General features: G+C 67.1%; 103 protein-coding genes, 2 tRNA genes and 1 pseudogene (1 of these 106 running past the window's edge). 67 read left to right on the plus strand and 39 right to left on the minus strand.

Annotated elements, in window-relative coordinates; translation table 11 throughout:
* The coding region (locus ACFVVI_RS21935; RefSeq protein ID WP_387446550.1) for a 4Fe-4S dicluster domain-containing protein at positions 1 to 1,145 on the minus strand (1,145 nt) is incomplete at its 3' end.
* 237 nt (positions 1,146 to 1,382) lie between these two features.
* Between ACFVVI_RS21935 and ACFVVI_RS21940 the strand changes: the two genes are divergently transcribed.
* The 3 genes from ACFVVI_RS21940 (at position 1,383) to ACFVVI_RS21950 (ending at position 3,877) form a co-directional block, all read left to right on the plus strand.
* Positions 1,383 to 2,198 carry an NAD(P)H-binding protein gene (locus tag ACFVVI_RS21940; protein ID WP_387446552.1) on the plus strand — a complete coding sequence of 272 codons (816 nt, stop codon included), beginning with the start codon at positions 1,383 to 1,385 and terminating at the stop codon, positions 2,196 to 2,198.
* Positions 2,199 to 2,320: 122 nt separating this feature from the next.
* On the plus strand, positions 2,321 to 2,752 hold the full coding sequence (locus ACFVVI_RS21945; protein WP_387446554.1) for a hypothetical protein: 432 nt from the start codon (positions 2,321 to 2,323) through the stop codon (positions 2,750 to 2,752).
* A gap of 312 nt (positions 2,753 to 3,064) precedes the next feature.
* Positions 3,065 to 3,877: a DUF4129 domain-containing protein gene (locus tag ACFVVI_RS21950; protein WP_387446555.1), complete on the plus strand. Its 813-nt coding sequence runs from the start codon at positions 3,065 to 3,067 to the stop codon at positions 3,875 to 3,877.
* An 8-nt stretch (positions 3,878 to 3,885) separates the two neighbouring features.
* On the opposite strand, the gene ACFVVI_RS21955 is transcribed toward ACFVVI_RS21950, so the two are convergent.
* Positions 3,886 to 4,533: a TetR/AcrR family transcriptional regulator gene (locus ACFVVI_RS21955; protein ID WP_378997051.1), complete on the minus strand. Its 648-nt coding sequence runs from the start codon at positions 4,531 to 4,533 to the stop codon at positions 3,886 to 3,888.
* A gap of 232 nt (positions 4,534 to 4,765) precedes the next feature.
* Between ACFVVI_RS21955 and ACFVVI_RS21960 the strand changes: the two genes are divergently transcribed.
* Positions 4,766 to 5,974, plus strand: a complete 1,209-nt coding sequence (locus ACFVVI_RS21960) for an esterase/lipase family protein (RefSeq protein ID WP_387446556.1) — start codon at positions 4,766 to 4,768, stop codon at positions 5,972 to 5,974.
* Positions 5,975 to 6,038: 64 nt separating this feature from the next.
* Here ACFVVI_RS21960 and ACFVVI_RS21965 read toward each other — a convergent pair whose 3' ends face one another.
* From ACFVVI_RS21965 to ACFVVI_RS21975, 3 genes are read right to left on the minus strand one after another with little or no spacing between them, the layout of a single operon-like run.
* On the minus strand, positions 6,039 to 7,139 hold the full coding sequence (locus ACFVVI_RS21965) for an alpha/beta hydrolase (RefSeq protein WP_387446557.1): 1,101 nt from the start codon (positions 7,137 to 7,139) through the stop codon (positions 6,039 to 6,041).
* On the minus strand, positions 7,129 to 8,697 hold the full coding sequence (locus tag ACFVVI_RS21970; RefSeq protein WP_387446559.1) for an ArnT family glycosyltransferase: 1,569 nt from the start codon (positions 8,695 to 8,697) through the stop codon (positions 7,129 to 7,131). The genes ACFVVI_RS21965 and ACFVVI_RS21970 overlap by 11 nt, the downstream gene beginning before the upstream one ends.
* A gap of 17 nt (positions 8,698 to 8,714) precedes the next feature.
* A complete protein-coding gene (locus ACFVVI_RS21975) occupies positions 8,715 to 10,859 on the minus strand; it encodes an MMPL family transporter (RefSeq protein WP_387447007.1) in 2,145 nt (714 codons plus the stop codon).
* Positions 10,860 to 11,197: 338 nt separating this feature from the next.
* Here ACFVVI_RS21975 and ACFVVI_RS21980 point away from each other — a divergent pair, with 338 nt between their 5' ends.
* The 7 genes from ACFVVI_RS21980 to ligA all read left to right on the plus strand — a co-directional run bounded on the left by ACFVVI_RS21980 (position 11,198) and on the right by ligA (position 25,720).
* Complete coding sequence (locus ACFVVI_RS21980) at positions 11,198 to 17,623, plus strand: type I polyketide synthase (protein ID WP_387446560.1); 6,426 nt, start codon at positions 11,198 to 11,200, stop codon at positions 17,621 to 17,623.
* Positions 17,623 to 19,029 carry a condensation domain-containing protein gene (locus ACFVVI_RS21985; RefSeq protein WP_387446561.1) on the plus strand — a complete coding sequence of 469 codons (1,407 nt, stop codon included), beginning with the start codon at positions 17,623 to 17,625 and terminating at the stop codon, positions 19,027 to 19,029. Before ACFVVI_RS21980 ends, ACFVVI_RS21985 begins: the two co-directional genes overlap by 1 nt.
* Positions 19,026 to 19,742, plus strand: a complete 717-nt coding sequence (locus ACFVVI_RS21990; protein WP_387446562.1) for a hypothetical protein — start codon at positions 19,026 to 19,028, stop codon at positions 19,740 to 19,742. Before ACFVVI_RS21985 ends, ACFVVI_RS21990 begins: the two co-directional genes overlap by 4 nt.
* Complete coding sequence (locus ACFVVI_RS21995) at positions 19,739 to 21,172, plus strand: MFS transporter (RefSeq protein WP_378992699.1); 1,434 nt, start codon at positions 19,739 to 19,741, stop codon at positions 21,170 to 21,172. Before ACFVVI_RS21990 ends, ACFVVI_RS21995 begins: the two co-directional genes overlap by 4 nt.
* Positions 21,173 to 21,238: 66 nt before the next feature.
* Positions 21,239 to 22,903 carry a bifunctional 3'-5' exonuclease/DNA polymerase gene (locus ACFVVI_RS22000; protein ID WP_387446564.1) on the plus strand — a complete coding sequence of 555 codons (1,665 nt, stop codon included), beginning with the start codon at positions 21,239 to 21,241 and terminating at the stop codon, positions 22,901 to 22,903.
* A 49-nt stretch (positions 22,904 to 22,952) separates the two neighbouring features.
* Positions 22,953 to 23,597 carry a LysE family translocator gene (locus tag ACFVVI_RS22005; RefSeq protein WP_387446566.1) on the plus strand — a complete coding sequence of 215 codons (645 nt, stop codon included), beginning with the start codon at positions 22,953 to 22,955 and terminating at the stop codon, positions 23,595 to 23,597.
* Positions 23,598 to 23,728: 131 nt separating this feature from the next.
* Complete coding sequence (ligA, locus tag ACFVVI_RS22010) at positions 23,729 to 25,720, plus strand: NAD-dependent DNA ligase LigA (protein WP_378992703.1); 1,992 nt, start codon at positions 23,729 to 23,731, stop codon at positions 25,718 to 25,720.
* A 15-nt stretch (positions 25,721 to 25,735) separates the two neighbouring features.
* Here ligA and ACFVVI_RS22015 read toward each other — a convergent pair whose 3' ends face one another.
* The 6 genes from ACFVVI_RS22015 to ACFVVI_RS22040 are packed head-to-tail and all read right to left on the minus strand — an operon-like array spanning position 25,736 to position 31,392.
* On the minus strand, positions 25,736 to 27,346 hold the full coding sequence (locus ACFVVI_RS22015) for an acyl-CoA synthetase (RefSeq protein ID WP_387446567.1): 1,611 nt from the start codon (positions 27,344 to 27,346) through the stop codon (positions 25,736 to 25,738).
* Between the two features lie 24 nt (positions 27,347 to 27,370).
* Positions 27,371 to 28,609: a hypothetical protein gene (locus tag ACFVVI_RS22020; RefSeq protein WP_387446568.1), complete on the minus strand. Its 1,239-nt coding sequence runs from the start codon at positions 28,607 to 28,609 to the stop codon at positions 27,371 to 27,373.
* 5 nt (positions 28,610 to 28,614) lie between these two features.
* Entirely contained in the window at positions 28,615 to 29,166 is a 552-nt protein-coding gene (locus tag ACFVVI_RS22025) for a nuclear transport factor 2 family protein (RefSeq protein WP_378992706.1), read from the minus strand.
* Positions 29,166 to 29,393: a ferredoxin gene (locus tag ACFVVI_RS22030; protein ID WP_387446569.1), complete on the minus strand. Its 228-nt coding sequence runs from the start codon at positions 29,391 to 29,393 to the stop codon at positions 29,166 to 29,168. Before ACFVVI_RS22030 ends, ACFVVI_RS22025 begins: the two co-directional genes overlap by 1 nt.
* Positions 29,390 to 30,187 (minus strand): SDR family oxidoreductase, encoded by a 798-nt coding sequence (locus tag ACFVVI_RS22035; protein WP_378992708.1) that lies wholly within the window; start codon positions 30,185 to 30,187, stop codon positions 29,390 to 29,392. Before ACFVVI_RS22035 ends, ACFVVI_RS22030 begins: the two co-directional genes overlap by 4 nt.
* A complete protein-coding gene (locus tag ACFVVI_RS22040) occupies positions 30,187 to 31,392 on the minus strand; it encodes a cytochrome P450 (RefSeq protein WP_387446571.1) in 1,206 nt (401 codons plus the stop codon). Before ACFVVI_RS22040 ends, ACFVVI_RS22035 begins: the two co-directional genes overlap by 1 nt.
* 233 nt (positions 31,393 to 31,625) lie before the next feature.
* On the opposite strand from ACFVVI_RS22040, the gene ACFVVI_RS22045 reads away from it, so the two are divergent.
* The 9 genes from ACFVVI_RS22045 (at position 31,626) to ACFVVI_RS22085 (ending at position 40,110) form a co-directional block, all read left to right on the plus strand.
* Positions 31,626 to 32,525, plus strand: a complete 900-nt coding sequence (locus ACFVVI_RS22045; protein WP_378992710.1) for an MlaE family ABC transporter permease — start codon at positions 31,626 to 31,628, stop codon at positions 32,523 to 32,525.
* A complete protein-coding gene (locus ACFVVI_RS22050; RefSeq protein WP_378992711.1) occupies positions 32,525 to 33,391 on the plus strand; it encodes an ABC transporter permease in 867 nt (288 codons plus the stop codon). The genes ACFVVI_RS22045 and ACFVVI_RS22050 overlap by 1 nt, the downstream gene beginning before the upstream one ends.
* Positions 33,392 to 33,395: 4 nt before the next feature.
* Positions 33,396 to 34,439, plus strand: a complete 1,044-nt coding sequence (locus ACFVVI_RS22055; protein WP_387446572.1) for a hypothetical protein — start codon at positions 33,396 to 33,398, stop codon at positions 34,437 to 34,439.
* The gene (locus ACFVVI_RS22060) at positions 34,439 to 35,437 is read left to right on the plus strand and encodes an MlaD family protein (RefSeq protein ID WP_387446574.1); all 999 of its coding nucleotides are present in this window, start codon (positions 34,439 to 34,441) and stop codon (positions 35,435 to 35,437) included. The genes ACFVVI_RS22055 and ACFVVI_RS22060 overlap by 1 nt, the downstream gene beginning before the upstream one ends.
* Positions 35,425 to 36,432, plus strand: coding sequence for an MlaD family protein (locus ACFVVI_RS22065; protein WP_387446575.1), 1,008 nt, complete (start codon positions 35,425 to 35,427; stop codon positions 36,430 to 36,432). Before ACFVVI_RS22060 ends, ACFVVI_RS22065 begins: the two co-directional genes overlap by 13 nt.
* Positions 36,433 to 36,560: 128 nt before the next feature.
* The gene (locus ACFVVI_RS22070; RefSeq protein WP_387446576.1) at positions 36,561 to 37,535 is read left to right on the plus strand and encodes an MlaD family protein; all 975 of its coding nucleotides are present in this window, start codon (positions 36,561 to 36,563) and stop codon (positions 37,533 to 37,535) included.
* Positions 37,532 to 38,566 carry an MlaD family protein gene (locus tag ACFVVI_RS22075; RefSeq protein WP_387446578.1) on the plus strand — a complete coding sequence of 345 codons (1,035 nt, stop codon included), beginning with the start codon at positions 37,532 to 37,534 and terminating at the stop codon, positions 38,564 to 38,566. The genes ACFVVI_RS22070 and ACFVVI_RS22075 overlap by 4 nt, the downstream gene beginning before the upstream one ends.
* Positions 38,563 to 39,519 carry an MlaD family protein gene (locus tag ACFVVI_RS22080; RefSeq protein WP_378992721.1) on the plus strand — a complete coding sequence of 319 codons (957 nt, stop codon included), beginning with the start codon at positions 38,563 to 38,565 and terminating at the stop codon, positions 39,517 to 39,519. The genes ACFVVI_RS22075 and ACFVVI_RS22080 overlap by 4 nt, the downstream gene beginning before the upstream one ends.
* 18 nt (positions 39,520 to 39,537) lie before the next feature.
* On the plus strand, positions 39,538 to 40,110 hold the full coding sequence (locus tag ACFVVI_RS22085) for a hypothetical protein (protein ID WP_387446580.1): 573 nt from the start codon (positions 39,538 to 39,540) through the stop codon (positions 40,108 to 40,110).
* Here the strand turns inward: ACFVVI_RS22085 and ACFVVI_RS22090 are convergent, their stop codons facing one another.
* The gene (locus ACFVVI_RS22090) at positions 40,111 to 40,257 is read right to left on the minus strand and encodes a DUF1059 domain-containing protein (RefSeq protein WP_378630312.1); all 147 of its coding nucleotides are present in this window, start codon (positions 40,255 to 40,257) and stop codon (positions 40,111 to 40,113) included.
* A gap of 88 nt (positions 40,258 to 40,345) precedes the next feature.
* On the opposite strand from ACFVVI_RS22090, the gene ACFVVI_RS22095 reads away from it, so the two are divergent.
* The gene (locus ACFVVI_RS22095; protein ID WP_378992724.1) at positions 40,346 to 41,002 is read left to right on the plus strand and encodes a class I SAM-dependent methyltransferase; all 657 of its coding nucleotides are present in this window, start codon (positions 40,346 to 40,348) and stop codon (positions 41,000 to 41,002) included.
* Positions 41,003 to 41,008: 6 nt separating this feature from the next.
* On the opposite strand, the gene ACFVVI_RS22100 is transcribed toward ACFVVI_RS22095, so the two are convergent.
* The 6 genes from ACFVVI_RS22100 to ACFVVI_RS22125 all read right to left on the minus strand — a co-directional run bounded on the left by ACFVVI_RS22100 (position 41,009) and on the right by ACFVVI_RS22125 (position 47,369).
* Complete coding sequence (locus ACFVVI_RS22100) at positions 41,009 to 42,031, minus strand: prenyltransferase (RefSeq protein ID WP_378992726.1); 1,023 nt, start codon at positions 42,029 to 42,031, stop codon at positions 41,009 to 41,011.
* A complete protein-coding gene (locus ACFVVI_RS22105) occupies positions 42,021 to 42,752 on the minus strand; it encodes a class I SAM-dependent methyltransferase (RefSeq protein WP_387446582.1) in 732 nt (243 codons plus the stop codon). Before ACFVVI_RS22105 ends, ACFVVI_RS22100 begins: the two co-directional genes overlap by 11 nt.
* A 37-nt stretch (positions 42,753 to 42,789) precedes the next feature.
* Positions 42,790 to 44,034, minus strand: coding sequence for a glycosyltransferase family 4 protein (locus ACFVVI_RS22110; RefSeq protein WP_387446583.1), 1,245 nt, complete (start codon positions 44,032 to 44,034; stop codon positions 42,790 to 42,792).
* On the minus strand, positions 44,034 to 45,293 hold the full coding sequence (locus ACFVVI_RS22115) for a cytochrome P450 (RefSeq protein WP_387446584.1): 1,260 nt from the start codon (positions 45,291 to 45,293) through the stop codon (positions 44,034 to 44,036). The genes ACFVVI_RS22110 and ACFVVI_RS22115 overlap by 1 nt, the downstream gene beginning before the upstream one ends.
* Before the next feature lie 18 nt (positions 45,294 to 45,311).
* Positions 45,312 to 46,664: a cytochrome P450 gene (locus ACFVVI_RS22120; RefSeq protein ID WP_378630323.1), complete on the minus strand. Its 1,353-nt coding sequence runs from the start codon at positions 46,662 to 46,664 to the stop codon at positions 45,312 to 45,314.
* 111 nt (positions 46,665 to 46,775) lie between these two features.
* The gene (locus ACFVVI_RS22125; protein WP_378992731.1) at positions 46,776 to 47,369 is read right to left on the minus strand and encodes a TetR/AcrR family transcriptional regulator; all 594 of its coding nucleotides are present in this window, start codon (positions 47,367 to 47,369) and stop codon (positions 46,776 to 46,778) included.
* Positions 47,370 to 47,488: 119 nt separating this feature from the next.
* On the opposite strand from ACFVVI_RS22125, the gene ACFVVI_RS22130 reads away from it, so the two are divergent.
* Genes ACFVVI_RS22130 through ACFVVI_RS22150 form a run of 5 tightly spaced genes read left to right on the plus strand, consistent with a single transcriptional unit; the run spans position 47,489 to position 51,533 of the window.
* On the plus strand, positions 47,489 to 48,958 hold the full coding sequence (locus ACFVVI_RS22130) for an aldehyde dehydrogenase (RefSeq protein ID WP_378992733.1): 1,470 nt from the start codon (positions 47,489 to 47,491) through the stop codon (positions 48,956 to 48,958).
* A gap of 36 nt (positions 48,959 to 48,994) precedes the next feature.
* A complete protein-coding gene (locus ACFVVI_RS22135) occupies positions 48,995 to 49,744 on the plus strand; it encodes an SDR family oxidoreductase (protein WP_378630328.1) in 750 nt (249 codons plus the stop codon).
* Positions 49,741 to 50,628 carry an NAD(P)-dependent oxidoreductase gene (locus ACFVVI_RS22140; protein ID WP_387446586.1) on the plus strand — a complete coding sequence of 296 codons (888 nt, stop codon included), beginning with the start codon at positions 49,741 to 49,743 and terminating at the stop codon, positions 50,626 to 50,628. The genes ACFVVI_RS22135 and ACFVVI_RS22140 overlap by 4 nt, the downstream gene beginning before the upstream one ends.
* Entirely contained in the window at positions 50,625 to 51,005 is a 381-nt protein-coding gene (locus tag ACFVVI_RS22145; protein WP_378992738.1) for a carboxymuconolactone decarboxylase family protein, read from the plus strand. The genes ACFVVI_RS22140 and ACFVVI_RS22145 overlap by 4 nt, the downstream gene beginning before the upstream one ends.
* Positions 51,006 to 51,056: 51 nt before the next feature.
* Complete coding sequence (locus ACFVVI_RS22150; protein ID WP_387447009.1) at positions 51,057 to 51,533, plus strand: nitroreductase family deazaflavin-dependent oxidoreductase; 477 nt, start codon at positions 51,057 to 51,059, stop codon at positions 51,531 to 51,533.
* 4 nt (positions 51,534 to 51,537) lie between these two features.
* Here the strand turns inward: ACFVVI_RS22150 and ACFVVI_RS22155 are convergent, their stop codons facing one another.
* Positions 51,538 to 52,374, minus strand: a complete 837-nt coding sequence (locus ACFVVI_RS22155; protein WP_387446587.1) for an SDR family oxidoreductase — start codon at positions 52,372 to 52,374, stop codon at positions 51,538 to 51,540.
* Between the two features lie 105 nt (positions 52,375 to 52,479).
* On the opposite strand from ACFVVI_RS22155, the gene ACFVVI_RS22160 reads away from it, so the two are divergent.
* Complete coding sequence (locus ACFVVI_RS22160) at positions 52,480 to 53,064, plus strand: TetR/AcrR family transcriptional regulator (RefSeq protein WP_387446588.1); 585 nt, start codon at positions 52,480 to 52,482, stop codon at positions 53,062 to 53,064.
* A 3-nt stretch (positions 53,065 to 53,067) separates the two neighbouring features.
* Here the strand turns inward: ACFVVI_RS22160 and ACFVVI_RS22165 are convergent, their stop codons facing one another.
* Positions 53,068 to 53,865 (minus strand): MBL fold metallo-hydrolase, encoded by a 798-nt coding sequence (locus ACFVVI_RS22165; RefSeq protein ID WP_387446589.1) that lies wholly within the window; start codon positions 53,863 to 53,865, stop codon positions 53,068 to 53,070.
* 9 nt (positions 53,866 to 53,874) lie between these two features.
* Positions 53,875 to 54,345, minus strand: coding sequence for a grhN (locus ACFVVI_RS22170; protein ID WP_378992745.1), 471 nt, complete (start codon positions 54,343 to 54,345; stop codon positions 53,875 to 53,877).
* Between the two features lie 86 nt (positions 54,346 to 54,431).
* On the opposite strand from ACFVVI_RS22170, the gene ACFVVI_RS22175 reads away from it, so the two are divergent.
* The gene (locus ACFVVI_RS22175; protein WP_387446590.1) at positions 54,432 to 55,565 is read left to right on the plus strand and encodes a LuxR C-terminal-related transcriptional regulator; all 1,134 of its coding nucleotides are present in this window, start codon (positions 54,432 to 54,434) and stop codon (positions 55,563 to 55,565) included.
* Position 55,566: 1 nt separating this feature from the next.
* On the opposite strand, the gene ACFVVI_RS22180 is transcribed toward ACFVVI_RS22175, so the two are convergent.
* Positions 55,567 to 56,142, minus strand: coding sequence for a TetR/AcrR family transcriptional regulator (locus tag ACFVVI_RS22180; protein ID WP_387446591.1), 576 nt, complete (start codon positions 56,140 to 56,142; stop codon positions 55,567 to 55,569).
* A gap of 2 nt (positions 56,143 to 56,144) precedes the next feature.
* Positions 56,145 to 58,676, minus strand: a complete 2,532-nt coding sequence (locus ACFVVI_RS22185; RefSeq protein ID WP_387446592.1) for a molybdopterin-dependent oxidoreductase — start codon at positions 58,674 to 58,676, stop codon at positions 56,145 to 56,147.
* 227 nt (positions 58,677 to 58,903) lie between these two features.
* Between ACFVVI_RS22185 and ACFVVI_RS22190 the strand changes: the two genes are divergently transcribed.
* Positions 58,904 to 59,308 carry a helix-turn-helix domain-containing protein gene (locus ACFVVI_RS22190; RefSeq protein WP_387446593.1) on the plus strand — a complete coding sequence of 135 codons (405 nt, stop codon included), beginning with the start codon at positions 58,904 to 58,906 and terminating at the stop codon, positions 59,306 to 59,308.
* Position 59,309: 1 nt separating this feature from the next.
* Here ACFVVI_RS22190 and ACFVVI_RS22195 read toward each other — a convergent pair whose 3' ends face one another.
* From ACFVVI_RS22195 to ACFVVI_RS22205, 3 genes are all read right to left on the minus strand, one after another.
* Positions 59,310 to 60,362: a fused (3R)-hydroxyacyl-ACP dehydratase subunits HadA/HadB gene (locus tag ACFVVI_RS22195; RefSeq protein WP_378992754.1), complete on the minus strand. Its 1,053-nt coding sequence runs from the start codon at positions 60,360 to 60,362 to the stop codon at positions 59,310 to 59,312.
* A gap of 49 nt (positions 60,363 to 60,411) precedes the next feature.
* A complete protein-coding gene (locus ACFVVI_RS22200; protein WP_387446594.1) occupies positions 60,412 to 60,903 on the minus strand; it encodes a DinB family protein in 492 nt (163 codons plus the stop codon).
* Between the two features lie 329 nt (positions 60,904 to 61,232).
* A tRNA-Pro gene (locus ACFVVI_RS22205) sits at positions 61,233 to 61,306 on the minus strand.
* A 1,183-nt stretch (positions 61,307 to 62,489) separates the two neighbouring features.
* On the opposite strand from ACFVVI_RS22205, the gene ACFVVI_RS22210 reads away from it, so the two are divergent.
* Positions 62,490 to 62,563: transfer RNA gene (locus tag ACFVVI_RS22210), tRNA-Pro, on the plus strand.
* 270 nt (positions 62,564 to 62,833) lie between these two features.
* Complete coding sequence (locus ACFVVI_RS22215) at positions 62,834 to 63,304, plus strand: NUDIX hydrolase (RefSeq protein ID WP_379316710.1); 471 nt, start codon at positions 62,834 to 62,836, stop codon at positions 63,302 to 63,304.
* Between the two features lie 424 nt (positions 63,305 to 63,728).
* Here ACFVVI_RS22215 and ACFVVI_RS22220 read toward each other — a convergent pair whose 3' ends face one another.
* On the minus strand, positions 63,729 to 64,331 hold the full coding sequence (locus ACFVVI_RS22220) for a TetR/AcrR family transcriptional regulator (RefSeq protein ID WP_378992760.1): 603 nt from the start codon (positions 64,329 to 64,331) through the stop codon (positions 63,729 to 63,731).
* Between the two features lie 118 nt (positions 64,332 to 64,449).
* On the opposite strand from ACFVVI_RS22220, the gene ACFVVI_RS22225 reads away from it, so the two are divergent.
* The 3 genes from ACFVVI_RS22225 (at position 64,450) to ACFVVI_RS22235 (ending at position 66,526) form a co-directional block, all read left to right on the plus strand.
* Entirely contained in the window at positions 64,450 to 65,622 is a 1,173-nt protein-coding gene (locus tag ACFVVI_RS22225; RefSeq protein ID WP_387446595.1) for an SRPBCC family protein, read from the plus strand.
* Between the two features lie 19 nt (positions 65,623 to 65,641).
* The gene (locus ACFVVI_RS22230) at positions 65,642 to 65,821 is read left to right on the plus strand and encodes a hypothetical protein (protein WP_387446596.1); all 180 of its coding nucleotides are present in this window, start codon (positions 65,642 to 65,644) and stop codon (positions 65,819 to 65,821) included.
* Between the two features lie 225 nt (positions 65,822 to 66,046).
* The gene (locus ACFVVI_RS22235) at positions 66,047 to 66,526 is read left to right on the plus strand and encodes an HIT family protein (RefSeq protein WP_387446597.1); all 480 of its coding nucleotides are present in this window, start codon (positions 66,047 to 66,049) and stop codon (positions 66,524 to 66,526) included.
* Between the two features lie 970 nt (positions 66,527 to 67,496).
* On the opposite strand, the gene ACFVVI_RS22240 is transcribed toward ACFVVI_RS22235, so the two are convergent.
* On the minus strand, positions 67,497 to 68,090 hold the full coding sequence (locus ACFVVI_RS22240; RefSeq protein ID WP_378992767.1) for a TetR/AcrR family transcriptional regulator: 594 nt from the start codon (positions 68,088 to 68,090) through the stop codon (positions 67,497 to 67,499).
* A 70-nt stretch (positions 68,091 to 68,160) separates the two neighbouring features.
* Here ACFVVI_RS22240 and ACFVVI_RS22245 point away from each other — a divergent pair, with 70 nt between their 5' ends.
* The 7 genes from ACFVVI_RS22245 (at position 68,161) to ACFVVI_RS22275 (ending at position 74,711) form a co-directional block, all read left to right on the plus strand.
* Positions 68,161 to 69,030 (plus strand): SDR family oxidoreductase, encoded by an 870-nt coding sequence (locus tag ACFVVI_RS22245; RefSeq protein WP_387446598.1) that lies wholly within the window; start codon positions 68,161 to 68,163, stop codon positions 69,028 to 69,030.
* A 58-nt stretch (positions 69,031 to 69,088) separates the two neighbouring features.
* Positions 69,089 to 69,490 carry a GFA family protein gene (locus ACFVVI_RS22250; protein WP_387446599.1) on the plus strand — a complete coding sequence of 134 codons (402 nt, stop codon included), beginning with the start codon at positions 69,089 to 69,091 and terminating at the stop codon, positions 69,488 to 69,490.
* A 484-nt stretch (positions 69,491 to 69,974) separates the two neighbouring features.
* Positions 69,975 to 71,600: an ABC transporter substrate-binding protein gene (locus tag ACFVVI_RS22255; protein ID WP_387446600.1), complete on the plus strand. Its 1,626-nt coding sequence runs from the start codon at positions 69,975 to 69,977 to the stop codon at positions 71,598 to 71,600.
* A 6-nt stretch (positions 71,601 to 71,606) separates the two neighbouring features.
* Positions 71,607 to 72,560 carry an ABC transporter permease gene (locus ACFVVI_RS22260; RefSeq protein WP_387446601.1) on the plus strand — a complete coding sequence of 318 codons (954 nt, stop codon included), beginning with the start codon at positions 71,607 to 71,609 and terminating at the stop codon, positions 72,558 to 72,560.
* Positions 72,557 to 73,543 (plus strand): ABC transporter permease, encoded by a 987-nt coding sequence (locus tag ACFVVI_RS22265; protein WP_387446602.1) that lies wholly within the window; start codon positions 72,557 to 72,559, stop codon positions 73,541 to 73,543. Before ACFVVI_RS22260 ends, ACFVVI_RS22265 begins: the two co-directional genes overlap by 4 nt.
* Positions 73,540 to 74,169: an OsmC family protein gene (locus ACFVVI_RS22270; RefSeq protein ID WP_387446603.1), complete on the plus strand. Its 630-nt coding sequence runs from the start codon at positions 73,540 to 73,542 to the stop codon at positions 74,167 to 74,169. Before ACFVVI_RS22265 ends, ACFVVI_RS22270 begins: the two co-directional genes overlap by 4 nt.
* Positions 74,166 to 74,711 (plus strand): nuclear transport factor 2 family protein, encoded by a 546-nt coding sequence (locus ACFVVI_RS22275; protein WP_387446604.1) that lies wholly within the window; start codon positions 74,166 to 74,168, stop codon positions 74,709 to 74,711. The genes ACFVVI_RS22270 and ACFVVI_RS22275 overlap by 4 nt, the downstream gene beginning before the upstream one ends.
* Here the strand turns inward: ACFVVI_RS22275 and ACFVVI_RS22280 are convergent.
* The gene (locus ACFVVI_RS22280; protein ID WP_387446605.1) at positions 74,672 to 75,325 is read right to left on the minus strand and encodes a TetR/AcrR family transcriptional regulator; all 654 of its coding nucleotides are present in this window, start codon (positions 75,323 to 75,325) and stop codon (positions 74,672 to 74,674) included. The two genes, ACFVVI_RS22275 and ACFVVI_RS22280, sit on opposite strands and share 40 nt — an antisense overlap.
* Positions 75,326 to 75,529: 204 nt before the next feature.
* Here ACFVVI_RS22280 and ACFVVI_RS22285 point away from each other — a divergent pair, with 204 nt between their 5' ends.
* Both ACFVVI_RS22285 and ACFVVI_RS22290 read left to right on the plus strand, forming a co-directional pair.
* Positions 75,530 to 75,994: a hypothetical protein gene (locus ACFVVI_RS22285; RefSeq protein ID WP_387446606.1), complete on the plus strand. Its 465-nt coding sequence runs from the start codon at positions 75,530 to 75,532 to the stop codon at positions 75,992 to 75,994.
* A complete protein-coding gene (locus ACFVVI_RS22290; RefSeq protein ID WP_387446607.1) occupies positions 75,991 to 76,299 on the plus strand; it encodes a transcriptional regulator in 309 nt (102 codons plus the stop codon). The genes ACFVVI_RS22285 and ACFVVI_RS22290 overlap by 4 nt, the downstream gene beginning before the upstream one ends.
* Before the next feature lie 67 nt (positions 76,300 to 76,366).
* Here the strand turns inward: ACFVVI_RS22290 and ACFVVI_RS22295 are convergent.
* Positions 76,367 to 76,609: pseudogene (locus ACFVVI_RS22295) on the minus strand (nitrilotriacetate monooxygenase); the annotation flags it as partial.
* A 284-nt stretch (positions 76,610 to 76,893) separates the two neighbouring features.
* On the opposite strand from ACFVVI_RS22295, the gene ACFVVI_RS22300 reads away from it, so the two are divergent.
* From ACFVVI_RS22300 to ACFVVI_RS22310, 3 genes are all read left to right on the plus strand, one after another.
* Positions 76,894 to 77,790: a carbonic anhydrase gene (locus ACFVVI_RS22300; protein ID WP_387446608.1), complete on the plus strand. Its 897-nt coding sequence runs from the start codon at positions 76,894 to 76,896 to the stop codon at positions 77,788 to 77,790.
* A gap of 139 nt (positions 77,791 to 77,929) precedes the next feature.
* Positions 77,930 to 78,565 carry a TetR/AcrR family transcriptional regulator gene (locus tag ACFVVI_RS22305; RefSeq protein ID WP_378992787.1) on the plus strand — a complete coding sequence of 212 codons (636 nt, stop codon included), beginning with the start codon at positions 77,930 to 77,932 and terminating at the stop codon, positions 78,563 to 78,565.
* 192 nt (positions 78,566 to 78,757) lie between these two features.
* The gene (locus ACFVVI_RS22310; RefSeq protein WP_387446609.1) at positions 78,758 to 79,201 is read left to right on the plus strand and encodes a hypothetical protein; all 444 of its coding nucleotides are present in this window, start codon (positions 78,758 to 78,760) and stop codon (positions 79,199 to 79,201) included.
* Positions 79,202 to 79,299: 98 nt separating this feature from the next.
* Here the strand turns inward: ACFVVI_RS22310 and ACFVVI_RS22315 are convergent, their stop codons facing one another.
* Positions 79,300 to 80,991 (minus strand): sigma-54-dependent Fis family transcriptional regulator, encoded by a 1,692-nt coding sequence (locus ACFVVI_RS22315; protein ID WP_387446610.1) that lies wholly within the window; start codon positions 80,989 to 80,991, stop codon positions 79,300 to 79,302.
* A 52-nt stretch (positions 80,992 to 81,043) separates the two neighbouring features.
* Between ACFVVI_RS22315 and ACFVVI_RS22320 the strand changes: the two genes are divergently transcribed.
* From ACFVVI_RS22320 to ACFVVI_RS22345, 6 genes are read left to right on the plus strand one after another with little or no spacing between them, the layout of a single operon-like run.
* Positions 81,044 to 82,168, plus strand: coding sequence for an alpha/beta hydrolase (locus ACFVVI_RS22320; protein ID WP_387446611.1), 1,125 nt, complete (start codon positions 81,044 to 81,046; stop codon positions 82,166 to 82,168).
* A gap of 41 nt (positions 82,169 to 82,209) precedes the next feature.
* A complete protein-coding gene (locus tag ACFVVI_RS22325; protein ID WP_387446612.1) occupies positions 82,210 to 83,451 on the plus strand; it encodes an MFS transporter in 1,242 nt (413 codons plus the stop codon).
* Positions 83,448 to 84,563, plus strand: coding sequence for an alcohol dehydrogenase catalytic domain-containing protein (locus tag ACFVVI_RS22330; RefSeq protein ID WP_387446613.1), 1,116 nt, complete (start codon positions 83,448 to 83,450; stop codon positions 84,561 to 84,563). Before ACFVVI_RS22325 ends, ACFVVI_RS22330 begins: the two co-directional genes overlap by 4 nt.
* Positions 84,560 to 86,017 carry a flavin-containing monooxygenase gene (locus ACFVVI_RS22335; protein WP_387446614.1) on the plus strand — a complete coding sequence of 486 codons (1,458 nt, stop codon included), beginning with the start codon at positions 84,560 to 84,562 and terminating at the stop codon, positions 86,015 to 86,017. The genes ACFVVI_RS22330 and ACFVVI_RS22335 overlap by 4 nt, the downstream gene beginning before the upstream one ends.
* Positions 86,014 to 87,009, plus strand: coding sequence for an alpha/beta hydrolase (locus ACFVVI_RS22340; protein WP_387446615.1), 996 nt, complete (start codon positions 86,014 to 86,016; stop codon positions 87,007 to 87,009). Before ACFVVI_RS22335 ends, ACFVVI_RS22340 begins: the two co-directional genes overlap by 4 nt.
* Positions 87,006 to 88,463 (plus strand): NAD-dependent succinate-semialdehyde dehydrogenase, encoded by a 1,458-nt coding sequence (locus tag ACFVVI_RS22345; protein WP_387446616.1) that lies wholly within the window; start codon positions 87,006 to 87,008, stop codon positions 88,461 to 88,463. Before ACFVVI_RS22340 ends, ACFVVI_RS22345 begins: the two co-directional genes overlap by 4 nt.
* Before the next feature lie 34 nt (positions 88,464 to 88,497).
* On the opposite strand, the gene ACFVVI_RS22350 is transcribed toward ACFVVI_RS22345, so the two are convergent.
* From ACFVVI_RS22350 to ACFVVI_RS22365, 4 genes are all read right to left on the minus strand, one after another.
* On the minus strand, positions 88,498 to 89,226 hold the full coding sequence (locus ACFVVI_RS22350) for a TetR/AcrR family transcriptional regulator (protein WP_387447010.1): 729 nt from the start codon (positions 89,224 to 89,226) through the stop codon (positions 88,498 to 88,500).
* 9 nt (positions 89,227 to 89,235) lie between these two features.
* The gene (locus ACFVVI_RS22355; protein ID WP_387446617.1) at positions 89,236 to 89,856 is read right to left on the minus strand and encodes a TetR/AcrR family transcriptional regulator; all 621 of its coding nucleotides are present in this window, start codon (positions 89,854 to 89,856) and stop codon (positions 89,236 to 89,238) included.
* Positions 89,857 to 89,908: 52 nt separating this feature from the next.
* Positions 89,909 to 91,744: an acyl-CoA dehydrogenase gene (locus tag ACFVVI_RS22360; RefSeq protein ID WP_387446619.1), complete on the minus strand. Its 1,836-nt coding sequence runs from the start codon at positions 91,742 to 91,744 to the stop codon at positions 89,909 to 89,911.
* Between the two features lie 192 nt (positions 91,745 to 91,936).
* The gene (locus ACFVVI_RS22365; protein WP_387446620.1) at positions 91,937 to 93,826 is read right to left on the minus strand and encodes a TetR/AcrR family transcriptional regulator; all 1,890 of its coding nucleotides are present in this window, start codon (positions 93,824 to 93,826) and stop codon (positions 91,937 to 91,939) included.
* Between the two features lie 238 nt (positions 93,827 to 94,064).
* Between ACFVVI_RS22365 and ACFVVI_RS22370 the strand changes: the two genes are divergently transcribed.
* Positions 94,065 to 95,279 carry an MFS transporter gene (locus ACFVVI_RS22370; protein WP_387446621.1) on the plus strand — a complete coding sequence of 405 codons (1,215 nt, stop codon included), beginning with the start codon at positions 94,065 to 94,067 and terminating at the stop codon, positions 95,277 to 95,279.
* A gap of 437 nt (positions 95,280 to 95,716) precedes the next feature.
* A complete protein-coding gene (locus ACFVVI_RS22375) occupies positions 95,717 to 97,981 on the plus strand; it encodes a SulP family inorganic anion transporter (protein ID WP_387446622.1) in 2,265 nt (754 codons plus the stop codon).
* Between the two features lie 82 nt (positions 97,982 to 98,063).
* Here the strand turns inward: ACFVVI_RS22375 and ACFVVI_RS22380 are convergent, their stop codons facing one another.
* Positions 98,064 to 98,855, minus strand: a complete 792-nt coding sequence (locus tag ACFVVI_RS22380) for a hypothetical protein (RefSeq protein WP_387446623.1) — start codon at positions 98,853 to 98,855, stop codon at positions 98,064 to 98,066.
* Between the two features lie 173 nt (positions 98,856 to 99,028).
* On the opposite strand from ACFVVI_RS22380, the gene ACFVVI_RS22385 reads away from it, so the two are divergent.
* A complete protein-coding gene (locus ACFVVI_RS22385) occupies positions 99,029 to 99,907 on the plus strand; it encodes a hypothetical protein (protein ID WP_378992806.1) in 879 nt (292 codons plus the stop codon).
* Between the two features lie 76 nt (positions 99,908 to 99,983).
* Complete coding sequence (locus ACFVVI_RS22390) at positions 99,984 to 100,610, plus strand: TetR/AcrR family transcriptional regulator (protein ID WP_378992807.1); 627 nt, start codon at positions 99,984 to 99,986, stop codon at positions 100,608 to 100,610.
* A gap of 77 nt (positions 100,611 to 100,687) precedes the next feature.
* On the opposite strand, the gene ACFVVI_RS22395 is transcribed toward ACFVVI_RS22390, so the two are convergent.
* Together ACFVVI_RS22395 and ACFVVI_RS22400 are read right to left on the minus strand one after the other, a co-directional pair.
* Positions 100,688 to 101,341 (minus strand): CoA transferase subunit B, encoded by a 654-nt coding sequence (locus ACFVVI_RS22395; RefSeq protein ID WP_378992809.1) that lies wholly within the window; start codon positions 101,339 to 101,341, stop codon positions 100,688 to 100,690.
* Positions 101,338 to 102,090 (minus strand): CoA transferase subunit A, encoded by a 753-nt coding sequence (locus ACFVVI_RS22400; RefSeq protein WP_387446624.1) that lies wholly within the window; start codon positions 102,088 to 102,090, stop codon positions 101,338 to 101,340. The genes ACFVVI_RS22395 and ACFVVI_RS22400 overlap by 4 nt, the downstream gene beginning before the upstream one ends.
* A gap of 254 nt (positions 102,091 to 102,344) precedes the next feature.
* Here ACFVVI_RS22400 and ACFVVI_RS22405 point away from each other — a divergent pair, with 254 nt between their 5' ends.
* The gene (locus tag ACFVVI_RS22405) at positions 102,345 to 103,124 is read left to right on the plus strand and encodes an IclR family transcriptional regulator (protein ID WP_378992813.1); all 780 of its coding nucleotides are present in this window, start codon (positions 102,345 to 102,347) and stop codon (positions 103,122 to 103,124) included.
* An 18-nt stretch (positions 103,125 to 103,142) separates the two neighbouring features.
* Positions 103,143 to 104,351, plus strand: a complete 1,209-nt coding sequence (locus ACFVVI_RS22410) for an acetyl-CoA C-acetyltransferase (RefSeq protein ID WP_387446625.1) — start codon at positions 103,143 to 103,145, stop codon at positions 104,349 to 104,351.
* Between the two features lie 22 nt (positions 104,352 to 104,373).
* Here the strand turns inward: ACFVVI_RS22410 and ACFVVI_RS22415 are convergent, their stop codons facing one another.
* A complete protein-coding gene (locus tag ACFVVI_RS22415) occupies positions 104,374 to 105,120 on the minus strand; it encodes a helix-turn-helix domain-containing protein (RefSeq protein WP_378992817.1) in 747 nt (248 codons plus the stop codon).
* A gap of 403 nt (positions 105,121 to 105,523) precedes the next feature.
* Here ACFVVI_RS22415 and ACFVVI_RS22420 point away from each other — a divergent pair, with 403 nt between their 5' ends.
* The 9 genes from ACFVVI_RS22420 to ACFVVI_RS22460 form a co-directional block, all read left to right on the plus strand.
* Positions 105,524 to 106,414, plus strand: coding sequence for an NAD(P)-dependent oxidoreductase (locus tag ACFVVI_RS22420; protein ID WP_387446626.1), 891 nt, complete (start codon positions 105,524 to 105,526; stop codon positions 106,412 to 106,414).
* Positions 106,411 to 106,809 (plus strand): nuclear transport factor 2 family protein, encoded by a 399-nt coding sequence (locus tag ACFVVI_RS22425; RefSeq protein WP_378992821.1) that lies wholly within the window; start codon positions 106,411 to 106,413, stop codon positions 106,807 to 106,809. The genes ACFVVI_RS22420 and ACFVVI_RS22425 overlap by 4 nt, the downstream gene beginning before the upstream one ends.
* Positions 106,809 to 107,885 (plus strand): maleylacetate reductase, encoded by a 1,077-nt coding sequence (locus ACFVVI_RS22430; protein ID WP_387446627.1) that lies wholly within the window; start codon positions 106,809 to 106,811, stop codon positions 107,883 to 107,885. Before ACFVVI_RS22425 ends, ACFVVI_RS22430 begins: the two co-directional genes overlap by 1 nt.
* Positions 107,849 to 108,766 (plus strand): intradiol ring-cleavage dioxygenase, encoded by a 918-nt coding sequence (locus tag ACFVVI_RS22435; protein ID WP_379311997.1) that lies wholly within the window; start codon positions 107,849 to 107,851, stop codon positions 108,764 to 108,766. Before ACFVVI_RS22430 ends, ACFVVI_RS22435 begins: the two co-directional genes overlap by 37 nt.
* 194 nt (positions 108,767 to 108,960) lie before the next feature.
* Positions 108,961 to 110,193, plus strand: coding sequence for an MFS transporter (locus tag ACFVVI_RS22440; RefSeq protein ID WP_378992827.1), 1,233 nt, complete (start codon positions 108,961 to 108,963; stop codon positions 110,191 to 110,193).
* An 86-nt stretch (positions 110,194 to 110,279) separates the two neighbouring features.
* Positions 110,280 to 111,344 (plus strand): zinc-binding dehydrogenase, encoded by a 1,065-nt coding sequence (locus ACFVVI_RS22445; protein WP_387446628.1) that lies wholly within the window; start codon positions 110,280 to 110,282, stop codon positions 111,342 to 111,344.
* A gap of 329 nt (positions 111,345 to 111,673) precedes the next feature.
* Entirely contained in the window at positions 111,674 to 112,300 is a 627-nt protein-coding gene (locus tag ACFVVI_RS22450; RefSeq protein ID WP_387446630.1) for a helix-turn-helix transcriptional regulator, read from the plus strand.
* Between the two features lie 66 nt (positions 112,301 to 112,366).
* Positions 112,367 to 113,281 carry an alpha/beta hydrolase gene (locus tag ACFVVI_RS22455; protein ID WP_387446632.1) on the plus strand — a complete coding sequence of 305 codons (915 nt, stop codon included), beginning with the start codon at positions 112,367 to 112,369 and terminating at the stop codon, positions 113,279 to 113,281.
* Between the two features lie 74 nt (positions 113,282 to 113,355).
* On the plus strand, positions 113,356 to 113,759 hold the 5' portion of the coding sequence (locus ACFVVI_RS22460) for a CPBP family intramembrane glutamic endopeptidase (protein WP_387446634.1). It continues 388 nt past the right edge of the window; the window shows 404 of its 792 coding nt (coding positions 1-404); its start codon is at positions 113,356 to 113,358; its stop codon lies beyond the right edge, outside the window.

The raw sequence follows: 113,759 nt of genomic DNA on the forward strand, positions 1-113,759 counted from the left end.
TCGACACACGCACCACAGGTCGTGCACGACCACAACACCTCGGGATCGATGATGCCGTGGACGTCCTCGCCACCGACCAGCGGACGATCCGCCTCCGCACGCGCGGCCTCGGAAATCTTGTCGGCACCATCGAGCAGATAGGGCGCCTTGGCATAGGTGTGATCACGCAGCGAAGTGATGAGCAGCTTGGGGGACAACGGCTTTCCGGTGTTCCAAGCGGGGCACTGTGACTGGCAGCGACCGCACTCGGTGCAGGTGGTGAAGTCGAGCAAGCCCTTCCAGGTGAAGTCTTCGACCTTGCCGACGCCGAGCGTGTCGACGTCGGGGTCGGCGGTCTCCAGGTCGAGGACGCCGCCGCCGGACATCATGGGCTTGGCCGCGCCGAGCGCGACGCCACCGTCGCCTTCGCGCTTGAAATAGATGTTGAAGAAGGCCGAAATCCGGTGCCAGGCAACACCCCAGGTGAGGTGGCGGCCGATCAGATAGAGGAACGCCGCCCCGGCCAGCATCTTGATGAACGCGAAGAGCGAGATCATCAGTGGGTCGGCAGGAATCAGCCGCGCGATCTGCATGGTGAACAGGTCACTCGACGCGTGTCCACCACCGTAAGTGGCGATCTTGCCCGCCTTGAGCAGGACGTCACCGAGGCCGTGGATGAGCACGATCGTCTCGATGGCGTACGCGGCAACGAGATTCGACCCGCTGAACCGGGAGAGGCGCTCGGGCCGGCGGGGGTGGTTGCGCTGCCGGATGGTGATCAGCACCAGGATTCCGATCACTGTGGCGAGACCGAGGATTTCCTCCAGCAGGTGGTAGCCGAACGTGTCGCCGATGATCGGCCAGCCGAACTCCGGGTCGAAGGTCTGTCCGTAGGACTCGAAGTAGAACACCATGCCGAGCAGGAACCCGACCATCACGAGCCAGTGGGCCCAACCGACAGTCCGGAACTTGTTCATTCTCGTGTGCGCGAGAACCTCGACGACGACGGTCTTCGTCCGTGGCAGCACGGGGCCGATCCGTGACCGGTCGGGCTGACCGCTGCGGAGAACGCGAATCATCCGGGACAGGCCGAGAGCCAGTGACCCCCAGCAGATCGCGGTGATGATGACGCCGATGACGCCGAGTGTGATCGTCACAGTGCTCACAGTGTTGCCCCCTGTCCCCGCTGACCTGCAACACAAGTATGTTACTGGCCAGTAACTTGATGTCTGGTGCCAAATTAGCACCGATTCGGCAGCGGCGAAAGCCCCGGGCAACCAGATTCGGTGCAGCGCTGCGGACTTGGGAACCTGCCTGCGATCCCACCCGAAATTGCCATGTGCGCCGCTCGGATTTCGTTGGCAGGATCGAGTGGTCCAACGAACCGAGACGGAGGGAAACCGATGACAATCCTGGTTACCGGGGCGACGGCCAATATCGGGCGCATGGTCGTGGATCAGCTGATCGCGCGCGGTGTGACCGACATTCGCGCGCTGACCATCAACCCCACCAAGGCGGCGCTGCCCGCCGGCGTTCAGGTGGCGCGGGGGCATCTGGGGCGACCGGCCGGCTTGCCCGCGGCGTTCGAGGGTGTCGACCGGATGTATCTCGCACCTTCGCCGGACAATGTCACCGAGGTCCTCGAGCTGGCGCGGGCAGCCGGGGTGCGGCACGTCGTGGATCTGTCGGGCGAGCCCGAAAGCTGGTGGGGCAGTGTGTGTAACGCCGTCGAGGGCAGCGGCTTGGCCTGGACTCATCTGTGGCCCGCCGACTTCATGGAGAACACCCTGACGTGGTCTCAGCAGATCCGTGACACCGGTGCTGTTCACGAGCCGCACCCCGGCACCGCCAGTGCTCCCATCGCCATGAACGACATCGCCGCCGTAGCCGCGACCGCCCTGCTGGAGGACGGTCACCTCGGCCGCGCGCACTCCCTCGCGGGCCCGCAGGTCCTCACCCGCGCGAACCTGGTCGCGCACCTCTCCGATGCCCTCGACCGCGAGATCACCTTCCGCACCTCCACCCGCGAGGAGACCATCACCGCGCTGCACCCCACCATGGGCGACAACTCGGCCTGGTATGTCGACAACGTCCTGCTCGATTTCGCCCCGCCGCCGGAATCCCTGCCCACCACCAGTGTCGAAGACATCACCGGCCACCCCGCCACCACGTTCGATCGATGGGCGCACGCGAACGCCGCCCGGTTTCTCGCCGACTGACACACCCCGGGCCGCGGCGGCCATCGGGGAAACCGGTCACGGAAACGATGCGGAGGCGCCGGACGGGGTGCACACTGGTCGGGTATCCGATTGCGGCGCTTGGTTTTCCGGGAGGGGGTCCGGTGAGCACTGTCCTTCTCGCCGTACACGACGCTGTGGGTCCCGTGCTCGCACAGGCTCCGACGCTCGAGCCGCCGCCGGAATCCGCGAGAATTTTGCAACTCGTGCGCTACCTGTCGTGGCTCGCGCTCCTGCTGGTCCCGGTGCTCGTGATCATCGTCGTCCTCGTGATCGTGCGGGTGACGCGGTCACGCCGCACCGAGCCGAGCCGGCACCCGCGCCCGGCACCGCCGCCGGTCGCGGCTCCCCCTGTCGTGGCGCCGCCGAGCTCCGCGACACCGCCGGCGCCACGTCCGCTTCGAGGTGGATGGCATCGGATAGCCGATTCGTCGAGCCCCGATCGATCGAGTGCCATGCCAGACCTTCCGCTGCCGGGGGCGGATGGCTGGCCACCGCCGGACCCGACGGTGTGGGGACGCCCCGAGCAGAGATGATCGCGCGGGAATATTTCTTGCCTCGCGGTAGGAAATGTTGTCGGAGACAAGGAATCCGGGGGCCCTGAGGGAATTCGACCAAATCTTGTGCGGTCGGTTCCCGAGGGCCGGGGGAAATGTCATTATGTGGGCATTTCGGGTGGCATCCAGGGGTTCGGCGGTAGGTCTGTGGGAAAAATATTGGCGCCAATAGGTCGTCTGGTAGCGGCGGTCGTTCTGATTGTCGCGGCGATTATCGCGCTGCACGGGCGTTTACCTGGGACCGTTGTTCCCAGTGAAACCGGTGGGACTTCGCCGGTCGCTGTCGCGTTGATGCCGGTCTTGCTGCTGGTATCGGTGGTGATCTTGCTCGCGGGCGTCATCGTCAGTCAGCATCGGCTGCCGTTGGCGATGCCCGCGGTCGAACACGGTCTCCGGGTTCGTCTGTCGTTCACGCGGTTCGCGGTGCTGGCCCCGATCGCGCTCAGTACCGTCGCGCTGACGTTCGCGGTCGGTATCACCATGCTGTTCGTCTTGCCCGGCGCGCGGCGTCAGCCGACACCGGTCGCCTCGGTGACACCGGCGCAAGCGGGACAGCCCGGTGTGCCCGCCGCTGTCGATGTGCAGGTGGTCGATTCGGCGGTCGACTCGTCGCGTCTGAGCGGGATGGCGTTGGTGGGAGCCGCGGGCCTGGCGATCGCGCTGATCGGCATCGCGGTGGCCGGTCTCGTCGGCGTCACCGTCGCAGGCCGGGCGCCGCTGGTCGACAGCGTGGAACTGACCGAGGAGCAGGTCTCGACGACGGTCGACTCGCTGACCAGGGCCGCCGAGATGGGACTGGCGGCGATGAACGCGCCAGGTCAGGATCCGCGGACCGCGGTGATCGCCTGCTATGTGGCCATGGAGGCCGGGTTGGCCGCGGATCGTGCCGCGGCGCCGTTGATCTCGGATACGCCGAGGGAAGTGCTGGAGCGGGCTTTCGACAGCGGCGTGCTGCACGACGACGGCGCACACGAGCTGGTCGCGCTGTTCGAGGAAGCCAGGTTCAGTCCGCACGCGATGCTGGGCTGGCAGCGTATCCGGGCCGAACAGCTACTGCGCCTGGTTCTCGCCGACCTTCAGTCCCGCGACGAGGTGCCGGTGTGAGCCCAGTGCTAGTCGCGGCCCCGCATCTCGCCGTACAGCCAGGTGCCGATCATCCGCGCGGTCATGGCGATGGCGGCGGCGCGGTCGCCGTCGGCCACGTCGTCGGCCGAAGCGCGCACGACCGCGGCGAATCCGGTGTTGACCAGAACCCAGGACATCATGTCGTTGTCACGGTCGTCGCCGGGCCCGACGAACTGGATCACGATGAGCTTGACCAGCATTCGCAATCGCGGCTCGAATTCGGGTAACCCGCTGCTGTAGAACTGCACACTGCCGACGAGCGCGCGAACCAGATCCGACTTCGCGATCAGCACCTCGGCGAAGACATCGAGTATCTCGGAGGCGATGGCGACAAAGTCGTCGCTGCTCCTGGGCGACGTCGCCACGGGCAGGCTGAATACCCGCTGGGTGAACTCCTGCTCGACATCGGCGATGAGCCGATCGAGGAGTTCGTCGACGAGAAACGACCGCTCCGGAAAGTAGCGGTACAGCGTTCCGATACTGACGTGCGCCTGCGCCGCGATGACATTGGTGGAGGTGTTGTCGATTCCCCGCTGCCCGAACAGTTCGGCGGCGGTGTCGAGAATGTGTTCCCGGGTCGCCTTCGCCCGCTCCTGCTTCGGCCGGATCCGCCGGTCGACGGGTTTCGGTGGCATCGGTATTCCTTTCGGCGGCCATCTGCTGCACTGATTCTCGTGGAAATATTCCGAAAGGTGGTCCGCATTGCGCGGAATAATATTTCCTGTGCGCGGCCATGGGGTTCCGCGACAGTGAATGGTGAGGTGCACACACCTGACCGGAAGCGATTTCCGTGCCGGTTGTTCCGGCATACGTTCGGGACGGCTTACGAGCCGATTCCTTTTTCGCATTCGGAAAGGCAGACCTTGCATGACCATTACTCGTGGCCGCACACGCTCGGTGCGTGCGGCAATACTGATGGGCGTCAGCGTTGTTGCTGTCGCCCTCTCCGGGGCGGGGGCGGCGGCTGACCCGGCGTCCGAACCCACCGAACAGCAGCTGGCCGAAATCATCCACCAGGGCCGCGATGTGGCCTGGGGTACCGACGGCGGGCTCGGCGGCACGGGGTCGGCCTGTACCTCCGGTAGCGGTGCGGGCTCGGGTAACGGCTCCGGCGACTGCCTCGGTGGTTCCGGCTCCAGCTCGGGCTCCTCGGGCGGCTACTCCTCCGACCCGGGCGCTATCGGCCCCGCGTCGACGGCGTTCCTGCCCGCGTTCGGCTACGGACTGCTCAATCCCGACGCGGGTGCTCCCGGCACCAACGATTGGAACTGCAAGCCGACCGCGCAGCATCCGCGCCCGGTGGTGTTGTTGCACGGCACCTGGATGAATGCCTACAACGGTTACGCCTACATGGGCCAGCCCATCAAGGACGCCGGCTACTGCACGTTCACGTTCAACTACGGCCGTTCCAACATCGTCGAGGGCGGCGGCCTCGGTTCGTTCCTGCCCGGTGTCATGGGCACCGGCTACATCCAGGATTCGGCCAAGCAGACCGCGGCGTTCGTGGACCGGGTCCTCGCGGCCACCGGTTCCGACGAGGTCGACATCATCGCGCACTCCCAAGGTGGGTCGATGGCGAACTGGTACACCAAGTACGAGGGCGGCGCGGCCAAGGTCAACAAGCTGATCACCTTCGGCGCCACCCACCACGGCACCAGCCTCGACGGCATCGGCGCCCTGGGTCGCATGGTCAACAACCTGGGTATCGATGTGCTGGGTCCGATCGAGATCTTCGTCGGCCACGCCGGTATCCAGCAGACCGTCGGTTCGGATTTCGTCAAGACGCTCAACGCCAACGGTGACACCGTTCCCGGTGTCGATTACACCGTGGTCGGCACGCGCTACGACGAGGTGACGAACCCGTACGAGCTGACGTTCCTCGACCAGGGCCCCGGCTCGACGGTCAACAACGTTGTGCTGCAGGAAGGGTGCGAGCAGGACATCTCCGATCACCTGACGATGATGTACTCGCCGCGTGCTTTGTCGATCGCGCTGCGCGCGCTCGATCCGGTGCAGAACCCGAATCTGACCTGCACGTTCAATCCGTGGCTGATCGGGGGTGGTGGCTCCCTGTAGACGAGCGGACGATTCGGGTGCATCGCGGCACGGCTTGGCCGCGATGCACCCGATTTTCGTGTGTTCAGGGGACGAGCAGCGCGGCGGCGCGTTCCCAATAGGTGTGCATGTCCTGCTCCCAGTAGCCCCATGAATGCGTGCCCGCCGGGCGGAAATCGAAGGTCGCCGGGATATCCAGGGCGGCCAGGCGATCGCGCAGCAACGCGGTGCACACCACGGTGATCCCGTCGAGCACGCCGCCGATGAGCAGCTGATCGAGCAGTTTCACCGGATTGCGCTGAATACCAGGGCCGTTCAAGGTGTCCAGCGGGCCGGGCAGGCCGTTGCCGGTGCTCACATACACCTGAACTCCGCGTAGTTTCTCGGCATTGAGGGCGGCGTCATTGGCCGTCCAGGCCGGATCGGTGGGTGGTCCCCACATGTTGAGCGGGTTACCGCGGCGTGCGGTGACGATCGAGGCCACCATCGCCTGTCCGGCCGGGTTGCTGGTCTGGATGCAGCCGCTGAACGAGCCGACCATCTGAAACCGCTGCGGTGCTTGCTGTGCCATCCGGAAGACCGCCGAGCTGGCCATCGACAGTCCGGCGACGGCGTCGCGGCCGGTGCCGTGGAAGGCCGAATCGATGATCGGCGGCAGTTCGGTGGTGAGGAAGGTCAGCCAGCGGTTACGTCCGGTACCGGGATCGTCGGCCTGCCAGTCGGTGTAGAAGGTGCCCGCACCGCCGATCGGCATCACGATGTTCGCCTGTTTCGCGGCGAAGAAGTCGAGGGCGTCGGTCTTGGTGAACCAGTTGCTGCCCTCGCGCCAGTCGGGGGTGTCGGTGCCACCGTCGACGCCGTTGATCAGATACAGCGAGCCGGCGGGCGCCTCGGGGTCGGCGGCGGGAATGACCGCGACGGTGACCGGTCGATTCATCGCCGCGGAGTGCACGGTCACATCGATCACCTTGCCCGGCCCGTTCGCCGCGGCCGCGACGGCGTAGGAGCCGTTCGGTGCGGGCAGCGCCGCCGCCATGGCACGGGCGGCCACCAGGTCCGGGGCCGCCTGCGCCGTCGCGACGACGGGCAGGCCCGCGGCGGCGACCGCCACCGTGAGCGCGAGCCGTCGCACCATCGAATTGCGCACTGTCTTGTCTCCGTTCACTGCTGCGTCGTTATCGCCCATGCCGACTCGTTCCGTCGACCAGGCGCAGTTCCTTGGCGTCGGGCCACAGCGCCGACCACGGTTCGCTCGGGCCGCCGCACAGCCACAGCGCGACGCCGCGGTTCACGCCGGGAAAGCCGAGGGGCTCGTCGACGCGGGTCAGCAGCGTCGTCTGCGTGAAACGGGTACGCAGCGCGGTGTCGGGACCGTCGACCCCGAGGTAGAGCACCGTGGTCGCGGTGTCGGGTGGGGCGCCGAAGTAGCCATAGCCGCGGTTCGGACTGAACACCGCGGGAAGACCGGCGGCAGGCCCGAATTCCTCGAGTGCCGCTGCCTGCCAATAGTTCTGGGTCACGATCACCACACCCTCGCGCTGCCGCGGCGGTATCCGGTGATAGGTCTCGGCAACCGCGGTGACCAGGTCGTCCCAACCGCTCGGACCGAAAAGCACACTGCGCGAGTGGATCTGGGAATAGTCGGTCGTCGACTGCCGCAACGCCGACTCCGGTAGGGGCAGCGCGACGACGAGCGCGACGCAGATCGCGGTAGCCAGCGTGCCGAAGCCACCGCCGATGATCGCGCCGCGTCGCGTGATACCCCGGTCCGCCAGATACACCGCGCCCGCGGCGAACAGCCCGGGGAAAGCACCGGCCACGAAGTAGGGGCGCAGGCCCGCCAGCACGACCGCGCCCAGCCCGATCGCGATCATCGGGATCAGGAAGTAATACGGACGGAACCGCTGCGCGCGCAGCCCGGCCCACATGCCGGCGAGCAACAGCAGACCGGCTGCTCCGGTGACCTGAATCATCGTCCACGGCGCCGCGAGAACCCCGGCGGTGGCGAGCTGCTCATCGCGCACAATCGCGCCCATCGCCAGCTGTGGCCAGCCATTGCTGTGCTGCCACCACAGAATCGGGACCGCCGACCCCGCGAGCAGAGCCGAGCCGAGCCACCACGCGGGCCTGCGCAGCATCTCCCGCGGCCCGAACACGGCCACGCCGAGCGCGAGCACCGCCCAGATGATCGGAATCAGCCACTTGACCTGGAAGTCGACGGCGGCGACGAACCCCGCCGCGACCAACAGGTAGTCCTCGCGAGTGCGCACCCAGCGGATCAGCAGCCACGCGAGCACCGCCGTCAAGGTGATGTCGAGGGCGAAGGTGCTCAGCATCGCCGATTGCATCACCGCCATCGGGGTGGTCGCGTAGGCGAGCGCGGCGACGGTCTGGGGGAGTCGGCCGCCGCCGAACTCCCTGGCCATCACCGCGCTGAGCACGATGGCCAGCACTGTGAACAGCAGCGCGGGTACCCGCAGTGCCACCGTGGATCCCGGTGCGAGGTGGTCCGACAGTGCCGCCAGCAGCGGAACCAGCGGGCCCTGATCGGCATAGCTCACCGACGGATGCCGTCCGGCCGCGAGGAAATACAGTTCGTCACCGCCGATCCGATAGCGGTCGATCCTGGCGAGGAACAGGATGGCGGCCACGGCGGCGACGATCGATACCTCGCGCCACGCGAAGGCGGGCAGCGTGCGGAGGGGGGCGGCGGGCACCTCGACGGTGCCGCTCCGGACGTTCATGGTGGTACTCCGCGGGTTCAGTCCCGGTCGCCGCGGACTGGCGTCGGAGCAGCTCCGGAAGGTGTCGGGTGGGCGAGGGTCTGGTGTTGCGGCGCGGGCCGCAGGCGTTCGAGCCACGCCGGCGCCCACCAGCAGGCGTCGCCGAGCAGCCGCATGGACGCGGGCACCAGCAGCATCCGCAGAATGGTGGCGTCGATGAACAGTGCGGTCACCATGCCGAAGGCGATGTACTGCATCATCAGCAGATCCGACAGTGCGAACGCGCCGGTGACCACCAGCAGGATCACCGCGGCCGCGGTGATGATGCGGCCCGTCCGGGCGATACCCGCCTGCACGGCTTCGGTGGTGGAAGCGCCCGCGGCCCTGGCTTCGACGATGCGTGACAGCAGGAATACCTCGTAGTCGGTCGAGAGCCCGTAGACCACCGACACGATCACGACCAGGACCAGCGACATGATCGGTTGCGGGGTGAAGCCGAACACCCCCGCGCCGTGCCCGTCGATGAAGACCCAGGTGAGCACGCCCAGTGTGGCGCCGAGCCCGAGCAGATTCAGCACGGCTGCTTTGAGCGGCAGCACCAGCGAACCGAACGTCAGCGCCAGCAGTAGCGTGCTGGCCAGGAAGACGGACAGGACCATCAGCGGCATCCGCTCGACCAGCGCGTCGATGCTGTCCTTCTCCACGGCGGGCTGCCCACCGACCATCAGCGTCGTGCCGGGCGGTAACGGCATCGAGCGCAGGTAGTCGATGGTCGCCTCGGCATCGCCGGATCCGGCGAGCACGGTCTGGGTGGTGAGGACCTGGGGCTGGAATGGCGACTGCATCGGTTCGGCGAACGGCGCGGCCAGGCCGGGGGCGTGGTTGGCGTCGGCGCGCACGGTATCGGCGGTGGTGGGGTCGAAGGTGACGATGACCAGGTCGATCGGGTCGATCTGGCGCAATGGGAACAGTTCGTCGAAGTGCTGCTGGGCCAGGCGCGTCGGATGCGACGGCGGGAGAAACCGCTCGTTGATGGAACCGAAGGCCAGATTCTGGATCGGGACGATGAGCAGCAGCAGACCGAGGCAGATCGGAACGGCCACCACCAGTGGACGTTTCATGACTCCCGCGGCGAATCGGCCCCAGCCGTTGCCGGGAACACGATCTCTCGCGACCGGTTTACGGAACCAGTCGACGCCGAGCCAGTCGACGCGCCTGCCCAGCACGGCCAGCATCGCGGGGAGAAGGGTGATCGAGGTCAGTGCGGCCAGGGAGATGGTGATGATCGCGCCGTAGGCGAACGACCGCAGGAAGCCCTGCGGGAACACCAGAATCCCGGCTGCCGCGACCACCACGATCAAGGCGGAGAACAACACAGTGCGTCCCGCCGTGGTCACCGAGCGACGGACCGCATCGTCGACAGCGTGTCCGTCGGCGAGTTCCTCGCGGAACCGGCTGAGCACGAACAGTCCGTAGTCGATCGCCAGGCCGAGCCCGATCATCGAAACGACCGGGGAGACGAAGGAGTTCACCTCGGTGACCGCGGTGAGGCAGCGCAGCAGTCCCCACGCGCCGAGCATGGTGAGTCCGCCGACGATCAGCGGCAGCGCCGCGGCGACGACGCCGCCGAACAGGAAGAACAGCAGGATCGCGACCGCGGGGACGGCGAACAACTCCACCCGGCGCTGATCCTGAACCATGGTGTCGTTCAACGCGAGTGCGACCGGTTGTCCGCCGGCGAGTTCGACCTCGACTCCGGGGATCACGAACTCCTCGGCGATCTTGCGGTAATTGCGGCCCTGTTCGGTGGGGTCGAGGCCGCTGACCGCGACCGAGGCGAACGCGTAGTCACGGTCGGGGGATCCGAAGACCTCGGGAATCGCCACGCCGGTATCAGTCGGCCAATACGCGCCGTTGACGCGGTCGATCTCGTTCGGGAACCGCTGCGGCAGAGTGTTCAGGCCCGCCACGACCGTCGCGGCGAAAGCCGGATCGTCGATGGTGGTGCCTTCGGGCGCCCGCACCAGCAGGAGCACGTCGCTGCTGTGATCACGGCCGAACGCGTTGTCGCGCACGTGTGCCGCGCGCACCGATTCCGAGGACGGATCGTCGAAGCCCTTCGAACTGAGATCCGCGCCGAGTCCGAGCCCGTAGGTGCCCAGTGCCAGTAATCCGGTCACCATTATCAAGATCACCAGATATCGCCGCCGCACGACGGTGTCTGCCCATTGTGTCAACTCGGCGAACACATTCGCCTCCCAACTGCTCGCGATGTGGTCGAACTTGTCAGGAGTCGCCTGCCTTTTCGGTCGCTACCGCGCAATGTTGCGGCCGGTCACAACGATTCTCGGAATGCTGTTGTGAGCCATGACTTCGCGCGCTGGGCCCGATCACAGGAGACCGCGCGATTACCCGTCCGAAATTCCAGAGGTCGGTAATCGCCACGATCGCCGCGGGGGTGGGCTTCTACGTTGACACCAACGGTCACATGCCACAGGCCGGTCGAGCCGGAGGAAATTTCGTGTCGGATATTGCCATTGTCGGAATCGGATGTCGGTTCGCGGGCGGAATCGATTCCCCGGAATCGTTCTGGGACTTTATCGTCGACAAGCGCGACGGCGTCGTGGAGATGCCCGCCGATCGCTGGGATTGGCGCCGCTACTACGACCCCGAACCGCGAACCCCGGGGCGCAGCTACACCAAACACGGCGCCTTCATGACCAACGATCCGTGGGAGTTCGATCCCGACTTCTTCGGGATCTCACCGCGCGAGGCCACGGTGCTCGACCCGCAGCAACGGTTGATGCTCGAGGTGACCTGGGAGGCCCTCGACGATGCCGGGATCGCGGGGCGCTCGGCCGGCGCGCAGGTGGGGGTCTATGTGGGCGGCTTCGTCGTCGACCAGTCGGTGATCGGGGTGGTGGGCCCTGCCCTGTTCCACACCGACATGCACACCCCGGCCAGCGCCTCCTACACGATGCTGTCCAACCGCATCGCCTACGCGCTGAACCTGGTCGGTCCGGCGATCACCGTCGACACCGCGTGCTCGTCGTCGCTGGTGGCGCTGCACCTGGCCTGCCAGGCGCTGGAGAACGACGACTGCGAGGTCGCGCTGGCGGGCGGGGTCAATGTGATGCTGCAGCCGGAAACCTTCGTGCTCATGTGCAAAGGCGGCTTCCTGGCCACCGACGGCCGCTGCAAGTCCTTCGACGCGTCCGCCGACGGTTACGGTCGCGGCGAGGGCGCGGGCATGGTGGCGCTGAAGAAGCTCGAAGACGCTGTCCGCGACGGTGATCGCGTGTACGCGGTGATCAAGGCCACCGGGTCGAATCAGGACGGGCGAACGACCGCGATCACGGTGCCGAACGCCGACTCGCAGGAGGCGCTGGCCCGCACCGTGTGCGAACGCTCGGGCCTGGCGCCCGACGAGATCACGTACCTGGAGGCACACGGCACCGGCACACTGGTCGGCGATCCGGTCGAATTGCGCGCTCTCGGACGGGTTTTCGGTGCCGCGTCCGGGCGCACCGGCACCATCGGCGTCGGCTCGGTGAAAGCCACGATCGGTCACACCGAGGCCGCCGCGGGCGTGGCCAGCGTGATCAAAGCCGCACTGGCACTGCGACATCGCACGTTGCCGCCGCAGGGCTGGCTGAACGAGCCGAACCCCGACATCGCGTTCGACGAGCTGGGCTTGCACGTCCAGACCGAGGCGCAACCGCTGCCCGCCGACGCCGCGCCGATGTCGGTGGCGGTCAACGGGTTCGGGTACGGCGGCACCAATGCCCACGCGATCCTGCAGGAGTTCCGCGCGCCCGAATCGCCGACCGAACCGGCCCGTCACCTCGGCATTCTGCCCATCTCGGCCCGCAGTACGGGTGCCGCGCGTGCGTTGGCGGGCCGGTTCGCCGACCTGATCTCCGCGGGGGCCGACCCGGACCGGCTGGCCGAAGCGGCGTGGACCCGGATGGCGCACCACCCGTTCCGCACCGGTGTACTCCTCGACGGTTCCACCGACGACCTGGTCCGTGAACTGCACGAGTACGCCTCGGGTACCGGGCGCGACGCCGGCCGCACGGTGTCCTCCAGCGCCGCCGAGCCGGTATTCGTCTTCTCGGGCATGGGACCGCAGCACTGGAAGATGGCCCGCGGGTTGCTCGCCGCCGGTGGAGTGTTCGCCGAGACCGCCGAGCAGATCGACGCGGAATTTCGCGCGATCGCGGGCTGGTCGATCATCGAGGAACTGAGCAAGCCGGAGGACGAGTCCCGGGTGACCAGCACCGAGGTCGCGCAGCCCGCGAACTTCCTCGTCCAAGTGGGCCTGGTACGCGAGCTGGCCGGATACGGCATCGTCCCCGCGGCCATCGTCGGACACAGTGTGGGCGAGGTGTCGGCGGCGTACGTCAGCGGCATGCTGACACTGCGCGAAGCGGTGCGGGTGGCCTATCACCGAGCGCGACTGCAGGCCACGACCGCCGGAACCGGCGGGATGCTCGCTGTCGGCTTGACCAAGGAACAGGCCGACGCGCTTGTCGCCGACGATCCGCGCGTCGACATCGCCGCGATCAACAGCCCCACCTCCCTGACGCTGTCCGGCGACGTCGACCGACTCGACGAGATCGCCGAGAAGCTCACGGAGGACGGCATATTCGCGCGTCGGCTGCGGGTCGACGTGCCGTATCACAGTCGCCTGATGGATCCGATCCACGACGAACTGCGCACGGCGCTGGCCGATCTGGCGCCACAGGCGCCCACGGTGGCGCTGTACTCCTCGGTGACGGGGGAACTCGTCACCGACGGCGACTGGAACGCCGAGTACTGGTGGTCGAATGTCCGGCAGCCGGTGCGGTTCTTCGCCGCGATCGCGAGCTTGATCGCCGCGGGCAATCGGATCTTCCTCGAGGTCGGTCCCCATCCGGTGCTGTCGGGCAATATCCGCGAGGCCCTGGTCGACGCGGACGTGAACGGCACCACGGTGCCCACCCTCGACCGCGAGCAGTCCGATTCGCACAGCATCCGGCGCACCCTCATCGGTCTGCATGCCGCCGGGGTACTCGACCGTGAACTGCTGTTTCCCGCCGAGCGTGGCGTCACCGCGCACGTACCGTTGCCGCGCTATCCCTGGCAGCGCACCCGCCTGCACTCGGCGCTGCCACTGTTCGAGCAGGCCCGCCTCGGCACACCCGGCGGGCACGCGATGCTCGGCGACCCCGATGTGGAGGGCCGCCCCGAGTGGCTGTTGCAGGTGGGCACCGAACTGCTGCCGTGGCTGGCCGACCACGTCGTCAACGGCGTCAAGATCATGCCCGGCGCGGCCTACCTGGACGCCGCGCTGAGCGCCACCGCCGCGCGGATCGGCAGCAAACAGGTTGCGCTGGAGGGCGTTCGGTTCGTCGCGCCGCTGATCATGGGTGCCCCCGATGTGCCGTTGGTCGCGATGAGCGTCGAGGAGGCAAGCGGTCGCTTCATGATCAGATCGCGCAGCGCGACCGGAACGGCGTGGACGGTGCACTCGACCGGGCGCACCCTGACCGGCAGCCACGAACAGACCGAAGTCGCGTTGCCCACCATCGAGGTCGGTGTCGACGTCGACCCGGCGATGTTCTACGCGGGCCTGGCCTCGGCCGGGCTGCAATACGGTCCGACGTTCCAGCGGGTGAGCTCCGTGCGGGTGGGACGCGACGTGGTGCTGGCCACCGTCGACGGGAGCATCGCCGAAGGCTCGCGACATCTGGCGCATCCGGCCGTCGTCGACGCCGCGATGCAGTGCGCGGCCATGCTTTTCACCGACGAACGGATCAACGAGGGCGTGATGGTGCCCGTCGGGGTGAACGCGGTGCGGCTGCTCGCCGAACTCCCCGCGGAGATCACCGTCATCGCCCGCCGCGACCCCGGTGCCCGCCTGCGCGCCGATGTCGACCTGCTCGACCGGGACCGAAACCTGGTGGCGCGGTTGACCGGCCTGCAGATCGGTGCGCTCAAGCCCGGTGACAGCCCGCTGCACCGGATGGCCGACTTCTACTACACCGAGGTGCTCGAAGAGCGCGACCCGATCGACCCCGCGGCGCTGACCGAAGCCGGGTCGGTGTCCACCGTGATCGTCGCGCTCGGTGACAGCCTGCGCACCGCCGAACTGGCCGCCGCGATCCCGGGGTCGCGGGTGCAGCTCGTCGACCCGAACAGCGACGAACTGGAGTCGGAGCTCGTCGCGAATCTGGAGGCGGCGAAAGCCGACGAAACGCAGCGCACCCACGTCTGTGTGGTGGTCGGTGCGGGCACCGACGACGTCGCCGACCTGTGGACGCTCAAGCGCGTCGCGGTCGCGGTGTCGGAGTACGTCACCCCGACCGTGGAAGGCGCCCCGCCACAGATCAGCTTCGGCGACGGCAACGTCCACGCCACGCTGGTCACCGAATCCGCCTTCACGGTTCCCGGCAGCGATGTCGCACCGGACCCGCGCCAGGCCGCGCTCGCCGGTGGCCGCCGGGTGCTGCTCAACGAACAGACCCCGCTGCGCTGGCGGTTGGTCGACACCCAGCCCGGCACCACCGTCGCCGAACTCGTCGCCGAACTGGGTGTGCCCGGTGCCTTCACCCTCGACAACAGCGACGAGGTGCTGCTGCGCGACGGCAGGCGCTGGGCGCCGATGGTGACCAAGCCGCTGCCCGAGCGCATCGACGAGCTCGAGACGTCGCATCCGCTGGCCGATCCGGCGGCGAACTTCGAGCTGGACATGCCACGCACGCGGGTGCTCTCGCAGGTGGCGTGGCGTGAATGCCCACGTCCGGAGCCGGCCGCGGGCCAGATCGAGGTCGCGATGGCGGTGATCGGATTGAACTACAAGGATCCGCTCAAGGTCATCGGCCTGCTCGGCGAACGCGAACTCGCGCCGACGTATTTCGGCACCGTGCCCGGTATGGAGGGCATCGGCACCGTGGTTCGGGTCGGTGCCGAGGTCAGCGATGTCGCGGTCGGCGACAAGGTCGCGGTGGCGTCCAAGGGCATGATGCGCCGATTCGCCGTCGTCGATCGGGCGCTGGCGGTGATCGTGCCCGCCGACACCGATCCCGGCTACTGCACCAGCACCATCGCCTTCGGCACGGCCGAATACGCCCTGCACGACCTGGCCCGCCTCGAACCGGGCGAGACCGTGCTGATCCACGGTGCGGCGGGCGGCGTCGGCACCGCGGCCATCCAGGTGGCCAAGTCCATCGGCGCCCGCATCATCGGCACCGCGAGCTCGCCCGAGCGGCGCGAACACGTCCTGGCCATGGGTGCGGATTTCGCGGTGAACTCGCGTTCGCTCAATTTCGTCGACGATGTCCTCGCGCTGACCGGCGGCGCCGGTGCCGATGTGATCGTCAGCAGCGCACCCGGTGAGATCCTGCGCCAGAACTTCAACGCCGCAGCCGAATTCGGTCGCATCGTCGAGGTCGGCAAGGCCGACATCTACACCGGCGGGCTGCTGGAACTGGCCAACTTCGACAAGAACCTCGCCTACTACTCGATGGATCTGGACCGCCTGGTCGCGGTGCGCCCGCAACGGCTGTCGCGACTGCTGGAGCGGGTGTTCGAGAAGGTCACCGAAGGCGTCTACACCCCGCTGCCGTACCAGATGTTCGAGACACACGAGGTGAGTCAGGCGTTCGAGGAGACACTGCGGTCCTCGCGCGTCGGCCGGGTCGCCCTGCGGATGGACGATCCGCGCCCGCCCGTGCGGCCTTCGCTGCCGCCGCTCGACATCGACGGCGCCGGAAGCTATCTCATCACCGGTGGATTCGGTGGGTTCGGCATGGCGATCGGCCGCTGGCTGGCGCTGCGCGGTGCGCGCAGGCTGGTACTGGTCGGGCGCAGCGGCGCCGCCACCGAGACGGCGCGCCGCCAGCTCGAGGTGTGGCGCGCGGTAGGCATCGAGGTGATCGAAGAACACGCCGACGTCACCGATGCCGCCGCCGTCGCCGCGATCGTCGCCCGCGCGCACACCGAACAGCACCCGTTGCGCGCGGTGTTCCACGCCGCGGGCGCGGTGGCCGACAACCGTCTCGCCAGCATGGCGCGCGACGAGCTCGACCGGGTCTATCGCCCCAAAGTCCATGGCGCGCAGGTGATCCACCAGGCGGTAGCCGATGCGGGCATCACCCTCGACATGTTCGTGCTGTGTTCCTCGGGCGGCTCGATGTACGGGATCTACGGTCAATACAACTACTGCGCTGCCAACGTCGCCGTCGAAACACTGGCCCGGCGCTGGGCCGCCGCGGGGGAACGCGCACTGTGCATCGGCTGGGGACACCTGTCCGGCGCCTCGGGCGGCATGGCATCGGATGAAACCGCCGAAAAGTATCTGGACCTGGTGGGTTTCGGTCCGATCGACATGGCCGACGCCACCGCCTACCTCGAACAGACCCTGCGCCTCGGCGTGACGAACGCGGCGATCATTCCCACCGACTGGGCGAAACTGACCGGAACCTTCCCGCAGCTGGTACGCACCGGCCGCACCGCCGCCCTGGCGCAGTCCTCGGCCAAGGACACCTCCGAATTGGCCAAGCTCCGCGCCGAACTCGCCGCGATGGAGGAAGCCAAGCGCGGACCCGCCATCGCCCGCAAGATGGCCGACGAACTCGCGGTGGTCATGGGGGTTCCGGTCGAATCGATCGACATGACGGTGCCCGTGCCGGAGCTGGGGCTCGACTCGTTGATGGCGGTCGAACTGGGCGCGCGGGTCACCAAGACGCTCGGCATCGACCTGATGTCGATGCAGATGGGCCGCTCGTTCAGTTTGGAACAGGCGGGCCCGAAGGTCGCGGAGCTGATTCTGGCCTCCGAACCCGCTGTCACACCGCCACTTCCGGAGGTGACGCCCGGTGAATCCGCCCCGCGGATCGTCGACGTGCCCGACCAGTGGACCGTCGAGCGACCGGCGGAGGTCTCGATGGCGGGATCGCACTGATGGTCGACTTCGGCTTGATCGACGAATGGCGCCCGGCGCCCGGCCGGCTCGTGACCTGGTTCGCCTCGGCGGACTCGGTCGCGCGCGCGGCCAGGGCGCCGGTCCATCCGGCGCCGCCCTCGCTCCAGCAGGAGCAGTATCTGCGCCTGGCCGACCGGCACGCGGGCGCGGACTTCCGGTTCTCCGGCCTGTGCCTGGTCACCGCCGAGATCCCCACCGGTGACCTCGATCGCGACGCGATCACCCGGGCGATCCACGCATTCCTGCTGCGCCACGACACCTTTCGCACGTGGTTCGCTGTCGAAGCCGGTGGCACAGTGCGGCGTCATCTGGTGCCCGAGGCCGATGTCGAGTTCGTGCCGGTCGACTACGGCCACATCGACGATCCCGAGTCGATCTGCCGGCACGTGGAGAAGACGACACCGGGCCCGTTCCAGTGGGATTGCTTCACCTTCGGTGCCATCGAGCACGGCGATTCCACCACCGTGTACCTGGCCGTCGACCACCTGCACACCGACGGACTCGGGCAGTACCTGTCCGCGGCCGACTTCGCCCAGCTCTACGCCGCGCAGCTGTGGGACGAGGCCGAACCGCTCGCGCCCGCGGCGAGCTATCTCGACTACTGCCGCAACGAGCGGTTCTTCAGCGACCAGCAGAGCCTTTCCTCTCCCGGTGTGAAGAAATGGCTGGCGCTGTTGGGCGGCAACGACAACAAGCTTCCGGCCTTCCCGCTCGACCTCGGCAAGAAGACCGACGGATACCATCGCAGCGCCCACCGCAGCGTCGTGCTGTTCGACGACGACGAGGCCGATCGATTCGACGAGGTCTGCCGTGCCAACGGCGCCGAATTCGTCGGCGGTGTGTTCGCCGCGGCCGCACTGGCCGAACGCGAGCTGGTCGGATCGGACTACTACTTCGGCATGACCCCGGTGAGCACCAGGACCTCGGCGGCCGAGAACAATTCGGTGGGCTGGTACGTGACGCTCGTTCCGGTCGCGTTCCCGCTCGGCGAACGCACCACGGTCGCCCGCGCGCTCGCGCTCGCGCAGCGGGCCTACGACAGCGGACTCCTGCTGGCGCCCACCTCTTTTCACCGTGTTCTCGACCTGCTGCCCCCCGATTCCGAGATCAAGGCCGAGCCGGGGTGGGTCACCCCGATGATCTCGTTCATCGACGCCAGGGACTTCCTGGGCAACGAGCTGTTCGACAGCATGAACGCCGGGGTCTTCGCCAACCGGGCTGCCTCCGAGGAAGCACTCATCTGGATCAACCGGCTACCGGGCCGGACCTCGTTGAGCGTCATCTTCCCCGACACCGCGATCGCGCAGGAGTCGGTGCGCCGCTACCTGGCCACCATGAAGTCCGTATTCGGAGCCATCATCGACAGCGCCGCGGAGCACCCATGATCCGAGAAGAGTTCGTCCCGACCATCTTTCGCGACCCCGCCATTCCCGATGGCGAGAAGTCGAGATACCGCGTCGGCATCGTCGGCGAGCCCGGCGGCTTCGAGATAGCGCACGTCGTCGTGCACGATCGGGGCGGCTACCACACGACACTCGAGGCGAGCCCGGAAGAAAAGAGCGGCCGCGACCGTGAACTGGTGATGACCGTCGAGCAGCGCATAGGGCGTATCGACGGCCGACTGCACGCGGAAAGCTATCGCGCGCAGACCCGGTCGGGGTCGACGGTGGTTTCGCGCGAGGAAGTGAATTTCGTCGACACCGTGCACCTGCAGTTCGGTGGCCTGCCCGGACCGTTCCCGCCGAATGTGATGCCGATCGCCGGTGGGCTGACGATGTTGCGTGGACTGGACTTCGCCGACGGGCTGGTCGAAACGGTCGACGTCTGGCTCGCGGCGTCGGTGCACTGGCCACTGCTCGTCCGGGTGGAGAAGCAGGTCGTGTTCGCGGGACCGGCCGGGGTGTTCCCGTGTTGGCAGGTGCGGTTGCGGCCCGGCTTCGACCAGGTGAACGGGATGCTGGACAAGATGGTCGGCTCGGTCGTGCCGCCGTTCATCGCCCTGTTCGAGGTGGCGGCGCCGCACCGGATGGTGCAGTTGAGCTTTCCGACCCAGATGTCGATGTCGGCCCCGCGCGCCACGATGGAACTGGTGTCGTGAGCGACACCACCGGGGTCGCGAAGGCGCAGGTGCCCGAGCTCGGCGCGTGGCTGGCGTTCGGCGCCTGCCTGATCGCGGTGTTCATGCAGATGATCGACGTGACGATCGTGAACACCGCGCTGCCGAGTCTGACCGCCGACCTCGGTGCGTCCAGGTCGGCACAGCTGCTGGTGATCTCCGGGTACGCGCTGGCGTTCGCCTGCACCCTGCTCACCGCCGCGCGGATCGGTGCGATGGTCGGTCGGCGCACGATGTTCCTGGTGTCGGTGGTCGCCTTCACCGCGGCTTCGGTGTGGTGTGGATCGGCCGGTGGCCCTGCCGAACTCGTGCTCGCGCGGGTGGTCCAGGGTGCGGCGGGGGCGGGGATGGCCGCCCAGACGATCGCCATTCTCACCGCCGGTTTTCCGCGCGAGCGCCATCCCCTGGTTTTCGCGCTGTACGGGGGAGTGGCCGGATTCGCCGGGATGCTCGGACCCATCGTGGGCGGTGTGCTGCTCACCATCGATATCGGTGGGTGGGGGTGGCGGTCGGTCTTCCTGATCAACCTGCCGATCGGGCTGTTCGCGTTCGGATTGGCCTGGAAATTCCTGGACCGGAGCAGCCCGGCCGGTCGTCACCCACTCGATCTGGTCGGTGCCGCGCTGTCCGGGCTCGGCTTGTTCGCGCTGATCGGGGGCCTGGCTCAGATCCAGGAGCACGGGTGGCGGCTCGACCTGCTCGCCGTCACCGGTGCCGGGCTCGTGCTGACGGCGGTGTTCCTCGCCCAGCAGCGCACCCGCACCGCGCGCGGCGCCGACCCGCTCGTGCGGCTGGACCTGTTCGGCAACCACGGCTTCCGGATCGGCTCGGTGCTGGTCGGCGCGTTCTTCGGGCTGTTCACCGCGTTCGTGTTCGCCGCCTCGATCACCATGCAGGATGTGCTCGGCTACTCGCCGCTGCTCACCGGCATGGTGATGACCCTGTTCGCCCTCGGTGCGGGCGCCGGCGCCCTCGGTTCGCTGATTCTGGTGCCGCGCTGGGATATCTGGGCGCTGGCCGCCGGGATCGCCCTGTTCGGCGGATGTATCGGCGCGGGCGGGGTGTACCTGTATCTGGTCGACGGTGTAGCGAACGCGCTGCTCTGCGCGGGTCCGGTGTTCGCGGCCGGATTCGGTGTCGGCCTGTTCGGCGTGCAGTTGCAGCCGATGATGCTGTCCGGGTTGGACGCGAATCGGATGGCCGAGTCCTCCGGTGTGCTACCCACCATCGAACAGGTCGGCAACGCGGTCGGACTCGCGGTGCTGACCACAGTGTTCTTCGGTTCACACAGCCTCGGCGGCAGCATCATGATGATGGGCGCCATCGCCGCCGTGGCGCTGGTGCTGGCGGTGCTCACCTTGGCGATGCCCTCGCGCGAGCGTCGAGAACAGGCCGCGATCGGCGTTTCGTAGGGTTTTCGCTGGTCGTCGGCGTGCGGGTGCCGCTGGTTGTCGGACCTCGGTGTCAGACTCTGGCACGTGAGATGGGCGATAGCGGAGACGGGCGAGGGCGGCGCTCGGTTGTGTCCGCTCGATCAGGACGGTCACCCGGCGGGACCGGTGCTCGACGAGCCCTCGCTCGTCGAGGCGGTGCGCACCCGCCCGGACGTGCAGCGGTGGGTCTGGCGGTCCACGGCCGACATCTACCGTGCGTTGCTGGCAGCGGGCGTGTGGGTCGAACGGTGCTACGACGTCCAGGCGGCGGAGTCGCTGCTGATCGGCCACGAGGAAGGACAATCGGGGCAGGCGCGCTCACTGGCGGCGGGCTGGGCGCGGTTGCACAACCTGGCCGTTCCGCCGGATGCGCCGGTGCGGGCCGCCGAGACGCAGCCGTCGCTGTTCGAATCGGGTCCGGTGCCACTGCCGCCGGGGATCGACGAGTTCACCGCCCTGCTGGCGGTGTACGCGGGACAGGTCGCGCGCACCGCTCGGGCCGAGCACCCCGAGCGCATGCGACTGCTGCTCGCCGCCGAATCGGCGGGCATGCTCGTCGCTGTCGAGATGGGGCAGCTCGGCATTCCGTGGCGCGCCGACGTCCACCGCGAACTCCTGGATTCGATGCTGGGAGAGCGCTTTCCGGGGGGATCGGAACCGCGGCGGATGGCGGAACTGGCCGAGGAGGTGTCGCGGGCGTTCGGGACAGGAGTCCGAGTCCGGCCCGACCTGCCCGCCGACATCATCAGGGCTTTCGGTCGCGCCGGAATCCTGCTGTCCTCCACCAGGAAATGGGAGCTCCAGCGGATCGACCACCCGGCGGTAGCGCCGCTGCTGGCCTACAAATCGCTGTATCGCCTCTACACAGCGCATGGCTGGTCCTGGCTCGAACAGTGGGTGCACGGCGGCCGCTTCCGCCCCGAATACCTACCCGGCGGCACAGTGTCCGGGCGCTGGACCACCAATGGTGGTGGCGCACTACAGATTCCGAAGATTGTCCGGCAAGCGATCCGGGCCGACCCCGGGTGGTCGCTGGTGGTCGCCGACGCCGACCAGATGGAGCCACGGATCCTCGCGGCGATCTCGCGCGACCCGGGGCTGATGGAAGTGGCCGGTCGTGGCGAGGACCTCTATGCGGACCTGGCCGCTCGCGGATTCGGCGGCGACCGCGATCAGGCCAAGATCGCCCTGCTCGGCGCCATCTACGGCCAGACCTCCGGTGACGCCCTGACCCACCTCGCGGGCCTGCGCCGGCGCTATCCCGCCGCCGTGGCCTACGTCGACGACGCCGCGCGCGCCGGCGAGGAAGGCCGCCTCGTGCGCACCTGGTTGGGGCGTACCTGCACGCCGCTGTCGGTCGCGCTCGACGACACGGACTCGCCCCAGGACACCCGCACCGAGTTCGGCGCCGACTCCGCCGCCCGCGCCCGTGGCCGCTTCACCCGCAACTTCGTGGTGCAGGGCAGCGCCGCCGACTGGGCCCTACTCGTCCTGGCCGGAATCCGGCACGCGATCCGCGACCTCCGTGCGGAACTGGTCTTCTTCCAGCACGATGAAGTGATCGTGCACTGCCCGACCGAGGAAGCTGCTGTGGTGGCCGAAGCGATCGCCACCGCCGCAGACACCGCGGGCCGGATCGCCTTCGGGCAGACGCCGGTCCGCTTCCCGTTCACCACCGCCGTGGTGCAGTGCTACGGCGATGCCAAGTAGGAACGCCGCTAGATCAGTACTTCCCGCAGGTGGGGTCTAGCGTGGTCGCATGCTCAGTCTCGAACAGCTGGTCACCTTCGGCGCGGCAGCCTTGATCATCATCGTGATTCCCGGTCCCAGCGTAGTTTTCGCCATCGGCAGGGCTCTCGCCCACGGCCGGTCCGTCGCATTGGCCAGCGTGGCCGGCAACACCTTGGGTCTGCTCACAGTGCTGGCGCTGGTCTCGGTCGGGCTCGGTGCGGTCGTCGCCGAGTCGGCCACGGTGTTCTGGATCGTGAAAATCGCCGGGGCGGCCTACCTGGTCTACCTCGGGGCCACCGCGATCCGACACCGCGCGGCGTTCGGAGCGGGAGACCTGAACCCGGAACGCTCCGCATTGCCGTGGCGGACCTCGGTGCGGCAGGGCTTCGTCGTCGGCGCGTCGAACCCGAAGTCGTTCATCCTGGCCGCCGCCGGCGTACCGCAGTTCGTGGATCGCGACGCCGGGCAAGTCCAGCTTCAGATCTTGCTGCTCGGCCTGATCGCGGTCGCGATCGCCTTGGTGTCGGACAGCCTCTGGGCGGTGCTGGCCGCACGGCTGCGCGATTGGTTCCGCCGGTCGCCACGACGCGAGGAGACGCTCGGGACCGTCGGGGGCTTGTCGATGATCGGGCTCGGCGTCTCGGTGGCGTTCACCGGCAACCATGCGAAGTAGCGTTGTGACCAGTTCGAACGGCGACATCTGCCGCTCACGGGATTCGGCCGAACGGGGTGAGTTTCCCCCGATCCTGACAGCTCGAGAATGTCGGTCCGTAGATGTCGGTGGGTATCGGTAGCGTCTTGTCCGTGGAAACAGGGGAACGTATCCGAGAACTCGCCGACCGGATGGTCGCGCTGCGCGACGCCTACTACCAGGGGGCGCCGCTGGTCGCCGACGCGGAATTCGACGCGATCGAAGACGAGTTGCGCGCACTGATCGAGGCGCACCCCGACCTCGCCCCGGACCCGAATCCGCTCGAGCAGGTCGGTGCGCCCGCGGTGCTGCACGCCCCGGTCCGGCACTCGCGGCCGATGCTGTCGCTGGAGAAGGCGACCAAGCCGGAGCAGGTCGAGGCGTTCTTCGATCGATTCCCCGGTCAGCCGGTGGTCGTGATGCCCAAGCTCGACGGCTTGTCGCTGGCTCTGGTCTTCGAGAACGGGCGGCTGGCGCGTGCTGTCACCCGCGGTGACGGCACCACCGGTGACGACGTCACCCCGCTGGTCCGTGCCCTCGTCGACGGGGTCCCCGAGCGGATCGACCTGCCGGGCCGCGTCGAGGTGCGTGGGGAGGCGGTGATGTTGCGTTCGACCTTCCTGGCCTACAACACCGCACACCCGGACAAGCCACTGATCAATCCGCGCAATGCCGCGGCGGGCACCCTGCGCGCGAAAGATCCGGCGACCGTGTCGGAACGGCGCCTGCAGTTCTTCGGCTTCGACCTGGATACCGCCGCCGACGACGCCGCGCACGACCTCGGGGAAGGACTGCGGGCGATCGGCGTCGCGGGGGCGCAGATGCGGCTGTGCGCCGACGCCGCGCGGGCGCAGGCGGCGATCACCGAGATCGAGCAGGGTCGCAACGACCTGGACTACGACATCGACGGTGCCGTCCTGCGGCTGGCCGACCGTGACGCCTACGCGGCGGCCGGAACCCGGTCGAACTCCCCGCGCGGGGCGCTGGCGTTCAAGTTCGCCGCCGAGGAGAAGACCACGCTGCTGCGCGAGGTGATCTGGGATGTCGGCAAGACAGGCAAGATCGTCCCTGTCGCGTGGCTCGAGCCGGTGTTCGTCGGCGGTACGACGGTCACGAAGGCGACGCTGGCGAACCAAGAGGTGATCCGCGCCCGTGACATCAAGGTCGGTGACACGGTGCTGGTGCGTCGCGCCGGTGATGTCATCCCGTTCGTGGCCGGCGTGCTCGACGCCGCCAAGCGCACGGGCGAGGAGCTCGAGATCATTTCGCCCACCGAGTGCCCTTCGTGCGCTCAGCCGGTCATCGAGCAGGGCAACAGCCGAGAACTGTTCTGTACCAACGTCGCCTGTCCCGCCCAAACAGTGCGCAGGCTGATCCACTGGGCCTCGCGCGCGGCGGCCGACATCGACGCCATCGGGGGAGTGTGGATCGAACGCCTCGCCGAGGCGGGCATTCTCGAGAGCCCGTCGGACTTCTACACGCTCACCAAGGAACGCCTGCTCGAATTCGATCGCATCGGCGAGGTCTCCGCCGCGCGCATGATCGATTCGATCGACGCCAGCCGCCAGGTCGGCCTGCGCCGCGCCCTGATCGGCCTCGCCATCCCGATGGCCTCCGACGGTACCGCCGCGCGCCTGGCCCGGTCGGGCTTCGGCTCTCTCGAAGAGGTCGCCGACGCGGGCGAGGAACGCCTTGTCGCGGTAGAGGACATCGGCCCGAAGGTCGCCGCCTCCCTGGTCGCCCACCTGACCCGGTTGCGTCCGGAACTGGACCGCTTGCGCGAGCTCGGTGTCTGCCTGGATGTGCGCGAAGAGGACCTGCCGCCGGTCATCGCGGCAGGCGCACCCCTCGAAGGCAGAACAGTGGTGATCACCGGTGCGATCAGCGACCCACGCTCCGGCGAGAAGGTGGCTCGCCCGACGTTCCAGCGCCTGTGCGAGCAGGCGGGCGCGACGGCGGCCTCCTCGGTCTCGGCGAACACCGACATGCTCATCACCGGCGCGGGAGTCGGTGACAGCAAGCTGGCGAAGGCCGAGAAGCTCGGTGTCGAGGTCGTCGACCAAGGCGAGATCTGGAAGCTGCTGATCGACGCCAAGATCATCTGACGAGCCCGCGATGCCTCACTCGGACTGATGGTCGGGGGCTCGGTCGGTGACGAAGTCCTTGGCCCAGCGGTAGTCGGGTTTGCCACTGGGGGAGCGGGAGATCGTCTCCGCCACCCAGATGCGTTTGGGGATCTTGTACCCCGCGAGATGGGGGCGCAGGTGGGTGCGCACGGCATCGAAGTCCAGGGTGTGGTCGGGGGCGATCGAGATGATCGCCGCCACCTGCTGGCCCCACCGTTCGTGCGCGACGCCGATGACGACCGCGTCGTAGATCGCGTCGTGTGACTTCACGACGGCCTCGACCTCCTCCGGGAACACCTTCTCCCCGCCGGTGTTGATCACCATGTTGCCGCGCCCGATCAGGGTGATCGAGCCGTCGGACTCGGCGCGGGCGCGGTCGTCGGTGACCACGATGCGGGCACCGTCCACCGTCTTGAACAGCCGGGCGGTGCGTTCGGGGTCGTTGTAGTAGCCGAGCGGGACCGCGCCGGTCTTGGCCAGCCAACCCTCCTCGCCGGCCGCGACGGGCCGCCCGTCCTCGTCGACGACCACCGCGCCGCGCCCGGTCTGCACTCGTGGTCCGCGCGCCGGATCGTCGTCCTTCTGCGCGAAACCGATACCGCCGAAGCCGGTTTCGGACGACCCGATCGAGTCCGACACCATCGACGTCGGAAACTGCTCCAGCAGTGCGTTCTTCACGGGTTGGGACAGCAGCGCGGCCCCGGAGGCGATGACGAGCAGCGAGGAGGTGTCCACCGGTTCCGCGCTGTAGGTGTCGATGAGCGGGCGAGCCATCGCGTCGCCGGTGATGACCATGACGTGCGGCTTGTGCGTGGCAACGGATTCCCACACCCGCGCCGGGTCGAAGCGCGGCTCGAACAGCACGGTATTGCCCGACCAGAGTGCGTTGAACGTCGGCATCATCGCCGCGGCGTGGATCAGCGGCGGGAGCACGAACCAGATGGCGGGCACCCCCTGGGCGCCCGTCGCGGACTGCTGATATTCGTCGCGCACCGGTTCACCGCTGTAGAAGTCGACGCCGCCGCCGAGCACACGCCACATGTCCTCCTGACGCCACATGACGCCCTTGGGCATGCCGGTGGTGCCGCCGGTGTACATCATGAACAGGTCGTCCGCGGTGCGAGTGACCGAGGGGCGGAACGGTTTTCCCGCCTCGACGAGCTGCTCGTACAGGACCGCGCCGGTCTCGGGGGTGCCGATGTCGCGGTCGTCGTCGACACAGATCGACAGGCGCACCCCCGGCGCGAGCGCGAGGCCGGCGCGGACTGTCTCGGTGTAACAGGCGTGGTACAGCAGCACTTCGAGGTCGGCGTTGTTGTAGACATAGGCCAGCTCGGTCGGGCCGTACCGATAGTTGATATTGATCGGGACGGCGGCCAACTTGAAGCACGCGAGCAACGTCTCCATGGTCTCGATGCTGTTGTGCATCTGGAATCCGACGTGGGTGCCGTGGCCGACGCCCGACTCGGCGAGCCGGTGCGCGAGCCGATTGGCACGAATATCCAGTTCCCGGAACGTCACTCGACGATCGCGCTGAATCAGCGCGATCCGATCGGGCATGGCGTCGACGGAGTGTTCGAACAGGTCGGCGAAGTTGTTGGCCATGTCAATCCATCTCTCGACGATCTCTCACACGACGGTGAGCGGCAGGGGTTTGCCCCGGTCGGTGAAGGCGAAGCCCGCACCGGTGCTGAAGCGGGTCACCGCGACCTCGGACGCTTCGCGGAACGGTTGTTCGGCCAGGTCGATCTCGACAGTCCAGCCGTGCTGGTCGGTGGCTGCCACCCGGGCGACGAACCGTGGGTCGACCCCGCGAACAAGGGCATCGAGCGGGCGAAGGTCCTCGGGCGTCAGCATCGAGGGCCACGCACCGTCGGTCCGTGCCCCGCTGGCATGCGGAAACCGCAGACGCACCCCGGATTCCACGACGGAGATGTCGATTCCCGTGTAGCCCAGTGGGTTCAGCGCCGGATGTACGCGCAAGACCCGGGCCAGCGCGTCCGGATCGCGGCCGAGGTTCAGGCAGTTGCGGATGCGCTCGGAGGTCAGTCCGGCGATTCCGGCGAACTGCTTGCGCCCGATCCCGAGGGCGGTCGCCGCATCGGCGCGTTCCCCGATGGCGACCATGAACCCGAGGGTCAGCAGGTGCTGTTGCAGGCAGATCTCGTCGGCCATCCGGCGCAACGCGGCATGGGAGAAATCGGCGAACCGCAGATCACTCAGCAGCGGCCCCGTGTAGTCGGCCCTGCCCTCCTCGCCCACGTCGATGTCGGCCAGCTCGAGCTGCGCGGCAACGGAGTTCGTGAGCAGCGCGGCGTTGCGGGGAACCTCGGGTGGGACGTGCGCGGCATCGATGACGACCGTCCACGCGCACACCGGGGTCCGGTCGGCGGGCTTGCGCGGTGGGCGGTGCACCGGCCGCACCTGGGCGTGCGGATTGGTGGCCAGCGCCGTGGCATCGAAGGTGGGGTCCTCGATGTCGTGGCACATCGCCACCACGAACTCCTCGCCCATCGGCTCCACATCGGCCAGTGCCCCGCAGTGATCGAGCCAGAACTCGCCGTGATCGTGGTCGTCGACGCGGAACCGGAAGTCCATGAACTGCGGTGGCGCGCCGATGTCGAGTTGCAGCCCCTTGAAGATGGTTTCGACACTGTCGCCGGTGAAGCGCAGCGCGCGCTGCATCCGGCGGGTGTAGATCGGACTGGCCAGCTGCCACTCCTCGATCGCGACCGCCGTCATTCCCTCGCGGCCGAAGGCGGCGATGGTGTGCGCCATCCCGGACCGGTCGATGAGGTGACCGCACAGCAGCAGTTCGGGGACCAGTGCGGCCAGCTGGTCCCGGGACAGCTCCGCGTACCTGCTCATCGACGTCACCACAGGGAAGCGGGCGATTCGCCGATGGGGTACCAGCCGGGCAGCGGGTCCCGCGAGACGGAGCGCTCGATGCGCTGGTGCATGCCCGGCGACAGCGCGTTGTCGGTGATCATGTCGAGGAACATCGCCGAGACATTGCCGAAGTCGAAGAAGTCACGCTGCCAGGACCATTGGAAGTCGCCGCCGTAGCGGAACCAGCTGCCGCCGATGCCCTCGGGGGAGTAGTGGCGGCCGTCGGCGCGCTTGCCCTCGTTGATCTGCTTCCAGAAGCCGATGACGGTGCCGCTGCGCTCGTCGACGACGAACTCCTGATACGGGTAGGTCCAGCCCTCGAGGCCGAGCATCTCCTGGCCCAGGGCGTAGTCGCGGATCTCGTCGCGGCCGACGGCCATGAACTCCTGCTTGGGGCCGTAGTTCCAGCCGTAGGTGGCGTCGGCCGTGTACATCTCGGCCAGGGGCTTCCAGTCGCCCTTCTCCTCACATCGCTGGTTCTCCACGACCCAGCGCCGAACCATCTCGTCGAGTTCGGCCCGCTCGAAATTTGCCATCAGTCTGTGCCTTTCGCAGGGGAGTCGGATTCGCCGTCGTCGGCGATCGACAGAGCTCGGGTGGGGCAGTAGCGGATCGCGGCCTCGACGGCCTTGTGCTCCGCGGCGTCGGGGGTGGCGTCGGTGATCTGGACCGGGCCGCGCTTGGGCACGGTGAAGACCGCGGGCGCCTCGTCCTGGCAGACGCCGTGTCCCTGGCACAGGTCGAGGTCGACCACGATTCTCATGACGCGCCTCCGTCCGGCGTCGGCCGCAGCGGTGCCTCGGGCTGTACCTCGACCAGCACCATGTGGGCACCTCGCGGGACCGAGACCACCGTCGCGACCGCGTCGGCGAGGTGGTGCGGGCGCAGCATGTAGGGGTGGCGGGCCAGGCCCCAGTCCTTCCAGTCCTGCAGTACCGGCCCGACGATCTCGGGAGTGGAATCCATGCCCATCCCGGTGAGGGTCGGGCCGGGACGTACCAGCGAGGCGCGAATTCCGGTGCCCTCCAGTTCCATGCGCAACTGACCGACCATCGCCTCCAGCCCGTTCTTGGCGGCGCTGTAGGCGCCGGACCGCGGCCGCGGGTTGTCGGCGCAATCGGAGCTGATCACGACGAGATCGCCACGGCGCCGCGCGGTCATCCCGGGCAGTACCCGGTGGACGAGACGTTGCGCGCCGACGAGATGGACCTGCACCTGGAACAGGAAGCGTTCCGGGTCCATCTCCCCGACCAGGGAGAATTCGATGTCGCCCGCGCCGGAGACGAGAATCTCGGTCGGGCCGAGCGTGCGCTCGGCGGCCGTCACGAACTCGTCGACGGAGTCGGCATCGGTGACGTCGAGACGGTGGGCGTACGCCTCGCCGCCGCCGGCCCGGATCTTGGCCGCGATCTCCTCGCACAGTTCGACCCGGCGCGCGCCCAAGGTCACCGGATGGCCGAGTTCGGCGAGCGCGACGGCCGTCGCGGCGCCGATACCGGAGGACGCGCCGGCGATCAGCGCGGGCCTGCGGTCGGGATGGGGTTCGAATCGGGGCACTAGCTGACCTCTACTGTGATGGGGAGTTTGGCGAAGCCACGGACGTTGGTGGAGTGCACCCGTTCGATGCCGTCGGCGTCGACCTCGTATCCGGTGACGCGCGAGGCGAATTCGCCGAGCACGATGGTGGCCTCGAGCCGGGCCAGGTGCGCGCCGAGGCAGAAGTGCACGCCCGCGCCGAAACTGGCGAGCGCGCTGCTGTCGTTGCGGTCGATCACGTAGCTGTCGCCGTCGTCGAAGGCGGTCGCGTCGCGATTGGCCGAGCCGATCAGCAGCAGCACCTTGGCGCCTGCCGGGATGGTGCCGCCGTGGTAGTCGAGGTCGACGGCCGCGGTGCGGGCCACGATCTGGCTGGAGGTGTCGTAGCGCAACGTCTCCTCCACCCAGTCGCTCACCAGTTCCGGGTCGGCGACCACCTTGGCGTACTCCGCGGGATTGGCCGCCGCCCAATAGAGTGCGTTGCCCAAAAGCTTGGTGGTGGTTTCGTTTCCGGCGACGACCATCAGGAACATGAAGCCGATGATCTCCTCGTCGGTGAGGGTGTCGTCGTCGATTTCGGCGTCCAGCAGCGCCGAGGTGAGGTCGTCGGCGGGCGCGGCGCGGCGCTGGGCGACCATGTCGGCGTAGTAGCCGAACAGCCGAATCGAGGCGTCGATCGCGTCGACGGGCACATCGAGAACGCCCTCTTCGCGGTGCACCACGAGATCGGCCAACCGGCGGATCTCGGCACGGTCGGGTTCGGGCACGCCCATCAGTTCGGAGATGACGTCCATCGGCAACTTGCCCGCGACGTCGTCGATCCAGTCGAAGCTGCCGCGCGCGAGGGCGGGCTCGAGATGCTCGAGGGTGATCTCGCGGATGCGGACTTCCATCTCGGCAACGCGTTTCGGCGTGAATCCCTTGAAGACGAGTCTGCGCATCCGCATATGCCGTGGATCGTCCATCGCCAGGAACGACATCACCCGATGCGCGTGCGGACCCCAGGCCGCCGGATCGAGGGAGACGCCATTGGCGCTGGAGAGCCGGTTGCTGTCCCGAAAAGCCGCGATCACATCGGAATGCCGGGAAAGGGCCCAGAAATCGAGATCGGGATTGTGATAAAGCGGCGCCTCGGTGCGCAGGCGGTGGTAAGTCGGATACGGATCATCGTGGAATCCGTAGTCGTACGGGTCGAAAGTCAGGGGTTCCACAGCGGCGCTCGTCATCGTGAATACCCCGGTTTCGATAGGTCGTCGCCGCCGGGTGCTGGGGTCGATCGCACCGAAGGAGACAGGTAGCTGGACATGTGTCTGGACGGTACCATCGACACAAGTTCAACACAACGGTTTCCGGGCCGAAGGAGGGCCTCGACCGGCCGTTGTCGGCGGATTTCAGGGCTGGTCAGAAATCTGGACCAGTGTCTGGAATGTGGTCCAAATCATATGGTACGGTCACCGCCATGGCAGGGGTAGACGGCGAAGTCGCACCGGCTCGGGGCGGTGCGGCGGACACGGCCGACCCGGCTGTACCGGAGGCGGAACAGGCGAGTGCGGCCCGGATAATTCGGCGCAACTTCTCCGAGACCGTCCTTTCGAGCGTGGCAACGCTCGGCCGGGCATTGCGGATGGGCGCCGGAGCCGTCTATCTCGGGGCGAACGACGCCGTTCGCGGCCGATTCCAGATACACGAAACTCTCGCGCAGGCCTGGTTTCTGATCAGAGTCACCGCGGTGCCGAGCATTTTGATGGCCATTCCGTTCGGTGTCATCGTTTCCGCCCAGGTGGGCAATATCGTGTCCGAACTCGGCGCCGATTCGATGATCGGTGCCGCGGGTGGTCTCGGCGTCATCAAACAGGGCGCGCCGATGGCCACCGCGATGCTGCTCGGCGGTGCGGGTGCCGCCGCGATCGCCGCCGATCTCGGGGCGAGAACCATCCGAGAAGAAGTCGACGCGCTCCGGGTGATGGGCATCGACCCGGTGCAGCGGCTGGTGGTGCCCCGCATCGCGGCCATGATGCTGGTCGCGCCGCTGCTCAATATCTTGATCATCTTCGTCGGCATCAGCTCCGGGTTCGTGGTCGCGGTATCGGCGTTGAACGTCACCCCGGGCAGCTACTGGCAGTCCTTCGGTTCCTTCACCACCTCGATCGACGTGTGGGTCTCGCTGGTCAAGGCGTTGATCTTCGGGTTCCTGGTCGTCGTGATCGCCTGTCAGCGCGGGTTGGAGGCCAAGGGCGGGCCGCGCGGCGTCGCCGACGGGGTCAACGCGGCCGTGGTGATGTCGATCGCCGCGGCCGTTGTGCTGAACACCGTGATCACCCAGGTGGTCACCATGTTCTTCCCGGTGAGGATGGCCTGATGAGCGCCGCTCCGTACTATCCCGCCGGGCTGCGCTGGGTGGGCAGACTGCGGCGCCGCCGCATCCGTCCACTCGGTCCGATCGAATCGATCGGCTTCGTGATCGGCTTCGGTTGGCAGGTGCTCTCGTCGGTGCCCTACACGCTCGTGCACTACCGGCGCCAGACGGTCACGATGGTGACGGACATGACGTGGGGTCGCGGTTCGGTGATCATCGGCGGCGGCGTGGTGCCCCTGATGCTGTTGCTCGGCGCCGCCATGGGAGCGTCCATCGGCATCGAGGCGTTCAGCGCGCTGAACCTGTTGTCGCTGGGTCAGCTCAGCGGCCTGATCTCGGCCTTCGGCGTGACCCGCGAGCTCGCGCCGATCGCGGCCGGGATCGGCTTCGCGGCCCAGGCCGGGTGCCGGATGACCGCCGAGATCGGTTCGATGCGCATCTCCGAGGAGATCGACGCGCTGGAATCACTCGGGATCCGGTCGGTGCCCTTCGTCGTCACGACGCGGGTCATCGCCGGGATCTTCGCCGTGGCACCGGCATTCGTGGTCGCGCTGATTCTGAGCTACGCCTCTTGCGCCTTCATCGTGACGACCATCCACGGCACACCGACCGGAACCTACAACCACTACTTCGATCAGTTCGTGGTCGGGTGGGACGTTTTCGCCGCGACCGTCAAGGTGATGGTGTTCGCCATCGCCGTCGTGCTGATCCATTGCTATCAGGGCTATTTCGCCACGGGCGGCCCCGAGGGCGTCGGTATCGGCTCCGGGCGCGCCATTCGGGCGAGCCTGGTGGCCATCATCGCGCTCGACATGGTCGCCACCATCGCACTGTGGGGATTTCAATCCCCCGTCACGTTCACCGGGTGATGCCATGCCTGCTTACGCCCTGCCGGGCACCGAAGTCGGGCCGCTGCGCGCCCGGATCCTCGGCGCGCTCGCCATCGCGCTCGCGCTACTCGCCGTGCTGGTCTGGCGCATGGTGCCCGACAGCGTGCCCGCCGACCAGATCCGGGTCGCGCTGCTGGTCGGCGCGGTCGGCGAGGGTGTGGGGGAGGGCACCGATGTCCGGCTCGACGGCGTGCGGGTCGGCTCGGTCGACACGATCGACTTCGCCGGCCGGAGCAAGCAGCGAATCGAGCTGACGCTGAGCGGGTCTCAACTGTTCGGCCTGACCGACGCGCTGGCCGTCGACTACGCGCCGGGAAACCTGTTCGGCATCAGCGCCATCGAGCTGCACTCGACGGTGGGCGGTGCTGAGCTGGTCGACGGTTCGACCGTCGACCTGACCGGTCGCGACGCTGCTCGGGTACACGACGCCACACTCTCCGCCTTGCTGAAAGCAACGGGACAACTCACCGACGAGGTACTGACACCGAAACTCGTCGCATTGCTCAGCACCGTCTCCCGCGATCTCACGGCGTTCACCCCGCTGCTGGAAGCGATCGGCACGACCGCCCGCTCGTACGCGGAGACCAGACAGCTACCGCCCTCGGTGCTGTTCGAACAGTTCGGTTCGGCGCTGACCGGTCTGCCGCCGATGCTGACCGGTGGCCTGACGTTGCTGAACGCGGAATACACGAACAAATACCTGGCGGTCCCCGATCAGCTCCAGCGGTTCGGCCGGATGTTCGAGGGTGTCCAGTACCAATTGCTGCCGACGGTCACGCGACTGTTCAGCACCTCTCAGCAGTACTTCGGGGAGATCCTGCCGATGCTCAGCCTTGTCCTCGACCGACTCGCCGCCTCGGTCAGCACCCCGCAGCGCTCGGCGCAGCAGCTGAGCGAGCTGCTCACCCGACTCGACACCGCCTTCCAGGACACACCCGAGGGCCCGGTGCTCCGGGCCGAGGTCGCGCTCGACGGTGTGCCGGGTCTGGCGGCGCCGCTGGCCGCGATGCTCGGGGGCGGGCGCTGATGACGACGCGTGCCCTGCTGATCCGGGTAGCCACCGCGGTCGCGCTGATGGCCGTGGTGCTGGTCGGCGTCCTGCGCGTGATCGAGCGACCCGTCGACGGCGAAACCGACACCTACACAGCGCTGTTCACCGATGCGAACGGCCTGCGCAGCGGTGACGACGTGCGCCTCTACGGGGTGCAGGTCGGCAAGGTTCAGGCCGTCGAGCTCGACGGCGCGCTCGCCCGCGTGCGCTTCACCGTCGCGCGGGATCGGACGCTGTTCCTCAACTCCCGGATCGCCATCCGCTACCAGAACCTCACGGGTTTCCGGTATCTGGGCGTCGAGCAACCCGACCAGCCGACAGGCCGACGTGATCCGGCGTCGGTTTTCAGTACCGCGGAGACGGTGCCGGACTTCGACATCACCCGTCTGTTCAAGGGTTTGCAGCCGGTGCTGGCCGAACTCTCTCCCGAGGATCTCAACCAGTTCGCGACCAGCATCCTCGCCGTGATCCAGGGCGAGGGCACAGGTCTCGGGCAGGCACTGGGCGCCATCGACAAGCTCAGCCGCTTCGCCTCCGACCGTCAGGTGGTCCTGTCGACCCTGGCGCGCAACCTCGCCGAGGTCGCCGATCATCTCGACGGAAAGTCGGGCAACGCCATCACGCTGCTGACCAATCTGACCAACCTGTTCATGGCCATCACCGCGAAACTGCCCGGGCTGGTGGACTTCTCGATCGGCATTCCCGGTGTGCTGAAACCGCTGCGCAGCATGCTGACCGTCTTCGGGGTCACCGGCGAGCCGAACAGCGATCTCGACGCGGCGCTCACCCGAGCCTTCCCCGATCCGTACGAGGCGGTGGCCGCGTTCGAGAGCCTGCCCGGCCTCATCCAGTCGATGACGCGGGCGATTCCGCAGACCGGGCCCGGCCTCACCTGCTCGCACGGTGACGCCACCGCACCGCCACCGCTGCAAGTGCTCATCGCCGGACAGGGGATCGTGCTGTGTCACCGATAACGCGCCGACGCGCCGTCAACGATCCCCGCGCCGGTGAATTGCGCTGGGGGATAGCGGGAATGTGCGCCGCGGTACTGCTCCTGGTCGCGATCGGTTTCGTCTATGTCACCGGAACCACCTCGCAGAGAACCTATTCCGCCGACCTGACCGAGGCGGGTTCGGTCCGCGTCGGCGACGATGTGCGGCTCGCCGGGATCCCCGTCGGGAAAGTGACCTCGCTGGACCTGCTGCCCGACCGGGTCCGGATGAGGTTCACCGTCGCCGCCGATGCGTTCATCGGCGATCAGACCACCCTCGATATCCGGATGCTGACCTTTGTCGGCGGCTACTACGTGGCGGTACTGCCCGCGGGCACGCAACCGCTGGGTGATGCGGTGCTGCCCGCGCAGCGAGTGATCGTGCCCTACAACCTGACCCGGGCATTCCAGGACGCGGTGGCGCCGGTGCGCCGCATCGACGGCGAGGTCTTCCGGCGCGATCTCGCCGCGCTGTCCACCGCGATCGACAAGAGCCCGGACGCGGTGCGCTCGGCCGTGCGCGCCGCCGGTGACGTGGTCGCGATCCTGGACGAGCAGAACGCGGACATCTCGCGCACCCTGTCCATCGCCGACGAGTACCTCAGCGCACTGCGGGCCAACGCCGATGTGCTGGCGAACCTGATCATCACCCTCGGCACGCTCGAGCAGATCATCCAGACCAACAAGGTGGTGGTCGCGGATTCCCTGATCGATCTGGCGGTCGTGCTGAAACAGGTCACGCCGCTCGGACGCGCGTGGGATGCCTCGATCCAGCAGCGGGTGGCCCCGCTCGCCGCGGCGGTCCCCGCGCTCGAAGAGCTCGGCACGCGCCTGGGCGCCCTGTTCGATTCCGTACGCGCACTGGAGGAGCGGTTGCTCCCGCTGCTCCCACCGGGCGGCGGGGTGAGTGTCGATCAGTCCGGGGCGACGATCCAGCTGCCCGCCGTCTGCGTGCCACTGCCGGGGGGCGGCTGTTGATATCGAAACAGCTACTCGGATCGCGTGGGCTGATGTCGGTCGCGGTGGTTCTGACTCTCGTCCTCGCCGGTGCCCTGGGTCTGCGACTGAGTACACCGAACCCGCCGATGCGGGTCTACTGCGCCGCAATGCCCGACAGCATCGGACTGTACGAAGGCAGCGCCGTCACGGTGCTGGGGGTGCAGGTCGGGCGGGTCACCGGTATCAGCGTCGACGGAGCCTCGGCGCGCGTCGAATTCACCGTCCGCGCCGATCGGAAGCTGCCGCTCGAGGTCGGGGCGGTGACGGTCAGCGACACCCTGATCGCCGACCGCCGACTGGCCCTCATCGGCAACGAACCTGTCGGGCCGGGCTGGAATTCGAGCGCGTGCATCACCAAAACCCTGACGCCCAAGAGTCTCACGCAGACCTTCGACGCCCTCGCCGGCCTGGCCGACCAGCTCAACGGCGCGGGCGATCCGGCGCAGCGGACCGCTCTCGGCGCCGGGATCACGGCCCTGGAACGCGCCACGGCGGGGACGGGCGAGCAGATCAACGACATCATCGTGGCGCTGAGCCGGGCACTGGCCGCACCCGATGCGGCGATCGGTCACCTCGGGCAGTTGCTCGACGCGCTCACCGAGCTCGCCCACCGCGCACGCGGCGGCTGGTCGCAGGTGGAGACGACGGTGACCGGGTTGCCGCAGACTTTCAACGACATCGTCACCATCGCCTTTCCGCCGGTCATCGCGATCGTCGCCACTCTCGCCGATCTGCTGCCCCAGCTCAACGATGTGATCATGATGTTCGGCTCGCCCGGACTGCGCGCACTGGACGCGGTGCCCGACCTGTCGCGGATGATCGCGGCGGGGGTCGGCTCGCTGGCCGACGTGATCGCGATGGCGCCTGCCGTCGCCGGTGGCTTCGCCGGTGCTGTCGACCCGGCCACCGGCGCGCTGACCATCGGCTACGCGCCGCCGAAACTCGCACTCGCCCAGCAGGACTCGGACCGGATCTGCGCGGCCGTGCAGGTCGTCACCGGGCAGCCGTGCCTGCCTTCGGACAGCGGTGCGATGACGATTCCCGTGATGCCCGTCCTACTGGGAGCGGTGAGCGCCCGATGAAACGTGTCGCCCTGTTCGTCCTCGCGGTGCTGTTCGCCGCCACCGGTTGCGGATTCCAGCCCGCCGATCTGCCCGTGCCGGGAGCCGATGTCGGCGGACCCACCTATCCGCTGCGGATCGAGTTCGCCGACGTTCTCAATCTCCCGCAGGGCGCCAAGGTGATCGCGGCGGGTGTCCGCGTCGGCGGGCTCACCGGCGTCACCCTGGTCGACCCCGTCCCCGGCACGGCGGAGCGGGCCGCCGTGCCCGGGTATGCCGTCGTCGATGTCGAGATCCAGCGGTCGGTCCGGCTCCCGGTGGGCACCACCGCCGAACTGCGCCAGGAGACGCCGCTGGGCGACGTCCACATCGCCCTGAGCGAGCCCGCCGACCCGACCGCGGGCGAGTTGACAGCGGGCGCGACCATCCCGCTCGAAGACACCACCCAGTCGCCGCCGATCGAGGACATCCTGGCCGGATTGTCCACCTTCATCGGCAGCGGTGCGGTGACCGACTTCCAGGACATCGTGCGCACGACGAACGGGGTATTCCCCGACGACCCGCGCGAAACAGCGCGAATCGCAGACACTCTCGGAGCCGACATCACCGACCTCGGCGACCACCTGAACTCGGTCGACGCCCTGCTCGACGGCCTGGAAGCCACCGTCGACGACGGGATGCGGCACAACCTGCCGATTCTCGACGAGCTACTCACCCCCTACGGCGTCCAGCACACCACCGATGCGGTGAACACCCAGATCAGCGTCATCTTCGTGCTGACCGCCCTCGGCCCGGTCGCGCCGAGCGTCCAGTGGCTCGGCCCGCTGCTGTCCTCCCTGGACGACACCACCCGCGCCGTGGTGCCCATGCTGCTCGGCAGCCGCCCCCTCGACACCGACGCGCCCTCGAACATGAAGGCGCTCATCGACCTGATCAACACCGACCTGGTCCCGTTCGCGCAGCACGGACCCGAGGTCGACCTGTCGATCACGCCCGGCGACCACACCGCCCGGATCGTCGACTCCCTGCGAATGATCGGTCTGGTGCGATGAACCTTCGTGCGACAGTGTCACTCTCGGCGATCATGGCGGTGCTGGTCTTCGGGGTCGGGTACATGTCGCTCGGTGTGCTCCGGCTCGATCCGCGCATCAGCTACCGCACCGCGGATCTGCGGCTGGCGCACTCGGGCGGGCTGGCGCCGAACTCGCCGGTCCTGCTCTCCGGTGTCCAGGTCGGGCGCACCGAGTCGGTGCGCAAACAGGACGGGGGTGTGCTCGTCCGGTTGCGGATCGACAGTCGCTACCGCATCCCGGTGTCCAGCGATGTCCGCATCGAGCAGCTGTCGGCGCTGGGCGAGCCCTACATCGCCTTCGCACCGGAGTCAGGGGCAGGCCCGTATCTCGAGGACGGCCAGGTCGTCGCGGCGGACCGCGTCCACCTGCCGACGACCATCACCGCGCTCTCGGCCCGGCTGGTCGAGCTGCTCGATCAGCTCCGACCCGAGACGATCGCGAACCTGGTCGACACCTTCGATCGCGCGCTCGCCGGTACCGACGCCGCGATGGGGACGCTGCAGCGGTCATCGACGCTGCTCGCGGCGACGTTGCTCAGCCGCACCGAGGCGATCCGGCAGCTGTTCGCCGATATCCAAGCCCTCGGTGGTGACATGGCGTGGCTCGGGCCGTCGCTCGCCACGGCGGGCCCGCTGTTCGGCGAGTTCGGTGTCACGCTGAACGCGATCGTCGAGTCCGGTGCGGAGCTGGTGGAAAGCCGCCCGGTCGAGGACTACTTCACCGGCGACGGCCTTGTCCCCTTCCTCGACAACCTCACCGCCCTGATCACTGAGATCGGCCCGAGTATCGCCCCGCTGGGACAGCTTCTCGGGCCGGTGGTCACCGACGCGGTCCATCGGACGCCGGCCATCGACATCAGCACCCTGATCGACCAAGCACTGCAGAACGTGGACGCCGACGGCACCGTGCATTTCCGCCTCGGCGTCAAATAGCCGGACAAAGGACTGACCATGAGTACAGCGACCGACGTAGAAGCCACCGCCGCCGACGAACAGACACCGCGCACCGTCTCCGTCCGGCTCTCGACCGTCCTGGTCAGCGGCACGATCGCGGTGCTCGTCGCCGCGGTCGTCACGTTCGCGGCGCTGTACTTCTCGGCGCGGGCGACGATCGCCGAGCGCGACGCGCGCGCGGCCGACGCCGAGCGCGTGGAGCAGATCGCGACCGGCTACGGCGTCGGCGCGTCCACGATCGACTACCGCGACGTGCCTGCCTGGTTCGCCCGGCTCAAGACCGGCACCACCGGGTCTCTGGCCGCCAAATTCGACGCCACCGCACCGCAGTTGGAGCAGATCCTGCTCCCGCTGCAGTGGACGTCGAAGGCGAACCCGCTCTCGGCGAAGGTGATCTCGGAAGCCGGTGGCATCTACAAGGTCAATGCCTACCTCGACGTGGTCTCCACCAGCGCCCAGACGCCAGAGGGAACGCGGACCACCGTCACCTATTCGCTCACCGTCGACCGGAATTCCGACTGGCAGATCACCGAGGTGGGTGGCCTGCAGAACGCCCTGCCGACGAAATGATCAGTAGGCGATGAAGAGGATCTCGTCCGGGGTGTAGTCGTGGCCGGGGTGGTTCGCGGCCAGGTGCTCTTGGGTCTGCTTGATCAGATCGGCCTCGTCGGTGCCGCGAATGCTGACGCCACAGGGGCAGTTGAGACGAGTCTTCATCGATGTTCTCCTTGGGTTCCGGCTATCCGAGCATCTTTCCGGACAGTAGTCCGGATTGTATTCCAGGTCATGTGTTAGCGTCACCCGCATGGGAGCTGTAGACGAGATCTCCGCCGGTACCAGCGACCTGTTCGCCCTCGCCGAACAGACCGTCGGATTCATGCCGCCGGAAGAGGGACAGGCGCTCTACACGGCCGCCCGCGCGTACGCGGGTGACGGAATCATCATGGAGATCGGCACCTACTGCGGCAAGTCGACCGTCTATCTCGGTGCCGCGGCCCGCGAAACCGGTGCCACCGTGTGCACCGTCGACCACCACCGCGGCTCCGAGGAGCACCAGCCGGGCTGGGAGTACCACGACACCAGCATGATCGACCCGGAGACCGGCGTCTTCGACACCGTGACCACGTTCCGGCGCACCATGATTCGCGCGGGTCTCACCGACACCGTGACCGCGATCATCGGCTCGTCGAGTGCCGCCGCCCGCATCTGGCGGGCCCCGCTGCGCATGCTGTTCATCGACGGCGGCCACACCGAGGAGGCCGCCCAGCGTGACTACGACAACTGGGTGCACTGGGTGGCCGGTGGCGGGCTGCTCGCCATTCACGACGTCTTCCCCGATCCCGCCGACGGTGGTCGCGCGCCGTACAACATCTATCGACGCGCGATCGACAGCGGCAAGTTCCGCGAACTCTCGGTCACCGGTTCGCTGCGCATCCTGCAGCGAACCGCCGCGTGTAACTGAGCCGGATCACCGGGGGAGTGCGTCGCGGAAGATGCCGTTGCCCGCGGTGGTGCGGCTGAGGGCGTCGGCGGCGAGCACGACCGCCGCCGCGGTCCACGTGGTGCGCTCCTCGGGCCAGCGCTTACCGTCGGTGAAAACGAGTCCGGTCCAATAGGACCCGTCTGATTCGCGCAGATGCTGCATCGCGGTGAACAGCGTGCTCGCGGCGGCGGTGTCGCCGATGGCATCGAGGGCGAGCACCAGTTCGCAGGTCTCGGCGCCGGTGACCCACGGTGCGTCGGACACGCAGCGAATGCCGAGATCGGCGACCACGAATTCGTTCCAGTGCCGCGCTATCCGATCCGCGGCCGCCGCGCCGCGCACCGCGCCGCCGAGGATCGGGTAGTACCAGTCCATGGAGTAACGGCTCTTGTCCAGGAACGCTTCCGGATGATGGCGCAGCGCGTTGCCGAGCCGGCTGCGAGCCGCCGCCCAATCCGGTCGCGGGTCGCCCACCCGCTCAGCGAGGGTCACCGCACAGCCGAGGCTGTGGAAGATGCTGGAGCAGCCGGTCAGCAGAGCTTCCCCCGACGATCCGGATTCGCCGGCCGACCAATGGATCTCGCCGTGCTCGCCCTGTTGCAGCCCGAGGACGAAGTCGATGCCTGCGCGGACCGTCGGCCACATCTCCGCGGCGAACCCGGTATCGCCGGTGATCGTGAGGGCGTGCAGAACACCGGTCGCCAGGTAGGCGCAGAAGTTGGTGTCGGCGTCGTGGTTCTCGATCACGCCCGCGCGTACCTGCGTGGGCCACGACCCATCGGAGCGCTGCGATTTCGCCGACCAGATGTAGGCCTCACGGGCCACGTCCCACAACCCGCCCACGGTGAGCGCCATCGCGGACTCGATGTGATCCCACGGATCGGTGTGGCCGCCGCTGAACCAGGGGATCGCACCGTCGGGTTCCTGTGCGGCGGCGATGGATTCGGCGGTCTGCCGGATCTCACGCGCGGAGACGACCCCGGGAACGGCCGGTAGCTCAACGGGCATCGCCGCGCACCGCCGGTTTCGTGAAGTAGAGCGCGACCGACTTGCCGACCAGCGGATTCAGCACACGTTCGGCGGTGCGCGTGAGCGCGGGCGCCGACATCATGTCCCACACCAGCATGCGGTGATAGGCGCTCACCAGCGGGTGCTTGTCATTGCGCACGCCGACAGCGCATTTCAGCCACCAGAAGGGTGCGTGCAGCGCGTGCGCGAAGTCCTGGTGGTGGTAGCGCAGACCGCGCGCGGTGATCTTGTCGCGTAGCTCGTCGGCGCGATAGATGCGGACGTGACCGCCCTCGTTGGCGTGGTACTCGTCCGAGAGCGCCCAGCAGATGCGTTCGGGCAGCCAGCGCGGCACCGTGACCGCCAGCGCGCCACCGGGTTTGACCACCCGCGCCAGTTCGGCGATCGCCTGTGTGTCCTGCGGGACGTGCTCGAGGATCTCCGAGGCGATGACCACGTCGAATTCGTCGTTGCCGTAGGGCAGGTCGAGCGCGTCGCCGCGCACGGTCTCGGCCTTGGCGTACTCCGGCGCCTCGCCCGCCGCGGCCATGGCCTCGAACATGATGTCGACATCGGCCAGGTCGGCGGCGTTCTGGTCGAACGCGACGACGTCGGCTCCGCGGCGGTAGGCCTCGAAGGAATGTCTGCCCGCGCCGCAGCCGATGTCGATCACCCGTGATCCGGGGCCGATGCCCAAGCGGTCGAAATCGACGGTCAACATGAGGCCTCCAGGTGCTGCGCGGGGTCGGGCGGTGTCGTCATCGGGCGGTGCCCGGCGGGGTAGGGCAGTGGCGGGTGATCGCCTGGTCATAGATCGCGAGTGTCTGCGCGGCAACGGCCGACCAGCTGAACAGTTCGAGAACGCGGACACGACCCGCCGCGCCGAGGCGCTCACGGCGGTCGGGATCGTCGAGCAGTTCGCCGAGCACCCGGGTCAGCGCGTCCACATCGCCCGGCTCGACCAGCTCGGCGCACTCGCCGACGACCTCGGGCAGCGCGCCTGCCCGGCTGGCGACCAGCGGTGTCGCGCTGGCCATCGCCTCGACGGCGGGCAGCGAAAACCCCTCGTACATCGACGGAATGCAGGCGATCTCGGCAGAGGCGAGCAACTCGGCGAGCTGCTCGTCGCTCATTCCGCTGACCGGGGTGACGATATCGGCGATACCGAGTTCGGCGATCAGCTTCTCGGTGGGGCCGTTCGGTTCCAGCTTCGCGACCAGCCGGAGCTCGACATCGCAGGTATGGCGCAGCCGGGCCACGGCTCTCAGCAGGTGTGCGATGCCCTTGAGCGGCTTGTCGGCGCTGGCGACCGCGACGATGCGCCCGCGCACCCGCGGTGTCTCGCGCGGCCGGAACAGGTCGGTGTCCACGCCGAGGGGGACGGTATGCAACTGTCCGGGCCGCACGCCGAAGTCCTGCGCGATATCGGCGGCCGAAGACGAGGACACCGTGATGAGGTCCGGAATCTGCTGTGCCACTTGCTGTTGCATGCCGAGGAAGCCGTACCATCGCCGCACGAACAGCTTGCGCCGCCACGGGGTCGCGGCCAGATCGACCGCGCGGTCGCGAGTGATCGGATGGTGAACGGTCGCCACCAGCGGCAACCGCTCGGCGATGGCGAGCAGACCGTAGCCCAGGCACTGATTGTCGTGCACCACATCGAATTCCGTGGCGCGCGCGGCCAGCAGCTTGGCCACCCGCAAACTGAACGTGCGCGGTTCGGGGAACCCGGCCGTCCACATGGTGGCGAGCTCGAGCAGGTCGACACGGTCCCGGATCTCGCGGGGATGCGGTGTGCGAAAAGGGTCTTCGTCGCGGTACAGGTCCAGGCTCGGCACCTCGGTGAGCCGCACCCGCGGGTCGAGATCCTCGGGATAGGGCTGGCCGGAGAACACCTCGACCTGGTGACCGAGATCGGCGAGCCCCTGACTCAGGTACCGGACGTAGACACCCTGCCCGCCGCAATGGGCCTTGCTCCGATATGACAGCAGCGCGATCCGCATCAGTGCACCGTTCCCGACTCGTAGCTGACCTGCCAGTGTTTGATGCCGTTGATCCAACCCGATCGCAGCCGCTGTGGCTCCGAAACCTGGGACAGATCGGGCATCACGTCGGCGATGGCGTTGAAGATCAGCTCGATCTCGAGCCGGGCCAGGTTCGCACCGACACAGAAGTGCGCGCCGGTACCGCCGAAGCCCAGATGCGGATTGGGATCGCGTGAGATGTCGAAACGGAACGGGCTCTCGAAGGCATCCTCGTCGAAATTGGCTGAGCTGTAGAACAATCCGACGCGCTGACCGGCACGGATGAGTTGCCCGCCGAGCTCGGTGTCGGCGGTCGCGGTGCGCTGGAACACCGTCACCGGCGTCGCCCAGCGCACGATCTCGTCGGGCGCGGTCCGTGGCCGCTGCCGCTTGTAGAGCTCCCACTGATCCGGATTGTCGATGAACGCCTTCATCCCGTGGGTGATGGCGTTGCGGGTGGTCTCGTTGCCCGCGACCGCGAGCAGGATCACGAAGAACCCGAACTCGTCGGAGCCCAGCGCCTCCCCGTCGAGATCGGCGTGCACGAGCCTGCTGACGATGTCGTCGGCGGGATCGGTGCGGCGCTGCTCGGCCATGTTCCAGGCGTAGCCGAGGATCTCCATCGCCGCGGTGGACGAGGCGTCGGTGGTCGTGGCGTCGCCGTACTCCGGGTCGTCGTAGTTGAGCATCTGATTCGACCAGTCGAACAGCTTGCGGCGGTCCTGCTGGGGGACGCCGACGAGTTCGGCGATGGCTTGCAGCGGAAGCTCACACGCCACCTGTTCGACGAAATCACCACCGCCGGCCGCGCGCGCCGCGGCCACGATCGCGCCCGCTCGTTCGGTCAACGCCGCGCGCAACCCCTCGACCGCGCGCGGCGTGAACCCTTTGGCGATGATGCGCCGGATCTTGGTGTGTTTGGGCGGATCCATGTTCAGCAGCAGGGCACCGGTGAGTTCGATCTGCTCGGGTGTCACCTCGCCGGGCAACCGGATCACCGAGCCCTTTCGCTCGGAGGAGAACAGCTCCGGATTGCGCGAAACCTCCTTGATGTCCTCGTGTTTGGTGATCACCCAGTAGCCGCCGTCGCGGAAGCCGCCCGACTGTGCGTCGGTCTGGGCGTTCCACCACACCGGTGCGGTCCGGCGGAGCTCGGCGAATTCCTGGACGGGGTTGCGGGATTCCCACAGGGCCGGATCGGTGAAATCGAATCCGGCGGGGATGGATGTCGCGGACACAGTGACCTCCGCTCGCGCTCAGCGCTGCCTGCGGCGGTAGCGGACGCGGCAGGGCTGCTGCAACTGCACCACCATCTTCGAATGGTCGTTGCGGTAGGTGTCCGACGGCTGTGCGAGCTCGAACTCCCAGTCCCGCAGCAGAATCGAGAAGATCGCCTTGAGCTGCATGAGCGCGAACGGCGCGCCGACACAGCGGTGCCTGCCCGCGCCGAACGGAATCCAGGTCCAGCGGTTGAGGATGTCGTCCTGGCGTGGGTCGAGATAGCGTGCGGGATCGAAGGCGTCCGGGTCGGGGAAGTCCTCCGGAATCCGGTTGGAGACCGCGGGGGTGGCGGCCACCATGTCGCCGGGCTCGATGCGGTGCCCGCACACCTCGAACTCACCGCGCGCCAGGCGCATGAGGATGATCAGCGGCGGATGCAGTCGCAGTGTCTCCTTGAGCGCGGCTTCCAGATTCGGAATCTGGCGCAGCGCATGGTGACTCACGTCGGCGCCGTCGGCGTAGAGCTCGTCGAGTTCGGTGACCACCCCGGCCAGTGTCTCGGGGTGGCGCAGCAGTTCGATGATCGTCCAGGCCGCGGTGCCCGAGGTGGTGTGGTGGCCGGCGAACATCATCGAGATGAAGATGCCGGTGATCTCGCTGGCCGAGAACCGCAGCGCCCCGTTCTCGTCCTTCACCGAGATGAGGACATCGAGCATGTCGCGATCGTCTTTGCTGGTGGGCGGATTCGCCTCGCGTTGATCCATGATCGCCTGCACCAGCTCGACCAGCGCCGCACGCGCCGCGTCACGCCGGACGAAACTCTCGATCGGCGCGTACGGGTCCACGTAGGCCAGGGCGTCGGTGCCCTGCTCGAGCTCGTGATAGAGATGCGCGAAACGTCCGTCGAGCTGATTGCGGAACTTCACCCCGATCAGACACGCCGAAGAGGTGTAGATGGTCAGCTCGGCGAAGAACTCGAGCAGATCGATCTCGCCCTCGTCGTCCCATTGCGCGACCATCTGATCCACTTCACGGGCGATGGTGCCCGCGTGTCCGCGCATGTGATCCGCGCGCAGCGCCTGGTTGTGCAGCATCTCCTTGCGGCGCTCGGGGGGTGCGTCGAACACCACGCCCTCACCGAAGATCGGCTTCATGAAGGGGTAGGCCGCGCCCTGGTCGAGATCGTCGTCGCCGGCCCGGAAGAAGAATTCGTTGGCCTCGGCGCCGGACAACAGGACGACATCACGTCCGGCGAGCTCGAAGGATCCGACATCGCCGCACTCGGCGCGAACGCGTCGCATCAGGGCGATCGGATCGGTACGGAACTCGGCCAGGTGCCCGTGTTCGTCCTCGCCTCCGGACACGCGCTGCGGTTTGACCAGCGTCATTGGAAAGTCCTTCCCGGAATACTGTCCAGACACTAAATGGACATGTGTCTGGACAGTACTACGGTTTCCGGATGCGCGACAAGGTTCGCACCGAATCCGGCGGACGGTGTGTCAGCTGTCGGTGGCGGGCGTGGCCAGCAATCGTCGCGCGCAGATCTCGAGCAGATCGGCCACTTGCGCGTAGGACAGCAGGCCCATCCCGCCCTGGAGAAGCGCCCCGGAGTACAGCAATTCGAGCGCGGCCAGGCTCTCTGGATCCTTGGTGCCCAGGGCGTCGCCGAGTCGGTGGCGGATCTCGCGCCCGATGCGCACGCGGAGGTGCCGCACGTCGGGATCATCGCCGAGCATGGCGCTGCTGACCGCCCCGGCCAGGGCGGGTTCATCGGCCACCAGCATCGAGACCTGGCGAAGAACGGCGACCACGCGCGCGGTCTGGTCGGCCTCGCCGGTCGCCAGCGGCGGCATGGCGACCAATCGCCGCCAGAACACCTCGGAGATCAAATGTTCCTTGGAGGAGAAATACGTGTAGGCGGTGGCGGTGCCGACGCCCGCCGACGCGGCGACGAGCCGGATCGTCGTCCCCGAATAGCCCTCGCGCGACAGCACGTCGACGGCGGCGACGGTCAGGCGGTCCACCGTATCGGCCTGCTTTTCGGTCAAGCGTCGTCGAGTTGCTTCGATGCCGGTAGGCGCGATTTCGGACATGTGTCTGGATGGTACTACAGCCTGGTGTACGGACCAATGAACGAGTTATGGCCTTGCGTCTGATCGATAAACCGAACTATATTCCGTACACCTGTCCAGACACGTATCGGAGCCTCGCTATGAACGGCCTCGTCCCCGCCGAAGGCACACCACTGTTGATCGGCGGCAAGTTGATCCCGGGTGGCTCCGGTGTCTTCGCGACCATCAATCCCGCCACCGAGGAGGTGCTCGGCTACGCCGCCGACGCCTCCGGCGCCGACATGGAGGCAGCCATCGCCGCGGCGCGCACCGCCTTCGACGAGACGCAGTGGTCACGCGACCCGAAGTTTCGCGCGCACTGCCTGCGCCAGCTGCGCGACGTACTGGGCGAGCACCTCGAGGAACTGCGGGCGATCACGATCGCCGAGGTCGGCACTCCGGTCATGCTCACCAGCGGGCCGCAACTGGAAGGGCCGATCGCGGACCTGTCCTACGCCGCCGACCTGGCCGAGAACTACACGTGGGAAACCGATCTCGGCACCAGGGACCTGATGGGTATCGCCAGCCGCCGGGTGATCCGGCGCGAGGCCGTCGGTGTCGTCGGCGCCATCACGCCGTGGAACTTCCCGCACCAGATCAACCTGGCCAAGATCGGGCCCGCGCTGGCCGCGGGCAACACCGTGGTGCTCAAGCCCGCCCCGGATACACCCTGGTGCGCGGCGGTGCTGGGCCCGCTCATCGCCGAGCACACCGACATCCCGGCCGGGGTGATCAATATCGTCACCTCCTCCGATCACGGCCTCGGCGCACAGCTGGTCCTCGATCCGCGGGTCGACATGATCACCTTCACCGGCTCGACCCAGACCGGTCGCTCGGTGATGGTGGGCGCCTCGGCGACGCTCAAGCGCACCTTCCTCGAACTGGGCGGCAAATCCGCTGCGATCGTGCTCGACGACGCCGACATCGCTGCCGCCGCGAGCTACACCGCGTTCACCGTCGCCGTCCACGCGGGCCAGGGGTGCGCCCTCACCACGCGGCTGCTGGTACCGCGCGAGTCCTACGACGCCGCGGTCACCGCCGCGGCCGGCGCGCTCCGCGGCCTGGCTGCCGGTGACCCGACCAACCCGGGAACCGTCTGCGGCCCCGTGATTTCCGAGCGTCAGCGAGCCCGGGTGGAGCGCTATCTCGAGATCGCCCGCACCGAAGGCGGACGGATCGAGGTCGGCGGCGGCAGGCCCGCGGACAAGGAACGCGGGTACTTCATCGAACCGACGCTGATCAGCGGACTCGACAACACCGCGACCGTCGCGCAGGAGGAGATCTTCGGGCCCGTGCTCGTCGTGATTCCACACGACGGCGACGACGACGCGATCCGGCTGGCCAACGAATCGCCCTACGGCCTGTCGGGTTCGGTGTGGGGCACCGACCCCGACCGGCTCGACCGGGTCGTCTCGGGGGTGCGCACCGGGACCCTGAGCGTCAACGGCGGCCTCTGGTACCACGCGGACGCGCCGTTCGGCGGTTACAAGCAGTCCGGCATCGGCCGGGAGATGGGCGTCGCCGGTTTCGAGGAATACCTCGAAACCAAGCTGATCGCCACCCCCGCCTGACCTCACCGACCCATTCACACTCAGGAGCTGAACACCATGGCACGTTTCACCGGTCGCACCGCGATCGTCACCGGCGCCGCGCAGGGCATCGGCGCGGTCTACGCGAGCGCACTGGCCGCCGAAGGCGCCAATGTCGTTGTCGCCGACCTCAATGCCGAGCGCGGCGAGGAGGTGGCCAAGCAGATCGTCGCCGACGGCGGGGTCGCGGCCTTCCGCCGCGTTGATGTCGCCGATCCCGAATCCGCTGTCGCACTGGCGGAGTTCACCGTCGCCGAGTTCGGCGCGATCAACCACCTGGTCAACAACGCGGCCATCTACGGCGAGATGAAGCTCGATCTGCTGCTCACCGTGCCGTGGGACTACTACAAGAAGTTCATGGGCGTGAACTTCGACGGCGCGCTCAATGTGACGCGCGCGGTCTGGCAGCCGATGATCGCGGCGGGTGGCGGCTCGATCGTCAACCAATCATCCACCGCCGCATGGCTGTACTCGGGGTTCTACGGGTTGGCCAAGGTCGGTATCAACGGCCTCACCCAGCAACTCGCCACCGAGCTGGGTGGTTCGCGGATCAGGGTGAACGCCATCGCGCCCGGTCCGATCGATACCGAGGCCACCCAGACCGTGACGCCGGGAAACATGGTCAAGGACATGGTCAAGCGCATCCCGATCAAGCGGATGGGCACCCCGCAGGACCTGGTCGGCGCCTGCCTGTATCTGCTGTCGGACGAGGCGAGCTGGGTGACCGGCCAGATCCTCAACGTCGACGGCGGGCAGATCATCCGATGACGACCGAATCCGTCAGCGCCCCGGTCGGATTCATCGGACTGGGCAATATGGGCGCGCCGATCGCGCGGCGGCTGCTGGACTGGCCGGGCGGGCTCACGGTCTGCGATGTCAGGCCGGAGGTCATCGAGCCGTTCGTCGACGCGGGTGCGCGTGCGGTCGCCGAGCCTGCGCAGGTCGCGACGCACGCGCGGATCATCTGCGTGACGGTCATCGACGATGCGCAGGTGACCGAGGTGCTCACCGGCCCCTCGGGAATTCTGCGTACCGCGGCACCGGGCACGGTGGTCGCCGTGCACTCCACCATCAGCGACCGGACGGCGCAGGAGCTGGCCGCCCGGTGCGCCGAGCACGAGGTCGAATTCGTCGACGCGCCCGTCAGCGGTGGCGCACCCGGCGCGACCCGGGGGAGCCTGGCCGTGATGGTCGGCGGTAGCGCCGCCGCGGTGGACCGGATCCGGCCGCCGTTCGGGTGCTTCGCCGACCTCGTCGTGCACGCCGGTCCGGTCGGCGCGGGAACACGAATGAAGCTGGCGCGCAATCTCCTTCACTTCATCTCGTTCACCGCGGCCACCGAGGCGCAGCGCCTGGCCGAGGCCGCCGGGCTCAGTCTCACCGCACTCGGCAAGGTGGTCCGCCACTCCGACGCGGTGACCGGTGGGCCGGGCGCGATCATGCTGCGCGACACCACCGCGCCGATCGACCCCGACGACTTCTGGTTCCCCATCCTGGGCCATGTGCGCGATCTCGGCGAGAAGGACCTCTCGCTCGCGCTCGACCTCGGCGACCGGCTCGCGGTCGACCTGCCACTGGCGCAACTGGCCCTCGCCCGCCTCGCCGAGGGACTCGGCGTCGCCGAACCCGCGCTCGACAAGGAGATCTCATGACCGCCCACGGAGAAACCCCCGCCGACGTCCGCAAGCGCGGCCTGGCCAAGATGGCCGAGGTCTACGGCTGGGAATTCGAGGACGGCCCCGGCGAGCACTTCGCCGTCACCGCCGACCACCTGTTCGCCGACATCTGGTCGCGGCCGGCCCTGACCGTGCGCGAGCGTCGGCTGCTGCTGCTCGGGGCACTCACCGCGCAGGGCAATGTCGATGTCGCCGAGATCCAGATCGGCGCCGCTCTCCGCAACGGGGAGCTGTCCGAGGAACAGTTGCGGGAGATCGCGCTGTTCCTGTGCCACTATGTCGGCTGGCCCGCGGGGACGAAGCTCGACGGCACCGTCGGCAAGGTGATCGCGCAGGAGCGTCGCAAGAAATGATCGACCCCGTTATCGCCGATCCGCGATCGCTGTAGCGTGCGGACGATGGTTATGCCGAAGAATCAGCCGAAAGGGCTGAACTCGCCGATGACGACCCGGATCATCCGATACGGGTCGCGCGCACAGGCGTGGGTCTATCGCCGCACCAACGGCCGCGTCGGCGGTACCTGGCGCATCGGTGCCGGGTTCCGCAGCCCGGTGCCGACGCTGCTGCTCGAACATCGAGGTCGCAAGTCCGGCAAGATCTTCGCCGCGCCGCTGCTCTATCTCGTCGACGGCGATGACCTGGTCATCGTCGGCTCCCAGGGCGGCCTCGCGAATCATCCGCAGTGGTATCGGAACCTGCTCGCGGATCCGAACGCCCATGTCCGGATCCGCAGCGAGCACTACCCGGTGCTGGCCCGCGTGGCCGACGCCGGCGAGCGTCAGCGCCTGTGGCCGTTGCTGACCGGCCTCTACGCCGATTTCGATGCCTACCAGTCCTGGACCGACCGCGAGATTCCGGTCGTAATCCTGTCGCGCACCTGAGCCCTCAGTCGGCCGCGAGCCGGTCGTCGTAGGCACGACGGGCATCGCGGTCGACATCGATGAAGGTGCGGTGCACGCCCAGCCGCCGAGCCATGAACTCACCGAACGGGCGCGGGGTCAGCTTGTTGACGGCGGCGAGAACACCTGCCGTGCGGGTGACCGAGACACGTCGGCGTGGCCGGGCGATCAGGGCGGCGACCGCGGCGGCGACGTCGGTGGGTTCGGCGAGCAACGCACGCGGAGCGCGAGTTCCGGCGATCATCTCGGTGCGGGTGAACGTCGGCAGCACCGCGGAGAACCGCACGCCGGTGCCGCGGTGTTCCAGGCGCATGGTCTCGGTGAAGCTGAGCACCGCCTGCTTGCTCGCGCAGTAGGTGGCCATTCCCGGCGTCGGGTTCTCACCCGCCATCGAGGCCATGTTCACGATGTGGCCGCGGCCGCGGGTGAGCATCGGGGGCAGCGCGAGCTTGGTGCCGAGCAGGACGCCGTAGACATTGATGCCGAGAATCCGGCGGGTGATCTCGTCGGACTCCTCGGTGAACCGGCCGACCGGCATGATGCCCGCGTTGTTGATCAGCACATCGACGGGGCCGCAGGTCTTTTCGACCTCGGCGAGGAAGCTCGCGAACGACGCGGGTTCGGTGACGTCGAGGTGCCGCGCCATGGTCGCGCCTATCTCGGCCCCGGTACTCGCGACCGTGCTCGCATCGATATCGCCGAGGGCGAGAACCGCCCCGGCCCCGGCCAGTTCGCTCGCTACCGCACGTCCGATGCCGCGCGCACCGCCGGTGACAACGACTACTTTGCCTGCGGTGGACGGCGTGTTCGATGCATCAGACATGTGTCCAGATTATATTCTGGACAGGGTTACGAATCAACCCCGGCCCCCGCGCCGCCATGGTCTGGTTCACCGACGCTGCGGGACTGGCGAGTAACATCCGGACGCATGTCTGAAAGCGATTCCATCAGCCTCGAAGCGACCCGGCGTCGATTGACCGGGAAGCAGGCCGACACCGTCGAACGGCTGACCAGGGCCGCGCTGGTGGTGCTGACACGCGATGGCTTCTCCGGCATGACGATCCGGCTGGTCGCCGCGGAGGCGGGCGTCGCCACCGCGACCGCGTACACCTACTTCTCCTCCAAGGAGCACCTGGTCGCCGAGATCTTCTGGCGGCGCCTGCTGGCCTCGCACTCGCCCGCGATCGAGGACCCCGACCCGACGGTGCGGGTGCTGGCCGAGTTGCGCAACATCGCACTGCTGGTGGCCGAGGAACAAGAGTTGTCCGGTGCGGTCACCGGCGCGCTGCTGGGCTCGGACCCGGATGTCGAACACCTGCGCACCCGCATCGGCATCGAGATCCGCAGCAGGCTCGCGCGCGCACTCGGCCCCGACGCTGACAACGAGGTCATCGAATGGCTCGAGATCATCTACGCGGGCGCGCTGGTGCGGGCGGGCATGGGCTACGAGTCGTACTCCGAAATCGCCGACCGCATCGAACGAGCCGCACTGAGGATCCTGCGCACCGCCTGACAATCAGGGTTCGAAGCTCACCAGCATCTGTTCCAGCGCGGCCTGATCGGGACCGACGAACGGCGCGGCCTGCGGCGCCTCGGCAAGCATGTCCCAGTGCTGCGACGTGCGTCCACCCGCGGGCGGAAGATGTGTACTGAGGATCCGTCGCGGGTCGAAGGCGCGCATCGCCGACACGGTGGCGAGGTATTTGCCCTCGTCCACGACGTGCACCCACGGGCTGTCCACCGCCGCCCAGAGATGCTGTGCCGCGCGAATCGCGGCCGGCGGCGTGTAACCCACATCGTCGGCGGTCGCGAGTTCGGCGCTGGGCAGCGGAGCGCCGAAACAGTCAGAGGTGAAGCATGATTCGCTGCGTTCATCGTAGAACCCGACAGTGCTCGGATTGTCGAACAACGGTGGGCGAAACGCGGTGAGGCGTCGGTCGCCGACATCGAGGGACTGCCCCGGGTTCAGCAGGTACACACGATCCATCGGGACCGGTCGAGCACACGACATGATGCCCAGGCCGGCGAATGTCGTGATCAGCCGGGCGTTCGGGGCGGCATCGAGCAGGTCGAACAGCGATCCGGTGTGGTCGCGATCGGGATGGGTGAGCCATATCCATTCCACGTCGGCCGGATCCACGATCGAACTCAGGGCCGCCATGAACCCGCGGTCGGGAAGGCTGAGACCGGTGTCGACGACGACAGGCTCCGCCGCGTGCAGAACGTACGCGTTGACCGGGATATGGCCGATGCCGGGAACCTCCAGTTCATCGGCGAAAACAGTGATGTCGTGCTGGATTCGATTGATACGCATGATGCTTCCTCACTCCTCGACATCGACCCGAATGATCGAGCGCGCGATGACGGCGAGGTCGTCGGCGGTCGGGTCGTAGCCGCGCGTGACCTTCAGCCCGAGTTCGAAGGGGCTGGCGCCGTCGTCCATCGCCGCTCGCATCGCGGCGCCGACTCGGGCAGGCGCGGCATCGAGGAGCACGGCGTGACCGTGGCGGATCTGCCCGCGATGGGTGATGGTGACGGGCGCGCCGCCGACCAGATTGTGGCGCCATGGTCGCTCGGTGAAGATCAGCGTCTCGTCGTCGACATGGTGCAGGCAGACCGGGATCCGCAGCGTGCGGCCGGTACGGCGGCCGGTGAATTCGACCATTCCCTGTCGGCGAATGCGACTGCCGAGCAATCGCGTCGCCAAGATACGCCGCACGACAGGATTGATCAGGCGCATCAATTGCGGTGGTGGCGGACTGAGGCGCACAGGTGTGGTTCCGGTATTCGTCATACACCGAGGCTAGGAATATCCCGGTCGCCGCGACATTCCACAAATCTGGTATTTCCCCTGGTCCGGCCGCGGCCTACCGTTGATCTGTGAGCACGGATGCGAGGCAACGCGCCGCCGACAAGATCGGGCGGTTGTGCCGAGAGCCGCACGATCTGGTGTCGCTGTGGCAGGAGACGACGGAGGTGCTGGCCACCGCCGTCCCGCACTACTGGACGCCGTGCTGGTACACCCTCGATCCCGCGTCGCTGCTGATGACCAGTCATTTCCATCTCGGCCTCGCCGAGTTTCCGCCGCAGTGGCTGGCCGCGGAATACGGCGAGGAACGCCACGGCATCGTCGATGTGGTCAGGTCGGCGACCGGACTGTCGACCTTGCACGAAACCGTCGGCGGCGACCCGTCGAAAAGTGAACGGTGGCAACGCAATATGACGATGGGTGGGGATCAGGAATTGATCGCGCGACTGCGCACCCGATCCGGCGAGGTGTGGGGAGCGCTCGCGCTCTATCGCGAGCCCGGCGCCCCGATGTTCGACGCCACCGAGAAGGACTTCGTGGCCACCGTGGCGCCGACCCTGGCCGACGGCGTGCGCCGGGCGCTGCTGATCGGGCAGGCAGGCGAACCCGAATACGCGGACTCGCCAGGTCTGCTGGTGCTCAACTCGGCGTGGGAGGTCGAATCGGCCAGTGCCGGGGTGCGGCGCTGGCTGTCGGACCTCCCCGACGGCGACTGGGACCGGGAGAAACTGCCCAGTGCGGTGATCACACTCGCCGCCCGCGCGTTCCGCAACGCGGCGGACGACCGACCCGACGAGGTACTCGTGTCCCGAGCGCTGACCAGGTCGGGAACCTGGGTGGTGTTGCACGGCGCCCGCCTGACCTCGTCAGCACAGACCAGGGTCGCGGTGATCATCGAACCGGCCCACCCCAGCCGCATCTACCCGCTGCTGATGTCGGCCTATGGGCTCACCGAGCGTGAACGCGACGTCACCCGGCTGGTGCTCCAGGGTGCCTCGACCTCGCAGATCGCCCACGACATGACCGTCTCCGCCCACACCGTGCAGCAGCATCTGAAGAGCATTTTCGACAAGACCGGCGTCCACAGCCGGCGAGACCTGGTCGCCAAGGTGTTCTTCACCCACTACGAACCCCGCTTCCGGGACAACGAGCAGCGCGTCACCGCCACCAAACCGATCCGGGGTGGGCCCTGGCCGACGTACTGACCTAGGTGCCGACGGCGGTGGCGAGCAGGACGCGCAATTCTTCGACGACCTCGTCGAGCGCGGTAGTCGAGCGGTGGACACGGCACAGGATCACCGCGCCTTCGACGCTCGCGATCGCCATCGTGGCCAAGCGTTCGGCGCGTGCCGGTGCGACGCCTTCCGCGGCGATCGCGACGGCCAGGGTGTCGTGCCAACGCTGCAGGATGGCGGCGACCTCGGGTTGCAGGTGGCGGTCCTCGGGCGCCCCGCCTACCGCCACCGACACCACCGGACAGCCCGCCTCGAAATCGGACGTCAGCAGGATCGCCGTCCAGAACTCGGCGATCCCGGCCAGCACCCCCGCGGCGCCCCGCTCGGCGGCCGCCTCGATGAGGGCGCTGATCGTATCGCCTGCGAGAGTGAGCGATTCGGTCATGATCTGGGCGCGCCCGCCGGGGAAGTGGTGATACACCGAGCCCCGCGGAGCGCTACTGCGGGCGAGTACCGCGTCGACGGTCACGCCCGCCGCGCCGCGTTCGCGCAGCAGTTCGATCGCGCTGCCCAGCATCTTCTGCCGAGTGTTGGTACGAGCTCCCACCGTCAGGCCTCCTTCACCGGCGCCGTGAGCACCTCGATACGGGCGGGAACGTTCTTGTGCCAGGGGCTGCCGAAGAACTTGTCGCGTCGCGACGTCGAGGTCAGCGTATTGAGCGCGACACCGACGACTGCGTCCGCGCCCGGATAGGCGACACCCATGCCGTTGGGGAGTGAAATGTGTCCTGCCTGCATCATCTCGCTAAGCTCGATCGACGTGGTCGCCGAACCGGATTCGGTGACCACACGCACCCTATCTCCGGTGCTCAGCGCCAGCCGCTCGGCATCGGCCACCGCGATCCGCAGAGCGCCCTCACGGTCGCGGCGGCGCCAATCCGGGTTGCGGATGATCACGTTCGCCGTGAACGCGCGCCGCTCACCGGCGGACAGGGTGAACGGGTACTCCTCGCTGGTGTAGTCGGGGTCGACCGCGCAGACCGCGCGCAGTTCGTCGAGCAGTTCCGGGATGGCGGCGTGGATCTTGCCGTCGGCGTGCTGAATGTAGCGCCACGCGTCCTCGTAGCGGTCATCGGAGAACATCACCCCTTCCTGGTGCGCGCGCACAGCCTCGAACAACTCCTCGGCCTGCCCGAACCCGGATCCGGTGAACCCCGCCCTGGCCACGGCGTCGGGCTGGGAGATCACGCACAGCAGCGCGAATCCCCATGCCAGCGCCAGCGCGGCTTCCCCCTCCGGAAGGCTCGCGCCCAAGGTCCGGTACAGCAGATACGGTGTCAGCCCGGCCAGTTCGGGGCGCGCCTTCAGCGTGGAGAAGAGTGCGAGCGCGAACGCCTCCCGGCTCACCCGCGCCGCCGCGGCCAGCTCCGCCAGCAGCCGGGGCTCGACCACGCCGAGACGGTCGATCACCGCACCGTAGATCTCGGGTTCGGGACGGGTGCCCGGCAACGGCGCCATCAACGGCGCGCGCACCTGAAAGCTGTTGTGCGGGAAGTGCAGCGTGAACAGCGACGCCTCGTACTTCTCGAACTGGCTGGCCGCGGGCAGCACATAGTCGGCCTGGCGAGCGGTCTCGGTCATCGCCACATCGACGACCACCGACAGCTCCAGCGACCGCATCGCCGCCACGAATCGCGCCGAATCCGCCAGCGAGTGCGCGGGATTCGACGAATCGATCCACATAGCCCGCAACCGGTCGGGGTGGTCGGTGAGGATCTCGTCGGCGATGGAGTTGCACGGGATCAGGCCGTTGAGAATCCGGGCCCCGGAAACCGGTGTGCGCGTGGGGCTGTCGGCCATGCTCAGCTTGTCCGCGATCGTGCGGGCGATCGGCACCGCCACAGCGTCGAAGAACACGTCGAGCGTGGTGCTCGCCGTCAGCCCGGCCACATTCCGCGAGATCGCGCCGCGCCCAGCGGTCGCGGCGATCAACCGGCGCGCGGGCGTGGCACCGTAGCGCATCGCCACGGTCGCGACGCCGCGCCGCACGCGCTGTGCACTACCCGCCCCGGCCGCCCTCGGGATGGCGTGCCAGCGGCCGGCGAGCGGGAACATCCATGAATGAATATGCACCCCGCCGGGTTTGGCGAAGTTGCCGGTCAGGATCCACAGCATCTTGTTCAGGTAGGCGACCAGGGTGCTGTTGGGGGACTGCTGCACGCCGAGGTCCTCATAGGTGGCGACGCTTTTCGCGGCGGCGATCCGGCGCGCGACGGTGCGGATCAGCGTCTCGTCGAGACCGCAGCGGTGCGCGTTCGCGCTGATGTCGACCGCCCGCAACGCTCGCAACACCGGTTCGGCACCGGTCGTGTGTTCGGCCAACCACCGCTCGTTGTACAGGTTCTCCTGCACCAGCGTCGCCGCGATCGCCGACACGCACCAGGCGTCGGTGCCCGGCTTGACCTGCAGGTGATAGTCGGCCAGCGCCGCGGTCTCGCTGACGCGCGGGTCGATGACGATCATCGTCCGGTTCGGATCCCGCGCGATCTCGCGCAGTACCGGCCGCGCCTGCGCGATGCCGTGGGACTGCCAGGGGTTCTTGCCGACGAAGATCGCGACCTCGGTGTGCTCGAAATCGCCGGTGGTGTGATTGCCGTAGAGCTGGGAATCGACCCAGGATTCGCCGGTCTTCTCCTGCGCCAACGCATTCGACATATACCGGCCACCGACTGCGTGATACAGCGCCCGGCCGTAGGCGCCACCGAGGTGATTGCCCTGCCCGCCCCCGCCGTAGAAGAAGATCGACTCGCCACCGTGCGCGTCACGAACCCTGGCGAGCTTGGTGGCGATCTCGTCGAGCGCGGTATCCCAGTCGATCGGCTCGTACGTACCGTCGGCGGTGCGCCGCAGCGGAGTGTCGATGCGGTGTGCGCCCGCCTGGTACTTGTCGAGGCGCAGCGGCTTCTCACACGTGTAGCCCGCCGACCCCGGATGTTGTTTGTCGCCACGAATCTTCACCAGGTTGCGGCCATCTGTCTGGATCTCGAGACCGCAGTTGCATTCACAGAGAATGCAGGCCGTCTTGCGCCACTGCGCGGTCTCGGCGGTGTTCTCATCGGATTCCGGGCTGGTCAGACGCATGCTATGCAGTATTGCATAGAACAGGTCATCGGCGCGGGCTGATGGCGATCAATATGGTCGCTGAACTGGGCATTCGCGTCGACCGACACGAATCGGCGGTCGTTACGCCGAACAGTCCGGCGGTAGAGATTTTGTGACGAGCGCCGCAAGTTTGCTAGGACTATTGCCGGGAACACAGTCCGCGTCTCATGATGGTCTTCTGACCAACTTGATGCCGAGGAACTGCTGTGACGCACTTCGCTGCCCGCCTCAACGAACTCTTCGACAACCCCTCGGGTCCGGACGTGCGTCAGTGCACAAACCGTCAAGTGGCGCGCATGCTCCAGGCGGCCGGTCACAGCATTTCCGCACCGTATCTGTCCCAGCTACGGTCCGGGAATCGCGAGAATCCTTCGGCGAAAACTGTTTCGGCGCTGGCCGAGTACTTCCAGGTCACGCCCGATTACTTCTTCCTCACCCCGCATCGCGGCGTCGACGATCACACACTCATCCGAGCCCTCGAACTCGAGGAACCGCGCGCCCTGCTGCTGCGTGCTGTCGGCTTGTCGAGTGAGGCCATGGACATCCTCGTCGCGATGGCCGAGCGTCTCCGCGTCAGTGACCGATTGCTCGCCATTTGCCTCGACGATTGACCTAGCGGTCCGCGCACTGGATCACCGCAACCGCTCGTCCGAAGATCTTCCTTCCGTCCTGTGTGGCGGTGACCGCGATCGTCGCGGTCTTGCGGTCTGCGTCGACGGCCTTCACTCTGCCGGTGTATTCGACGATCGCTCCGCTGTCGCAGACGTAGACCGGGCTGGTCAATCGCACCGCGTATTCGGTCACCACGCCGGGACCGCCCGCCCACGAGGTCACGTATCCTGCGCCGATTCCGATCATCAACATGCCCTGTGCGACAGGCGATTCCAGGTTCACCGACGCCGCTGCCTCCTTGCTCCAGTGGATGGGGTTCGGGTCGCCGGCCACGCCCGCGTAGTTGACCAGGTCGCCCAGCGTCACAGCCACGATCCTGGGCGGGAGCTCGTCGCCGACAGCGACGGTGCTGAACGGCACCATATTCCGGCCCGGGTCCGCGGTCGGTGCCGGGCGCGGTGGCTCGGCACGCTCGGCTGTGTGGTGTTGTCGCGGAATCGACGAGCCATGACGGAAGTTCTGCATCAGCAGTCGGTCGCAGATTCGCGCGGCGGCGAAATTCACCTCCCGCCGGCCGACGAAGGACGTGCGGGTGGTGACGACTTCCTTGCCGTACTGGTCGGTGACCGCACACTTGAAGCCGAAGATGTCGCCCCCGAACGCCTTACGGCGCGATTCGAGTCCGACCTCGAAGCGCAACGAATCGCCCGCGAGGATCGGCCTGTTGACGATGAGGCCGTGGTCGGTCTGCATGATCTGGCTCAGGTCATAACCTTCGGCCACACGATCGAACATCTCGATCTGGGCCAGAAACGCGGGGATCGAGACGAAGGTCAACGGCGCGACCAGGCCACCGTAACCGTGGTCTTCAGCCGCTTGCTCGCAGCGGTGAGCGGGATGATCATCCTGAACCGCACGGGCGAACTCCCGGATCTTCTCGCGCCCGACGACATAGCAGTCGCCGGTTCGATAGGACTGCCCGACCGTCGTCGCGGAGGCGACCGAATCGGCGGGTGAATCGAGCAACCTGGAGTCGTCTGGAGTTGTCCGCACACTCAGCAAAGTAACCAATAGTTAGCCTGGCGAGCGATATTTGCTGTTCTCAGAGTGTCGCGGTCTGATCTATCTGCTCGCGCAAGATGTCGCCGTGACCTGCGTGGCGGGCGAATTCCTCGATCATGGCGAGCAGAGTCCACCGCATGCTGACGGTCCCCTCGCGGGGATTGTGCTTGGTGTCGTCCAGGTCGAACCGGGCGGCGATCGCCCGTGATCGGCTGCTCGCACGCTCGAACTCCGCGATGACATCGGCCAGCGACTCGTCGTCGGCCACGGCGAACGTGCCCTCGTCGCGTTTCGAGTACCCGTCGCATTCGGCTTCGTCGAGCCCCGCCCAGAACCGCTGGAACCAGATCCGCTCCGCGGCGGCGGCATGTTTGATCAAGGAAATCGGTGTCGTCAGCGACGCGACAAGCCGTCGCCGAGCGTCGGCGTCGGACAACCCGCGTGCGGTCGCGATGAGCGCTTCACGGTTGCGATCGAGTGTGTTCTCGATGATCGTTCGCTCGGCGCCGGTGGTAATTATGTTGGTAACCATGGACTTTCACTCCATTCTCTTGCTGATCGAAGACTCGGGGGGATTCCTGGCAGTCGGCAGGGCGCGGCTCGGCGGGCTCAACGCAGCCAGTTACGGAGGCGAACCAGGGGAGGGGAAATCTGATGTGTTTCGTCGCGGAACGCGCGCTGACCAAGGCGATGCGGGTCGATCTTCACCGCAGCCGATACCGGTCGAGCGCCGAAGCGTTCGACGCCGCCTGCCGTCAGTCTGTCATGTCACTGGGGTTTCTGTGGGATTCGGCCAAACCACGTCAAGTGTCGGGACACAAGAAAACCCCCTCCGACCCAGGTCAGAGGGGGTTTTCACTGTCGGGCTGACAGGATTTGAACCTGCGACCACCTGACCCCCAGTCAGGTGCGCTACCAAGCTGCGCCACAGCCCGTTCTTGCCCCCGTCTCCGGGTGCTCGAAAAGATTACCTCACCTCTTGGTGAAGGTACTAATCGGCTGGTAGGGGCACCTTTTTATCGATCCGGAGGAGTGTCGGCGTCTTGCGCCGGAGCCCACAACCGCGCCGAGTTCGTAGGGATCCCATAGAAGTCTGCGCGTATCAGGAGCCCGACCTTGCCAGAGCGTTCATGGCTTGTGCGCGCGGGTCGGTTCGTGTGGCCCTCGGACGTGACGTGCGCCCGTTCGGCACATTCTCGCGGCGGTCACGCCTCCGCCCGTGCACCGTGTTTCCTGCGTGGCTGTTGCCGCAAACTGCCCGCAGGCCATGGGCGTTCATCTGTCGATGGACAAACAGGTGCGGTGTGCCGTCAGCGCACGCGGATCTTGGAGGTGGTGGGCCGGCAAGCGGCCAGCATGAGCATCAGCTCTTGGGCGAGATCGCGTGGTTCGAGTTGCCGCGAACGGCACGCGCGTCGATTCGGAATGGGCGCCGTCGATTTCGTGCCTGATCAGCCAACTATCTGACGCTTGCCGACCCGGGAGTGGAGACGGCTGGCCGTGTTGGTGGTTTGTGGGTTCGGCAGTCGATGCTTCCGTCAGCTTGGTCGTGGCGGGTGCCGTGTCGGTTTGCCTTGGGGCCGTTGCCGCGATCGTATGATGACCCGACTTACTCACTTGCCCCGTCCATCGTTGGAGAGACCTGAATGTCAAACATGAAGTGGCGCGTGTTCGGTACGTCGGTGCTGATAGCGAGTGCCACGGCCATGATCTCATCAGGGCCTGCGATGGCGGAGCCGCAGGGCTGCACACTGGACCGATCGTGGGGCGGAGCGAGTGCCCATTGCGGAGGCGATGGGACCTATATTCTGGAGGTCGACTGTTTCGGCGTGAGCGTGTCCGGTGGGCAGCCGTTCGGGCCGTACTACAAGTCAGTCGTCGGTCATACAGATCCGACTTTGGACCCGATCTTCAACTACCCGCAGCGGAACTGCATGAACCCTTTGACGCTCGGGCAGGTCGGTATTGCTACCGATGCGCGTATTACTTTGGTGCCCACTCGGCCCGCTCCGTCGAACGCTTACGAATAGTGATCAGGCGTGGAACCTGGGTTTGCGTCACAACGTTTCGGCGTTCACAGAGGTAATCTCTTCGAGCACTCGGAGACGAGGGCAAGAACGGGCTGTGGCGCAGCTTGGTAGCGCACCTGACTGGGGGTCAGGTGGTCGCAGGTTCAAATCCTGTCAGCCCGACAGTGGAAACCCCCTCTGACCTGGGTCGGAGGGGGTTTTCTTGTGTCCCGAGATTTGACGTGGTTTGGCCAAATCCACAGAAACTCCACGTTTTGAATCTGAACGACTGTCCAGTGTCTCGTAGTGCCGCTCAATCGGGGATCGCCGGAGAGGCGGTCGACGCACCCGTCTGGCATCTGCGCCGTACCGTCGACGGTGGCCTGTTCGACACCTACACCGAAAGTTTCAACGCGGTCTGGCGAACCGGCCGACCGGTGACAGGCTGAGCCGATGGCGCGTACCGAATACTATGACGACCCAGCCGCACCGGAGCCGAACAGCCTTGTGGTCGCGGCGTCCGCAGTGGTGTGCGACGACGTCGGCCGCGTCCTGCTGCAACGCCGCACCGACAGTGGTCTGTGGGCGTTGCCCGGTGGCGGCATGGAGATGACCGACAGTCTGCCTGGCTGCGCGGTCCGAGAGGTCAAGGAAGAAACCGGACTCGACATCGAAATCACCGGTCTCGTCGGAACTTACACCGATCCGCGCCACGTGATCGTCTACAGCGACGGTGAGGTCCGGCGTCAGTTCAACGTGTGCTTCCTGGCTCGTATCATCGGCGGTGACCTTGCGATCTCCGATGAGTCCACAGAGCTGCGGTTCGTCGCCCCCTCCGAACTGGACAGCCTCGACATGCACCACACGCAGCGGCTCAGGCTGACCCATTACCTCGCGGGACGAAGCGCGCCATATCTCGGCTGACGATTCGGCGACAACCGCGCGTGAGTGCGCCAGATGGCCGAGCGCATTGCTCGCGACGGTAGAAGCTGCGCGTGTCAGCTGCCCGACCTCGCCACCCGTGAAAGGTGGCCGGTGCGCGCGGGTCAGTTCCTGCGGCACTCGGACGTGATACGCGCCCGTTCGGCACATTTTTCGAGGTGGTCGATCGCTGTGTCCAGTAGCCGATTTCCAACCACTGATAAGTGGGTCTAATCGGCGGCCGGCACGAGTGGTGGGACACCACCGCAACCTGGAAACAATAGGCACTGAGGTCGCCACTCCCTGAGCGACGTCCGCTATGCACGGGTGGCGGTGCGACGGGTCGTGCGCTTGTGGCGAGACGACCGGCTGACGTCCTGGCGCGGCCGATACAGCGGGCGTAGGAAACTTGCCGTTCGTTGTGGGCTCAGCGTTGGTGGGCGCGGAGTGCGGGGGCGACCCAGGTTGTGAGGTAGGCGCGCAGTTGCGAACCTTGCCGCGGCGGCCGACCGGGGTCGATGACGAAGGACTGCACGATCCGCAGCATGTGCTCGACGAGTTCATCGAGACGAGCGTCATCGATCCCCGCGCGGCCCCAATCGACAGCGAAGCGTTCGAGAATGGAGCGGCCGAAGGTCAACGCGGTATCGGAGGTGACACCGGGGGAGAATGCGCCCGCGCGGCCAGGGGTCAACAACAGGCCGAGATACCGGTCGGTGGAGAGCCGTTCGAGGGTGTATGCGATCCCTTCGACCACGGCCTCGGCGGGATCGGTGAGATGGTCCAGATGCTCGGCGAGAACATCGAGAAATCGACCCGTTTCCGTCAGGGCCGTGGCGGTCAGCAAAGCGTCGGCATTGGCGAAATACCGGTACACGGTTTGACGGGTGACGCCGAGGTCGCGGGCGATCTCGGCCATGGTGAAATCCCCGCCGCTGCGTTCGATGGCCACACGGGCGGCGCCGATGATGCGCGCGATGGCTTCGGTGTCATCGGCCGGAGTGGTCCCCGACCAGCCGTGCGTGCGCATCGATTCCTTCCGGGCCGGTGATCGTGTTCTGCCGACCCTATCGTCTGCGCCGAGGTCGACGAGCGTCCCGTTCCGTCGAAATAGACCATACAGTCGGCTAGATATGTATGGTCAACTCATGACCACTCAGATCGAACCCGGCGCCGCCGGGCTGACCGAGGACCTGACCCGCCGCGCCTTGGGGTTGGTGCTCGACCACACCACCGATATGGCGCCCGCTCCGCTGCGAGTGCCGCTGCACTACTACAGCGACCCGAAGATCGCCGAGGTCGAGCAGACCCAGATCTTGCGCCGCACACCGCTGATGATCGTGCCCTCGGCGCGCATCCCCGCACCGAACGACTACGTGGTGCGCACCGTGCTCGAAGATTCACTGTTGGTCACCCGCGACCGTGATGGCACCGCGCATGTGTTCCTGAACTACTGCCGCCACCGCGGCGCGCAACCGGCATGCGGCTCGGGCAACGCCACCCGCTTCACCTGCCCCTATCACGCCTGGACCTACCGCAACACCGGCGAACTGGCCGGGGTGCCCGGCAAAGAGGGCTTCACCGGCATGGACCGCGCCGGCTACGGATTGGTCGAGCTACCCAGTCAAGAACGCCACGGGTTCGTCTGGGCAGTGCTCTCTGCCGAGGGCTCGATCGACATCGACGCCCACCTCGGCGCGATGGGACCTGAACTGGCGCAGCTGAACTACGCTTCCTACGGCTACCACGACGAGCGGGAATTCACTTCCGAAGTCAGTTGGAAGGGCGCACTCGAGGCTTTCGCCGAGAGCTACCACTTTCCCTTCGTGCACGGCCAGAGCGTGATCGGCCAGAACACTGTGGCCAACACCTCCACCCACGACGCCTTCGGCCGCCATCACCGTATGGGATTCCCGTTCAACTGGATCACCGCGCTCGAGGCCGATCCGAGCGGATCCTGGGACCCACTGATGAACATGGGCGTCATCTATTGGATCTACCCGAACCTTGTGCTGGCCAACAGCCCTGTCGGTGTCGAGATCCTCGACATGCTGCCTGCCGGCGCCCCGACCCGCTGTACCGTCCGCCACAGCTGGATGGCCAAGATCCCCGCCACCACCGACGAGCAACGCGCCGTCTACGACGACATCTACGCCCAAGTCCATGCTGCGGTCCGCGACGAGGACTTCGCCATGCTGCCCCAATGCGGCGAAGGAGTTCGCCGAGGCCAGCACGATCACATGATCATCGGCCGCAACGAAATCGGCGTCCAGCACATGATCAGAACCCTCGCCGCCGAACTCGGCATCGCACTGGACTAACGGCGAGACAGGAACGCCGATGACCACCCAAACCCACCCCGGCCTGTCAGAGGCTCATCCGGGCTCCGCGGCGGTGACCCCGCGCCGGGCGAGGCGCAGGCCGAGGCTGTGCGCGCTGCGGCCTGGCGTGACGGTCGTCGGTGTCGAGCGTGACATGGTGCGCCGGGCGGCACTGGCGAGCTCGGGCCGGTCGCGATAGGCCGAAGGTAGGCGGCGATGCCGGGCTCCGCCCTGTCGAGGCCCGGGCATGCATGTCGTGGTCGGCTAGCCGAGGCGGAATCCGGCTCGTTTCGAGTTGCCCGGACGGCTGAGGTCTTTCGGGAGTTTGCCGAAGAACTCGGAGTCGACTCGTGGCCGATGTGTCTTGACGGTCAGGACGACTGCACGATGAGCGCCTGCGCTGAGTCGAGAGTCCAACGCGTGCATGCGTATCAGCGACCGGAGCGGCGGTATTGTCGCCGGCATGTGGGGGTGCGTGATCTGCGACAAACACAACGGGACCGGACCACTGGTGAGCCCGGTGATCCACATCGACGACTTCGTGGTGGTGACCCACCGGCCTGCCCATGGCGAGTGGGTCCGGCCGGGCTATCTGTTCGTCGAGCCTCGTCGTCACGTTGCGAGCCTCGATCTGCTGGATGACGCTGAGACGGTCGCGTTCGCTCGCGCTGTCCGCTCGTCGATCGGCGCCCTGCGCCAGGTTCTCGAACCCACCCATGTCTTCACGTTCGTCGCGGGACTGAGCGCGGCCGGTGTTCACCTTCACCAGCACATTTTCACCCGACCTGTCGGTACTGCACGAGATGTACCGTGGCACAACGTCGATTCTCCGGACGCGCCTCAAATCCCTGCCTCCGGACTGGATGCGCTCTGTGCGGAGCTGTCTGCGGCGGTGCGGGGCTAGAGGGGCGTACCCAAGGACGACGCAGCGCCCGCCGGCCCTGTGTATCGCCTTGCGAGCGGCGCGATTCGAAGTGGAGACGCTTACTTCTTAGGCTACCGGCCCCGAGGCTCAGCATGTATCGACCCATCGGGCGTTGGCCCGAGGCGTTCTCCTCCGGCGACGGGTCGATCACCCAGTTGCCGTCGGGCCCGGCTATGGCGGAGCCGACGGGTTTGCTGTGAGCAATGAGTTCAGTGCGGAGCGGGAAGGCGGTGGTGTTCGACCCGCTTGCACCGCTCGAGGTACTGGATGGCCGACTCGTGCAATGTAGGCATGTGCACGAGGCCATGGGTCGTGAGCGAACTCGGCCCGGGTGCGATGCCAGTGCCTTGCGCATAGTTCGTCGAGGCTCATAGATATCGGATTCGGCTGGTACCCGGTGTCGGGTTCGGCGGCGCGAGAGGCGCGAAGCAGTTCCTGCTCTGGTGTCCATCCGCAATGATCGAAAGCCCATGTGCCGTCCGATACATACACGTGGCTCGGGTTGTCAGCGCCGCTCGGCCACAGTCCGACCGGCCGGAACTTGCTGGTATGGATCTCCAGAAATGCGTAGGTGAGGATGTGGCACGCGCCGGCAGCGAAGAATGCCTGATCGTCTCGGTTCCACGACAGGTGTTGATCGGCTCGCTCCAGTGGGCTCCGCCGGAACACCGAGCACGGGACATACACGCCGCCAGTCTATTCCGACGCTGCCAGCCCCTTCTCCGGTTCTCGATTCGAAACGGGTGATGACAACGAGCGTCGTATGTGACCGACGAGAGCTGTCGTCACCGTTCTCCCGTTCGGCAATTACATTGCCGGACAGCGTGCTCGACCTGGAGAAGGACGCCCGGCCGCTGTTCGAGATCGCCAATGGCTGTCACAATCCGTCGCGCCGGTGAGCAGGTCGTCGGCTAGGGCGAGCAGTAGCTCGGCTCGTTGTCGGTGGCAGTCAGCGAGGGTTCGCGACAGTGGGCAGGAGTGCGCCGTCGAGGGCGAGATCCAGCAAACGGTCGGCCTGTCGCCGCGACGTATGCTCGCGAGACCAAGCGAGGGCGTTGATCAGCGCGAACACATCATCCCCGGTCACGTCGGCGCGCAGGGCTCCCGCCAGGCGGGCATTCGCGACCAGACGATCGCCGATCTCGGTCATCCGCAGGCATGCCGCGTGCAACGCCGATGCCGCGTCATCGGCTCCCGCACTGAGAATCTGGGCCAGTCCCTGGTAGGTCGAGGCGTGGTCCAGGACTGCCCGGATCCACGTGACGAGCGCTTCCGCGCTGTTGCCGGCTTGCGTCAGCGCCTCGCCGTGGTCGAACAGGGCGGTGTTGCGCTGGTCCAGCAGTGCGCCGATCAGTGCCCCGCGGTGGGGGAAGTGCGCGTAGAGCGTGCCGATCGATACTCCGGCCCGACGAGCGATTTTGTCCAACGGGGCTTCGGCGCCGAACTCGGCGAAGACTGTGTCGGCCTCGGCGAGCAGCCGATCGTAATTGCGACGCGCGTCGGCCCGGGGTCGGCGACCAGCGGTCGGCGGGGTCTTCGCCACGGCCTTGCTCCTAACTCGAGGTACCCTCGACTTATAGATCGAGGCACCCTCATTTTAACGGGAGACAGTGATGATCCTTGTAACCGGCGCGACGGGCTCCATCGGACGACACCTGGTCCGCCTGCTCCGACAGCGGCAGGCACCGTTCAAGGCGCTGGTCCGAAACCCCGTCCGTGGCCGAGAACTCGGTGGCGAGTACGTGGTCGCCGATTTCGACCGACCGGACTCGCTGCAGGCCGCGATGTCGGGCATTGATCGACTGTTTCTGCTCTCCGCGGGCGCCGAGCCGGCATCGGGGCGTCAGCCGATGGTCGCACAACAGGTCGCCGCGATCGATGCCGCCGCACGTGCGGGGGTCCGCACGGTGGTCAAGGTTTCGGTCCAGGGTGCGAGCCGATCCGGGAAACTCGCCAGCGGTGCGCACTGGTCGATCGAGCAGCACCTCGAAGCTTCCGGGCTCTACTGGTCGATACTTCAACCGAGTGGATTCATGCAGAATTTCCGCACCGGTGCAGGCACTTTCACTGCCGAGGGTGACATCATCGGCGCGTACGGAGATGGGCGGGTGCCCTACATCGATTGCCGCGATATCGCCGCGTGCGCGGCGGCCCTGCTGACCGAATATCGCGATTCGGCACAACGTTTCGTACTGACCGGATCAGAAGCGCTCAGCCATACCGACATCGCCGCCAGGCTATCCGCTGCCTACGGTCGGACTATTTCCTACGTCGATCTGCCACCAGCGCAATTGGCCGCACGACTCACTGCCCAGGGTCTTCCCACGCAATTCGCCGAAGACGTCGCCGAACTCCAGGCCGGAATCGCCGAGGGCACCGCGGCGCACATCACGTCCGCGGTCTCAGACCTCACCGGTCGCGGCCCCAGAACATTCGGCCAGTTTCTCGCCGACCATCAGCCGGCAACCGCCGAGCCCCACTAGCGTTGCGTCGGCGAAGGCTGTGTCGAGTGCCGGGTGTCCTTGATCAACGACGCGCAGCATGCAACGACATGCCATGGTTTCAGTGAGAAGGAGCGATGTGAACGGCGGCTGCCTCTGCGGGAATATCCGGTTCTCCGCGACCGGCGATCCGGACTTTCCTCATCTTTGCTCGTGTGAGCACTGTCAGCGGCTTTCAGGGGCTCCGGTGATGTCGTGGGTGTCCTTCCCGGAGGAAGGATTCGCGTGGACTGGTCGAGGCGGCGAACCGACCTGGTTCGAGACCTTCCCGCAGATCTGGCGCGGGTTCTGTCCGAAGTGCGGCTCCTCGGTCGCGTCCAAGGGCGATGAAGCGGGCCTGGTGGGGATCACGATTATGGCTTTGGATGATCATGCCCACCTGGTACCGATCAAACAGAGCTTTGCGCACAACGCGGTCCCGTGGATGGCCCCGTTCAGGTGAGGCACTGGCGTGGTGGGACAACCGATCTCGGCTGCCCCACATCCTCGCCGGGTCCGGACTCCTGACCGTGTGACCGCCGCGACGGTACTTCGATCTGTCGAAGGGGACGTACTGCCCGCGGCTGTAGGCCGGTGATCGGCTGTTTCGCATGACTTGCGGACCGGCCCTTGTTGTTTCGGCCGCGGACAGGCGGTCATTGGTGCCCTTGCCGGATACCTGATGACATCTTCGGGCCGACCCTGGTTCGGCCTGTCCGCCTCGGGAACCGTTGAGCTCGTATGGATCCTCACCCGTGATGCCCCGCGGCCAGAACGCGTGCCGCGGTAGTGATCGACGCACGCGGATCGCAACCTTTGACCACCGTTACTGCTCCTGTCAGGCTACTCGAGTAGACCAGCAGATCCATCAGATTGTGCACGCTGGTCGATATGTATGGTCGCGCTGGGCAGGCCCGGCGCCGCGGCTCGATGAGGAAGACCTGCCGGTGAACAAACTCGTCCCCACTTCGCGACTTCGATCCCGGACGCTGTGGCGGTCCCTGTCTGTGCCGTTGATCGCGTCGATGCTGCTCACCGCGTGTAGTGCCGGATCGGGTGAGAACACGCAGCCGCCGCGCACCGGCGGCACGCTGAACTTCGCGATCGGGACTGATTCCGGATGCGTCGACCCGCACCAAGCGGGCAGCAGCGACACGATGTATTCGCTGCGGCAGACAGTGGATTCGCTCCTGGACCAGGATTTCTCGACCGGGGAACTGGTTCCGTGGCTGGCGGAGTCCTGGCAGGTCAGCGACGACGCGCGCACCTTCACCTTCCGGCTGCGACCGAACGCGACATTCAGCGACGGCACCCCCGTCGACGCCGCGGCGGTGAAGGCCAGCTTCGACGCGATACCCGGTCTCGGTGCTCTCGCGATCCAGGCGACGTCCTATCTCGAAGGCTACGTGGGCACCACGGTCGTCGACGATCGGACCGCCGCGGTGAGCTTCGCGCAGCCCAATGCGCAGTTCCTGCAGGCAACCACGACATCGTCGCTCGGTGTGGTCGCGCCCTCGACCGCGAGCCGGCCCGCGGCCGAGCGATGCAGCGGCGGCGTGATCGGGTCGGGTCCGTTCGTCCTCACCGAATACCTCAGGAACCGGTCGGTCACCCTGACCAAGCGGCAGGGCTACGACTGGGGCTCGGCGCGGTGGACGAAACCGGGCGAGGCGTACCTCGACACCTTGGTGTTCCCGGTGATTCCCGAGGCCGGTGTGCGCACCGGCAGCCTGATCTCCGGTCAGGTCGACGCGATCGGGCGCGTTGCCCAGGCCGAGGAGTCGGCGCTGGCCGGGGCCGATGTCACGGCGCAGGCGTACACGATTCCCGGCGTCGGCTACAACCTGGGTTTCAACAACAGCAAGCCGCTGTTCGGCGATGCCCGTGTGCGCCAAGCGATCCAGATCGCCGTCGACCGCAAGCAGATCGTCGAAACGGTGTTCTCCCGTGGTACCAACCCGGCGACGAGTGTGCTGGCGAAGAACACCCCCGGCTACGTCGACCTCGGTGCGGTACTGGCGGTCGACATCGCCCGGGCGAAGCGGCTGTTGGACGAGGCGGGCTGGGTCCCCGGGGGCGGGGGCATCCGGGAGAAGGACGGTGCGCGGCTGAGCCTGAAGACCGTCTGGTTCACCACCGCGGCCACCTTCCAGCCCGCGCTGGAACTGATCCAGCAGCAGCTCAAGGACATCGGTGTCGAACTGGTCCTGCATCAGTTGCAGGTCGCGCAGTTCCCGGAGTTGATCCGCTCCGGTGATTTCGATCTGTTCTGGGGCGGCAACTACAGCCGCGCCGATCCGGATGCCCTGCGCACGCTCTACTCCACCAAACTGCGCAACGCCTACCGCGTCCCGGCGACCGAGCTGGAAGGGTTGCTCGACCAGCAGGCTGCCACGCTGGATCCGGTGGCGCGCAACCGGATCGTCGCGCGAATCCAGGAACTGATCGTCGCCAACGCTTATGTGGTGCCGATCGTCGACCAGCAGTCGGTGCTCGGCGTCCGCACCGCCGTCCACGATCTGCGGTTCGCCGGTGCGGGTGACGTCCACCTGCACGACACGTGGAAGAGCTGAACAGTCATGTGGCAGTTCGTATTCCGTCGAGTCGCACAGGCGGTTGTGGTGCTGTGGGCGGCCTACACCGTGTCGTTCCTGCTCCTGTTCGCTCTGCCGGGAGACTCCGTGGATGCCGTGGCGGGCGCGTCGGGCGCGGCGACGACGGTCGATCCCGCGGAACTGGACCGTCGGCGCGCCGAGTACGGCTTCGACGAGCCGCTGTTCACCCAGTACGCGCATCATCTCGCGGATGCGCTGCGCGGCGACTTCGGCGCGTCCTTCGCCAGCGGTGAGCCGGTGGGCGCGCTCATCGCCGAGGCGCTACCGCAGACTGTGCAGCTGACCGTCCCGGCCCTGGTGCTGGCGATCGTCCTCGGCACGACGGTGGCCACCCTGGCCACCTACCGGGTGAGCCGCTGGCTCCAGCAGTTGCTGCTGTCGCTGCCCTCGCTGGCCATCTCGATCCCGACGTTCTGGATCGGGTTGATGCTGATCCAGGTGCTGTCGTTCCGGGTGCCGGTATTCCCGGCGTTCGGCAACGACGGATGGCGTGGCCTGGTGCTGCCGACGATCACCCTGGCCGTGCCGACCGCGGCTCTGCTGGCACAGGTGCTGGCAAAGAGCCTGTCGAAGACACTCGACGAGCCCTATGTGCAGACCGCCCGGGCCAAGGGCGTGGGTCCGACCAGGATCCGGCTGCGGCACGCGCTGCAGAACGCGTCGTTGCCCGCGCTCACCGTCGTGGGATTGCTCGTCGGCGGCCTGCTGGCCAACGCCGTGCTGATCGAGATCGTGTTCTCCCGCAACGGATTGGGCCGGATCGTCGTCGACGCGGTCACCTTGCAGGACGTTCCGGTGGTGCAGGGTGTCGTCGTCTTCAGCGCAGTGGTCTTCGTCTCGGTGAACCTGCTCGTCGACCTGATCTATCCGCTGCTCGATCCGCGGATCGTCCCGAGCAGAGAGAGGAGTGCGGCGTGACAGCCTCGACGATCATCGCAGTGGTCCCTGCCCCTTCGACTACCGAGCCGCCCACCGAAAAACCCTCCGCTCCGAGCCGATTCGACCTCGCCGGGACCGCGCGGTTCCTGCTCCGCCGGCCGGGTCTGATTCTGTCGATCCTGGTGGTGGGGTCCGTTGTGCTCGCAGCCTTCGTCCCGGAACTGTTCGCCTCTCGCGATCCGCTGCGCGCGACGCCCGCGCAGCGGTTCGCGCCACCGAGCACCCAACACTGGTTCGGCACCGACGAACTGGGCCGCGACCACTACACGCGCGTGATCCACGGCACCGCGCTGTCGTTGCAGGCGACGCTCATCGCGGTGGGGGTGGCCCTGGTCGTCGGCGCGGCGATCGGGTTGCTCGCCGGATTCGTGCGCGGGTGGGTGGAGAGCGTCTCGATGCGGCTCGTCGACGTGGTGCTGTCGATTCCGGCGCTGTTCCTGTCGCTGGCCCTGGTGACCGCGCTCGGGCGCGGGACCGTCGAGATCGCCGTCGCCGTCGGCGTCGCGGGGGTGGCCGGTTTCGCGAGGGTGATGCGGGCCGAGGTGCTGCGGGTCAGCGAGGCCGACTATGTCGATGCCGCGCGCGCGTCCGGAACACGCTGGTATGTGGTGATGGTGCGGCACGTGCTGCCGAACGCGCGCGGCCCGGTACTCGTGCTCGCGACGCTCGAACTGGGCACCGCGGTACTCGCGGTCGCGTCGCTGAGCTTTCTCGGTTTCGGCGCCGCGCCCCCGGCGCCGGAGTGGGGCACCTTGATCGCCGGCGGCCGCAACTACCTGGCCAACGCGTGGTGGCTGTCGACCCTGCCGGGTCTGGTCGTCGTCGCGACCGTGCTGTCGGTCAACCGGATCGCCCACGCGCTCGACGGCGAATGGAGCCGTCGCGCGACACCACACCTACCCGCCGGCGACCGCGCCCCCGCGGCCGTTTCCACCACCGAGACCGAGGAGAAGCATCAGTGACGACGACGAACAGCCAGCAGAATCCGGTAGTCGCGACCGGGAACGGGGATTCGCCCGGGTTTCCGGCGCTCACCGAACCTCTGCCCGGCCTGCGCGAGTTCCTCATCCACAAGCGTGCGGCGCTGCTGGCGCTGGAGGCGAAAGCCGAGCAGACACCGCCGGTCGAGCCGATCGTGATCCGTGCCCACACCGTCGCGGAGGGGCGCAGTGGCGTGCGCCGCATCAGGATTCGCGATCACCAGATCATCAGCGACTCACCACCCGAGTTCGCCGGGTACGACCTGGGTCCGGGATCGCCCGAGATCCAGCTGGGAGTGCTGTCGAGCTGCCTGACCCATATCTTCGAGATCACCGCCGCGCGCCACGAGATCGTGCTCGACGAACTGCGGGTCGAGGTGACGGCCGAGATCGAACCACGCCGAGGCACACCGGGTTTCGAGAACGCGCCGGTCGAGCCGCACAACATCGGCTACCAGGTGTTCGTCACCTCCCCCGAGCCCGCCGACCGGATCGACGAACTGTTCCGGATCGTGGAGGCACAGTGCCCCATCCTGGCGTTGCTGACCAATCCGCAGACGATCACCGGTTCGCTGACGCTCACCCCGACGCCATCGGATGCGCGATGACCTCGATCGCGCAGCGCCTCGAGCGGCTGGAAGCGGAGGGGGAGATCAACCGCACCTTCTTCCGGTTCTTCGAACTCGTCGACAGCCGCAGCTACGAACTCATCGCACCCGAATGCCTGGCGCCCGACGCGCAGATCGAATACCGGCTCCCGGCGCCACACAGCTTCAGCGGCCGCGACGAGTTCACCCGGTACATGGTCGACAGGGTCGCGCCGCGCTCGCAGCGAGTGGCGCACGTCCTCGGCCAGACCGTCGTGGAATGGCGCGGTGATACCCCGCGGCTCAAAGCCCGTGCGACGGTGTGGCACTGGTATCAGCAGTATGCCGACCGGGGCGATCTACGCCCGGCCGACTGGACCACGATCGGCCATGTCGAGGACGATTTCGCGTTCGTCGACGGAAGATGGCTCATCGCACGACGGCTCGTCACACCGGTCGCGGGATTGGTGGCCGCCGGATCACCACCGCCGAGCCTGCCCGAACCCGTCGCCGTGCGGTCAGCTCACGCGCTCACGCTGCCCGGATCGGCCGGGGGAGCGTAGGCGCGAAGGAAGGTATCGACGGCGCCCTCGGCGACGAAGCGAATGTCGGCCGCGGGCACGTCGCGCGTTCCCATGCGGGAGCGTGCCTCGGCGGGAGCGCTGAGCATGGCCAGCAGCTGTTCGGCCGCTTGATCGGGGTCGCACGGACGCAGCTGACCCGACAGCACCAGCCGTGCCAGCCGGTCGGCCAGGGCGGGGCCGAGCCGATCGGAGGTTCGGTTCTGCACGACCTCGATCAGATGCGGAAAGCGGGCGACCTGGGCGTAGGTCAGCCATCGCAGGGCGCGCGAACGATGCTCGCAGTTCACCTCGAGGATCTCGCGCGTCACTTCGTGCAGGCTCGCCCGCAGATCGGCCACCGGCGTGCGTAAGCGCTCTATCGCGGCGAGGTTGTCGGCCAGGACGGATTCGGCCGTCGCCGCCATTGCCTCGTCGAACACGCGCTGCTTGTCCTCGAAGTGGTTGTACACCGTCTGCTTCGAGACCCCGGCCTCGTCCGCGATGTCCTGCACGCTCGACTGGTCGTACCCCTGGCAGGAGAACACCGAGAACGCCGCCTCCAGAATCGCACGCCGTTTGTCGATACGTCCACGTGCCGCCGGCAGATCCACCACGCCTCTACTTTACCGATAGGTGCCTCATACCAGACCGGTGAGTCCAGTTCGGCGTACCCGGTGTGGCCCGTGCTTCGACTCGGCGGCAACCGATGTCGACTACCGCTGTGCGCCGAGTGTCGATATCGGAGGAAGCGTCGGCCTCTTGACTTTCCTGATGGGAAAGTTGATCCTTGACTTTCCAACCAGGAAAGTGAGACCACCATGGAGAACATCGCTCCGGACCAGGCACGAGCCGCGCTGGCGGCGGTCGAGCACGCGCGCCGTCGAGTGGCCGAGGAGGTCGGGCTGCCACGCGGGTACTGGTGGGCAATGGCCGCCGGGTGGGTCGTGCTCGGTGTGATCGGTGACCTCGGGCCATCATGGCTGATCATCGCCGCGACGCTGATCTTCGGTGCGGGGCACTCGTTCGTCGCCTCGTGGTTGCTCGGCGGGCGTCGGCGGACCGACCAGGTGCATGTGAGCGCGGCCGTGGCCGGACGCCGCACCCCGATCGTGGTTGTGGGCATGCTGTTCGCGCTCGTCGGCCTCACCATCGGCGTGGCGATGGCTCTGAACGCGGACGGTGACCGTAACCCCGGAATCTGGGCCGGAGTGCTGGTTGCCGCGATCATCGGCTTCGGTGGTCCGGAAATCCTTCGCGTCCTGCGGCGTTGGTTCCGCGCGTGACGCAGGCCCGCTTCGACGGACTCATCCATCCCAGCACCAGGCTCTCGCTGGTCGCGACGCTCGCAGCCGCCGACTGGGCGGAGTTCGCCTTCCTCAAAGATCGCCTGGGGCTGTCGGATTCGGCCCTGTCCAAGCAGCTCGCGACCCTCGAGTCGGCCGGTTATGTCACCACCGAACGCCGCCTGGACGGCAGCCGCCGCAAAGTCCGCGCGCACCTGACCGAGCGTGGACGGGACGCCTTCGCCGGCCATATCGCCGCCCTGCAGGAAATCGTCGCCGCCGCGACACCGGCCACACCGTCCTGATTCGACGGGCCTGACCTCGCAGGCCCCAGGTCCTCGCGTTCTGGCAGTGTTTCGTCGAGGCCAGTCTTCACGCCGTTGTTCGCGCTCGTTCCGGTGTCGAGCCGAACCGTGCGAGCAGAGTCGATTCGGCGTATTCGTGCCGGAACAGACCGCGCCGGCGCGGGATCAGGACGACCTCGTCGACGAAGATCTCCAAGCCGGAGGCAAAGGCGTCGGGCATCAGGTTGAAACCATCGGCGGCGCCCGCGCGGAACCACTGTTCGATCGTGTCGGCTACTTCCTCTGGTGCGCCGATCATCCGGCGGTGACCGCCGTCGCCCGCGATGTCGGGCTTTCGGGCATCCACGATCTGGGCCCCGGCATTCTGCCGGGTCGGCGGCGGTGCTCGAGGATCTCGGCGTTCGGATGAACCGCAACTTAGCACCCATTAACGCAACATTTACTTGCTTTAACTCGCTAATGCTAGTTATTCTTGCATTAGTGACGATTAGTCGCAGGCAGTTGCAGGGATTGTGAGCGTGGAACCCGGGACTGTGGCCCTTGCGGAACGGGAGACGAGAGGTAGACCGCTTCGCCGCCGGAAAGGAGACCAGGATGGTTGTGTTCCTCGCTTGTGCGGTCGGGGTGACAGTGATGCTGTATTGCGCCCTGCGTTCGGGTATCCGTGTCGAGGAACGTGACGATGGGTGGCACCTGATGATTCACGGGCGCCTTCCGTCGAGGTCGAAGCTGTCGTCGGTGCTGGCCTCGATTCCGCCGCGGGTCGCGGTTCATGTGGATGTGGCCGTGCCCGATCTCAGCGACTCGCTCGTCGCGACCATCAACGACTGGCAGGAAAATTTCGAAAAAGCCGGCGGATTCGCGGTTGTCCACGAGATCGGCCGCCCGTGGTTGAGTGTCGGCTTGTCTGCCGTGGACCGGTGCGGTGTCGTGACCTCGGCCGAACGGTCACCCAGGACCTTGCTCATCACGTGTGCGGACTCGCGGATCGTGCCGAAGATGATCGGGGCAACTGGGCCGGGGGAGATGATCGTGGTGCGCAGTAGCGGCAATATCGTCCCTGCGCGCGGTGCGCGGGCGCGCTCCGGTCTGCTCATCGACACCACGGTGGCGGCCGCGGTCGACTTCGCGGTCGAGGAGCTCGGAGTCGACGACATCGTGGTGTGTGGGCATTCCGTGTGTGGTGCGATGTCCTCGGCACTGCGCGGAGTGGGCGAGGACATCGCGGAGTCGAGCGACTGGATCGAGCAGGCGCGACCCAGCGTGGTTCGGATGAGCGGCGGTCGACCGGCTCCTGTGCTCGACCCGACTCCCGCCGAGGATTCGGGCAGCGTCGTTGACGAGCTGTCCAAGTACAACGTGGTCCAGCAGATCGAGCACCTGCGTACCTATCCCGCCGTCGTCGCGGCCGAACGCGCCGGTCGACTGCGCCTGGCCGGCATGTACTTCGAGATCGCCACGGCACGCATGCATCTCATAGATCAGCGGTGACCGCGACTCGCTGGGTTCTGCTGGGCTTCACCGAGTGTCCACCGTCGACGGCGAGCCGTCGTCATCAGACCGGTGAGCGCAAACGACCTTTTGCACACCTTTGCGCAGGTGTGGGATGGTGGTGGGTGAAAGGACGGACGTGACTGCGACGACGCACTCGACCACCGTCGGCCTCGGGCCGCGCGCACTGGCCAACCGGCGACGCATCGTCGCTGTGGCCGGGGACGAGTTGCTGCGAAATCCCCTGGCGAGTATGGAAGACATCGCCGTTGCCGCGGGGATGGTCCGTCGCACCCTCTATGGTCATTTTCCCACCAGGGAAGCGCTGATCGACGGCATGCTCGACGAGGCCTTCGAACAGGTCGGTCGCGCACTCGACGGTATCGACACCGCGCAACCGCCCGCCCGGGCGACCGCGGATATGACGGTCGCACTGTGGGCGGTCGGCGACGAGTTCCAGTTGCTGCTGCGCTTGGACGAAGCCGGGTCGAGGGCCCGGATGGCCGACCGGCTCGCGCCCGTCCGCGCCCGGCTGATCACGTTGATAGCGGCTGGTCAAGCTGACGGAACCTTCGCTGGTCATCTTCCGCCCGCGGCGTTGGCCAGGGTACTCACGGCGCTGGTGCTCGAGCTGCTGAACGCGCACAGCGATGGTGAATGGGTCGGTGCCGAAGCCGCGCGCGACGCTGCCGTGGCTTGCCTGATCGCGGTCGGCGTCGACCGTTCCGGTGCCGCGGAGATCGCCCGGTCCGCCGCTGAGGCTGCGCAGCACTGATCGCGGGTGTGCTCGTCGGGCGATCGCTCGTCGAAACATCCTGTCCCCGAACGGATCCAAGGTGTGCTCTCCGGCACGAACCCGGGTGGGTGTGAGTCCCTTCACGAGTTCTTGCACATCGGTGTGCAATGGACGTAGTTTCACAGGTACGTGCAATTGCACGAAGGTGTGAAAATGTCGAAGGAGCGGGATATGACCAGCCAGGTGGCAACTGTGCGCATGGCGTACGCGACCAAGACCTCCACCGGGGGCGCCCCCGTCGATGCGTCCTCGTGGACGCTGCGCGGTGTGGGCGCGATCCGCGTCCTGTACGGCCTCGTCGCGTTCGCCGCGCTGATCCTGGGGACCGATGTCGGCACCGGAATGGCCGTCCCCGTCTTCGTCGTGGTCGGCCTCGTGTCCGTCGTGCTCGGCCTGGCCACCGTTGCGCTGACTCCCCGGCTACTGGACCGCGACGACGCTGTCCTGGCCGCTGTTGGCGTAGACGCGATCCTCGTGGTCCTCGGCGTGGCCGCGCTCATGGTGGGCTGGGATCAGTTCACGGTCGCCGCCGCCGTCGTTGTCCTCGGCGCGGTGGTGATCGGGGCGTTGTCCGCGGCGGTCGTCGCCATCGTCACGGCGGTGCGCGAAGCCTGATCCGCTGACGCGGTGTGAAGTGCCCGAGCGGCGCCCCCGGAATTCCGGAGGCGCCGTTCGTGATCGGATGCGGTGCGGGTGATGAGTTCTTCGCGACCTCAGCCCAATCCCAGCGCAGCCAGCTTTCGGTACAGGGTTGCGCGTGAGATGCCCAGCGCCTCAGCGGTTTTGAGTCTGTTTCCGTTGGCTCGCCGAAGCGCGCCGGCGATCGCTTCGCGTTCCGCTTGTTCCAGATGGCTCAGGCGTTTGTGGGGGGAGGTGTGCGTCGTGGTGGTGGGCAGGTCGGCGGGTTGTAGGCGTGGACCGGTGGTGTGATCGAGTGCGGCGCGCAGGGTGCGGCTGAGCTGGGCGACATTGCCGCGCCAATCACGTTGGCAGAGTTCACGAATGGTTGGCACGGCGAGTCCGACGGTGCCCGCGCTGAAGCGACGGACGAGGGTTTCGGCGAGATCGGTGACGTCTTCGGGGCGGCGGGACAGGTCGGGAACCTCCACGACATATTCGAACATCGTCAGCAGGCGAGGGTCGATGTCCTCGGCACGCTCGGCGGTGAGGGTTGCCACGGCGAAGCCGTGATCGTCGGCGTCCAGTTCGGCTCCCAGCGTTGCCAATTCATCGGAGCCGCGATGAGTGAGATCGCCGAGCAGCCTGCCCTCGCTCACCATTCCCGCTGTCGCGACACGGTTGCCGGTCACCGCGCCGGCAAGGGCGGTCTTTCCTACACCCGGCGAACCGTAGAGGAGCAGGCGGCCCTCGGTGGTGCCTGCTCGCGCTGCCGAATGGACGGCTGATTGCCACAGCCAGCTGCGGCCGGGGAGTTCGTCGAGTATCGCGTCGACGAGGGCGGAGACAGAGTCCGAGGTGGGCGAGGACCGAGTGGGTTTCGCCGGCATGGTCGACAGCTGCAGCAGGGCTCCCGCGACATCGCCGGAGTGGTGAACCAGTCGCAGCCCGACATCGATGGGGGAGCCGTCACTCGCGGTCAAGCGCAGTGGTTGCCCACCGAGGGCGATGGTTCGCTGGACCGACTCCCACAGCTGGTCGTGGGAGTAGCGGGAACCGACCAGCGCCGACGCGAGGGTGTTCGCCATGATGATGCGATCGTTGAGGGCGATCACGGGTCGACGTGATCCTCGGCGATCGGCGTGCAGGAAGGCGTCGAGCAGGGCGCGGTCGTCGGCGGCGTATCCGCTGAGCAGGCGATCCCCGGCATCGCGGGCGGCGCGCTCGACGAGTGCGGCGAGGACCTCGTGGGGGGCGCCGGTGGGACAGACGAGGTCGAGAACGCCTTCGATGCTTCCGCTGCCGGGCCGGATCACCGGCACTCCGACAGCGACAACGGGGTCGAAGCATCGGTTGAAGTGTTCGGCGCCGTCGACGATGGAGATCGCGCGTTCCTCCAGCACGGTTCCGAGCCCGGTCGATCCGACGCTGGCCTCGTCGAACCGCGCACCCTTCAGTACCCCCATGCCATCGAGCAGGGTGCCCATCGAGGTGCTGGAGACCCACCGGTCGGCGATGTAGGCATCACGGTCGGTCACCATCATCGCGAATTCGGCGGTGCCCAGCTGGGCCATGATGTCGTGAACCACGGGTCGGACCGCGCGCAGCAGTGCGCTGTCGGGGTTCATCGCGGAAGCGAAGACCACGGCCGGTTCGGTGTCGGGGCGGACGCCGCCGAGCTTGGCGCGCTTCCACGCACGCAGCGTGGCCGGGCGGACATCGGCAGATTCCACTCCCTCGTGCAGAAATGCTTCCCGCGCCGCGGCAATCAGCGATTGATCATTCATAGCTCTCCTCATCGTCGCTGCTCAGCACGGGTAATTCGCATCACCACCTTGTGTGACCGGCAACACACTTGCCCTGATGGTAACCCCGAACACCGGCGAGGAGTGTCTCAGATCTGCGACACGAAGTCGCGCTGTCGAAGGAATCGGTCGGTGCGATCTCGAAATCGAGACACTGCGAGGTGACGCGGCGCACATAGCCTTCTTTCACGGCACTCGCCGAATTCAATTCTTTCTCGATGCAGCGGAGGAACAGCTCATGGAAGAGCGCGTCCTATTTCAGAGTGATGGCGAGACCTTGGTCGGCACCCTGTTCCGGCCCGACGGTGTGGAGGGCCCCTTGCCCACGGTGGTTGCCGGCGGTGGCTGGTGCTACGTCAAGGAAATCGTCCTTCCACATGTCGCGCGAATCGTGGCCGAGCAGCAGGTGCAATTCCTCGGATTCGACTATCGGGGATTCGGTGAGAGCAGCGGCGCCCGGCGCCAGCACATCGATCCATGGGAACAGATCGCCGATTACAAGAACGCACTGAGCTATGTCGAAACTCGCGACGATGTCGATGCGCAACAGTTGGGAGTGTTCGGCATCTCCTACAGCGGCGGGCACGCCCTGGTGCTGGCCGCCACCGACAGCCGCGTGAAGGCCGCGGTGAGCGTGGTTCCGGTGGTCGAAGGCTATGACAACATGCGCCGTGCGCACGGTGAAGTCGCGTTCGCGGAACTGGAGGCGGCGATCCTGGCCGACCGCAGGATTCGCGCCGGCGGCGGGGAAGGGGCGACCCTGCGCATGAGTTCGCTGGAGCCATGGAAAGAGCTGTCCACCTGGCCCTTCCCGCGAATCGGTGAGGTGTTCAACAAGCTGAGGGAGTCCGGGGAAGCCGAGCGTCATGAGCACTGGAGCACGCTCGAGTCCACCGAGTTGCTGCTGAACTACTCGGTGTTTCCCTTCCTGCCGCGCATTCTCGACAAGAAGGTGATGATGATCGTCGCCGAGGGCGACAACATCACGATGTGGGACCGCGAGATCGCGGCATTCAACGACATCGCCAGCCCGGCGAAACGTCTCGAGATCTTGCCCTCGGTCAGTCACATGAGTTTGTACTCCGACCAGCGCGACACCAATGTCGCCGCCGCGAAGGCCGCCGATTGGTTCGGCTCCGCATTCAGTTCGTCGAACTGAAACCCAGTCCCTCACACATTTATTGACAATGGGGTCGTTAGATGAATATTCCCGTTCGGTGGATCATCTTGATCGGATCGTTCACCGCTTATCTGTTCGACGCGCTGGAAATCGTCATTCTGTCGCTGGCTCTGCCGTCGATGCGCGCAGACCTCGGTATCAGTGTCGTGCAGGGTGGCCTCTTGGCCACGTCGACCTTGCTCGGCATCGGCGCCAGTTCGGTCACGGTCGGCCGGATCGCCGATAAGCACGGCCGGAAGGCGGCCCTGTTGGGCAGCCTGGTGCTGTTCGGTCTGTGCACGGCATCGGTGGCGGTGATGCCGAGCTTCGGCTGGATCATGGCGTCGCGGTTGGTCGCCGGTTTCGGGTTGGGCGGTGTGTGGGCGATCGTGTCGACCTATGTGGTCGAGTCGTGGCCCGAGCGGGAACGGGGCCGCGCCGTCGCGTTCGTGATGAGCGCGTTCCCGGTGGGTGGCATGCTCGCGGCGCTGATCGCGGGCGCCTATGCCGCGAACTGGCGGGCGATGTTCTTCGTCTCCGGGGTCGGCGTGATCGTGCCGATTGTGCTGATCTGGCGGTTCTTCCCCGAATCGCGCGAATGGCTCGACAACGTCAGCGCTCGCCGCGCGGCGGGCGAAGCGCCGACAGCGAACACCCGGGAGATCTTCGGCCGCACGCTGATTCGCTCCACGGTCCTGGGCACCACCGTGTGTTCGCTGGCATTGCTGGGCTTCTGGGGAGCCAGCGCCTGGCTGCCCACCTTCCTGGCTGAAGACCGTCAGGTCCCCGCCACCACAGTCGCGGTGTTCATCAGTGTGCTGAACCTGGGAATGTTCTTGGGGTACAACGTGTTCGGGTTCATCGCCGACAAGGTCGGCCGAAAGCGCGCGCTCATCGCCTCGCTGCTCGGGACCGGCCTGGTGCTTCCTCTCTACGTGGTGGTCGCCAACGAGACGACACTGCTGGTGCTCGGGCCCGCCTACGCCTTCTTCGCCGTGTTCACCGGCATTCTCGGCAGCTATCTCGGCGAGCTGTATCCCACCGAGCTCCGCGCGACCGGTGCGGGCTTCTGCTTCAACGTCGGCCGCGGTATCTCGGCGCTGGCCCCGCTGCTGCTCGGCTACCTGGCGGGCACCACCGGTTTCGCCATCGGCTTCGCGCTCTGCGGTGGGCTGTTCCTGCTCGCGGCCGTCGCCGTCATCGCGCTGCCCGAGCGCTACAGCCCGGCGACTGCTCTGCCCCACGGCACGTTCTCGGCCGAAGACGACGGAGTGAAGCTGTGAAAATCCGTGGTGCGGTCCTCGAACAAGCGGGAGCCGACACTCCGTTCAGCCAGTCCAGACCGCTGCGAGTGTGCGAGCTCGACCTGGCCGACCCGCGGGACAACGAAGTCCTGGTCCGGGTGGAGGCCGCCGGGGTCTGTCACTCGGATCTGTCGGTACTCACCGGAAGCAGGCCACGGCCGCTGCCGATGCTGCTCGGTCACGAAGCCGCGGGATCGGTACTCCGGGTCGGCGCCCGAGTCGAGGACATCGAGCCGGGAACCCGGGTCGTGATGACGTTTCTGCCGCGGTGCCGCGACTGTGCGGCCTGTGACACGGCGGGGCGCGTGCCGTGCCCAGTGGGCTCCGCGGCGAACGCGGAAGGCATCATGCTCGACGGTGGTCGCCGCCTGACCCGCGACGGCTCGACTGTGCACCATCACCTCGGGGTGTCGGCGTTCGCCACCCACGTCGTCGTCGACCGGCGCTCGGTGGTGCCGGTGGGCGACGACGTTCCCGCCGAGGTCGCGGCCGTGCTGGGATGCGCGGTGCTGACAGGTGGCGGTGCCGTGCTCAATGTGCGTGCGCCGGTACCGGGGAACACGATCGCCGTCGTCGGTCTGGGTGGAGTGGGAATGGCCGCGCTGCTGGTCGCGCTCGCGCAACGGGATTGCCGTGTCATCGGCATCGACACCCTCGACGACAAACTCGACTCCGCCCGAGCGCTCGGCGCGGACGACGTGTTCACGCCTGCCCAGGCCATCGACAACGGAGTCGAGGCCGACATCGTCGTCGAGGCGGCAGGCCATCCACGCGCACTCGAGACAGCGATCGCGTGCACCGCGGTCGGCGGGACCACGGTCACGGTCGGACTGCCCGATCCGCAGGCGCAGATCACCCTCTCGCCGTTGCGTCTCACCAGCCGTGCGCAATCCCTGGTCGGCAGCTACCTCGGTTCCGCCGATCCCGCCCGCGACATCCCTCGCTACGAGCGGCTGTGGCGAGAAGGTCGCCTGCCCGTCGAACGGCTGATCTCCTCGCGCATCGCCCTCGACGACATCAACACCGCCATGGACCGCCTGGCAGGCGGCAACGAGATCCGCCAGATCATCACCTTCGGAGACGACATATGACCGAACACCTCTACGACGCGCTCATCATCGGCGCCGGTTTCGGTGGCCTCGGCGCCGCCGCCCAACTGACACGCCGCGGCATCCGGAACTTCTGTCTGCTGGAAGCAGGCGACGAGATCGGCGGTGTCTGGCGCGACAACACCTATCCCGGCGCCGCGTGCGACACCCAGTCGGTGATCTACTGCTACAGCTACCTCCCGCACCTCACGGTGTCGCGGATGTACGCGGGCCGGGACGAGTTGCTGAGCTATCTGCACCATCTCGCGCAGCACTTCGCACTCACCGACCACATCCGTCTCGGCACCAGAGTCGTGCGGGCGCAGTGGGACGAGTCGAGGTCGCACTGGGTGGTGACCGACCAGAACGGCAACGAGTTCCACACGCGCGCACTGATTCCCGCGTGGGGGCAGCTCGGCAGACCGCACATCCCCACCTTCACGGGCCAGGATTCGTTCCGCGGCACCATGTTCCACTCCGCGCGCTGGGACCACACCGCCGACCTGACGGGCAAGCGAGTCGCGAGCATCGGGGCGGCGGCGAGCGCGGTCCAGTACGTTCCCGAGATCGCCGCGTCGGCACGGCAGCTCGTGGTCTTCCAGCGTTCGGCGAACTACATCCTGCCCCGCAACCAGCAGGTGTTCACCAGCGCCGAACGCGATACGCACCAGAACGACCCGGAAACCTTTCACGCGCTGCGCGAGCGCATTCACAACGAACGTAAGGCGGGCTTCGATCGAACCAGGCGCGGAACAGACGACCAACGCGACGGTGCCGACGATGCCCGCCGCCATCTGGAAAGTCAGGTCGCCGACCCCGATCTGCGTGCCGTACTGACTCCCGGCTACGACTTCGGATGCAAGCGCATCCTGCGCAGCGACGACTACTACCCGGCCCTGACCCAGCCGAATGTCACCGTGGAGACCGCGAACATCTTGCGCTTCACCCCCGACGGCGTGCTCGTCGGCAACGGCGAGTTCTACCCACTGGATGTGGTCGTCTTCGGCACCGGATTCGCCAGCCAGTCTTTCCAAGGCGACACCGCGATCATCGGCCGCGGCGGCCGATCGCTGCACGAGCGATGGGGCAGTACCCCTGAGGCGTATCTGGGCATGCTCGTCGACGGCTTCCCGAACATGTTCCTCGTCTACGGGCCCAACACCAACCTCAATCACAACTCGGTCGTGGCGATGCTCGAAGTGCAGCACGAATTCATCGCCGAATCCGTCGAACGGCTGTGTGCCTACAGCGAACTGAACATCGATGTCGAGGAGTACGCGATCCGCGGGTACAACGCGTGGCTGCAGGTGCAGCTCGAGGATTCGGCGTTCACCTCGGAATGCTCGTCGTGGTACAAGAACAGCGACGGCAAGGTCATCAACAACTGGTGCGGCACCGTCGAGGACTACCGGCGATTGGTGACGGCGCGGACGCGACCCGAAGCGGTGCGTTCGTGAGCACTGAATCACCCGATCGCGGCCTCGACGACGTGGCCGCCGACCAACGAGCTCTCATTCGCGCTTTCCGCGACAACGGCAGCGCATCGTTCGACACCCTCGGTGTCGATGCCGCGCGCGCATCCTATACCGCGGGCTGCGCGAGCAACGGGCTGCTCCGGGTCGAGCTGGCTCGCGTCGAGGACATGAACATCGGTGCGGAGCAAGACCTTCCGATCAGGTTGTACAGCAACTACCCGGTCGGCTCCGCGCGCCCGGTCCTGCTGTTCGCCCACGGTGGCGGCTGGGTGATGGGCAGCCCGGACACCCACGACACCCTGTGCCGTTATCTCGCCGCCCATGCCGACGTGGCGGTGGTTTCGGTCGACTACCGTTTGGCCCCCGAACACCCGTATCCCGCCGCCGTCGAGGACATGCGCACCGCGACCCGGTGGCTGATGGAACACGGAATCGAGCACGGTCTCGATGTCGAACGGGTGATCGTCGGCGGTGACAGTGCCGGTGGTCAGCTCGCCGCGGCGATCGCCGCGGAGTGTCCCCGTGTTCGCGCCCAGATGTTGCTGTACCCGGTACTCAGCCTCGCCATGGACACCGCCTCCTATCACCGCGTCCAGCACGGGTTTCCGCTCACCGCGGCGACCATGCACTGGTTCACCGACCTCTATCTCGGCGGCATCGCGACACCACGGGACGCACCGGACCTCAACCCCGGCCTGCACCCACACCCGATCCCCACCTTCTTGTCCACGGTCGGCAACGATCCGCTCTGCGATGAAGGCATCGACTACGCCGCGACCTTGGCCGCGTGCGGAGCGCCGATCACCCACATCCATCTGCCCCGGCACGCGCACGGCCTGTTCACGTCGGCGGGGGTGGTCGCAACCGGTCGGGCCGTGCTGGATCAAGCCTGCGTTTTCCTGGCTGCCATCGCCCATGAGGAGGTCGACCGAGGGTTCGCCCCGACCGGTGAACCCGAAGGAGCACAACGATGATCGACGCAACAGCAGTGATCGCCGACACCCCGCAGGGCCTGTGGCTCGACGGAGCAGCGGTCGATGCCACCGACGGCTACCGGTACCCGGTCCTCGACCCGGCCACCGGCGACACCCTGACCACCGTCGCCGACGCCCGCGCCATCGACGCGATGCTGGCCATCGAGTCGGCCGATCGAGTCCAGCGCCCCTGGGCCGCCACCGCACCCCGCGAACGCTCCCAGATCCTGCGCAGGGCATGGGAGTTTGTCACCGAGCGCGCCGAAGATCTCGCGTTGCTCATGACCGCCGAGATGGGACGTGCCCTGCCGGACAGTCGCGCGGAGGTCGCCTACGGCGCGGAGTTCTTGCGCTGGTTCAGTGAGGAAGCGGTGCGCGTTCAGGGCCGATACACGCACGCACCGGCAGGCAACGGCCGGATCCTGGTCACCAAAGCCCCGGTAGGGCCGGTGCTGGCGATTACCCCGTGGAACTTCCCATTGGCCATGGGAACCCGCAAGATCGGTCCGGCACTGGCCGCGGGCTGCACTGTGATCGTGAAGCCTGCGGCCGAGACACCGTTGACCATGCTGGCGCTGGCACGGATCTTCGCCGAAGCAGGCCTGCCCGCCGGTGTCCTCTCGGTGCTGCCGACCTCCGATGCCGCATCGATATCGACGCCGCTGTTCGCCGACCGCCGCCTGCGGAAGCTGACCTTCACCGGTTCCACGCGGGTCGGGCGAATTCTGCTCGCCCGTGCGGCTTCCGGGGTGTTGCGCACCTCGATGGAACTGGGCGGCAATGCTCCCTTCCTGGTCTTCGACGATGCCGACCTCGACGCCGCGGTCGACGGTGCGATGGCCGCCAAGATGCGCAACGGCGGACAAGCCTGCACGGCCGCCAACCGTTTCCTGGTCGCCGACGCTGTGCTCGAGGAATTCACCGCCCGGCTGACCGACCGCATGGCCGCGTTGACCGTCGGTGCCGGGCATCGGGCGGGCGTCGCAGTCGGGCCGCTGGTCAGTGCCGCCCAGCTCGACAGGGTCGCAGGGCTCGTCGACGAAGCGGTCGCGGCCGGTGCCCGGATACGAACCGGCGGCAAACCGCTGCCTGGTCCAGGTTTCTTCTACCCGCCCACGGTCCTTGACCAGATCCCCGTCCGCGCGCACATTCTCGACCAGGAGATCTTCGGTCCGGTCGCGGTCGTCACCGGTTTCGGCGACGAAGCCGAAGCGATCGACCGAGCCAATGCCAGCGAGTACGGCTTGGCCGCCTACCTTTACACCCGTGACCTCGGCCGCGCCCTACGCGTCACCGATGCGTTGGAGACCGGCATGGTCGCGGTCAATCGGGGAGTCCTGTCCGATGTCGCGGCTCCGTTCGGCGGCGTCAAAGCCTCCGGCCTCGGACACGAAGGCGGCATCGAAGGCATCGACGAATACCTCGACTCCAAATACATCGCGCTCACGAACTGATCCACCGCGACTGCCGCTTCGATCATCGTTGCGGTCATCCGTCCGGATCGTCCTCCGCGGCGACCGCACTCGCGGCGCCGTGGAGGATCATGTCGATGAAGCGAATTCGCAGCTGCGGATCGAGGGGATCACTCAGTACCAAGGCCCGCAACTGTAAAGGGGCGAGCAAGGTTTCGAGCAACATTCGTGGTTCGATGCCGACCGGCAGCTCGCCCCTGCGGACCGCGCGTTCGGTGATCGGGTAGATCGGTCGCAGCGTGGCATCCCACAGGGCGTCTCGCAGCCTTGTCCATCGCGGGTCGTCGCCGCCGAAGGACAAGGCTTGGTTCAGTAACCGTCCCGTCGGTGTGCCGAGACATTCGCTGACGATGTTCAGCAGCTCGTCGAGGTCGGAGCGAATCGAGCCGGTGTCGGGGATCTGGACAGACAAGCCTGCCGCGCTCGACAAGGCATCGACGATGAGGTCCTCGCGTGAGCCCCAGCGTCGGTAGATGGTTGTCTCATGGACCTGGGACAGGGCGACGACCTCCGCGACCGCGAAAGCGGTCAACCCCTTGTCGGCCAGAACTTTCAGTGTCGCGTCGATGACGGATTCCCGTACTCGCGCGGATCGTCCGCCGGGCCGCCGACGTTTCTCCTCATCCACTATTGCACCTCCACCACTGGCCCCCCTGTGATCAACATTGGAAGCCGGGCGGACCCGGCGCAAGGGTGTCCCGCTCGGCAATGTGGTGATATGAAACATACGAAAGATGTTGTGCACCAACTAGTTTCATGATGAACGGATGTCGAGGCCGTGTAGTCCGTGCCAGCACAAGGTGCTGATCGCTTCCACCGCGTGGTGCTTGGGTACGAGCATTCCGGCCCGATGCCAATCCGAGGCAGCGGTCAGACTGGCGCCGACCAAGCCGAAGGCCAGCATTCGCGCCCGTGCCTGCTCGCTGTCGTGCGGGCACAGTCGTTCTGCGATGGCGCCCGCACAGCTCGACAGTGCTGCGCGGACTCGCAGTTCGACCGACGGCTCACTGGGCACGCCGCCACCGAAAACGAGCGTGAGGCTAGAAATGCCCTCGTGATCGATCAGGTCGAAGAAGACCGCGACCGTGCTGTCGACGACCTTCCGATCGGTCTCGGCAGAGCCGAGTGCTCGGTCCACCGTGGCGACCAAGTCGTCGAGCATGCACTGGACGACTGTCAGGTAGAGGTCGAGTTTGCTGGAGAAGTAGTCGTAGAGCACAGGTTTGGTCACGTCGGCCCGGCGAGCGAGCAGGGCCATGGTGACACCGTGGTATCCCTTGGCCACGAACGCCTCTCGTGCGATGTCGAGAAGCTGGTTTCTGCGCGCGATCCTGCGCGTCATGACCTTGTTGTGCCGCTGCGTGTTCGCACTCATCGTCGCCTGTCGGCCGAGAAGAACGGGTGCACTCGGCCGACAGCGTTGGTATTCAGAACCCCGATTCGTCGAGACGCATCACGGCGAGGTCGGTGCTGGAGACGACCGCGCGTTCGGCGGTCAGGTGGGGCAGGACCGTGGTGGCGAAGAACGAGGCGACGGCGACCTTGCCCTGGTAGAATTCGGCCTCGTCGAGGCCGTCCTCGGTGCCCAGCGCCGCGAGCGCGATATCGGCGGCGACGATCAGCCGCCATGCCACGAGCAGATCGCCGACGGCCAGCAGAAAACGGACGGCATTCAGACCGATCCGGTAGAGCTCGGTCGGCTCCGCGCGCCCGGCGAACAGGTGTTTGGTCAGGTCGCCCGCGACTTCTTGAATGTCCTCGAGCGCGTGGGCGAGCAGAATCTTCTCGGTCTTGAGGCGCCCGCCATCGGCATCGGACCCGGCGGTGGATCGGACCTGGTCGAGCAGGTGCGCCAGCGCCACCCCGCGATCGCGCGCGATCTTGCGGAAGAAGAAGTCCTGCGCCTGGATCGCGGTGGTGCCCTCGTAGAGCGAGTCGATCTTGGCGTCGCGGATGTACTGCTCGATCGGGTAGTCCTGCAGGAACCCGGATCCGCCGAAGGTTTGCAGGGACTCGGTCAGGTACTGGTAGGCACGTTCGGAGCCGACGCCTTTGACGACCGGCAGGAGCAGATCGTTGACGCGTTCGGCGAGGTTCTCGTCGGCGCCGGAGATCTGGCGGGCGAGGACCTGGTCCTGATGGCCCGCTGTGTAGAGGTAGATGGAGCGCAGGCCTTCGGTGTAGGCCTTCTGCATCATCAGCGACCGGCGGATATCGGCGTGATTGATGATGGTGACTTTCGGGGCGTTCCTGTCCAAGGATCGGGCGAGATCCGAGCCTTGGACCCGGGTTTTCGCGTAGTCGAGTGCGTTGAGATAGCCGGTGGAGAGGGTGGCGATAGCCTTGGTGCCGACCATCATTCGGGCTTCCTCGATCACCTTGAACATCTGAGCGATGCCGTCGTGGATGTCGCCGACGAGGTAGCCCACCGCGGGTACCTCGTGCCCGCCGAAGGTCAGCTCGCAGGTGGCCGAGGCCTTCAAGCCCATCTTGTGTTCGACGTTGGTGACGAAAACGCCGTTGCGCTCGCCGGGCTCGCCGCTGTCGTCGTCGAAGTGGAACTTCGGGACGATGAACAGGCTCAGCTCCTTGGTTCCCGGCCCGGCTCCTTCCGGGCGCGCCAGGACCAGATGGACGATGTTTTCGAACAGGTCGTCGGAGTCGGCGGAAGTGATGAATCGCTTCACGCCCCGGATGTGCCACGATCCGTCTTCCTGCTCGCTTGCCGTGGTGCGGCCCGCGCCGACGTCGGAGCCCGCATCCGGTTCGGTCAGCACCATCGTCGCGCCCCAGTTGCGTTCGACGATGTGCCTCGCCCAGCGCTGCTGCTGTTGCGTCCCGATCCCAGTGAGGATCTGCGCCATCGTCGGCCCCGCGAGATACATGTAGGCCGCGGGCTGGGCGCCCAGGATCAGCTCGCTGATCGCCCACGCGAGCATGGAAGGTGCGGGCACGCCCCCGATCGCCTCGCTCTTGGCCACCCGCCACCAGCCTGCCTCGTGCCAGGCGCGCACTGCCTTCTTGAACGGTTCCGGTAGTCGAACCGAGTTGGTGGCAGGCGTGAAAACCGGTGGATTGCGGTCGGTTTCGGCAAACGGATCGGCGAGTGGTCCCTCCGCCAGTCTGGCGGCCTCGGACAGCATCATCTGGACGGTGTCGCTGTCCAGGTCGCCGAAGGCGCCCGCGTCGAGGACGGTCGCGAGCCCGTACACCTCGAACAGATTGAATTCCAGGTCACGAACGTTGCTCTTGTAGTGGCCCACCGGGTCATCCCTCTCGACGGGACCCGCCTCGTTCGAGCGGGTGCTGAAACGCGGCGCGCGGCGCGCTGCCGGAGCCATGATCGCGCAGCAATCCGATCCACGCAACCTATGTAACTCCGCGATAAGGTTGCTGGACATTCTGTATCACCAACTGGTCTGGGAGTTCACACTTTCAGTGCCGGTAAGTCACTATCAGACCGGCTGCGGTATCGGCGAGGAGGGCACATCGGCCATGGCGATTCGCTCACCGATAGCGCACAGCAGGTCAGCGAGGTCGGCACGCCGCGTGAGCCGGGGATTGCGCACCGAGTCGGTGACCACGGTCGTGATCGTGTGGATCAACACCCGGGCGGTCGGCATCGCCAGTTCAGGGCGAATCGACTGCAGCAGTCGTGCCCAGCCGATATTGCCTTCACGGTGGATGCGGCGGTACCTGGCCGCGGCGTCGTCGGGGAGGTGCCCGATCTCGCTGACCGCCGTACCGACGAGATCGGTGCGATCCATGGCGAATTCCACGTAGTACCGCAGCAGGAGCCGCAGCGATGCCCGAGGCGTCGTACCCTCGGCGAGCGCACGCTGGGCGTAGATCTCGACCCATTCGTTGTTGCGGTCGATGATCTCGTTGAGCAGTTGGGTCTTGCCGGCGAAATGGTGATAGAGCGCGGCCCCGCTGACCCCGACCGCGGCACCGATGTCCTCGATGCTCACCGCGCCGAAACCACGTTCCTCGAACAGCTGTGCCGCGGCGATGATCATTCGCTCCGGCCGGGAGTCGGGCTCGGATCGCGTGTCCGGTCCGGTGTCGCCGGACTCGATGATCCGTGTCCGCGCGTCGCCGGCGGGAAGATCGACGTCGACCGCGGCACCGAGGACCGCGTCGAGTGTCGCGACGAATCGATCCGTCGGCAGCTGGATGCGATGGTTGGACGGGCTGGTCACCACGGACAGAACGATCCAGCTCAGCGCTTCCAGATCGCTCGGGGCCAGGCCTGGCCGACGCTGACCGACGGTCTCTCTGATGCGCTGGGTCAGGCGAACCGCGCGCGACAGGATGCCGCTGCGGTCGACCGGCCTCAGGCTCCGGAACTCGAGTTGCCACAGCCGGGCGACACCGCGGATCTCCAGCGTGACCCGGACCAGCTCGTGCAGTGCCGCACCGGCATCGCCCGGATTCTCGCGAGCGGTATCGACCCGGGAGATGATCAGGTCGAGACTTTCACGCAGGCAGGAACCGAGGAGCTCCTGCTTCGTGCGGAAGTGTCGATAGACCGCGGCGTGGGTGACGCCGGTGGCCGAGGCGATGTCGGTCATCGAGGTGCGGTGGAAGCCGCGCTCGGCGAACGCGGTCGCGGCCGTGCGCAGAATGATCTCCCTGCGGTTGCGTGGTCTGCGGCGAACCGATGTCTGCTCGGCACTGGGCGGGTCCACCTGCGATTGCTTCGGGCCCGGCGCGCCCAGAATTCCGAAGAGGATGCGCTGCAGGCTGTCGGCGAGCTGCTCCGGGGTGGCATCGATCCAGCCGATCGCCCAGTCGTGCATCAATCCGTTGACCGCGCCCGCGAACGTGGTGGCGCTGAGCCGGAAGTCGTCCGGGGCGATCTCACCGTCGGAGGCGAAACTGTCGAACGTGTCGCACAGCTGGTCCAGCCAGCGCGAACGGACCTGCAGGCGTTGCAGATCCATCCGCTCGCTGACTCCCACTATTTCGACGAACGCGACCCGGGCCCAGCGGCGATCGGCGGCGAAGTACGAGAGGTAGGCAACGAGTATCGCCGCCGCCCGCTCGCGCAGCGGTCGACCCACTGTCTGTCGGGACGCGTCGAGGACGCGCTGTTCAACGGTGTCGTTCACGTGTAGGAACAGTTCACTCAGCAGGTCTTCGAGGGTGTTGTACTCCTGGTAGAACTGCCGGGTCGACAACCCCGCGGTTCGGCAGAGTTCGGCCAGTCGGACGTCGCGATAGCCGGGTCCGGTGGCGAAGGCTTCGACGGCTGTGTGCCGAAGGCGGTGCCGCCGCTCGGTCCGCCGCTCGTCGGCCGTCAGGCCCGCGTAGCTTCGGGCTGCCGGCGTGATTCTCGCCACCACTTCTCCATTCGGTCGCCATGCTGTCGGTCCCTGTGCCATGTGTGCCGTGCGGTGCTGCGCCCCTGCTCACGCATATTATGGATACTCGCGTATTCACAATACTGCCTCTGGCTCGCCCTGTCCTCGCCAGCGGTGCGCGAGATGCGAGCCCTTGTGCTTGCTCGGAACAGAGGACAGTCTTAACGCAATTGGTTATGGCGTTAACGATCGATCGCACAGAGAGGCAGGGCTGGTCATGGTTGCATCCGCGGCGGACATCGCGACGACGCGACGGGCGGGCCCACTCGCTTTCGTCATCACGGTCTTCGCCTTCATGGTCGTCATGATGGGCACCACGCTGCCCACCCCGCTGTACGCGCTCTATGCCGAGCACATGGGGTTCGACGTGCTCACCACCACCACCATCTTCGCGGCCTACGCACTGGGGGTCGTCGCGGCGCTGATCTTGTTCGGCCGCTGGTCCGATCAATTCGGCCGCCGCCCACTACTTCTCGCGGGCATCGCTTTCTCTGCTGTCGGTGCGGTGGTGTTCCTGACCGCGGGACCGGTCTGGCAGCTGATGGGTGCGCGACTGCTATCGGGTATTTCGGCGGGCATCTACGCGGGCGCTGCCACCGCTGCCGTCATCGACACGGCTCCGGTTTCGTGGCGTCACCGCGCCGCCGCGGTGGCCACTGCGGCGAACATCGGTGGGCTCGGGCTCGGAGTCCTGGCCGGTGGTCTGATCGCGGAGTACGGTTCGACGCCGCTGCGCAGCCCCTTCGTCATCGACTTGATCCTGCTGACAGCGGCGGCGGTGGGCGTGTGGTTCATCGCCGAACCGGTCGAGGTGACCAGCCGGGCCCGACCGAGAATGCAGAAGCCGGTGGTGCCCGCCGAAGCGCGCGCCACCTTCGCCCGTGCGGCGCTGGCGGCCGGGGCGGGCTTCGCGGTCATGGGATCGTTCAGCGCCATCGCCCCGTCGTTCCTGGTCCATGTCATCGGCATCGACAACCACGCGATCACCGCGCTCGTGATCGCCACCCTGTTCCTGTGTTCGGCCTCGGCGCAGATCATCGGTCGTGGGATGTCGACGCCGGTCGCGATCGTTATCGGCTGCGCGCTGCTCGCGGTGGGTGGGCTGGTTCTCATCGCCGCGCTGGCCGCCCAGGCGTTCGCGCTCATGGTGATGGGTGCGGCGTTCTGCGGCATCGGTCAGGGCTTGTCGTTCAGTAAGGGCGTCGTCGCCCTGCTCGACGCGGTCTCGGAGACTCGACGCGCGGAAGTGGTCTCGGCCTATTTTGTCGTCGCTTATCTCGCTACGTCGATTCCGGTAATCGGACAAGGGCTCGCCGCGAATCATTGGGGATTGCGCACTGCGGGTACGACCCTGGACGGAGCCATTGTTGTAGTGGCGGTTCTGGCCTTGGTTACTACCGTCATCGCCGCCCGGCGCGCGCCCGAGAAATAATCTCGCGGCGATCGAGAGATTCTGCTCGACGCAAAATCTAAAACAGGCGTTCGGTGTGCGTAGATATCGGACGCGATGCCCGTTTTCAGAAGCCCCGGAAACGGGCTCGAGTTGTTTGTCTTCGCCTGAACGGCACTCCAAAAAGCCATGTGAGCTGGTAATTGTTCATGTGAAGAATCTGCATAAGTACATTATTCAATGTGCCGAATCTGAGCCTTGTGACTGTCGGCACCTTTGTTTTGGATTGTGATGAAGTAATTTCCCAAGAATCAGCCTGACACTATTGTTTACATACCTGACGTACCGAATGAAGCTGGTTGGGGTTATTGTTCCGTTATCCATCTGTTCGGTTTTCTCCGATCTTCTTGGTGGAGGGGATTCAGCGCAATAGGGATGACGGTGCGAGCGGTCGGCCGTCGACCGAGAGGAAGTTATTCATGCAAGCAACAGAAACGCGCTCGAGTCCGGATGCTGTGAGATCCGGCTGGCGCGAGGTGGTGAAGTTCGACCTCCCGTCGTCGATCGTCGTCTTCCTGGTCGCGGTGCCGCTGTGCCTGGGCATCGCGCTGGCCTCGGGTGCCCCGGTCTACAGCGGGCTGATCTCCTCGGTGATCGCCGGCGTCCTCGGCGGGCTTCTCGGCGGATCACCGCTGATGGTCAGTGGTCCGGCCGCGGGAATGGTCGTCGTCGTGGCGGGGTTGATCACCGATCTCGGCTGGGCGGCGATGTGCGCCATCACTGTCATCGCGGGTGGCTTGCAGATCCTGCTGGGGCTCAGTCGTGTCGCCCGTGTCGCGCTGGCGATCTCACCGGCGGTGGTGCACGCCATGCTGGCCGGTATCGGCGTCACCATCGTCCTCGGTCAGGTGCACGTGATCCTCGGGTCGAAGGCGAAGAGCTCGCCGATCGAGAACCTGGCCTCGATGCCCGGCGACCTCGTCGCCGCCCCGCTGTGGGAAGTTGTCGTCGGGTTGTTCACGTTCGCCATCCTGCTGCTGTGGCCGAAGCTGCCCGCGACGGTGCGCCGGGTCCCGGGACCGCTGGTCGCGATCGTGCTCGTCACGCTGGTCTCGGCCCTGGCCGATCTGCCGGTCGGGCGGGTCGATATTCCCGGAAACCCGCTTGCCGCACTGTCGTTCGCGCCGCGTCTGCCCGGATCCGAGCTCGGTGCGTTCCTGATCGGGGTGCTGTCGGTGGCGCTCATCGCCAGCGTGGAGAACCTGCTCTCCGCTGTCGCTGTCGACAAGCTGCACCGGGGCCCGCGGGCCGATCTGAACCGGGAACTCATCGGGCAGGGCATCTCCAATATCGCCTGCGGCGCGGTCGGCGGACTGCCCGTCACCGGCGTAATCGTGCGTAGCTCGACCAATGTGATGGCCGGCGCGCGCACCCGCTGGTCCGCTGTGCTGCACGGGGTCTGGGTGCTCGTCTTCACCGTGGCGCTGGGTGGTCTGATCCAGAACATTCCCATGGCAGCGCTGGCGGGTCTGCTGGTCTACGTTGGCATCAAGCTCGTCGACATCGGGCACGTCCGCACCGCGCACAGGCACGGCGACCTGCCCGTCTACCTGGCGACGATCGGCGGGGTGGTGTTGCTCGATCTGATGATGGGCGTGTTCCTCGGCCTGGCTGTCGCCGCGGTGATGATGCTGTACCGCACCATGTGGTCGGGTATCCACGCCGAGGAACGAGAAGACGGGTGGCACCTCGTGATCGAGGGCTCGCTCAGCTTCCTGTCCACGCCGAAGCTGTCGGCAGTGCTGAACTCGATTCCGCCGGCAGCTGTCGTGCACGTGGATCTGGTCGCGGACTATCTCGACCATTGCGTCTTCGAGACGATCAACGACTGGCAGGAGAGCTACGAGGCAGGCGGTGGACTGGTGATAGTCCAGGAGATCGGCCACCCTTGGCTGAGCGCCGGACGGGACGGCACGCCGACCGTGCACCGCAAGACCGCCGCGGCATCGCCCGCACCGTGGATGGCGGGTTGGCCGGACTGGCAGTCGCCCGAGCTCGCCGAACTCCGGTCGGACCTGGGTGCGCCGACAACGGTCAACCCGTCACTGCAACGTGGTGTCGATACCTACCGCACGCACACCGCGGCCTCGGTGCGCCCGCTGATGAACCGGCTCTCCACCGGGCAGGCACCCAAGACGCTGCTCATCACCTGCGCCGACTCGCGCATCGTGCCGAACATGATCACCGCCAGTGGGCCGGGCGACCTGTTCGTGGTGCGCAATATCGGCAACCTCGTCCCGGTCAGCGACACGGTGACAGGTCCCGGCTCGGTGGCCGACAGCTCGGTGGCCGCGGCCGTCGAATTCGCGGTCGAAGTCCTCGGCGTGGAGGACATCGTCGTGTGCGGGCACTCCTCGTGCGGCGCGATGACCGCGGCGCTCACCGGGGCTCCGGGGCACCTGCCCGGGCTGAACCACTGGATCGAGCAGACGCAACCCAGTGTGGCGCGCATGATCGCGGGCCTTCCCGCTCCCGCGTTGGGTCCCGGACCGGTCGAGCAGGTCGGCAGCACGGTCGATGAGCTGGCCAAACACAATGTGGCCCAACAACTCGAGCACTTGCGGACCTACCCCACCGTTGTCGCTGCCGAGCGTGCGGGGCGGCTGCGTCTGGCCGGGATGTACTTCGACATCGCTACGGCTGGCGTGTATCTCATCGACCAGCACGCAGTGCAGCCCGGCTGAGGGCGGCCGACCCGGTCACCTGATTCGATGCCCGGCCCGCCGATATCGGTGGGCCGGGCATCGGTCTGTGCGGTCCTCGGTGTCAGGCGGTCGCCGCGACCGGGGCCGCGGCGATCATCCAGTTGCTGAACTCGTCGGCCAGGTGCCACTGGTGCTGGTGTATGAGCCGGTCGGGCAGATTGCCCGGGAACTGCACCGTCAGTAGGGCTTCGAGAGTGCCGTCGCGGTCGCGGAACTGGTGGCGGACGCCGCCGATGACCAGGCCGTCGTCGAGCAGGGCCTGGCCCGCCACCTGGATGGGGTAGTCGGGATCGACGGGGATGGTCAGCGCTTCGGTTCTGGTGTAGTCGACGAGGAACCGCGAAGCCGTGGGCGAGCCGCCGGTTGTTTCGACGACTTCCTGACGGCCGTCGGGCAGGCCGCGCAACAGGTAGTGGTCCGGGGTGGCGGCCACCATGTCGACCTCGGCGTCGGTGATGGTCAGGTCGTTGAACCAGTCGGCGAATCGCTGCGCGGAGTAGTGGGGGACTTCGAGGCGGGTGACCGAGTACTTGGCTCGGCCCCGGCTGGTGGCGACCCCGATTCGTGCCATCCGGTCCGAGATCGCCAGATCGCGCTTGAGCATGGCGTAGATCCCCGCGTGACCCAGCTCGGTTTTCATGGCGGTGAGGGCCTCGCGCTGGACGTCGAGGGGCGCGTCCAGCGCCCTGCCGATCGTGAAATCGGGCAGGAGTTCGGCTACTCCGCGGTGCCCCAGGCGCGCGGCGAACCTCTTGAGCACCGCTTCGGCGCGCCGCGCTTCCCAGGCGCGCACCTGCTGGCGTGTGACGTTCTCCGCGCCGAGGAATGTTCGGATTTCGATGGGATCGTCCATGTCGACTACCTCTCATTAAAGCTATTGAAACTTGCATTAAGACTGCCGTCCTGCGCCTGGAAACGCAAGTTCGTGTGGCGTTAATTATGCGCAGACCGTTGACAACGTGACGGCGGTAACGGAAGCTGTGTTATCGCAAGTTGAACTGGCTTTAAATCGAAGGGAATTGGTCAATGCTGACCAGAAGAAGCTTCATCGTCCGTGCCGCCGGGGTGACGGCCGCCACCGCGGCGGTCGCCTATGCCGGTGCGGGAACCACTTTCGCCGACCCTGGTCCGTCGGCAGCCGGACTGCGGACATACATCGACGGCCGCTTGGTCGAGCAGGGCAGGGTCGTCGAGTGGGAACGGCGGCGGCTCTCGGTCGCCGCTGCGCGGCTGCGCAAGGACTACGTCGGCCTGCTGACCGGTGAACTCGACTCACTGCTCGCCCGCTTCGCGATCGACGTCGACGACATCCCCGCCGCCCGAGCGGTGCTGGCACAGGCTCGCGTGCTGATCGGCTCCAGCGGACTGCGTGAGCTGCTCGCCGGTGAGCTCGTCGCCTCCGAGGCCGCCACCCGTGCCACGCTAGCGGCCTCGGGTGGACGCTGGGCCGTGTCGACTGTCGAGATCGCCAGTGATCGTGGCACCGCGCAGGGCTTCATCGACACGTTCGACCGGGCGCGGGTGAGCAACGATCAGGCGTTCTGGACCGACGCCTGCCCGGACCACTACATCATCGCCACCATGCCCGACGGGCGGCAGGAGGTCGTCGAGGTGACCGGAGGGGCCATGCTCGCCAGCCGGTTCCTCGTCGAGTACACCGACCCGGCGAAGGTGGTGGTCGCCGCGGATCCGGCCTACCCGTTCGCGGTCGCCGGCGCGGCCAGGCTCGCCGACGGTGAACTCATCGGTGGGGTCTGCCATCAGTTCCGTGACGAACCCGGCGGTGGGTTCCGCAGTCAGCTGAAAGTCGCGTTTCCCGCGGCGGTGCCCGGTTTGTACATCAGCGAGCACCAGTGGCATCTCGCGACCGAATTCGGCAACTGGATCGAGGCATACCTGCGCTGATCCGGATGGGGCCGGACGCACCGGGCCCATCGATCGGCATTGGGCATACGGCACGGCCGTCGAGTAGAACTGGACCATGGATCAGAGTGGACTCGATGCCGACGAACAGTCGGTGACACCCCCGGCTCCGCGTAAGCGGACCGGGGGACGCTCGGCGCGGGTGCGCGACGCTGTTCTGACCGCGACCCTGGAGCAGGTGACCGAGCACGGCATCGAGGGTTTGACCATCGGTGACGTCGCGGCTCGCGCCGGTGTCGCCGAGACGACGATCTATCGCCGCTGGGGCACCCGGACGGCGTTGATCGCCGAGGCGGTCACCGAGCTCGCCGCCGTCGGGAATCCCGCGCCGGACACCGGCAACTTGCGATCGGATCTGGCGGTGCTGGCCGGACAGGTTTCCGACCTGATCTCGCGTCCGGGGATGGCGCGGCTGGTGGGCACCACCGTGGCTCTGTCGTCCGATCCGGAGGTCGACGCCGCGCGCCGCAAATTCTGGAACGATCGCTTCGAGCGCAGCTCCCAGGTGATCACGAACGCGGTGGCGCGCGGTGAACTCCCGGCATCGGTGAATCCGCGCGCTGTTCTCGAAACCCTTTCCGCACCACTGTATTTCAGGCTCTTGGTCGGAGAACAGGCGATCGACGACGTGTTCATCGCACGCTGCATCGACGACACCCTCGCTCTCCATGGCGAACGGACCTGAGGACAGTCACGCCTCGCGAACGGATCAAGTCGGTGTGAAGCCCGCACCCCCCTTCCGTGTGGGCTTCACACCGAATCTCATCGGGCAGGGGCGGTGGCGAGCGCGACCGTGAGATCTGCTCCGGTGGCGGCTCGAACGTCGGATTCGCTGACTCCCGGCGCCATTTCGACAAGTGTCAGCCCGTCGGGGCCGATGTCGAGCACGGCCATCTCGGTGATGATCCGGTGCACGCAACCCAACCCGGTCAGTGGCAGGGTGCACTGCTCGACGATCTTGGGTTCGCCACTGCGGGAACGGTGTTCCATCATCACGATCACCCGTTTCGCGCCGTGGACCAGGTCCATCGCGCCACCCATGCCTTTGACCATCTTGCCCGGAATCATCCAGTTCGCCAGGTCACCGTGGGCGCTGACCTGCATCGCGCCCAGCACGGCGACGTCGACGCAGCCGCCGCGGATCATCCCGAAGGACTGCGACGAGTCGAAGTAGGAGGCACCGGGCAGGACGGTGATCGTCTCCTTGCCCGCGTTGATCAGCTCGGGATCGACTTCGTCCTCGGTCGGGTAGGGCCCGACGCCCAGGACGCCGTTCTCCGAATGCAGTACGACCGTGACATCCTCGGGCAGGTAGTTCGGCACCAACGTCGGCATCCCGATACCGAGGTTGACGTACTGGCCGTCACTGAGCTCGGCGGCCACCCGGGCCGCCAACTCCTGGCGTGTCCACGTCATGCGCGCACCGTCCTGTTCTCGATTCCGACCTCGACTGCGCCCACGTGCACCACACGCTGCACATGGATGCCGGGGGTGTGTACTTCGTCCGGATCCAGTTCGCCCGGCTCCACCAACTGCTCGACCTGGGCGATGGTGATCCGGCCCGCCGTGGCGGCAGGCGGATTGAAGTTGCGCGCGCTGCGCCGGTAGACGAGGTTGCCGTGACGGTCGCCCTTCCAGGCGTGGACCAGCGCGAAATCGGTGACGATCGCGTGTTCGAGCACATAGTGCACCCCGCCGAACACCCGCGTCTCCTTCGGGGGACTGGCCAGTGCGATCCCGCCGTCGCCGTCGCCGTCGTAGCGCAGCGGCAGGCCGCCGTCGGCGACCTGTGTACCGACACCCGCAGGGGTATAGAACGCCGGAATGCCCGCACCGCCCGCCCGCATCCGCTCGGCCAGGGTGCCCTGCGGCGTCAGTTCCACTTCGAGCTCGCCGGCGAGGAACTGACGTGCGAACTCCGCGTTCGACCCGACGTAGGAGCTGGTCGTGCGGCGGATCCGGCGCGCTTCGAGCAGCACGCCCAATCCGACGCCAGCGGTGCCGCAGTTGTTGCTGACGACCTCGAGATCGGTGGCGCCGTGAGCGAGTACGGCGTCGATGAGTACCTGCGGCACGCCGACCAGGCCGAATCCGCCGACCGCGAACGACGCGCCGTCCTGAATATCGGCGACGGCCTCGGCGGCCGTCGCAATGACTTTGTCCATCACACCAGCGATGCTAGCCGAGATGTTCGCAATGCGCACTCATGTTCGTATAGCGAACACTTGCGTAGGCTGGAGTTGTGGACGTAGCGTGTTCGCAATACGGACTTGTGTTCGCATCATGAACGCGCGTTCTTCGTGCATGCCGAGCCTCGTGCCGGGTCGTCGCGACGTAGCCTCGGGCCCGGCTCGGTGCACCGACGTTCGCCGCGGGGTGGACGCCATCGGGCCCAGTGGGAGAAGGAGTTACGGCAGCCATGACAGAACCGTCGCCGGATTACGTGCAGTCCCTCGCGCGCGGCCTCGCCGTCATTCGGGCCTTCGATGCGGAGCATCCACGGCGCACCCTCAGCGAGGTCGCCCAGGCCACCGATCTGACCCGGGCCACCGCCCGGCGTTTCCTGCTCACCCTGGTCGAGCTCGGCTATGTGCGCTCGGACGGAAACCAGTTCTGGCTCACGCCGCGCGTGCTCGAGCTCGGGTACAGCTTCTTGTCCAGCCTGAGCCTGCCCGATCTGGCGGGCCCGCACCTCGAGGCGCTGGCCGAGAAGGTTCGTGAGTCGACCTCGGTGTCGATCCTGGACGGCACCGACATCGTCTACGTGGCCCGTGTCCCCGTCAGCCGAATCATGACCGTGTCGATCAACATCGGGACCCGTTTCCCCGCCTACGCCACCTCGATGGGCCGGGTCCTGCTCGCCGACCTCGACACCGACGCGCTGGAGAACTACCTGGCGAAGGTCGACTTGACGCCCCTCACCGACATGACGGTCACCACGAAACGACAACTGCGCGCCGAGCTGGCCCAAGTCCGCGCAGATGGCTACTGCGTCGTCGACCAGGAACTCGAGCACGGTCTGCGGTCGATGGCGGCGCCCGTGCGCGACCAGCACGGTGTGGTCGTCGCCGCGGTGAACATCTCCACCCAGGCCGCCCGATACACGCTCGGCGAGGTGCGCGACTCCCTGGTTCCCGCCCTGCTCGAGACCGGTGCCGCGATCGAGCGCGACCTCACCCGGATCCGATCCACCACCTGACACCTACGAGGAAGAGCTATGCCCGAAGCTGTTATCTGCGAACCACTGCGAACCCCGGTCGGACGATTCGGCGGGGTGTTCAAAGACATCGCCCCGCAAGACCTCGCCGCGGCCGTGATCACCGAACTGATCGCCCGCACCGGACTCGACGCCGCGACCGTCGACGACGTCATCCTCGGGCAGTCCTCGCCCAACGGCGAGGCGCCCGCGATCGGCCGCATCGCCGCGCTGGACGCGGGCCTGGGGATCGGCGTACCCGGCATCCAGGTGGACCGGCGCTGCGGGTCGGGTCTGCAGGCAGTGCTGCAAGCCTGCATGCAGGTGCAATCGGGCGGCAGCGATCTCGTCCTGGCGGGCGGCGTGGAATCCATGAGCCGCACCGAGTTCTACGCCACCGACATCCGCTGGGGCATCCGTGGCGACGGGCCGGTGTTGCACGACCGCCTCGCGCGTGCGCGAATCACCGCTGGCGGCAGGAACTTTCCGGTCGCCGGCGGCATGATCGAAACTGCGGAGAACCTGCGCGCGCAGTTCGCCATCAGCCGCGCGGACCAGGACGCGCTCGCCGTGCAGTCGCACCAGCGCGCCGTCGCCGCGCAGCGTGATGGTCGCTTCGAGGCGGAGCTGGTGAGTGTCGCTGTGCCGCAACGTAAGCGGGAGCCACTGCTGGTGCGCACCGATGAGCATCCACGAGCCGATACCGACCTCGATACGCTGGGCAAGCTGCGCCCGATCCGTCTCGGTATCGATCCCGAGTCCACGGTGACCGCCGGAAATTCCAGCGGCCAGAACGACGGCGCGGCCGTCTGTATCGTGACGACACCGCAGCGTGCGCAGGCACTCGGGCTGCGCCCCATCGCTCGACTGGCGTCGTGGGCGGTCGCGGGCGTACCGCCGTCCACCATGGGTATCGGACCGGTACCCGCGACCGAAAAAGCGCTCGCACGAATAGATCTCACACTCGACGACCTGGACGTGATCGAACTCAACGAGGCCTTCGCCGCACAGACACTGGCCGTCCTGCGGACCTGGAAGATCGAACCCGACGACCCGCGCGTCAACCCCAACGGCTCGGGAATCTCCCTCGGTCACCCGGTCGGCGCTACCGGCGCCAGAATCCTGGCCACCCTGCTGCGCGAACTGGCCCGCCGCGAAGGCCGCTACGGCCTCGAAACGATGTGCATCGGCGGCGGGCAGGGGCTGGCGGCCGTATTCGAACGCCTCTGATCCACTCGGGACCCGGTCGCGACTAGCTCTCGCGGCCGGGTTTTACCGCGGGTGGTCGCACGATGTTGGCACCGAGTAGATCCAGTGCGTCGACCGCATTCGTCACGCGCAGGGGCGATTCGGTGTCGGTCTCACCGAGCTGTGCGGCGACCCATGCCCGGGTGGGGCCGGATTCGTGGCGGCCCGCGACGAACCACACGCCGCGCGCGGGTTCGCTCGACTGGTTGACGTACATGTGCGGCCGGGTGGAATCGAAGCACAGCGAGTCGCCCGCGCCGATGGTGTACCTGTCGAAATCGAGCAGCAGCGTCAGCTCCCCGGTGAACAGGTAGGCGTACTCGGTTCCGGAGTGGCGCATCGGCATTCGGTCCACCGAGCTCGCGGCACCCGGCTCGTAGGTGACCAGCAGGGCGTCGACGCCCGCGTCCGGGTCGAGCGCGAGCTTTTCCCACCGGACCCCGTTGGCCATCTCGAGCACCGGGTTGTCCGCGGCGCGTTGAACCACTCCGGTGGATCGGCTCGTGCCCGAGTGTCCGGCCGGTTCGGCGGTGGGCTCGGCGCGGCCGTACCGAAGGCCCAGGAGATCATCGAGGGAGACCTCGAGATGGTTGACGAGGGCGTAGAGGGTGCTCACCGACGGCTGGGACTTGTTGTTCTCGATCTGGGAGAGCTGGCTGGCGGAGATGCCCGCCGCGGCCGCCAACCCGCGCAGGCTCGAACCCCGATCCAGACGCGCCTGCTTCAATGCCGGCCCGATCCTGTCCTGCATCAGCGCACCTCTGTCCACTCGCCGAAACGAAATCAACTATCAGTGAACACTACGGGTTCACTATGGATGAACACTACCTGCGGCGCGTGGTGGATTCGGACAGTCCCGTCTCGACGTGCTGTTTCGCGGGAAACTTGCCTCCCGAGGTGCATGTTATCAGTGGTTAGAACATCGGCGGCGAGTCTCCTCGATGTGGCGACCGTTGTTCCGTGGTTGACATCACTCTCTATATGTTTAATGATACTGAACACATTCACGGTGGCTTCAGCCCCGTTCCCCGTCATCGACGACGAAGGAGACTCGTGTCTTTCCCGATTGCGCGACTTCGGTCGACCTGCTTTTCTCCGCCTCTCACCACCGCTCACCGATTCGCGGCGACCGTCTGCGTAGCGGGGGAGGGGACGTGCTGATCGGATTCGCGGGCCTGGGCCGAATGGGCAGGCCGATGGCCGCCCACCTGGCCGCGGCAGGGCACACCGTTCTCGCCTATGACCCCCATGTCGAGCAAGCGCCCGAGGGGGTCGGTCTCGCCGACTTCCCCGACGCGCTGGCCGCCGCCGCGTTGACGATCAGCATGCTGCCCGATGGTGAATCCACGCGGGGCCTGGTGATCGAGGGTCTGCGCACTGTCGCGCCCGGCCACCTGCACATCGTGATGGGTACCGTCGGCCCTGAGGTCGTGCGCGAACTCGCCGACCTGCCGCACCTAGCGGTGATCGATGCGCCGGTGTCGGGCAGTGTGTCGATGGCCGAAACCGCCGCCATCACCACGATGGTCGGCGCCACGCCCGAACAGTTCGAGCGGGCACGACCGGTCCTGGCCGCGATGACCACCGCCCAGTTCCACGCCGGACCGGTCGGCTCGGGGTCCACGGCCAAACTCGCGGTCAACGCGGTCCTGGCCGGGCTGAGTCAGGCTGTCGCAGAAGGACTTCTGCTCGCCGAAGCCGGTGCCCTCGACCCTGCCACGTTCTACGACATCCTGCGCAACAGCGCGGCGGGCGCCCCGTATGTCGGCTACAAGCAGCAGGCCTACCTCGCGCCGGAGTCGACGCCGGTCGCGGCGCCGGTATCGCTGATCCGCAAGGACCTCGGCCTGGCTCTCGCGCTGGCCCACAGTCGCCGGCTGATTCTGCCCGGGTCCGAAGCCGCGTTCGCCGTACTCGACGATGCCGTGGCCACCGGGCTGGGTCAGGCCGACATGGCCGAGGTCCTCACCGTCCTGCGCCGCCGCAACGGCGTGATGTTGCGTGAAACCCTGTCCACCGCACCACAGACCGGAGCCCTCTCATGACCGATACTCTCGCCACGGCTGAGATCGAATCGACCATCCGCTCGCTCGAAGACGCTCGCTACGCCGCGGTGGTGGCAGGCGACATCGAAGGCTTCGCCGCCTTCGCGCACCCCGAGTTGCTCTACACGCACTCCAACGCCGTGGTCGACACCCTCGACAGCTACCTGGAGAAGCTGCGCACCGGCTTCTACGTCTACCACCGGATCGAGCACCCGGTGCACAAGATCGTCGTCGTCGGCGACACCGTACTGGTCTCCGGTGAGATGCGCGCCGACATCACCGCCGGTGGGGTGCGCAAACAACTCGCCAACAGCGCGCTCGCGGTCTGGGTGCGCGACGGCGATCGGTGGCTGCTGCTGGGCTACGGACCCACGGTCATCCCGGGAGCGATCTGATGACACAGTTCACCTACGACGGCCTGCCGGGCCGGGTCGTCTTCGGCGCCGGTGCCGCGCGCACCCAACTACTCACCGAGCTCGACCTGCTAGGCGCGCGCCGCGTGCTGCTCATCGCCACCGATGCCGAGAACGGCACCGCGACACAGCTGTGCGCACCGTTCGCCGATCGGGTGGTCGCGACCTTCTCCGAGGTTCGTCCCCATGTGCCCGCCGACGTCGCCGAGCTCGCCCGTAAGGTCGCACTCGAGGCCGACGCTGACGTGGTGCTGTCGGTGGGCGGCGGCTCGACGACGGGAACGGCCAAGATCGTCGCCCTGACCACCGGTCTGCCGGTGCTCGCTGTGCCGACGACTTATGCCGGCTCCGAAGTCACCCCGGTGTGGGGTCTGACCGAGCGTGGGCGCAAGACCACCGGGACCGATCGGCGGGTGTTGCCCAAGACCGTCGTCTACGACCCGGAGCTGACTCTTACTCTGCCGGTGGAACTTTCGGTCGCCAGCGGACTCAACGCGGTGGCGCACTGTGTCGAGGCCTTCTGGGCGCCACGGCGAAGCCCGGTGTCCAGCGCGGTCGCCGAAGACGGCATCCGTCACTTGGTGAACGGGCTGACCACCATCGCGTCCACCCCGACCGGCCTGGCCAGTCGCGGTGAACTACTGCTCGGCGCCTACCTGGCCGGATCCGCGTTCGCCGTCGCCGGATCCGGGCTGCACCACAAGATCTGCCACGTCCTCGGCGGGGCGTTCGACCTGCCCCACGCCCACACCCACGCCATCGTGCTGCCCTACGTACTGGCTTACAACGCTCCCAACGCGAGCGAGGCCACCGACCGGATCGGCCGTGCGCTCGGGCGAGTCGACATCGTCGCCGGACTGCGTGAACTGGGTGGTGAGGTCGGTGCACCGGCGGGGCTACGTGAGCTCGGCATGGACGAGTCCGGCATCGACGACGTGATCGACGACATCCTGGCGATCGCTCCCGCCGACAACCCCACACCCGTCACTCCGGACGGACTCCGCGCGATCCTGCACGGCGCGTGGGCGGGATCCGAACCCACCGGGCCGACGGCATGAGCGGCGACCCGGCTACCGCCGTCGACAAGGAACAAGCCGTCACCGAGGAGGTGCTGGCCAGCTTCGACGCCACCCCCGATCCTCGGCTGCGCGAAGTGATGCACAGTCTCGTGCGCCACCTGCACGCCTTCGCCCGCGACGTTCGGCTCACCGAACACGAGTGGGAGTCGGCTATCGAATTCCTCACTCGCGCAGGACATATCACCGACAGTCGGCGTCAGGAATTCATTCTGCTCTCCGATGTGCTCGGCCTGTCCATGCTCACGGTCGCCATCAACGAACCCGCCGAGCCCGGCGCTACCGAGTCGACGGTGTTCGGTCCGTTCTTCGTCGATTCCGCACCGGAGATTCCGCTCGGGGGCGATATCGCCCGCGGCGCGAAGGGCCTACCCTGCTACGTCTCGGGCCAGGTGCGCACCACCGGTGGCGAACCGATCGAGGGGGCGCGCATCGAAGTGTGGGAAGCCGACTCCGACGGCTTCTACGACGTCCAGTACACCGACGACCGCTCGGCCGGTCGCGGCTGGCTGCGCTCGGGTGCGAACGGCGAATACCGATTCTGGTCGGTACTGCCCGCGCCGTATCCGATTCCCCACGACGGCCCGGTCGGCGACCTGCTGACCGCCACCGCCCGCGGCCCGATGCGCCCCGCGCATCTGCACTACATGGTCACCGCACCGGATTTCCGGCCCCTGATCACCCATATCTTCGTCGCGGGCGACCCCTACCTCGACTGCGACGCGGTGTTCGGCGTGAAGGAGAACCTCGTCGTCGAGGCCGTCCACCACGCCGACACCACCGCTCCTGACGGGACGCATCCGCCGGACGGCTGGACGAGCATCACGTTCGACCTGGTGCTGGCCACCCACGACGGCAGCTAGCGCCCCGTCACACACACGACCGGACCCGTCGAGGTCCGGATCGAACGGCACCGCCATGCCTTTCGCCGGATTACACACCGGCAGGCGATGACTCGGTGCCGGTTCCACCCGTGCAGCGAACACCCGTTCCCTGCAATTCGAAGATCACTGCTGCCCGGGCACGACCCCCAGCAGCTCACACTGGAGGTACAACGATGCGACGTACACGTTGGATCGTGCTCGGCGGGTGTTTCCTCGCCTACCTGTTCGACGCTTTGGAAATCGTCCTACTTTCCATGGCGCTACCGTCCATCCGTAAGGATCTGGGCATCACGATCACCCAGGGCGGCCTGCTGGCGACCGCCACCCTGGTCGGCATCGGTGTCAGCAGCGTCCTCGGCGGCTATGTGGCCGACAACTTCGGGCGCAAGAAGGCGCTGCTCGCCGCGCTGAGCATCTTCGGCATCTTCACCGCGGCGATCTACGTGGTTCCGAGCTATGAGGTCTTCCTGCTGCTGCGATTCCTCGCCGGTATCGGGCTCGGTGCTGTCTGGAGCGTGGTCTCGGCCTACGTGGTCGAGACGTGGCCCGAAAAGCACCGTGGTCGCGCAGCCGCATTCGTGATCAGCGCCTTCCCCGCCGGTGGTGCGATGGCAGCCACGATCTCGGGCTGGTTCCTGCCGGATTGGCGACTGATGTTCCTGGTGTCGGGCTGTGCGGTCGTGCTGCCGATCGCGATCGTCGCGATCTTCTTCTCCGAATCCGCCACCTGGGCAGCTCAAAAGGCCGACAACGCCAACGATGTCGTCTCTGTGCGCGATGTCCTGGGTTCCTCCCTGCGCCGCAGGACACTGCTGGGCACCCTCATGGCGGCTCTCGCGCTGTTCGGCTACTGGGGCTCGATGACCTGGCTGCCCACCTACCTCACCACTGAGCGTGGTCTGGCTACGACCTCGGTCGCGCTGTTCATCACGATGCTGAATCTGGGAATGTTCGTCGGCTACAACGGTTTCGGCTACCTCGCCGATCACATCGGCCGTCACCGGACGATCATCATCACCTTGCTCGGTGTCACGCTGACCCTGCCGATCTACGCACTCACCACCCAGGAAACCGCCCTGCTGTGGATGGGACCGCTGTTCGGCGCGTTCACCGCCTTCTTCGGCCTGTTCGGCTCCTACCTCGGGGAACTGTTCCCGACCAGGGCCCGCGCGACCGGTGCCGGCTTCTGCTTCAACGTCGGCCGTGGTGTGTCGGCGCTGGCGCCGTTCGCTCTGGCCGGACTGGCGGCGAGCATCGGATTCCAGGGTGGTCTCATCGTGTGCGCGGGCTTCTTCGGCCTCGCCGCGGTGGTGGCGTTGTTCCTGCCCCGCGGCAGCACTGTCACCGATGACGTTGTCGCCCAACCAGTTACCGACCCACGCGACGGAGAACCCGTCAAGGTGTGACACCAATGGTCTGGGTCGCCCATGGCGACCCAGACCATTGTCGTCATCCGAACCCTGTCCACCATCTCGACGAGGAAAACACTGCTGTGCCATCGACGATGCAAGCCGCCGTCTACTACGGCCCCCGCGATATCCGACTCGAAGAAGTCGACATCCCCGCTCCGGGCACCGGGGAAACACTCCTGCGGGTCCTGCGCTCGGGAATCTGCGGGACCGACGCCTCCGAGTGGACCGCCGGACCGAAAACCTTTCCCGTGCAACGCCGCCACCCCCACAGCGGGCACCTCGGCCCGATCATCCCCGGCCACGAATTCGTCGGCGAGATCGTCGAAGCCGACCCGGGTTCCGGCCTCAGCGAAGGCAGCCTGGTCGCCAGTGGCGCCGGTGTCTGGTGCGGCAAATGCCGACGATGTGGCGAAGGCCGAACCAACCAGTGCACGCGGTACCGAACCCTCGGGCTGAACGTCCACGGCGGGATGGCCGAATTCGTCGCCGTCCCGACGAAGACACTGCGTCCGTTGCCCACCGGGTTGTCCCTGGACCACGCCGGACTCGCCCAACCCCTGTCTGTCGGCATCCACGCGGCTCGTCGGTCCGGTGCGCGCGAGGGCGACAACGTCGTGATCATCGGTGCCGGCGCGATCGGCTCGTTCGTCCTCGCCGGTCTGCGGCACCTCGGCGAGTTCGACATCACCGTCATCGATTTCCCCGGCAGCCGCCTCGACCGCGCGCAACGTCTGGGCGCCGATCGCACCCTCGCTCCGTCGGAGTCCGTCGCCGCCGATGTCACCGACGCAATCGACGGCCGCAAACCCGACGTCGTGATCGAGGCAAGCGGGGCGCCCGGCCAGCTGGCGGCGGCACTCGAGATGGTCATCGACGGCGGCCGTGTCCAAGCCGTCGGCATTCCCAAGGACAAGCCCGCCCTCGACATGCACTCGATGATCTTCCGCGAGATCACCCTCGACACGACGCTGGCCCACGTCTGCGACACCGACCTCCCCGCCGCACTGCACATCCTCGCGGCAGACCCGCTGCTCGGCACCGAATTCGCCGAAACCCCAGTAGGACTCGCGCATCTGGGCGCATCACTGGATCGGCTCGCCGCCGGGCAGGTGGAAGGCAAGATCCTTATCGATCCTGGCGCGTGACCGGTTCCGGACAGGCTTTGCGCCGGGGTCAAGGCTCCGGCGTGGCGGCGGACCCGCAGGGATGGTCCGCAGATCGACTCGATCGCTGACGGCCAGAACCAGTCGCCTCGCACCCGTCAGATGGCCATCCATGGTGACGATTCAGGGCCGCCATTTCGCGGCCGTGTCGGAGCGCTCCCGTGCCACGTATATTTCAGCCGATGCACGTGTCCGACGAGCGACAGCCATTGATCTCACGGTGGTCCGGCACAGGGCGCATGCGTCCCGGTGTACTCGAGATCGAGGGTCCGCTGGGAAGTTTGCCGGGACATTCTCACCACTCCGTGCAGGTGGCCGTCGCTCACCAGGGGACGTTCGTCATCGAGGATCTCCAGGGCCGTCAGCGACGGACGAACGCGGCGATCGTTCCCGCCGATCAGTCGCACGCGTTCAGCGCCGCCGGCGGCTGGGGCGTCGTGGCGCACGTCGAGCCCGAGTCATCTCTGGGCGCCGAACTGATCGAGCTGGTCGACGATCCGTCCCACGCTCGTGCCTGGGATCACGCAGGACAGACCCTGATCAAGGGGCACAGCGCGTACGTGGAGGGGCGCCTGCGCTCTCCCGGAAACACCTCGCACCCGCTTCATCCGGGAGTCGCTGCCGCGCGCAGCCACCTTCAGACCGAGCTGGACTCACGACCCATCCGGCTTCGCGACCTCGCCGCGACCGTGCATCTGTCGGAGAGCCGGCTGTCCCATCTCTTCGCCCAGGACCTCGGAATCACCTTCCGGGCCTACGTGAGATGGCTCCGGCTGCTCCGGGCGACCGCAGCGGTCGCGCAGGGCCGGACGCTCACCGATGCGGCTCACCTGGCGGGGTTCACCGACAGCTCCCATCTCACGAGGACGTGTCGCCGAACCTTCGGCGGCCCTCCCACCGCGTTCAGCACGATCCGCTGGGAGATCCTGCCGACCTAGCAGGTTGGTCCAATCCTGGACCGAGGCGGAGCGGCGAGGCTCGAGCAGACCCGAAAGGAACTGCTCGTGAACACATCACCCATCTTCGACTCCTTCACACCGGACGGCGGCGGCCCCCGACTCACCTCACTCCACTGGGTCCCGAGCGGGCCCGCTCGGGCCAGTGTCGTCATCATGCACGGTCTCGGCGAGCACGCCGCCCGCTACGACAGCACGGCTCGGTTGTTCACTGCGGCCGGCTTCTCCGTGCTTGCCATGGACTACGAAGGATTCGGGCGATCCGAAGGACGCCGCGGCGACGTCCGATACCAGTCGACGGCGCGGGCCGTGGACCATCTCATCGCACACGAGCGTGCGCGAACGGGCGGCGCGCCGGTCGTGCTGTACGGCCACAGCCTGGGCGGGCTCTACGCGTTCCTCTACGCAGCGGACCGGCCGGGGACGGACGTGGCCGCGGTGGTGGTGACCGGACCCGCTTTCGACTCGGAGCTGCGGAATCAGCGGCTGAAGGTGGCCGTGGTCAGGCGCCTCGGCGGCGCCTTCGCCACCCTGACGTTGCCGAACGGGCTGCGGTTCGAGCGTGTCAATCGCGACCCCGGCGTCGTCGCCGAACGGTACGCCGATCCCTTGGTCCATGGGCGAGCGACGGCACGCTTCGCGATCGATGTCTTGGCACAGATGGATCGCGTGGCATCGGCTGCCACCCGAGTCGCGGTACCACTACTCGTGGTTCATGGCGACGCCGATCTGATCAATCCGCTCTCCGCCAGCCGCCGGGTGGTCGACCTCGTGTCGTCGGCGACGCTGAGGACCTGTCCGGGTGTCTACCACGGGTTGGAGGAGGAAGCCGAGGGGCCGGCCGTCCTGGCCGACGTCATCGCATGGATCGACCGGACGCTGGCGGCCTTCGCCGGCCAGGCGCCGGTGGTACCGGTCCAGCCCATCGACCCGCTCACCGAGCGCGAGGAGGAGCAGTCATGACGACAGTCCGTGCGCGCGGTAGTGCTACCGGATCGAATTTCCTCGAAGTCGCGTGGTTCTTCGCGATCGCCGTCGTGCTGTGCTACACGCTGTCCGTTCCGATGGTCTTCCGGCTGGTCTCCACGGACTTCGACAACCTGATCGTTCCGATCCTGCAAATGACCCCGCTGCTCGCGGCGATCATCATGTGGCTCGCCCGACGACCCGGAACGTTCGGCGAAACTTTCGCCACCGGGTGGCGCGGCACACCCAAGTGGTCAGGCATCGGCATCGGCCTCATCACCGCGATCGCCGCCATCCAGGCCTGCATCGCACTGGCATCGGGGATCTGGCCGCTCAAACCGCTCGACCAGATCTTGGCGGCGACAGTATGGGTCGTTCCGGTCTTCCTCCTGCAGTCGGTCTTCGCTGTCGGAGAGGAGTTCGGGTGGCGCGGCTGGCTGGCGACCCGCGCCGCGTCATGGGGATTCTGGCCGCT

This window comes from Nocardia sp. NPDC058114 (assembly GCF_042884695.1).
Lineage (GTDB): Bacteria > Actinomycetota > Actinomycetes > Mycobacteriales > Mycobacteriaceae > Nocardia.

What these genes read in the sequence shown, in the direction of transcription:
- ACFVVI_RS21940 (WP_387446552.1), top strand. Translation starts at nt 1,383, where the DNA reads ATGACAATCCTGGTTACCGGGGCGACGGCCAATATCGGGCGCATGGTC.
- ACFVVI_RS21950 (WP_387446555.1), top strand. Translation starts at nt 3,065, where the DNA reads ATGCCGGTCTTGCTGCTGGTATCGGTGGTGATCTTGCTCGCGGGCGTC.
- ACFVVI_RS21955 (WP_378997051.1), bottom strand. Translation starts at nt 4,533, where the DNA reads ATGCCACCGAAACCCGTCGACCGGCGGATCCGGCCGAAGCAGGAGCGG.
- ACFVVI_RS21960 (WP_387446556.1), top strand. Translation starts at nt 4,766, where the DNA reads ATGACCATTACTCGTGGCCGCACACGCTCGGTGCGTGCGGCAATACTG.
- ACFVVI_RS21965 (WP_387446557.1), bottom strand. Translation starts at nt 7,139, where the DNA reads ATGGGCGATAACGACGCAGCAGTGAACGGAGACAAGACAGTGCGCAAT.
- ACFVVI_RS21970 (WP_387446559.1), bottom strand. Translation starts at nt 8,697, where the DNA reads ATGAACGTCCGGAGCGGCACCGTCGAGGTGCCCGCCGCCCCCCTCCGC.
- ACFVVI_RS21975 (WP_387447007.1), bottom strand. Translation starts at nt 10,859, where the DNA reads ATGGTGACCGGATTACTGGCACTGGGCACCTACGGGCTCGGACTCGGC.
- ACFVVI_RS21985 (WP_387446561.1), top strand. Translation starts at nt 17,623, where the DNA reads ATGGTCGACTTCGGCTTGATCGACGAATGGCGCCCGGCGCCCGGCCGG.
- ACFVVI_RS21990 (WP_387446562.1), top strand. Translation starts at nt 19,026, where the DNA reads ATGATCCGAGAAGAGTTCGTCCCGACCATCTTTCGCGACCCCGCCATT.
- ACFVVI_RS22005 (WP_387446566.1), top strand. Translation starts at nt 22,953, where the DNA reads ATGCTCAGTCTCGAACAGCTGGTCACCTTCGGCGCGGCAGCCTTGATC.
- ACFVVI_RS22015 (WP_387446567.1), bottom strand. Translation starts at nt 27,346, where the DNA reads ATGGCCAACAACTTCGCCGACCTGTTCGAACACTCCGTCGACGCCATG.
- ACFVVI_RS22020 (WP_387446568.1), bottom strand. Translation starts at nt 28,609, where the DNA reads ATGAGCAGGTACGCGGAGCTGTCCCGGGACCAGCTGGCCGCACTGGTC.
- ACFVVI_RS22025 (WP_378992706.1), bottom strand. Translation starts at nt 29,166, where the DNA reads ATGGCAAATTTCGAGCGGGCCGAACTCGACGAGATGGTTCGGCGCTGG.
- ACFVVI_RS22030 (WP_387446569.1), bottom strand. Translation starts at nt 29,393, where the DNA reads ATGAGAATCGTGGTCGACCTCGACCTGTGCCAGGGACACGGCGTCTGC.
- ACFVVI_RS22040 (WP_387446571.1), bottom strand. Translation starts at nt 31,392, where the DNA reads ATGACGAGCGCCGCTGTGGAACCCCTGACTTTCGACCCGTACGACTAC.
- ACFVVI_RS22045 (WP_378992710.1), top strand. Translation starts at nt 31,626, where the DNA reads ATGGCAGGGGTAGACGGCGAAGTCGCACCGGCTCGGGGCGGTGCGGCG.
- ACFVVI_RS22050 (WP_378992711.1), top strand. Translation starts at nt 32,525, where the DNA reads ATGAGCGCCGCTCCGTACTATCCCGCCGGGCTGCGCTGGGTGGGCAGA.
- ACFVVI_RS22055 (WP_387446572.1), top strand. Translation starts at nt 33,396, where the DNA reads ATGCCTGCTTACGCCCTGCCGGGCACCGAAGTCGGGCCGCTGCGCGCC.
- ACFVVI_RS22060 (WP_387446574.1), top strand. Translation starts at nt 34,439, where the DNA reads ATGACGACGCGTGCCCTGCTGATCCGGGTAGCCACCGCGGTCGCGCTG.
- ACFVVI_RS22070 (WP_387446576.1), top strand. Translation starts at nt 36,561, where the DNA reads ATGCCCGACAGCATCGGACTGTACGAAGGCAGCGCCGTCACGGTGCTG.
- ACFVVI_RS22075 (WP_387446578.1), top strand. Translation starts at nt 37,532, where the DNA reads ATGAAACGTGTCGCCCTGTTCGTCCTCGCGGTGCTGTTCGCCGCCACC.
- ACFVVI_RS22080 (WP_378992721.1), top strand. Translation starts at nt 38,563, where the DNA reads ATGAACCTTCGTGCGACAGTGTCACTCTCGGCGATCATGGCGGTGCTG.
- ACFVVI_RS22085 (WP_387446580.1), top strand. Translation starts at nt 39,538, where the DNA reads ATGAGTACAGCGACCGACGTAGAAGCCACCGCCGCCGACGAACAGACA.
- ACFVVI_RS22090 (WP_378630312.1), bottom strand. Translation starts at nt 40,257, where the DNA reads ATGAAGACTCGTCTCAACTGCCCCTGTGGCGTCAGCATTCGCGGCACC.
- ACFVVI_RS22095 (WP_378992724.1), top strand. Translation starts at nt 40,346, where the DNA reads ATGGGAGCTGTAGACGAGATCTCCGCCGGTACCAGCGACCTGTTCGCC.
- ACFVVI_RS22100 (WP_378992726.1), bottom strand. Translation starts at nt 42,031, where the DNA reads ATGCCCGTTGAGCTACCGGCCGTTCCCGGGGTCGTCTCCGCGCGTGAG.
- ACFVVI_RS22105 (WP_387446582.1), bottom strand. Translation starts at nt 42,752, where the DNA reads ATGTTGACCGTCGATTTCGACCGCTTGGGCATCGGCCCCGGATCACGG.
- ACFVVI_RS22110 (WP_387446583.1), bottom strand. Translation starts at nt 44,034, where the DNA reads ATGCGGATCGCGCTGCTGTCATATCGGAGCAAGGCCCATTGCGGCGGG.
- ACFVVI_RS22120 (WP_378630323.1), bottom strand. Translation starts at nt 46,664, where the DNA reads ATGACGCTGGTCAAACCGCAGCGCGTGTCCGGAGGCGAGGACGAACAC.
- ACFVVI_RS22125 (WP_378992731.1), bottom strand. Translation starts at nt 47,369, where the DNA reads ATGTCCGAAATCGCGCCTACCGGCATCGAAGCAACTCGACGACGCTTG.
- ACFVVI_RS22130 (WP_378992733.1), top strand. Translation starts at nt 47,489, where the DNA reads ATGAACGGCCTCGTCCCCGCCGAAGGCACACCACTGTTGATCGGCGGC.
- ACFVVI_RS22135 (WP_378630328.1), top strand. Translation starts at nt 48,995, where the DNA reads ATGGCACGTTTCACCGGTCGCACCGCGATCGTCACCGGCGCCGCGCAG.
- ACFVVI_RS22140 (WP_387446586.1), top strand. Translation starts at nt 49,741, where the DNA reads ATGACGACCGAATCCGTCAGCGCCCCGGTCGGATTCATCGGACTGGGC.
- ACFVVI_RS22145 (WP_378992738.1), top strand. Translation starts at nt 50,625, where the DNA reads ATGACCGCCCACGGAGAAACCCCCGCCGACGTCCGCAAGCGCGGCCTG.
- ACFVVI_RS22150 (WP_387447009.1), top strand. Translation starts at nt 51,057, where the DNA reads ATGCCGAAGAATCAGCCGAAAGGGCTGAACTCGCCGATGACGACCCGG.
- ACFVVI_RS22155 (WP_387446587.1), bottom strand. Translation starts at nt 52,374, where the DNA reads ATGTCTGATGCATCGAACACGCCGTCCACCGCAGGCAAAGTAGTCGTT.
- ACFVVI_RS22160 (WP_387446588.1), top strand. Translation starts at nt 52,480, where the DNA reads ATGTCTGAAAGCGATTCCATCAGCCTCGAAGCGACCCGGCGTCGATTG.
- ACFVVI_RS22165 (WP_387446589.1), bottom strand. Translation starts at nt 53,865, where the DNA reads ATGCGTATCAATCGAATCCAGCACGACATCACTGTTTTCGCCGATGAA.
- ACFVVI_RS22170 (WP_378992745.1), bottom strand. Translation starts at nt 54,345, where the DNA reads ATGACGAATACCGGAACCACACCTGTGCGCCTCAGTCCGCCACCACCG.
- ACFVVI_RS22185 (WP_387446592.1), bottom strand. Translation starts at nt 58,676, where the DNA reads ATGCGTCTGACCAGCCCGGAATCCGATGAGAACACCGCCGAGACCGCG.
- ACFVVI_RS22200 (WP_387446594.1), bottom strand. Translation starts at nt 60,903, where the DNA reads ATGGTTACCAACATAATTACCACCGGCGCCGAGCGAACGATCATCGAG.
- ACFVVI_RS22215 (WP_379316710.1), top strand. Translation starts at nt 62,834, where the DNA reads ATGGCGCGTACCGAATACTATGACGACCCAGCCGCACCGGAGCCGAAC.
- ACFVVI_RS22220 (WP_378992760.1), bottom strand. Translation starts at nt 64,331, where the DNA reads ATGCGCACGCACGGCTGGTCGGGGACCACTCCGGCCGATGACACCGAA.
- ACFVVI_RS22225 (WP_387446595.1), top strand. Translation starts at nt 64,450, where the DNA reads ATGACCACTCAGATCGAACCCGGCGCCGCCGGGCTGACCGAGGACCTG.
- ACFVVI_RS22230 (WP_387446596.1), top strand. Translation starts at nt 65,642, where the DNA reads ATGACCACCCAAACCCACCCCGGCCTGTCAGAGGCTCATCCGGGCTCC.
- ACFVVI_RS22235 (WP_387446597.1), top strand. Translation starts at nt 66,047, where the DNA reads ATGCGTATCAGCGACCGGAGCGGCGGTATTGTCGCCGGCATGTGGGGG.
- ACFVVI_RS22245 (WP_387446598.1), top strand. Translation starts at nt 68,161, where the DNA reads ATGATCCTTGTAACCGGCGCGACGGGCTCCATCGGACGACACCTGGTC.
- ACFVVI_RS22250 (WP_387446599.1), top strand. Translation starts at nt 69,089, where the DNA reads ATGCAACGACATGCCATGGTTTCAGTGAGAAGGAGCGATGTGAACGGC.
- ACFVVI_RS22260 (WP_387446601.1), top strand. Translation starts at nt 71,607, where the DNA reads ATGTGGCAGTTCGTATTCCGTCGAGTCGCACAGGCGGTTGTGGTGCTG.
- ACFVVI_RS22275 (WP_387446604.1), top strand. Translation starts at nt 74,166, where the DNA reads ATGACCTCGATCGCGCAGCGCCTCGAGCGGCTGGAAGCGGAGGGGGAG.
- ACFVVI_RS22285 (WP_387446606.1), top strand. Translation starts at nt 75,530, where the DNA reads ATGGAGAACATCGCTCCGGACCAGGCACGAGCCGCGCTGGCGGCGGTC.
- ACFVVI_RS22300 (WP_387446608.1), top strand. Translation starts at nt 76,894, where the DNA reads ATGGTTGTGTTCCTCGCTTGTGCGGTCGGGGTGACAGTGATGCTGTAT.
- ACFVVI_RS22310 (WP_387446609.1), top strand. Translation starts at nt 78,758, where the DNA reads ATGACCAGCCAGGTGGCAACTGTGCGCATGGCGTACGCGACCAAGACC.
- ACFVVI_RS22315 (WP_387446610.1), bottom strand. Translation starts at nt 80,991, where the DNA reads ATGAATGATCAATCGCTGATTGCCGCGGCGCGGGAAGCATTTCTGCAC.
- ACFVVI_RS22325 (WP_387446612.1), top strand. Translation starts at nt 82,210, where the DNA reads ATGAATATTCCCGTTCGGTGGATCATCTTGATCGGATCGTTCACCGCT.
- ACFVVI_RS22335 (WP_387446614.1), top strand. Translation starts at nt 84,560, where the DNA reads ATGACCGAACACCTCTACGACGCGCTCATCATCGGCGCCGGTTTCGGT.
- ACFVVI_RS22345 (WP_387446616.1), top strand. Translation starts at nt 87,006, where the DNA reads ATGATCGACGCAACAGCAGTGATCGCCGACACCCCGCAGGGCCTGTGG.
- ACFVVI_RS22355 (WP_387446617.1), bottom strand. Translation starts at nt 89,856, where the DNA reads ATGAGTGCGAACACGCAGCGGCACAACAAGGTCATGACGCGCAGGATC.
- ACFVVI_RS22370 (WP_387446621.1), top strand. Translation starts at nt 94,065, where the DNA reads ATGGTTGCATCCGCGGCGGACATCGCGACGACGCGACGGGCGGGCCCA.
- ACFVVI_RS22375 (WP_387446622.1), top strand. Translation starts at nt 95,717, where the DNA reads ATGCAAGCAACAGAAACGCGCTCGAGTCCGGATGCTGTGAGATCCGGC.
- ACFVVI_RS22380 (WP_387446623.1), bottom strand. Translation starts at nt 98,855, where the DNA reads ATGGACGATCCCATCGAAATCCGAACATTCCTCGGCGCGGAGAACGTC.
- ACFVVI_RS22385 (WP_378992806.1), top strand. Translation starts at nt 99,029, where the DNA reads ATGCTGACCAGAAGAAGCTTCATCGTCCGTGCCGCCGGGGTGACGGCC.
- ACFVVI_RS22390 (WP_378992807.1), top strand. Translation starts at nt 99,984, where the DNA reads ATGGATCAGAGTGGACTCGATGCCGACGAACAGTCGGTGACACCCCCG.
- ACFVVI_RS22395 (WP_378992809.1), bottom strand. Translation starts at nt 101,341, where the DNA reads ATGACGTGGACACGCCAGGAGTTGGCGGCCCGGGTGGCCGCCGAGCTC.
- ACFVVI_RS22400 (WP_387446624.1), bottom strand. Translation starts at nt 102,090, where the DNA reads ATGGACAAAGTCATTGCGACGGCCGCCGAGGCCGTCGCCGATATTCAG.
- ACFVVI_RS22405 (WP_378992813.1), top strand. Translation starts at nt 102,345, where the DNA reads ATGACAGAACCGTCGCCGGATTACGTGCAGTCCCTCGCGCGCGGCCTC.
- ACFVVI_RS22410 (WP_387446625.1), top strand. Translation starts at nt 103,143, where the DNA reads ATGCCCGAAGCTGTTATCTGCGAACCACTGCGAACCCCGGTCGGACGA.
- ACFVVI_RS22415 (WP_378992817.1), bottom strand. Translation starts at nt 105,120, where the DNA reads ATGCAGGACAGGATCGGGCCGGCATTGAAGCAGGCGCGTCTGGATCGG.
- ACFVVI_RS22425 (WP_378992821.1), top strand. Translation starts at nt 106,411, where the DNA reads ATGACCGATACTCTCGCCACGGCTGAGATCGAATCGACCATCCGCTCG.
- ACFVVI_RS22430 (WP_387446627.1), top strand. Translation starts at nt 106,809, where the DNA reads ATGACACAGTTCACCTACGACGGCCTGCCGGGCCGGGTCGTCTTCGGC.
- ACFVVI_RS22440 (WP_378992827.1), top strand. Translation starts at nt 108,961, where the DNA reads ATGCGACGTACACGTTGGATCGTGCTCGGCGGGTGTTTCCTCGCCTAC.